This is a genomic window from Aequorivita capsosiphonis DSM 23843, from assembly GCF_000429125.1.
Taxonomy (GTDB): Bacteria; Bacteroidota; Bacteroidia; order Flavobacteriales; family Flavobacteriaceae; genus Aequorivita; species Aequorivita capsosiphonis.
Genome location: NZ_KE386849.1, coordinates 1 through 115,343, shown reverse-complemented (window position 1 = coordinate 115,343; position 115,343 = coordinate 1). Strand labels below are relative to the sequence as shown.

Below are 115,343 nucleotides of genomic sequence, written 5' to 3'. Positions count from 1 at the left end.
AGTAGCTGATTTTAAAACAGAAGGAGCGAAGCTTCTAAGAAAGGTTGAGGCTAATTATAGGAAAGCACCTTATTTTGACACCTTCTTCCCGCTGGTTGAAAAAATTATATGTTTTGAAGACCACAATTTATTTAATTATATTCTACATAGTGTAGAGACGATTAAAGAGTACTTAGAAATTAAAACACCGATAAAAGTATTTTCTAAAATCGGTAAAGAAATTAACCAACTCAAAGCGCAGGACAAGGTGATTGGCGTTTGTAAAGCCTTGCATGCAACGCATTATATCAACTCGGTTAGTGGAGAAGAACTGTATAGTGTTGAAGATTTTGCGAATGAACAAATAAAACTCTGTTTTTATAAGACCAAAAATGTTGAATACCCACAATTTGACCAAGCCTTTGTTCCCTTTTTATCCATTTTGGATGTTTGTATGTTTAACAGTGTCGATCAAATTCAAACTTATTTAAAAGAATATCAAATCATCTCTCCAACAATGAAAAATTATTCCTTCAACAAATCGAATGCTCAACAGATTCAGGAGCATCTATGGCGTGTAGATAAAGATTTTAAGCCTGCTTTACACACCTATGTTGACATTGATACTTATGCACAAAAATTAGCAGATAGCGCTGTTCGATTAGAGTATTTTGTAGAAGAAAGATTAATCGGCTTGATGGCTAGTTATTACAATACAGAAAAACAGTTCCTTTTTATTACCAATTTCAGTATTGAGAGACAATATCGCGGTCAAGGGATGGAGTTGATCATTGGGCTTTTAAACTATTTAGAGGATCAAGATTCAGAAGTTTCGCCAGAAATACAAGTCCTTGGTCGCGATTTTGCAAAAATACTGTTCCATAATTTAGAAGGGAAAAAAATACCCATTTCAAGCCTGCACACCGAAGTGCGAAATGCCAATCAAATATTAATCTTTTTTTATAAGAAATTAGGTTTTTACGAATTCAAAAAAGATCAAAAATCCACTTACTTGATTAAGGAAATATGAAAAAACCGCTAGTTTCCATACTCTGTGTCACCTACAATCACGAAAAGTACATTCGCCATTGTCTCGAAAGTTTAGTGAGCCAAAAATGTGACTTTCTTTTTGAAATTTTAATTCACGATGATGCCTCTACAGATGCCACACAAACTATTATTAAAGAGTTTCAACATAAATACCCTGAACTAGTCAAACCCATTTTACAAACGGAAAATCAATGGTCCAAGAAAGCTGGGGGTATTAACCTACGGTTTAATTATCCAAGGGCTAAGGGAAAATATATAGCGCTTTGTGATGGAGATGATTACTGGATAGGAGAGGATAAGCTACAAAAACAAGTCGCGTTTTTAGAATCAAACCCCGATTATTCATTGGTTTGTGGCGCTTTTAATCTGATTCAAAACGGGGAAGAAAAATCAGTGATAAAAACCAGTTTGGTCTCTCCTGAAAAAGAAGATGAAAAAGGTTTTTACTTTGATTTGGGAGATTTAATAAAACACTGGTTTATAAGGCCTTCTACTGTTTTATTTCGAAACCTACCCGATGGGGCAAAAGTATTGGACGAGTATGAGTTCTCTTTTGACGTTCATCTTTTCTATCATCTTTTAAAAGCCAAAAATGCATATTATAGTAAAGAAATCTTAGCGGGTTATAACCGGCATTCAGGCGGAGTTTATAGCGGTAGGAGACCTCAAGATTTATTGCTAGTTCATTATTATATCTTTAAAGAGATATATGAAAAAGATAAAAACGAATTTGTAAGAGAAAAGTATTTAGACATTTCCTACAAGCTTATCAATCTAAGGGTTTCTGGATTAATGTCTACCCGAAAGATAAGTACCCCAGAGCTCAAAAATAGAAATGTAGAGGCAAGAACGCTATACAAAGAAATCAAACCTTTACTGAAGACTAAGAAAGAACGAAAGAAATTAAATAAAAGCTTAATACCTTTACAGCTTAAACTTTTGAAAACCAAGTTTTCAAAAATATTCTCTCGGGGTAGGAATAATTAAATAATTTCATTGAATAGGTTTTGTTAAACCTATCATTAACTATAGATATGAGCAATTCCAAAGGAGTTTTTAAAGAATACACATCCGGGTTTTCTTTTTTCTACGCCCATCTCGGTAATAAGGTGTTTTTAATCTTACTCGTTAGTCTTCTCACCAGTGTTTTGGATGCCTTGGGATTATCGATGTTTTTGCCCTTGTTGCAAATGCTCAATCAAGAAGGAGGCGTCGATCCATCTGTTATGGGAAAAATAGGCTTTCTGGTGGAAGGCATTCGAAATATTGGTATTAACCTTAGTTTGACCAAGATTATACTCGTTATGTTGGTCTTTTTTATCCTAAAAGGAATTGTAAAATACTTCGGTAGTATCTACTTTATTATTTTACAACAGGCATTTATCAGAAAAATCAGAGTTTTCTTATTAAGAGGATTGAACGAAATCAGTTTTAAAGAATTTATATTAACTGATTCAGGTCGTATTCAAAACACTTTAAGCGGGGAGGTTGATCGGGTTTCCAATGCTTTTACCACTTATTTTGGAACACTTAAAAACGCTTTAATGGCATTGGTATATCTTGGATTCGCCTTCCTTATCAATCCTGGATTTGCTCTTTTAGTGATTGTCTTTGGTATTATTTCACATTTTTTATTCAAAATAATTTATAGTCGCACTCGGAAAGCTTCCAGAAGCTTAACTGAGCAAAACCACGTTTTTCAGGGTCAGATTATTCAACATGTAGCGCATTTCAAATATTTACGTTCCACTGGAATGATCGAAAAATTCACCAAAAAGCTGGAAGAAACCATCTTCTCCATAGAAGCCTCCCGAAAACGATTGGGGATGCTGTCCAGTATAGGAGGTGCGGTGATAGAACCGGTCGTGATTGTTGTATTGGCAGTTGTTATGTGGGTACAATTTTATTTTTTCGGAGGTACTTTGAGTACGGCTATGGTTAGTTTGCTCTTCTTCTATAGGGCTTTGACTTCCTTAATCGGACTTCAAGCGCAGTGGAATACCTTTTTAAAAGTCTCGGGTTCCTTAGAAAATATTGAATCCTTTAGCGACACCTTAAGGCAACATCAGTTTACCGATGGTAAAATTGCTTTCAAAACGTTTAAAAGCGGAATCTCCATAGAAAACCTCCATTTTTCTTATGGATCAAAACCAATTTTAAAAGAGATAAATCTTGAAATCTCAAAAAATGAAAGCATCGCTTTTGTCGGAGAAAGCGGTAGCGGTAAAACTACCCTTATTAGTTTGATTACCGGTCTTTTACATCCTGGTAGTGGAAGTATTAAAATAGAAGGCATTTCACTAAGTGATTTTCAATCTAAGACTTACCAAAAACGCATCGGTTACGTCAGCCAAGATCCAGTGATTTTTGATGACAATCTCTTTAACAATGTGACTTTTTGGGACTCAAAAACACCTGAAAATCAACTTCGTTTTGAGGAAAGCATCCAAAAAGCCTCTTTAGAAGAATTCATGCAAGAACTGAATGAACGAGAAAATACCATTTTAGGCAACAATGGCATCAATTTGAGCGGCGGACAAAGACAAAGAGTCTCTATTGCAAGAGAACTTTATAAGGACATTGACTTATTGATTTTGGACGAGGCCACTTCGGCTTTAGACTCTGAAACCGAAAAAGCTATCCAAAGCAGCATCGAAGCCTTACAAGGAAAATACACCCTGCTTATAGTTGCCCATCGTCTCTCGACTATCCGCAACACAGACCGAATTGTATTTATGGACAAAGGGAAAATTGTAGATGTGGACTCTTTTGAAAAATTGATTCAGAAACAAGATAGGTTTAAAAAAATGGTAGAATTGCAGGAATTGTGATGAAGTAAACAGTCTGGAAACGTCATTACCTTTTGACTGCGCTCAAAGACAAAAAGAGCCGAGATCGGTCATCGAGCGAAGCGCTGTGCTTAGCTTGTCGAAGTGCCGAGATGGAGGCTCTCCCCAATCCTAATTCTAAAAAAAAAATCAGCAACTTAGCATAAGCTTTAAACATTTTTATTTTTCAGATGATTGATCTCTCACATCTCATGTCTCAAATCTCACCTCTCGTCAATTACAAATTACTAGCATCTAGCAGTCTATTTATTTCATAAACACAGATTATCTTATTAAAAATGTATAATTTCGCGGCTGATTCAAAAAGAATAAATAACAACGAAGCCAGTTCATGCAAAAGCTAAAAGATTTAGTAAAAAAGTACTTTAAGGACTTTACCTTTTTCTACAGATACCTTCGTAGCAAGATTTTTATTGCTTTTATCCTTAGTATTGCCGTGAGTTTTCTGGACGGCTTGGGATTGACCATGTTTATTCCTTTGCTACAAGTAGTAGAAGATGGCGGCTTAGCCAATCCTGACGAAATGGGGCAATTAGGCATATTTATCAAAGCAATTCAAGGCTTAGGCATTCCCATGACTTTGGTTGGCGTGTTGATCATGATGATGGTCTTCTTTGTTCTCAAAGGAGTCGCCACTTATATGAGGAGTATTTATCTCGTTATCCTATTACAAAGCTTTAATCGTAAAATTAGACTCAACCTCCTAACTCTTCTAAATCGATTGGATTTTAAACGCTTTATCTTGTCTGATGTAGGGCGTATTCAAAATACAATGACAGGCGAGGTAGGGAGAGTTTCGCTTGCCTTTGCCAATTATTTTCATACTTTTCAGCAAGCCGTTATGGTGCTGGTTTATATTGGTTTTGCCTTTATGGCTGATCCACAGTTTGCGGTATTGGTAACCATTGGCGGGGTCTTAACTAATTTTCTATACCAGTTTATTTACAAACGTACCAAAGGGGCTTCTCGAGAATTGACACGTTACAACTCTACTTTTCAAGGACAAGTTATTCAGCATGTCGGACATTTTAAATATTTGAAAGCCACCGGTATGGTTAACGAATACGGTGAGAAGCTAAAGGAAACCATTTTTAATATTGAAAAATCTCTAAGACGCATTGGCTCATTAAACAGTATTGCCACCGCCGCACGTGAACCTATGTTGGTGATTATTATAGCGGTTGTTATTTTTATTCAAGCCACTTTCTTTGGTGGTAATATAGGTGTGATCTTAATTAGTTTATTGTTTTTTTATAGAGCGCTCAGTTCGTTAATGGCATTGCAGGGCTATTGGAATTCCTATATGGCTGTTTCCGGTTCCATTGAAAATATGCAGGATTTCCAAAAACACTTAGAAGCTGGAAAAGAAAAAACTGGAAAAACTACTATTAAGAGTTTGGATAAAAAAATAACCATCGAGCATGTCAATTTTGCGTATGGAGAAGAACAAATTTTAAACGATATCAATCTCGAGATTAAACGCAATGAAAGCGTGGCCTTTGTAGGAGAAAGCGGTAGTGGTAAAACCACTTTGGTCAACCTGATCGCAGGTCTTTTACCAGAAAGTCAAGGCCGCATTTTGATTGATGAAATCCCGTTAAAAGAAATAAATAAAGAAAGCTATCAAAAACGGATTGGTTATGTAAGTCAAGATCCGGTGGTTTTTAATGACACCATTTATAACAATGTAACTTTTTGGGCCCCACCAACCCCTGAAAACCTTAAACGCTTTGAGCGCAGTGCGCAACAAGCTGCACTCGCTGATTTTCTAAATGAGTTGCCAAACGGAAAAAATACTGAACTCGGTAATAACGGTATCAACCTCAGTGGCGGACAGAAACAACGAATCTCCATCGCCAGGGAGTTGTTTAAAGAAATTGATATCCTTATTCTGGATGAAGCTACTTCTGCCCTCGATTCCGAAACCGAAAAAGCAATTCAAGAGAGTATTGATGCCTTACAGGGTCAATACACCATTCTTGCTGTTGCACACCGTCTCTCTACCATCCGCAATGCAGATCGTATCGTCTTTATGGATAAGGGGAAAATCCTGGATGTGGATCATTTTGATGCCCTCGTACAGAAACAAGATAGATTTCGGAAGATGGTGGAGTTGCAGGAATTGTAAATTGAAAAGCGATATTTTGAGTGTAATAGGATTAAGCTAATCTTGTAAAATTAAGTTCTATGTGAAATGGCAATTCCTATTATTCTTTAGCCTAATAGACTTATTACAATATCGTTACCAGAAACACGTTTCTTCTTCTACTAATAATATCCAAACCCTAGTTAAACACTTTATAGCTCTCTCAAGTTTCATTACATTTGCTTTCTTGAAATAGCCAAACATGAAAAAAATCATAATTACTGGAGGTGCGGGATTTATTGGTACCCATGTGGTACGCCGCTTCGTAAAAAAATATCTCGATTGCAAAATTATAAATGTTGACAAGTTAACCTATGCTGGAAATCTTACCAACTTAGAAGATCTTGAACATGCTGAAAACTATCAGTTTATCAAAGGAGATATTGTCGATGCTAATTTTGTGCACGAACTATTTGAAACCCATCAGCCTGATGGCATCATCCACCTCGCGGCAGAATCTCATGTAGATCGATCCATTAGTAATCCGTTGGAATTTGTGATGACCAATGTTGTGGGCACTGTAAATCTTCTCAATACGGCCAAAAGCTCCAAAAATCCAAACTTTAGATTTTATCACATATCGACCGATGAGGTTTATGGGGAATTAGGGGCAGAAGGATTGTTTACCGAAGAGACCAAATATGACCCACATTCTCCGTATTCGGCCTCCAAAGCAAGTTCAGATCATTTTGTACGTGCTTACCACGATACCTATGGTTTGGATATAGTTATTTCAAACTGCTCCAATAACTATGGGGCACATCAATTTCCAGAGAAACTGATACCATTGGCTATAAATAATATCAAAAATAACAAAGCCGTGCCTATTTATGGGGACGGACTAAATGTGAGAGATTGGTTGTGGGTAGAAGATCATGCACGAGCAATTGAAGAAATATACTTTAAAGGTAAAACTGGAGAAACTTATAATATAGGCGGGCATAACGAATGGACCAATCTAGATTTGATCCATGTACTCTGTAACCTGATGGATGAAAAACTCAATAGACCGAAAGATTCATCCAAAGAATTAATTACTTTCGTAAAAGATCGTGCCGGCCATGATGCACGTTATGCCATTGATGCCAGTAAAATAGCAAATGAATTAAATTGGAAACCAAGCCTACAATTCAAAGAAGGACTTTCAAAAACTATTGATTGGTATTTGGAAAATGAAAAGTGGATGGAGCGAGTAACGAGTGGAGCGTATAAGGAGTATTATGAGAAAATGTATGACGCTAATTAAATGAATTGATGCTAATAGGCGCGAATTAGGCGAACGGGGCGAATTGGCGAAAAGGGCGATGGGGCGAATCAGGCGACTGGGCGAAGTAGCGAATTAGGCGAAAGGGCGAATTAAGATATAGTGAGAATATTATAAATGGAGAAAATTAGTACACATAGGGATTTAAAAGTATACCAACTATCTTTTAAAGGAGGGATGGCTATTTTTCACTTGACCAAGATTTTTCCAAAAGAGGAAAGGTATTCTTTGACTGATCAAGTAAGACGTTCGTCACGTTCAGTTTCTGTTAACTTAGCTGAAGCATGGCGGAAATAGATGCGAATTATACGAATTAATGCGAATTTATGCGATGGGGCGAAATGGCGAGTTAGGCGATGAGGCGAATGGGCGAGTTAGGCCTCTTAGTATTTGGATGAATTATTTGAAATGACGATAATACGATATAATATGGATTATGCCAGAAATAATTTATAAGGAGGAGAGCTATAAGATTATTGGTGCTTGTATGAAAGTGCATTCGGCATTGGGCCCGGGTTTTTTTGAAGCCGTATATCAGGAAGCATTGGAACGGGAGTTTGGGAATCAAAATATTCCATTTAAAAAAGAGGTTGTTCTGGATTTGTTTTACGAAGAAAAGAAACTAAAGAAAAAATACCGCGCTGACTTTATCTGTTATGACAAAATTATAATTGAATTAAAAGCAGTAAACAACGTTCCATTTATCTTTTATCAGCAGGTGAAAAACTATTTAAAAGCTACAAACTATAGATTGGGCATTTTAGTAAACTTTGGAGAACCATCGTTGAATTATAAAAGAATATTAAACAAAACAAGTTAACACAATTCGCGTAATTCGCACAATTCGCAAAAATTAGCATTAAAATGAAAGGCATAATCTTAGCCGGAGGCTCCGGTACCCGTTTACATCCATTAACTTTAGCTGTGAGTAAACAGTTACTACCCATTTATGATAAACCTATGATTTATTATCCGCTTTCTGTTTTAATGTTAGCTGGAATTAAAGAAGTTCTGATTATATCCACCCCGCACGATCTGCCTAATTTTAAAGAACTTTTAGGAGATGGAAAGCGACTTGGCATAGAATTAAGTTATAAAGAACAGCCTAGTCCAGATGGGTTAGCGCAGGCGTTTATTTTAGGGGAGGAATTTATTGGTAACGATGACGTTTGCCTGGTTTTGGGAGACAATATATTTTATGGCGCTGGTTTGCAAAAAATACTAAAGGAAACGGTAAATACTGTTGAAAAAGAAGGAAAAGCCATTGTTTTTGGTAATTATGTTAACGATCCGGAGCGTTATGGTGTTGCAGAATTCGATAAAGACAAAAACGTTATTAGCATAGAAGAAAAACCGAAACACCCAAAATCCAATTATGCTGTGGTTGGCCTGTATTTTTACCCTAACTCGGTAATAGATATTGCTAAAAATGTTAAACCATCGCACCGGGGAGAATTAGAAATTACCTCTGTAAACCAAGAATATCTTGAACAGGAAAATTTGAAACTTCAAATTCTAAGTAGGGGTTTTGCCTGGTTAGATACCGGAACGCACGAGGCCTTAACCGAAGCTACGGAATTTGTAAAAGCAGTAGAAAAGCGTACAGGATTAAAAATTGCTTGTTTGGAGGAGATTGCTTTGCGTTATAGATGGATTTCTAAAGAACAATTGGTAAAAGATATTGCTGGTAAAAAAGGAGATTATTATACTTATTTGAAAGAAATATTAGAACGACCAAATTAGCATCAATTTGCGTAAATTCGCATTTAATTCGCATCTAATATGATTCCAATTACAAAACCTTTTTTACCTCCGAAAAACGAATACGAAAAGTATTTAGATAGAATTTGGGAATCCCATTGGGTAACTAATATGGGGCCTATGGCAAGTGAATTGGAAGAGCTATTAAGCAATTATTTAAAAGTTGAGAATTTACTTTTTGTCACTAACGGTACGATTGCTTTACAAATAGCCATTAAAGCATTAGATTTAAAAGGTGAAATTATTACTACTCCTTTCTCCTTTGTTGCCACCACCAGTAGTATTGTGTGGGAGGGATGCTCCCCTGTGTTTGTAGAGATTGATGTAGATTCATTAAACATAGATACCACAAAAATAGAAGCGGCCATCACTGATAAGACTACTGCTATTTTAGCTACGCATGTTTATGGTAATCCCTGTGACGTGCTAGCAATTGAAAAAATAGCGAAAAAGCACAGCCTCAAGGTTATTTATGACGGCGCTCACGCGTTTGGCGTTGAATTATATGGACGTTCTATTTTTGAGTTTGGTGACATAAGTATATGTAGCCTACATGCTACTAAATTGTATCATTCAGGGGAAGGTGGATTAATTGTTACAAAAAACCCAATAGTACTGAAAAAGTTAACTTCTATGCGTAATTTCGGCTTTGCCGGTACAGAAGCTTTTAATGAGTTGGGGATTAACGGTAAAAATTCTGAGTTTCACGCTGCTATGGGATTGGCGAACTTCCCGCACATACCCAAAATTCATAACCAACGTAAAAAACTTACGGAAGCTTATCATAAGGGCTTAGAAAATCTTTCATACCGAATTCCGACTTGGCATGATAAAGCTTCATTAAACTATGCGTATTTTCCTATTCTTTTGGAAAGTGAGGAAGTGATCTTAAAAGTCAAAGAAGGATTAGCCAAAGATGATATTTATGTTAGGCGCTATTTTTATCCTTCCTTGGCTAAAGTATTGCCTTATTTACCCGATACAGAGATGACTGTGACAGAAGATATTGCGAAACGAGTGTTATGCCTGCCACTATATTACGATCTTGCTGTAGTTGAGGTGGAACGAATTTGCCAGCTTATTCAGAAACTAGTTTAATGTTATAATTAATTTTGGCCGCCTAAGATGTAAGGCCCACCAATACCTAAAATACAGGTTAGGGCTGACTGTCCCCATAGCTATCAGGATTGAACTGATCTAAGTCTTGCTTCTTAATATGTTGATTTAGGAAATTATTTAAGCATACTTTTAGTTATTAACTCTCAATGCTACACTTATTAGCAAGGTGTCAACTTAATACAAATGTTATAGATACCTATTATCTTTGGCCCAAAAGAATTTTATAATATTTAATCGGACACTAATGTATTATAGAAAATTTTTTTCTCTTCTTTTAAAGTCTTAGGCTATTATTGTCGGTAATTTATTCTATTAAATTGAGAAGAAATAATAAGAAATCCTACAAAGGATTTTATATTGTTAGAAGAAAGTGTAACTTTCTTTCCTTAGAAAATTTTTACTAAGTTAGGAGAAAACAAGAGAAATGATAAAAACTTAATGATTTTTACAGGAATTTCTCTTCTAACTCGTTTATTATAACCAACGCTGCAAAGGAAAAATATAGAAGAATGGCTAACAACAAAGTAATAATAAATTTTTGTCCTACGGGTATGATTCCCACTAAAGAGCTAACTCCGCATGTTCCCGTTTCACCGAACGAAATTATAGAACAGACTCATGAGGCCTATGAATTAGGAATTACTATAGCGCATTTGCATGCCCGTGAGTTGGATGGTGTACCAACTTGGAGGCCGGAAGTCTATCGTGATATTTTTGAAGGTGTTCGTAAACATTGTCCGCATCTAGTAATATGTGGTAGTACTTCAGGACGTGATTTTCCAGAGTTCGAAAAAAGAGCAGCTGTAATAGATTTAAAACCGGATATGTGCTCCCTCACCTTATCTTCCCTTAACTTTGTATCTCAGGCTTCCGTTAACAGTCCTGATATGATTGTTCAATTAGCAAAAAAAATGCAAGAAAATGGAGTCATACCAGAACTGGAATGCTTTGATTTGGGAATGATTAATTACGGTAAATATTTAATAAATAAAGGATATATGGAAGGTCCATTCTATTGGAATCTATTATTCGGTAATATTGCGGGGCTTCAAAACTCTTTTAGTCATATAGGAACTGCCCTAAATGAAATTCCTTCAGATCATTTTGTAGCCTTGGCAGGTTTAGGTGCAGAACAATTAGCGGTTAATTCGGCAGCAATTTCAATGGGTTATAATGTTCGGGTTGGGATTGAAGATAATATATGGTGGGACCGAAAGAGAAGTAGGTTGGCTACTAATATTGAATTGATTGAACGTGTCCATAGGTTAATTGAAATAAACGGGAAAGAATTTTTTAAATCTGAAGAATTTGGCCAACTAGGATTTTATAATCGGAAGCAATATGTTTGATAGAATTCAGGTATTAGGAACTTCCGTTTATGTTTTTAGTGTTATTGCAGATATACTTATGGAAGAGGAGATAACTGAAGAAATTGATGTTTTTTCTAATTTAGACCGGGAGATAGAGCCATTTACGCCTGTTAAAAGTATTGAGTTCAACAGGCAACCTAAGGGTAGTTCTCCTTCTAAAAAATACCCTTCGATTTTTGGAGTTACTAATTCTAAAAATAAAATACCCGTTTTTAATTATTTTCTGGAAAATCATAATATCCAAAAATCTAATTATTGTAACATTATTCATAGTTCAAGTTCGATTGCACCTTCTGCTAAACTCGGAAATGGAAACTTTATAGAGCAAAAAGTTGTTATTAGTTCGCAAACAATTTTAGGTTTCGGTCTCTCCATTAAAAGAGGTGTTCTGATCGGTCATCACTGTATAATTTCAGATTTTGTAGATATTAACCCCGGAGTTGTGATTTCTGGTAGAGTTGAAATCGGAAAAGGATCTCTTTTAGGTTCTGGATGTGTGATTATTGACGGAGTTACCATTGGGAGCAATACCATAATAGGCGCTGGCAGCGTGGTAACAAAGGATATTCCATCAAATGTTGTTGCGTATGGTAATCCGTGTAAGCTTGTTAGAGAGAATAAATGATTTTAATACTAAGCTATTTGCTACTAATTCTTCTCATTCCATAATTTTATTCCACTTGACTTTTAAGAGTCTTTATATTGGTTAGTAGCTGATGCAATTGAAGCCTTCATTCTCTCTAAAAATCTGCTGATGCAATTTTGATGAGAATTACTTATTTGCTTGATAGAAATTTAAGAAGCTATTAACAACAAACCAATACACATCATAAAACGCATCTTCATTATCTCTAAAAATCGTATCATTGTAAATTCGAAATCTGACATTAAATTAGAGACTAAGAGATGACCAATAAATATTTAAATCCTGTTGTTTATCGCGAATATTACAAAGTCCGTATAAAAAATCCTTTCTTAAAAAAAAATCTGGTGAAGGTAATTTTAAACCTATTTTTGAGCGTTCAAAATAATCAGCAATGAAAAAAATATTATTATTAGGAGGATTACGCTACTTAATACCAATTATAAAATCGGCTAAGAAGTTAGGCTATTACGTTATTACTTGTGACAACCTCCCCAATAATATTGCGCATCAATATGCCGATGAATTTCATAATGTGAGTATCACTGATAAAAATGCAGTTTTACATTTGGCAAAAAGGCTTGAAATTGATGGTATTATGTCTTTTGCTGTAGATCCGGGTGTAATCACGGCTGCCTACATAAGTGAAAAACTAAACCTTCCTAGTGCGGGCCCTTACAAATCAATTGAGCTATTACAAAATAAAGCTTTATTTCGAAAATTTTTAGCCCAACACAATTTCAATGTTCCGAAAGCTAAAGGATATAACTCAATCGTTATTGCTTTAGACGATATGAGAAATTTTGACGTTCCCCTTATTGTCAAGCCTGTAGATTCGGCCGGAAGTAAAGGGGTTTCTAAAGTTGAAAACTTCAGTGAGTTAGAAGAAAAATTTCAATATGCTTTATCTTTTTCATCTTCTAAAGAGTTTATTGTAGAGGAATTTATTGAGCAAGATGGATTTTCTTCTGATTCGGATTGTTTTTCATTAGATGGAAATCTAATTTTCTGTTCTTTCTCTAATCAACGTTTTGATGCTAATGCGGCAAATCCTTATACGCCTTCAGCCTATAGTTGGCCGTCCACTATTTCATCAGAAAATCAAATTTACTTGAAAAATGAACTACAGCGTTTAATAAGATTATTAGAGATGAAGACCTCCATATATAATATTGAGGTACGGGTAAGTAAAAAAGGGGTTCCTTATATAATGGAGGTATCCCCAAGAGGGGGTGGCAATCGGCTTTCGGAAATCTTGCGTTATGCAACGGGAACTAATTTAATTTCATGTGCGGTACAAGCAGCTTTAGGCGAAGAAATCGAAAAAATCCAACAACCTGTTTACAACAGTGAATGGGCCGAAATTATTTTATATAGCAATCATTCAGGACAATTTAAAGAACTGAAAATTGACGCTACGCTGGATAAGTATATTGTAGAAGTAGATTTGTGGGTTAAGAAAGGCGACCTGGTAAATTCATTTACAGGGGCTAATGAAGCCATAGGAACGCTAGTTCTTCAATTTGATTCTGCTGAACAATTGGAAAAAATAGTCTCTGAGTATTCAAAATATATCGAAGTAATTGTAGCGCCATTAAAATGATGGAAAATAAAGAAATTGGAGGGTTTTTAGAACTAGAACTAAATGATTTAGGTTCTCTTTATCATGATAAGGCTGTTGCTGTAAATACAGGCAGGAATGCTCTTGAGTATATTCTAAAAACCAATGAATATTCAAAAATATACCTGCCATATTTTACCTGTGAAGCGACACTAGAACCTTTAAGAAAATTGGATATAGCCTATTCTTTCTACAACATTGATAATGAATTAAGGCCGATATTTGACTTTACGACAATAAAGAAAAATGAAGGCTTTATTTATCCAAATTATTTTGGACTATGTAACTCTATAGTTGAGCAACTGATATTAAAGTGTGAGCGTTTAATCCTGGATAATGCACAAGCTTTTTTTTATCAACCAAAGAAAAGTACCCCTTCTTTTTATTCACCAAGAAAATTTTTCGGGGTATCCGACGGAGGTTTTTTATATAATGAAATAAAATTAAATATAAAGCTAGAAAGAGATAGTTCGTTAAAAAGGCTTACACACATTACGGGACGTCTAGAGCAAGATGCTGAAAATTTTTATACGCATTATCAACTAACCGAAATTTCTCTTCAGGATGAACCGATAAAGAAGATGTCGAAATTTACAGAAAAAATACTCAGTACGGTTGATTATGATGAGGTCAAAAATAAACGACAACAAAATTATGGGAGTTTACATCGTGAATTTTGTTCAGTAAACAAATTAAAGTTACTTGTTTTAAAAGATGAAGTTCCTTTATGTTATCCTCTTTTATTGACCAATGGTTCCGATATTAAGCAAAAATTAATTGACAATAAAATATATGTGCCTACCTACTGGCCAAATGTTTTAGAATGGACAACGCCTAACTCGTTTGAATATAATTTAACAAAAAACCTCTTATGTTTGCCACTTGATCAACGCTATGGAAATCTAGAAATGCTAAAAATAATAAACGTACTAAAATCTTTTAATGAATAATATAGCCTTGTTTTCCGCTCCTCGCTCAGGATCTAGCTGGTTGGGTCAGATTCTAAATAGTTCTCCAGAAGTTGCTTATCGTTTTCAACCTAATTTTGCATATTCGTTTCCTTATGAACTCTCAAATGAAAGTACAGCAAATGAAATAGATGTTTTTTTTGATGAATTATTGCATACACTTGATCCTTTTGTTAATGCAGAAATCTCCATCAGCCGTAAAAAGAATATACAATTTGAAAAGTCGAAAATAAAGGCCTTGGTCTTTAAAGAAACACATTATATCAATTCAGTAGAAAACCTGCTAAAAAACTCTGATACTAAAGTCATAGGACTGGTAAGATCGCCTTTTCCGGTCATAAGCTCTTGGCTGAAAATTCCAAAAGAATTTGATCCACAATGGATTATTAAAGATGAATGGGAAAATGCTCAAAGTAAGAATCAAAATAAAGTAACTCATTTTTTTGGCTATAACAAATGGAAAGAAACAATAGCCTTATTTTTAAAAATGAGAAAAGAGCATCCCACTCAATTTTATTTAATTTCTTATGATGATTTGCTACAAAATACTGAAACTGAGGTCAGGAAGCTGTTTAAGTTTTGCAATATAAATTTTTGCGATCAAACTGAAACATTTATAAAAAAATCAACATCGAATATGGTAAATGACGATGATGCATATTCGGTTTTTAAAAGTAAAAAGAAAGATGATGCCTGGAAGAACGATTTACCCAAGTATATAGAAGAAGAAATAAAAGCAGATAAAGAATTTAAAAAGTTCAACCTTCATTTTAATTGGATTTAAAGCTTATTTATGGACTTTAAAGATTTTAAAGAAAAATACCAACACAAGGAGGTGACGGAATATCCTAATTCTGCGAGTGCGGAACCAGTTGTTTCTGTTTGTGTACAAAACTATCAGTCAAAAATGTTATCCAACATTCATTTTTAGAAGTATTGATTTAAATTTTTAAAATAAAATGAAGAATAAAATAAAGATCATCCACATCCATAAAGACCCCAAATTTGTGCATTGGGTTAACATGTATTCACAAGATTTCTTTGAAAACCAATTGGTGTTTTTAGGAGAGTCTAATTCTATATCAAATGAATATGATAATTTATTGGTTTCCATGCCCAAAGATGAAGAAGATCGTTTTTTAAAAATTATTGAGCTTTGTGAAAATTCTGATTTAGTGACAATAAATAACCTTAATAGTTACGCTTTAAAGATAACATTAGCTTTATCCTTAGAAGTGAAGATTGTTTGGCGATTTTTTGGCTGGGAATTATACTCTAAAGATCCCAAATTAATATATAGTGAAAAGACGAGACAGCTTCGGCCATCATATCCAAAACCATCTTTTACAATTCAATTAAAACAATATATTTGGAATCTTTTATATGAAACTCCTTTTGAAAAAGCGATTAAGAGGATGGATTATTTTATTGGTTTAATGGATGATGAATATCTTTATTTTAAAAAGTTGGGCTATAAATTACCTCCATTTATTCAAGCCCCATATCTTCAATCTCAACCAGTAAAAATAGATTTAGTAAAGTCTAAATTGATAGTTTTTGGAAATAGTAAAAACATATCCAATAATCATCTTGATATTTTAGAAACTTTAAAGAATGTTTCTCTTGATAATGAATTAAAGATAAAAATGTTCTTTAGTTATGGCAAGGAAACTGAATATGAAAAAGCCACAAAAATAGAAGCTAAAAAAAATGAACAGATTGAAATAGAAGAAGATTTTCTTTCTAAAGAAGAATTTAAAAAAGTCTATATACATGCTGCAGCATTTATTTTTAATGGATATAGACAAATGGCTATGGGAAATATTTTTACGGCAATCAAATACGGTGTAAAAATTTATTTGAGTGATAAAAATAATTCTTCTAATTGGTTTTTAAAAAATGGCTTTATAATTTTTTCAATTGAAAGACACTTAGAAGAAGACTTGAGGAATAATAATTATTACCTAACACAAGAGGATATAACGAATAACATTGCTATGTATGTTGAGTTAACTAAAAAATACAATGTATCAAAGTTCAATCAAAAAATTTTAAAAATAGCAACTGATAATTTATAGATTTTTCAACTTAGTTTTGCATAGCTTTTTAACCCATTAAATACATATGATTTAATGTATATTCAATTTCAAATAGTCTAATTCGCCTCGTTCTTAAAATAATAATAATTAAAAAACAATATGGATTTTATAATACCTTGGGTTGACGATAATGACCCTGCTTGGCGTAAAGAATATTTAAAACGTAAAAACGGAGAATCATTAGGTACTGAAGAGTCAAGATTCAGGGATTGGGACAATCTGCAATATTGGTTTAGGGGGGTTGAAAAATTCACACCTTGGGTAAATAAAATCCATTTTGTTACTTGGGGTCATTTGCCAAAATGGCTGAATATTAATCATCCAAAACTAAATATAGTAAATCATACCGATTATATACCTAAAGAATATTTGCCAACCTTTAATTCTCGTACTATTGACTTAAATTATCATAGAATAGAGGAGCTGAGTGAAGAATATGTATTATTTAACGATGATGTCTTTCTTCTGGATTTTTTAAAAAAAGAGGATTTTTTTAAAAATGGCAAAATGAGAGATATGGGTGTATTTGATATTATTGTTGGGTGGCGTGATTATGACCACACTATTTTGAGTGGTATTTCTGTCATCACCAAATATTTTAGTAAGACAGGAACTGTAAGACAAAAACCTTTTAACTGGTTTAATCTAAAATATGGCTTCTTCAATAACATAACCAATCTTGGAATTTTACCTATTAAAAGATACGGTCACCCTAGCTTTAAAGAGTTTCATTTAGCACAACCTGCAAGAAAAAGTACATTGAATTTATTGTGGGATAAAGAATTTGAAAAAATGCATTCAGCATGTCAACCTGAATTTCGAGATTTACATTCCGTAAATCATTTTGTGCAAAGATATTATGATTTGGCCAGTAACAATTTTCTTCCAATAGATATGAGAAAAAGAGGCTCATACTTTCGTTTAAAACATAATTCAGACCCAAAATTGGTAGCTGACTTTATTAGAAAGCAAAAGAAGCCAATGGTTTGTTTAAATGATTATCCTGACTTAGATGGGGAGCTATATACCAGAATGAAAGATTCAGTTAATAATGCCTTTGAATGTATTCTCCCAGAAAAATCATCTTTTGAGCTATAATCTAACTATTATTTAAATACCATATTTTTGAATTTCATTTTTAAGTAAATTAAACCTTATTAACTCTATTATGAAAATCACAATTTTTGTCGGTTGGTCTAGATTGGAACTCCTATAGCCCGCAAATTAGCGTAAAACAATATAAACCAAGTCACAATTTCGATTTTGTCATGCCCAAAAATCTGTTCTACTCAAGTCAATGATTTAAAAGACCATAAATAAGCTTTTAAAGGAAGATTGCTTTTTTGAATATTTGGGATATGAAGTGAATTGGTAACTTATATAATGCAATTTTATTTTTTTATGTCGAGGGTAGTCTATGAAATAGTTGAATAGGTGTTTTATTATAAAGTAAAATTAAGCTAAGTTATCGTTATTTTTATAAACCTAATATCTAACGAGTGAATTTTATAAATCACTCTTTTAAAAATATTGGGACTTGAATTTTCTCGCGTTAAATATTTAGAGTTTTTAAGGTAAAAGAGCATTTTGAGATTTCGAAATCTGAACAGCATGAATAAACCGTTTGTAAGTATTTCTTGCGTTACATTTAATCATGAACCTTATATTCGCCAATGTTTAGATGGGTTTATGATGCAGGAATGTGATTTTGATTTTGAAATTTTAATTCATGATGATGCATCAACAGATAAAACACAAGCTATTATTAAAGAGTATGTGTTAAAATATCCAGATATTATAAAACCGATTTATCAAACTGAAAATCAATGGTCAAAAACCACGGGGGGAATGAATGCGCATTATAATTTTCCGAGGGTAAAAGGTAAGTACGTTGCCATGTGTGATGGCGATGATTATTGGACTGACCCTAAGAAGCTACAGAAGCAAGTGGATTTTATGGAAGCAAATTTGGACTGTATCATGTGCTATCATTCGGTGAAAAATGTGTTTATGGCCAAAAATAAAAAAGATAAAATTATTGATCTTAACACAGCCACTAATTTAAAATTTACGTCTGAAGAATTTATAAAGACTAAATATGCTCGAACAGTAACACAATTCTTTAGATCGCAAGTAATTATAAATTACCCCAAATGGACTTTAGAATCTCCAATAGGTGATTATCCCTTGCAAATGCTTTGTGCTGTAAATGGAAATATTGGGTATATTGGTGGAGAGCCAATGGCTGTATATAGAGTAGGCGTTTCAGGTTCTACAAATGATGGTAGATTCGGCTCTAAAGAAGAGCAAAAGCAATGGGTGCGTAAACGTTTATATAATCATAAGAAAAGTCGAGATTTATTTAATGAAAATTCTAATTACAAATACAATCATATTATACAACAAGAGAAACAGAAATTTAGTTTTGGCATGCTAAACCAAGGTTTGGATAATTTTAATAAAGTAGAAATGTTCAAACTCTTCAAAAAATATATTCCTTACCCGCTAAAAATGGAATGGAAGTATCTTAGGTTTTGGGTACGATTTTTATTAGGTCCAAAAACCTTTGATTCTTTAAAAAAAAGAATATAATATTACTTAGACAAATCATAATCAATGAATAAAAAAAATAAAGTTATTGGCTATGCCACAGGTGTTTTCGATCTTTTTCATATAGGGCATTTAAACATTTTAAAAAATGCCAAAGAAAATTGCGATTATTTAATTGTTGGCGTAACTGTTGATGAACTGGTGGCTTACAAAGGTGCTAATGCTATTATCCCCTTTGAGGAACGCCTTAAAATAGTGGAGGCAATTCAATATGTTGATGAGGTTGTGCCACAAACATCCATGGATAAAATGGCAGCTTGGGAAAAGTTGCAGTTTAATAAAATGTTTGTTGGAAGTGATTGGAAAGGAACAGAAAAATGGAATGATTTAGAAGAGGAGTTTGCCAAAGTAGGTGTGGAAATTCAGTATTTTCCATATACAAAAGGAACATCTTCAACACATTTAAAAAATGTATTTAATCAACTTCTAAAGAGTTAAAAGTTAAGAGTTGAAATAAAATAAAATAATATTAAAGTATTATTGCAAAAATCAGACGCTTCATTAAATTTTAAACACTGGAGTTGCTAACTTAGCCCGCATTGAAAGTTAAGAATAATAATAATCTTAATTTTGAAAAATGATGAAAACCCGTAAAAAATACGATGTTGCCTTTAAAGAAAGAGCGGTTCAATTAAGTAAAGAGAGGAAGAATCTTTCGGAGCTTGCGCGTGAACTTGGCATATACCCAGCTCAGCTTTATAAATGGTGTAAAGAGGAAAAAGAGTTTGGAGCTGGTAGTTTTCCTGGTAACGGAAATCTAAAACAGACTCCCGAACAAGAACGCATAAGCACACTTGAAAAGAAACTTAAGGACGCAGAGCTTGAGCGGGATATATTAAAAAAAGCAATCGGCATCTTTTCCAAGAGCGATCGATGATATATAAGTTTATCAAGAACCACGAGACATTATATTCGATTGAAAAGATGTGTAAAGTACTGGACATTGGTCTGCGGAGTTATTATGATTGGAAAAGCAACGCTGTTTCCGATAGAAAACAGAGAGCCATTTTGATAAAAAAGGAAATCGAAACTGTTTATTTTATTAAAAAACAGCGGTACGGCAGTCCTCGAATTGCAGTAGAATTGAATGCCAGGGGAATCAGGGTTTCTAGAAACACAGTAGCCAAATACATGAGGGACTTAGGGTTTCGCAGCAAATTAGGACGAAAGTTCAGGACAACGACAGATTCAAAGCATACCCATAGGATCATGGAAAACCATTTGAACAGAGAATTTAGGACTACAGAACCCTCCAAGGTCTGGGTGTCGGACATCACCTATATCCACACCAAAGAAGGATTCTTGTATCTAACAACGATTATTGACCTTTACGATCGCAAATGTATAGGATGGAGCATCAGTAATGGAATGAGTGCGGAAGAGACCACACTTGCGGCATGGAGGATGGCAGTCAAGAATCGGGATATAGTCAAGGGACTTATTTTCCATTCAGATCGCGGAGTGCAGTATGCATGTGAGAAATTCGCAAACACATTAGATTCCTATAAGGTAATTACCAGAAGTATGAGCCGTAAAGGAAACTGCTGGGACAATGCTGTTGCTGAGAGCTTCTTTAAGACATTAAAATCTGAACAGCTATATGGAAACAAGCTGGTGTCCAAGGAGAAAATGAAAATGGATCTATTCGAATATATTGAAATATGGTACAACAGAGAACGCAGACATTCAGCTATAGGAAACCTAACAATAGAAGAGTTTTGGAAACAAAAGTCAAATCTTAAAAACGTAGCTTAGCTAATAGTGCGGGTTTTATTTGCAAGTCCACACGTTATCTTAAATTTTTTAGTTTTGTCTTTCAACAATAATTATTAATAATTTTACATTCTCTGCAGGCAATAGTATTACCCAATGCCTAGCTTGTTAATAACCTAACTTAATACCTCTAGAATTATAGAACAAAATTACATGGAAAGTTTTCAGGGAAAAATTATAGTTAGTGTAACTATGATTACTTATAATCAAGAGAGCTACATCAAGCAGGCTATAGAAGGAGTCTTGATGCAAGTTTGTGATTTTGGAGTAGAACTTATCATATCAGATGATAATTCAAATGATACTACTAAAGAGATTGTAAGCGATATCATAAAAGATCATCCCAATGGGCATTGGATTAAATACGTTAAGCATTCCAATAATTTAGGAATGATTAAAAATTTTCTATTTTCTCTAAATGGAGCAAAAGGAAAATATATTGCTTTATGTGAAGGTGACGACTATTGGACGAATCCATCCAAATTACAAGAGCAGGTCGATTTTATGGATATAAATAATGATTGTAGTATGTGTTATCATTCAGTTAGGCATAGATATATGACTAACAATATGGTGGATAGGATTGTGGGTCCAAAATCCTCTGTAAATATAAAATACACCTCTGAAGAATTTATAAAAAATAAATATGCTAGAACGGTATCACTTTTAATTCGGTCTTCGGTATTTCAAAAAGTTCCGAAGTGGCCGCTAGATTCCCCAATAGGTGATTATCCATTACAAATGTTATGTGCTTTACAGGGAAATATTGGATATATTGGCGGGGAACCAATGGCAGTTTATAGAGTAGGTGTTTCGGGTTCTACCAATAATGGAAGGTTTGGTACCAAAGAAGAACAAAAGCGATGGATGCGTAAACGCTTATATAATAATAAGAAAAGCAGAGATTTATTTAATGAAAATTCTGATTATAAATACCACCAAATTATTAAAGAACAGAAGCAAAAATTCAGTTTTGGCATGTTAGATCAAGGCTTGACGAACTTTAATAGATTTGAAATGTTAAAGCTCTACAAGGAATATATCCCTTACCCAATAAAGTTGGAACGAAAGTATTTCAGATTTTGGTTTCGGTTTCTGATAGGTCCAAAATTATTTGATTCTTTCAAAAAGAAGTTTAATACTACTTCGGCAAATTTTAAGGAATAAAAAAAAATTTTAGGTTCTTGCTTAGTCTTTAGACAATAGACATTGCCAATTAGACCTTACCAACGAATTACTCTTGATTTAATACATTTCCTTATTACTACTCAAAATAAAAACGCAGGGGTTGAATTGAATGTAGAAGTAGCTCTAGGAAGCCCTATTGACATTTTGTATAGAAATAATGGATGAAATCCTCGCACTCGCAACAAAATATCTTGATTAAAATATTGTTCTAACAATAAATTTTTTGAGTATTCATATGGCGACGACAACAATTCGTTGATCGGATATTTTTGATAAATGAAATTTTTAAGTATATTGTAAACGATTTATAGAATATGAAGTTATAATTCAATAAATTTAGGAATGAGTTTTGAAGCTAGAGATGGACACAGCGCCATTTATTTCTGCAGACTCAACCAGCATTAACGGAACATTTGTATAATCTTGTTCTATTCCCCACCAATATTTTCCCCTTTAAACATTACATACCGTGTGCCGTTAGGCATTAAATAAAAGCAATATAAAGAATTGCTTCAGATCCAAATACGAATTGGGAACCATATAATATAAGAGTTTCCAGTATTAATTATTCCTTTTAGAGGGAAATTATGATTTTCAATAATGTTAACTATCTTACAATTGATTTTAAGAGAGATAATTAAATAATTTAAAGTGTGCAGGAAATAGGTGTACTATCAAAAAAAGTTACTTACACTTTATACCTGGAAAAATTTTATAAAGTATTACTCAAATTAGTTTTACGGCCCCCGTCTAAAACATGATATTGCTAAAAAGGCCTTGTATCACCTTTATTTTTTAAAAAAATGAAGAGATCGCCTTATTTAGGAGCTCACTTTTGCTAATTCAAAATGATAATTATGAAATTAGCCGTGATGCAGCCATATCTATTTCCTTATATAGGATACTTCCAGCTTGTTAAAGCAGTGGATGTTTTTGTGTTTTATGATGATGTCAATTATATTAATAAAGGTTGGATTAATCGAAATAAAATACTCTTGAACGAAAATGAATATCTTTTTACAATTCCCTGTATAAAAGCAAGTCAAAATAAATTAATAAAAGATATTGAATACGATAATAATCATCGTGATTTTAAAAAGATCCTGGGGACTATGAATCAAGTTTATAGTAAAGCCCCCTATTTTAATGAAGTTTGGACTCTAATTAGTACCGTTTTTGAGAGGGACTTAAAGTTTATCTCCACTTTAGCGCAAGAAAGCGTTATTCAGATTTCTAAATATTTAGAATTAAATGCAGTTTTTAAATCTTCTTCAGATTTTCATTCAGAAACTGTTGGCATGGAAAGAGCGGATCGTTTAATTGAAATTTGTAAACGAGAAAAAGCTAATGAATTTGTAAACGCTACGGGAGGAAGAGCGCTATATGAAAAATCATATTTTCAGAATAATGGGATTAATATAAATTTCATAAATTCGGAGGGTGCTATAGAGTATAAACAGTTTTCCAATGAGTTTATTCCCTGGTTGTCTATTATAGATATCTTGATGTTTAACTCTGTTGCAGAAGTTCAGCAAATGCTTTATAAATATAAATTGGAATAAAATTTTAAATCACCTATTATGAACATACAGGGAAAAAATATTAAACTCCGAGCTATTGAAAAAGAAGATCTCGAGTTATTAAATAAATGGGCTAATACTGTAGAAATCCAATATTGGTTGGAAGGTTGGCATTTTCCAACTAATATGGAGGACCAATTAAGATGGTTTTCATCTTTCTCAGTGAATTCAATAAACCAAAGATTTGTGATTGAAGCCCCAGAGCTAGGGGTTATTGGTACCGCAAATTTAGTAGATATTGATTGGAAAAATCGCAATGCTTTTCACGGGATGATGCTTGGAGATAAAGAAATAAGAGGGAAAGGTTATGGTCTAGAAACTGTTATGGCTATCATGAAATATGCTTTTGAAGAGTTAGGCTTTCAACGCTTAAATGGTTCTATGATAGCATATAACGCAGCAAGTCTGAGGCTCTATGTTGGAAAATGTGGTTGGAAAGAAGAAGGACGTCAACGCAATTATTATTTTAAAAAAAATCAATTCTGGGATAAAATAATTGTCGGTATCACTAGAGACGATTATTTTGAATTGGTTAAACAAAATAATTACTGGGAAGATAAATAATTTACTGGTTGCATCCTATCAAGATCTAAGACCTTACTTCGCGTTGGCACTAGACCCCGAATTTCTTTTAACTTGGCAACCTAACCTTCTGTTTAATAAAACATTTTTTCTTTGCGACCTCGGCGCCTTTGCGGTGAAAAATATACCGCGGAGACGCAAAGAACGCAAAGCTTTAGAGTTTTGAATTTAATTAGATGATAGACCTTCCCGATAACTAACAGAACTAAAACTTGTCCACTGCTTTACCCACCGGAGGACAGACGGTTTCGTGCTCCCGAAGCCTCGGGACTGTAAATACAGCACTGAACATTAAAAAAACGAAATAGGACTACATTAATCAAATAGCTTAAACTTTGAATTTCCTTTTAAAATTTAAATCTTGTACCGAATATGTAGTATTACCAATATGGTATCTACTGGACAGGTTTGTAAAAAAGAAACCATCTTATTGGGGATTTCCAGTGCATTTTTCTGATTCTACAAAATTTATTGAGAACCCCCGTGCTGTTTTTGAGCATATTAAAAAGGACGTAACTCTAAAGAAAATTTTATTTTATAGAGATAGCCATAATGGGTTTGAAATAGATGATACAGTAAATTATGAACTAGTACAACTACATTCATTTCGTGGACTTTACCTATTAATGCAATGCAAAGTGCTTTTTGTTTCAAATGCAATTTCCTGGGATTTCACATTAAGATGGAATAATGATACAAAGTATAGTATCATAAGGATGGATATGCAGTCTAGACATGTTGTTAATCTATGGCATGGTATCCCTTTAAAACAAATCCTTTCCTTATGGAATACCGATTTAAGAGATAGATATAATAAAATTAGTTATAGAAAATACGAACGGGAAAACTATTCTATGATCCCAGCTTCGTCTAAAGTTGATGGGTATGTTATGGCCGCCGTTTTTCATCCTATCGATCCTAAAAAAGTAATCCCACTTGGCTTACCTAAAAACGATTTTTTATTAAAAACAGATGTGGAATTGCCAAGCTACATTTTAAATCAATTAATAAAAATAAGGGAACTTAAAAAAAGCAAAAAATTAATTCTCTATGCCCCAACACATAGACAAACAGATGCCGTTAAAGATGCTGCATATTACAATTTTAGCAAAGAGGATATTCGTAGTTTAAAAGACTTTTTAAAAAATAATAATGCTATTTTAGGGGTACGAATGCATTATTTGAGAAAGGGAGTAAATAGGTTTCCCGCTGAACAATTAATTGATAACGAATTTATTTTTGATTTAGGCAATAGGCTTATTCCTGAAATTGCGCCTTGTATAATTGAATCGGATATTATTATCACAGATTACAGTAGTTTATATTTAGATGCAGTTTATCTAAATAAACCCGTATTTAGTTTTGCCTATGATCTGGAACATTATAGTAAGCATCAAGACGGACTTATTTACGATATGGATTTTGCCTTTCCTGGTCCCATAGTAAAAGAGTTTAAAAAATTAATAGAAGCTTTAAATAAAGAAATTCATAATTTTAATCAATGTGAAGCTGAAAAATATAAAATGATTAGGGAAATGTTTTTTGATACTATTGATGCAAATAACGCTTTAAGGTTGATAGAGAAACTAAAGTCAGAATTGAAAATAGTATGAGCAAACGAAATTTATTAATTCATATCGGAATGCCTAAAGCGGGGTCTACCACCTTGCAAAGACAAGTGTTCCCAAAGACGAAGAAATATAGGTATCTAGGTAAAGATGATGGATTAAACGATCAACATTTGATGCCAATATTTAATTTCATAGGAGATTTGGCTTATATAACCGAAGATGAATTGACTGCCAGTTTTATTCTATTTGATACTTTTCTTAAATCTGAAGAAATCAAAAGATTTGGAGACATTAATTCAGAAATACCAATTTTACTATCCTTTGAAACATTCACAACCCTTCTTTTTCAAGCAATGAACTATCATATAGGTGTTTATGGAGCAGACCCCTATAAGATTTTTAGTAGACTTAAGGAATTTGGCACTGAGCACAGTTATAACATCGATATTATATTGATTGAAAGAAATGAAAAAGAGGCAATTCATAGTTGGTATGCCCAATACTTTTATCACTATAGAAGCATTATGGCTTTGTCAAATCTTAAAGGTATGTTGACCAGTGAATTAAATTTGGGTTATATGCAATTAGGCTTAAAATGGTATTTAAAAGGAAAACTTATGGGTGTATTGTGTGAATATTTCAATCAAACCAATATTCATGTATTTCAATTTGAAGCTCTTTTTTCATATTCAAAAACAACTGATCAGGAAAAGTTTAATAAGCTAATTGGAGTAAATTTTGATCCTACTTCTTTCAAAGCAGAAAATAAGAGAAAGTTAATAGGGAAAAATAATATAAAGATAGGATCCAACAGATCGCCTCATAAATTCTCTCTAGGCTTTACAGAGTCTTTGAAAATTGCAATAAATACATTTAAAGATAATTATTACTCCAACAAGAAATTAGAAATACCCATAGCCTGGGATGAAGAATGTGACCACCTATTAAATAAAATAATCGAAAAAGAATCTAAAAAATTTATATAACTCACACCATTTATTTGTTCAGAAGAACCTAGATGTATTTAGAGCTTGATAAATAAAATAGAAAATATAGCATACGTAAAATCTCTAATAACTAAAAAAATGAATCAAAAGCAACAACATAATCACGATTCATTACCTAACCCCATTGCCATATCAGAGCAAAAATGGCCAGAAGGTACTTTACCTTTTGTTGCAACCGCTACACTAACCTATAATCACGAGCCTTATATTAGAGATTGCATAGATGGTATTTTAATGCAGAAAACAACTTTTCCAGTTAGAATTGTCATTTTTGAAGATTGTTCTACAGATAAAACGGCGAGTATCATAAATGAGTACGAAAAAAAATATCCCGATTTAATATTTGCTTTTTGTCAATCGATAAATACATATAGAAAGGAAAACCGTAGGGAGGTGCTTCAACCTTATTTTAAGGCCAGACAAGTGGCCAAATATATTGCCTTCTGTGAAGGCGACGATTATTGGACAGATCCTTTAAAATTGCAAAAGCAAGTGGATTTTATGGAGGACAATCCTGATTGTAGCATGTGCTATCATTCGGTACGCCATGTATTTATGACCAAAAATAAAGTGGATAAGATTGTTGGTCCCAGAGCACCTGATGATATAAAATATACATCCGAAGAATTTATAAAAGGTAAATATGCTCGAACCGTTAGTCGATTGGTAAAAGCATCACTAGTGAATAACTATCCCAAATGGGTTTCTCAATCTCCAATAGGGGATTATCCTGTACAAATGATCTGTGCTTTGCACGGAAATATCGGTTATATTGGGGGTGAGCCGATGGCTGTTTATAGAGTAGGTGTTTCTGGTTCTACCAATCACGGAAGGTTTGGCACCAACGAAGAACAAAAAAAATGGATGCGTAAGCGTTTATATAATCATAAGAAAAGTCGAGATTTATTTAATGAAAATTCTAAGTACCTTTACAGCCACATTGTTGTACAGGAAAAACAGAAATTTAGCTTTAGAATGTTATATCACGGCTTGGATATTTTTAATAGATTGGAAATATTAAAGCTTTACAGAGAATATATTCCTTATCCGCTAAAAATGGAACGAAAGAATTTTAGCTTCTGGGTACGATTCCTATTAGGTCCAAAAACTTTTGATTCCCTTAAAAAAAGAACATAATGTTGCTTAGATAAATTTGGCTCTAGTTTAGCTTCCCGTTAATATTTCGGTATAAATTGATATTTCGAAGGTTTCAAATTAGTCCAATAGAAGAAAATTCAATTATTCCCTTTAGGGTCGGGGTGGAAATGATTGAATTTTCGACCTTTTGTTCTTGCCCCTCTCGATATTTATTGGGGCTAAAAAGTTACAAAATGTCGAAAATCGGATATGGCTATTATAATAGCCAGTTTAAACTAGAGCCAAAAATTTTAATCTTAGCGTGGAATTTCAATATTCTCCTTTTATAAGAGAAATAGCTTCTACAAATTGAAATAAATTGAATCAACTTTTAAAGAAATAAAAATCATGAAAGCGTTTAGAGAAAAATTTCAAATTGAAAAATTTCAATTACAAAAAACGGGCTCTTGGGTCATTAGTTTGCGGCCTCAACAAGTAACTTTGGGGTCTTTAATCTTGTCTTTAGATCGTACATGTCCACATCTTGGAGAATTAACCGAACTTGAAGGAAAAGAGCTCAGCGAAGCCTTTAAACTTGTTGAAACGCTATTAGAAAAAACTTTCCATCCAGATAAGATTAATTATTTAGCATTGATGATGGTCGATTATCAAGTGCATTTTCACGTGATACCAAGATATGAAAAGCCGATTGAATTTGACGGGCAGCAGTATCAGGATCAAGATTGGCCCAAACCACCAAATGTTTTAAGCCCTTTGGAACTAAGCGAAAATAATCTGATTTCTTTAAAACAGTGTTTTAAAGAAAAAGCTAATTAATAATTTAGATTTATGAATTGGAAAGCGAAATTATTCCAAAAAGCAGTAGCCACTTCAGCACCAATTTTATCAAGAATTATCCCCAAAAAAAGGAATTACTTTGTTTTTATTCCTACGCACGATCGTAAGAACATTCTTTCAGGAAATAGTTTAGCATTATTACAATACATTGAGAATAATCACCCAGAGATCGATTATGCTTTGGTTCTTTTGGGGAATAAAGACGCAGTAATACCAAAAGAAGAAAATGGGTTAACGGTAAAAAGAAACACTTTATCAAGTTATTGGAGTATTTTACGGGCCGAACATATCATACTTGATATGATAGTTTTTGATCCTTTATTAGAAAATGGTCAGTTTTCAATCATTCAATTATGGCATGGCACTGGATTTAAGAATATTGTTCTCTTAACTAATCATACTGAAAATTATATTCGAGTTGTCAAGAACTTATCTCCTCAGATTAAATTAGTTGTTGCAACTTCAGAGTCTGATACTATTAGAAAAAATGTTTCATTCCAAGTTGAAAATGCGCGAATTACAGGCTCTCCTCGAAACGATGTGTTTTTTAAAGAGAAAGATTATTTTCGCAGCCTGCGCAAAAAATATAAGCTAGAAAATTATGACAAGGTTATTTCTTATGCCCCGACTTTTAGAGATGAAGCAACTACATCTCCCTTTTCTGATAATTTCTGGAAAAAGTTAAATGACCACTTAGTAAAAAACAATGAGGTCTTTATCGTTAAGAAACATCCATGGGATAAGCATTTAATAGTTCCTTCTTATTATTCTAATATTAAGGATTATTCAAGTATAATTAAAGATCCCCAAGAATTACTCCTAATCACAAATTTATTGATATCTGATTACAGTGGTATTATAACTGATTTTGTAATTATGGATAAACCTGTTTTACTTTATATGTACGACTTAGATATGTATCTTGAAAGTTGCAGATCTATGTATTATGACTTAGAGGAAATATTACCAAAACCTTTTATGTATAAAGAAGAAGAGTTATTAGAGAGAATAACAACTAATGATTGGATGGAGGATAAGGAATATAAAGAAAGTTATAATGCTTTTAAAAATCAATTTCATAAATACTTGGATGGCAACTCAAGTAAGCGTGTGACTGAGGAGATCTTGAAACTATAATTTAGTCCAAATAGCAATCTTGTCAACATCTTCAAACGAGTTCCTATAAAAACCTTACTTTTGCATTCGCTTTTTAGTGAAGCTAAACCTTATCAATTAAATTATGAAAATTACAATTCTTGGCGGTGGGTCTTTTGGAACTGCTATGGCCTGCGAAATTGCGGAAAACGATATAAACCAAGTCACAATTTTGGTGCGTGATGAGCAAGTTAAAGACGAAATTAATAAAACCCATTTCAACTCAAAGTATTTTCCAAATAAAAGATTGCCACATAATTTAATAGCTTCTACAGATTTATCTTCTCTGCAGGCTGCTGAGTTGGTGTTTTTGGCTATTCCCACCAAGAGTATTCCACAAATCACAATTTCCCTAAAGAAATATCTTAATCCAGAATGTCTTATTGTCAATGTAGCTAAAGGACTTTTTGACGAAGGACAAACCATCGTTGAGTATTTAAGAGAAAAACTGGAGTGTGATAACATTATCACCTTAAAAGGAGCCTCTTTTAGCGTAGAAATGATCAATTCTGCCCCAACACTTGTTACGCTAGGTTTTGAAAATAAAGCGCAACTTACCAAAGTGGAAGCTGCGTTTTCAAAATCGAATATCTATTTGGATTTTACAACGGATATAAGAGGCGTGGAGCTATTAAGTGCCTTAAAGAATATTTACGCCATCTTGTTGGGTCAAATTGATGCCAAATACAACGCTGCCAACACACGCTTTTTATTTTTGACCAAAGCTTTTTCCGAAATAAAAATCATTCTCAAAGCCATGGGAGGGAAGCCCGAAACTATGGATTTAAGTTGTGGAGTTGGTGATATTTCCTTAACCGCACTTAACGACTTAAGTAGAAATCGTACGCTAGGCCTCTTAATTGGAAAAGGATTTTATAATGCATCCTTTCAAGAGAATTCTGTAGTTCTAGAGGGAATTAAAACCTTAAAGTTAATCGACTCCATTATCTCCGAAGATTTAAGAAAGAAGCTTCCTTTATTAGAAGAGTTAATTTCCTTATTGGTAAGAGAAGATAAAAAAGCCATCAACTTAGACTTCGATGAACTTTTCAAAAAGAATTATACTACCGTACTAACCTATGGTACATTTGACCTCTTGCATTACGGCCATTTAGAGATTTTAAGACGCGCCAAGCAACTAGGGGATAGGCTTATTGTAGGCTTATCAACCGATACTTTTAATGAGGGTAAAGACAAAGTCTGTGTTATTAAGTATGAAAAACGCAAGCAGCTATTAGAGGCGCTGCCTTATGTTGATCTTGTAATTCCAGAAAATACGTGGGAACAAAAAGCAGATGATGTACAAACTCATCATGTGGATGTATTTGTAATGGGTAGCGACTGGGAAGGAAAATTCGATCACTTAAATGAATTTTGTGAAGTCCGTTACTTTCCAAGAACTCGCGGGATTTCCACTTCAGCTTTAAAGAAAGTTTTAGATAAAGACTAGTTTTTTGAGAAAAAGTAATAGGTGTTGATCTGCCTATGAGTGGGGAGTTTTGTTTTAAAGCTACCGGTTTTTAACAAAATTATAAATATAAGTTGCGAGTTGTTGCGTAGACGAAATGATTAGATATTAAACATTCGAGCTATTTCTTGATTGAAAATCCTCAACTTGTCGCCATGCTTTAATAAAAAAATACACATAATATAAATCATTATAATTGGATATATTTGCGAATTCAAGGCAGTGAGCTTTGATTTACCTTCACTAAGAGTTTGATATTATAAATAACTAGTTTTATAATGAAATTACTGCAAAAAATTAAAAACAAACTGGAATATGAACAAATAAAACGAATAAGGCGTATTTCTAAAAAAACACCCAAGAAAGAACAGTTTTTTTTCTCAGACCCTTGGAACTTAGAAGTAAATATAATTGAAGCCGTTAATTATTTCGCTGAACATTCAGGTAAACCGGTTTATTATGGGATTCCTGAACGATTAGTAGCAGCAGCTGAGAAGGTAGTAAGTTCCAAGGCCATTGTTCTAAATGAAAATCACAGAAAGTTATTTGAATCAAAATTTATAGAAAGTAAATATTGCGTTTTTGCGCACTGGAAACACCCCCGATATTATATAGAAAATCAAAAACTGATCAATATTTGGCATGGCATTCCTTATAAGCGTATTGGCAACTTGAAGTACAAAAAAACAGGTGGCGTTTTTGCGGATATCACAATTGGAACTTCTCCTTTGACACAAGGTATTTTTTCAAAAGCCTTTGCAGTGCCGCTCGATAGTGTAACGCAATCTGGTTATCCTAGAAATGATATCTTGGTGCGCATCCATAAAGACAAAGAAAACTGGAAAAGAAAGATTAAAGGGGATTTATTAAATTATGACAAAGTTTTTATTTGGCTACCGACTTTAAGACAAGATTTTATAGGGTCTCATGCTACCCATGGAACTTCTGTGGATAATGCGTTTCAGGTTAAGGACTTTGATGCGCAAAAATTTAATGAGTTATTAAAAGAGAAAAACACCTTGTGCATTGTAAAACCACATCCTTTTTCCATGCAAAAAGATGTATCACAAGATTTAAGCAATATTCTATTCATTAACGACCAATGGTTGTGGGATCAAGGTATCACTCTATATCATTTAGCGGCTTGTACCGATGCACTGATTTCTGATGTGTCTTCCATTATTATCGACTATTTACTAATTGACAAACCTATTATCTGCCTAAGCAGTGATTTTGAGAAATACAAAGCTGAACGTGGTTTTGTTTTTGATGATTTGGAAGCATGGATGCCAACACCAATTCTTAGAACCCAAGATGCTTTTTTTGAACACCTTCAAAATGTCTTGGAAAATGGAACAGATACCTACGGTGCAAAACGGAAAAAATTAAGAGATCAATTTTTTAAACATCAAGACGATCAAAGTGCAGAACGATTATTGGCTCATTTAAGAGCCCAATAAAAGTAACTAAGAAAAAAGAACTTTTAAAATATTTTTATTTCAATTCTCAAAAGATTAAAATCATGTCAAGAACCATTGCCATCATCTTAGCCGGTGGAAAAGGAATTCGATTGGGCGCTAAACACCCCAAACAATTTATTAAGATTGCCGGAAAAAAGGTGATTGAACATACCATAGAAGTTTTTGAAGAACATCCGGAAATAGATGAAATTGCAATTGTTACTAATCCAGATTATATTCGAGACACTGAAAAAATATTGGTTGATAATTTATATCCCAAAGTCAAAAAAGTTTTGGCAGGAGGGGCTGAGCGATATGATTCCAGTCTTGCAGCTATTAATGCCTATGAAGGCGAAGATGTCAATTTGATTTTTCATGATGCTGTTCGGCCTTTGGTCAGTCGCCGAATAGTCTCAGATTGTATTGAGGCATTAAAAACATATAATGCAGTTGATGTGGCCGTTAAAACTACTGATACTATTATTGAAGTAAAGGATAGCCTTATTCAAAACATCCCTGATCGTAGTCGTTTAAATAATGGACAGACGCCTCAGGCTTTTAAAATAGAAACTATTAAAAACGCCTATGAAATAGCTTTAAAAGATCCAAACTTTAAGGCTACCGATGATTGCGGTGTTGTAAAAACATATTTGCCACAGGAGGACATTTATGTTGTAGAGGGTGAAGGCTATAATATGAAATTGACTTATAAGGAAGATATTTTTCTATTAGATAAACTTTTTCAACTTCGGTCTATTGCAGATTCCAAAGCTGAGTTAACAGATAGCAGTAAAATTGGACTTAAAGATAAAGTTATAGTTGTTTTTGGCGGTAGTTACGGAATAGGAAAAGATATTGATGATTTGGGGACTCAAAATGGAGCAAGAGTACATTCCTTTAGTAGAAGTACTACAAATACGGATGTGTCCAATATTGAGGACATCCGCAATGCATTTTCGAAAGTGTATCAAGAAGAAGGTAAAATTGATTTTGTGGTCAATACGGCTGGAATTTTAGATAAACAGGCGCTACATAATATGGCCTTAGAAGATATTCAAAAAAGTGTGAATGTGAATTATTTAGGCTCTATATACGTAGCAAAAGAAGCTTTTCAGTATCTCAACAAGACCCAAGGTAGTTTACTTTTATTCACCTCTAGTTCTTATACTCGTGGAAGAAGTTTATACAGTTTGTATTCTTCTTCAAAAGCTGCCATTGTCAATTTAACTCAGGCCTTGAGTGAAGAATGGGATCACGTTAAAATTAATTGTATCAATCCTGAACGTACCAAAACACCGATGCGAGTAAAGAATTTTGGACAGGAACCTGATCATACGCTCTTAAAATCTGAACAGGTGGCAAATGCGGCTATAAACACCTTGTTTTCCAGCTTTTCAGGACAAGTGATTGATGTGAAAAATTAATGGAAGGAAAGATAACATCTAAAATTCATTTTTCTCTGAGAATAAAAGACCATTTGCCAATTAGTCAAATTATGAAAGAACTGACAAAAGCAAAACGTCAAAAGATCAGAGATATCTATTTTCACCAATGAGGTATGAAAAGTAAAAAAAGGATTTTAGAACAGATTTTAAAATAAAATTAATAATGCAAACGGTGATTTCAACATTTAAAAAAATTTATTGGCGGAGTAAAATAAAAGGAATCAATTTCTTAAAGAAAGTTTTACCAAAATACAATCGAGTAATAATTGTTGGAAATCATCGATTGGAAGATAATGCCATATCATTAGCCAATTATATTGTAGAAAATTATTCTACTCCTGTTTACTATGAAATTTCAAAGGAATATATAAATCAAGCTAAAAAATTTCTTAACCCAGAGGTAAAGATTTTAGATTCTTCAAAAAAAACGAAAGAACTTTTTAAGGCATTGACTACCAAATATATCTTTTTTACTTATCCTTATAGTTTAAGTAATAATACCAATTCTAAACGCCAAAAAATGATTAATGTTTGGCATGGGGTTGGCCATAAAAAAATAGCGAAAGGAAGAGGTAGAGGATCAACCGGTATTCCTGCTGATTTAACCATTGGGACTTCAGACCTTTCTTGTAATATGTTTTCGGAATTTTTTGATGTTCCTATAGAAAGTGTCGTAATTACCGGCTATCCACGAAATGATATGATGCTCAATGCGCAAAAAGATAGGGGCAAACTAAGAGAGAAATTAATATCAAAACTCGGCAATTATAAGCATTTTATTATCTGGATGCCTACGTATAGATTAATTATGGGGTCTGAAGTGGAGGGTACTGATAGAATGCCCGCGGGAAAGAAAATAGAAAGAGAAAATATATTCCAAATGCGCAATTTTGATGCAGAACGGTTTAATGCAATATTAAAAGAAAACAATGCCTTGTGTTTGGTAAAACCGCATCAGTTATTTACAACCGATATAGATGAATCTTATTTAAGCAATATAAAACTAATCAATAATGATTGGATTTATGAGCGAGATATGTCACTTTATCAGTTCCTTGCTTGTACGGATGCTTTGATTACTGACTATTCCTCCGTAATGATTGATTATTCGCTTTTAGATCAGCCTATCTTTTGTATTGCAGAAGATTTAGAAGAATATAAAAAAACACAAGGCTTATATTTTGACGATCATGAAAATTGGGTGCCAACAGAACTATTCCAAAATCAGGATGATTTCTTGAAAGCAATAGAGCATTTTTTAAGTACTGGGGAAGATTCTTATCAAGTAAAGCGACATAAAATCAGAGATGTATATTTTAAATATCTAGATAATCAAAGTTCAAAAAGAATTGTAGATTTTGCTTTTGAAAATAAAACTTTAAAAGGCCATTAATTCACATTTTTGAATTTTTTTAAATAGGTCTAAAAATTATAATTGCGAAAAAAGCAGGATGATAGAATTACAAAACATATATATCGAAAAAGCCGAAGACAAGGTTTTTTTTAAAGCAGATTGTTTAATAGACAACCAATTGCAAGTATTGTGGTTTTCCACAGATATAGCCAATGAAAAATATATCTCAACATCAAATGCTGATGCTTTTATTCTATTTATCTTTTTTTATGCGGTTTTTGAGAATTTGGAATTTAAATCTAATGTGCCAGTTTCCAAACGCTTGAAATTTGGATTGTTGGAGGTTTTGTTGCCCGCTTTTCAGGAGATGGGTTTTAAAGCGCAACCAGAACAGTTTTCGTTTGAGTTGGAAGATGACAGCCTTTATCCAGAAGCTACAGCTGTGGGCACGGCGATGTCTTTTGGGATAGATTCCTTCTACACCCTTATCAAAGGAAATGGCTCCATTCAGAAACTAAATTACTTAACACTTTTCAATGCGGGTGCCTATGGCAATTATGGAGGTGACAAAGCAAAAGAATTGTTTGATGCCATGAAAAATCGAGTGGATACCTTTGCGAATCAAAACAATTTAGGGTTTGCTTGGGTTGACACCAATCTTAATGAAACTTTTAGATTTCCATATATCCAATCCCACACCTTTCGGAATTTTGCCTGTGTCTTGGTTTTACAAAAATTGTTTAAAACTTATTATTACGCTTCCACCTTTAGTATAAATGATTTTAGACTTACACAGTCTGATCCTTCAAATTATGACTTATTAAATTCCAAGGCAATTTCCACAAACTCCTTAGAATTTCATATTACCGGATTAATCGAAAATAGGATTGACAAAACTAAAGTTGTTTCAAGCAATGAAATTTCTTATGATAATTTAAATGTTTGCTTAGTTACTTCAGACTACGCAGGGGCTAGTTTAGCGACAACCGCTAAAAATTGCTCTAAATGCGAAAAATGTGTCAGAACTATGGTTACTTTGGATATTTTAGGTAAACTTGAGCTGTATAAAAGTGTTTTTGATTTAAATATTTATGCTAAAAACAAAAATAAATATCTAGCTCATTTACTTTATAAAAAATATAGAGCCAACTATGTTTTTTCAAAGGATATATTCAATGAAGCTAAAGTTCGAAATTACAATATCCCTGCAAAAGCCTACTATCTTGCTTCTATGAGAGTTTTTCAACCTATTGTAAGAAAACTTAAACATTGACAGTTTTAAATTCTTCTACTATCAAAAAGGATATGTCCGTTAGTTTTCAATATTTATTCGGTAATTTCCCTTTAAACTTAGGAATACATAAATTTGCAGCATGAAAATGGAAGTCATATATAGTGTACTTATTCTTTCTTTGGTTCTAAACATCTTATTTTTCTATTTTGATACGGTTAAATTCATCTGGCCAAAAATAAAAAACAGATTAGAGGAACGGAAAACTATAACCAATATAGCGGAAAGTACTCCTGAAGTTATAGCGGACAGGGGCCTGAAAATTTTAAAGACTAATAAGTCTTTGATGAATTGGAATGAACCTAAGGGTTTTACACAAGAGTTATTACTCCTAAAAAGTAAGCATTACTCAAAATCGAAGGAATACAGATTGTACAACTATCCGCGGGCTTATCTATATTATGGCCTTTCGGAATTTTTTGTAAAAACTCGAAATAAAGAGAAACTAGTAGAATTGAAAAAGGTTTTTGATAATTTTATTGGTTTTAAAAACCAAAATACATTTAAAATCAATAGAATAGACCAACTTCCTTTTGGTTTAACTGCTCTAACTCTTTATGAAGAATTTAAGGAGGATAAATACCTTTATTTTTCCGAGGAATTATATGATTACGTTATTAAATCTGTGGGAGAAGACGGAATTATCTCTTATCGAGAAGGTCAGGAAGTAGTCTTTTTTGATACCCTGGGTATGTTTGTTCCTTTCCTTATAAAATATAATAAATATAGGGAAAATGAAAATTTATTGGAATTGGTCAAATCTCAGTTAGATTACTATATTCATCATGGAATAGATAAAGAATCTTTTTTACCGGCGCACGCGGTTCATAGAGCGTCAAAGGTAAAAGTAGGATCGATAAATTGGGGGCGCGGCATAGGTTGGTACTTAATCGCTCTATCCAATTATTATCAGCAAACGGGAGAATTTGAGAAAGAATTTAAAGGTGTTTTGGCTTCTTTAGATAAGCTGAAAACCCCTGAAGGACTTTGGCAACAGTTCCCAGGAAGTTATGGGAAATTTGATGCTTCAGCAACCACCGCTTTTTTGTATTCCTTTAGCTTTCATAAAGATATTAAAATGAATAGAAATGAAGTCTTGAATAAGTTAAAACCTTACCTTGGTTCAGATGGTAGTATCCTTGAAACTTCTGGAGATACTTATGGGCCCAACCATTATTCAAGTCTTTTTGGAAAAAGTGAATTTTCTCAGGGAATGTTACTCTTGTTGTTGAGTCAATTAAATAAATAGAAATGAAGAATAGTCTAAAAATCGCAATCTTAACGCAACCGCTACATGATAATTATGGAGGCTTACTTCAAGCTTATGCCTTAAAAGAAGTTTTAAATACCTTAGGGCACGAAGCTATTATAATAGACAGAAGAGGAGGGAAGCCAAAAGGTTTACGGAAAATTGCCTCTAGAGTTAAAGGGAAACTCTTGGGTAGAGAGGTAATTAGTAAAAGGCACCAAGATATAATTTCCAAAGAGACGATATCATTCAGGGAAAAATATATTCCTAATTTATCTGAAGTTATTGAGGATAACCAAGGAATGTATAAATTAAACAATATGAACTTTGATGCCTATATTGTTGGAAGTGATCAGTGTTGGCGACCTAAATATTCGCCGTATATAAGAAATTACTTTCTCGATTTTGCAAAAGAGAAAAGTAACATCAAGAGGCTATCCTTTGCAGCCTCCTTTGGGGTTTCTGATTGGGAATTCACAGACGAGGAAACGCAAGACTGTAAAGAACTTTTACAGCGTTTTGACGCCATTAGCGTACGGGAGAAATCTGGAATTGATTTGGTAAAGAAACATCTAGGCAGAAATGATGCTGTACACCTAATTGACCCCACCATGTTACTTGCTACGGATGATTACAAAAAAATTGCCGCACAAGAGAAAACAAAACCTTCTGACGGCAATCTAAAAGTTTATGTTTTGGATAAATCAGATTCTAAAATGCGAATTATTCGCGATGCCGAAAAGAAGCTTGGTCTAAAAATGTTTGAAGTCCTTCCTAAAAAAAGATTGGGGTCTGAACCAGTAACTAATCAGAATGTCACTGATTTCGCCTATCCCAATCCAGTAGAATGGTTGCGAGCGTATCAAGATGCGAAATTCGTTATTACTGACTCCTTTCATGGAACTGCTTTTTCCATTATGTTTAATGTTCCTTTTATTTCCATTGGAAATCCAAAAAGAGGAATGGCGCGTTTTGAGTCTTTACTGGGTATGTTTGACCTTGAAGATAGATTAATTTCTGATGATTTAGAGCATGTTAAAATAGATACTATCATTAATAACAAAATCAACTGGGATAAGGTAAATCAGATTTTGGACAAGGAGAAGATTAAAGCGCTCGACTTTTTAAAATCTAATCTGGATTAAACATCACTTGGTATGCGGGAATATCAATTAATAAAATAATTAAATGCCTACAATATCTGTCTTAATTCCTTGTTATAATGCTGAAAAGTACCTGTCTAAAGCTATAGAATCAGTATTGGGACAAACTTATGATGATTTCGAGTTATTAGTCTTAATAGATGGTTCATCAGATAACAGTAAAAAAATAGCTGAGGATTTTGCTAAAAATGATAAACGTATCAAAATCTTCGAAAAGCCTAATAGCGGGGTATCTGACACTCGTAACTATGGCTTAAAAAAGGCTAAAGGTGAATTCGTTTATTTTATGGACTCTGATGATTGGATAGAACCCCAACTCTTAGAAGAAAATCTAAAGATTTTAGACAGCGAAAATTTAGATCTAATTGTTTTTGGATATATACAGGATGATGAGAATACTATAGGAGATTTAATTGCTTCTAAGGAAGTAGCTCCTAGATTAACACAACTAAGTAAAGGCGACTTGAAAAATCGACTAGATCCATATCATATTGGATTGCTAGGTTATGTATGGAACAAAATATATCGCAAAGAATTCCTTTTAGATAATAATATTAATTTTCCAGTTGGAATTTCTTGGGGTGAAGACTTTTTATTTAATGCACCTGTTTTTATGTCTTCAAATAAAATCTATTTTAATTCTGGCTGCTATTATCATTATTTAAGTAGACCAACATTGTCTTTGGCAAAATCCTTTCAAGATAATTTATTCGAATTAATCATAAAAAAAAACGAAGTATTGGAGCAACTTTTGCTCGATTGGAGTGTAAACAATAAAAAAGAACTTTTATCTACCACACTCTTTTCGGGTTTTAAATATTGCTTACTTAACTTAAACGAAAGCAGTTTAAATCAGGCGAAAAAAACAGCTTACTTAAAATATATGTGCTCACATCCAAAAAGTGAAGAATTGTTTAAAAATTTTGTTCCTCAGGCATATAAAGATAAATTACTTTTAATACTCATTCGTTCTAAGAATATGAAATTGATTAACTTTTTAAGAAAAGTAAAATGAGTAAAGTCTTAGTCATAGCTTATAAAAAACCTCCATCCAATCTTAAAGAGAACATCCGGAAATCTTTTTCTTTTATAGCGCCTCCCAACATTAAAAATGAGTTAGAAATTATACAGCCGGACGCATCTATTAATACTTTTATTGGCGTTTTAAATCCAGAATTTGAGATCAATTCAAAAACCACAGAGATTGTATCTGGTTATACAAGAGACGTCGAAAATAAAAGTGGGCCACTAAAGGATGGTTCTTATTTTAAAATTAAATGGGAAGAGCAGTCTATTTCATTTAATGTAGATCGCTTTGAATCCAAATCCTTATGGTTTTATCAAGATGAAGAAAAATTCATAGTTTCCAATTCTCAATTATTGATAACATCTTTAAAAAAATCGTTTAAAATAGACCCCAAGACCATTAGTTGGTTTTTATCTTCGGGGGCAACGGGCTTTCAAAATGCTTGGGATTCCGAAGTGAAAAAAGTAATTCATAGTAATTTATATGCTTTTTCTCTAAAGGATTGGCAGCTTTCAAAAACAAATAGAGCTTATGCAATTGAGGACATAAGTTTTTCAAAAGAAAAGGAGTTTTTACAGAAACATGTTGATTTTACAAAGCAAGTTTTTGAAAAGCTATCAGCTAACAATCTTGTCCAAGATATGGTTTTACCTTTATCTGGTGGAAATGATAGTAGATTGTTGTTCTATATTTCAAATAAATTAAAAGAATATAAAGATCTAGCATTAGCGAATTGGGGTGTAAAAAAGGATCCAACTGTTTTTGATGATAAGAAAGTCGCAAACGAAATTGCCCAAGCTTACAATAAACCTTTAAAGGATTATTACCTACCATCTAAAATTGAGAATTTAGATAGTTTTTTTGAAACTTATATTCGAAATGGAGATTGTAGAATAGATCATTTTAATGCCTACACAGATCATTTTAAAATTTTTGAGCAACTCTTTACCGAAAAATATAAGTTTATTATTAGGGGGGACATTCCTTTTACTGAAGGCTTGGATTTAAATGAAAAAATGTCTAGAGCCCATATTGGAATTCCTAAATTCACAGATTATGGAAATTATACATCCTTTGTTCTTGACGATTTTGTAGAAATTCAAGAAAAGGACTTACCTTTAATTTCAAAAATTGAGACTGAAACTTTAATTGAATGGAGAGATCGGCTTTATATAGATTTTAGAATACCGATTGTTATTTCCTCTTTTGACGATTTAATAAATCCTTATATAGTAACCATAGCTCCAATGATTTCTTATTCTCATTTCCTTTTATACGCTCAACAAAAACCGAGTAAAAGAGGTGATAAGGCGCATATTGTCAAGCTTTCAGAAAAAATGGATGAGTCCAAAGTTGGTTTTAATGCTTCCCCATCAATTATGGGGATGGAAGAGTTGTTGAGAACTGAAGATACTATTAAATATTTAAAGGAATACCTAAGAAGTATGAATAATACTTTATTTTCTAAGGAAATGATTGAGAGTATCTGTAGTCAGTTGACTTTTAATGCACATTATAATCCAAACATTAAAAAACCCTTTAAAACTCAAATTATAAATTTTGCAAAAGAAAACGTACCCACAAAGCTTAAAAGTTTACTGAAAGCAAATTACACAAAGAATATAAATAGTCTAAGCCTGGCATATAGAATCGTTATGATTGACAAGGTTTCTAAAATATTTAATCAATCAACTACTTTATGATACCTTCAAGTATTTTAAACTTCAGAACAAAATATTCCATTTTACTTTTTCTTCAAGGCTTTAAGTCTTTTGATTATTTTAAAAATATCGCTGTAAACAAGAATAAAAAGCATGCCTATATATTTTTAGCCGCGGACTATGGTAATCTAGGTGATGTGGCCATTACGTATGCGCAAACCCGATTTTTAAGGGATAATTTAGGTGATGAATTTGAAGTGATTGAAATTCCGATAAGTCAAAGTTTGGAGGGGCTTCACTTTGTGAAGAAAAACATAAAACCTGGTGATATCGTGACATCTGTTGGCGGTGGAAACTTAGGGGATATGTATGATCAAATAGAGTACATTCGCCAATTAGCAGTAAAATACTTTCCAAAGAATAAATTCATTTCTTTTCCTCAAACCTTTGATTTTGCAGAAACCTCCAATGGAATAAAATCCTTGAGAATAGCGAAAAAAGTATATAATGCGCATCCAAATATGTTTTTTATTGCAAGAGAGAAAACTTCTTTTAAATTGATGCAAGGGCATTTTAATAAAACCACCATCTTGCTTACTCCAGATATCGTAATCAGTCTTGATAAGGAAAAACCAATGCAGAACAGGAGGGGAGCAGTTATTTGTATGCGAAGTGACAAAGAGAAAAATATAACCGAAGATCAAGCGTTATTTATTACCAATCAAATAAAGACCCGGTTCGATGCTGTGAAATACTATGATACGCATATCGATAAAAATAATCTTAATGTAGAAGAGAGAGAAACGGAGCTAGCTAAAATCTGGGATACTTTTAAATCTGCTGAATTGGTGGTGACAGACCGTCTACATGGAATGATATTTTGCTATATTACAAATACGCCGTGTTTGGTTTTTCAAAACAATAACCACAAAGTACGGGAGACTTATGATTGGATTAAAGGCAATACAAATATTAATTTGATGGCACGTTTTGATAAGGAAGAAATTAAATCATTTTTTCGAAGATCGCAATTCAATACAGGTACAATACAGAAGTTGAAAGATTTATATACACCCATAAGAGAAAATTTAAACTAGGAATGCAAAGAATACTCCATATATCTGGTAAAATGGATCGCGCGGGTGCCGAAACAATGGTTATGAATCTTTACAGAGCTATTAATCGTAAAGCGTTCCAGTTTGATTTTGTGGTTTTCTCAGATAAACCAGGAGACTTTGATTCCGAAATTAAATCACTTGGAGGAAAGATCTACATAATACAGGAACAAAATCCAATTGCAAGGATGTTCGCATTAAAAAACTTACTGATTGATCATCCAGAATATAAAATAGTACACGGGCACACACTTCTTAGCAATGTCTTCCATATGTGGGCAGCCAAAGAAGGTGGAATAAAGCACCGAATTTCACATGCGCATAGTACAAGTGACAAGGCGCGAAATGGTGTAGTCTCAAAATCATATCAATTAATAAGTAAATGGGGAATCAATCGTTTTGCAACTGAATATATTAGCTGCGGTCAAGATGCAGCTAGCTTCCTTTTTCCTTACCAGAAAGATGTTTTATTGTTGCCCAATGCAGTAGATGCTGTAAAACTGAGTAGAATAGGAGAAAATCAAAAAGAGTATATAAAGGAGAAATTTGGATTTTCTGGATTTAAAATTGTTCAAATAGGGCGATTGCAAGACGTTAAAAACCACAGCTTCACTATTCATTTAGCAGAATTTATGAAACAAAAGGGTTTGGATTTTAAGGTTTACTTTATTGGTCAAGGGCCTTTAGAAAAAGAAATCCGTGCAGAGATTGCAGAAAAGAATTTAGAAGATGTAATTGAAATGTTGGGTTTGCGAACCGATATTCCTGAATTAATGGCAGGCGCCGATGCCATGTTAATGCCTTCTCTACACGAAGGCTTTCCTGTGGTTTTGGTAGAAAGTCAAGCTGTGGGCTTACCGGCTTTAATTTCTGATACAATCTCAGCCGAAGTGGATTTAGGCCTGGACTTGGTTAAATTTTTACCTTTGGATGCTGAATTGGAAATTTGGGCATCTACTCTTATGAAAATTAAGAATAAAACTGAAGATGCGGAACAAAGATTAGATACCATTAAAAAAGGAGGATTTGATATTGCCGAAAACGTAAAAAAACTGGAAGATATTTATCGAAACATGGCCTAATTGTTTTTAAGTCAGCATTTTATTTCACGTTCCTCCGCTTTTAATAATCGTTTTGCTTACTTACTTTGATTTTTATGAATACGCTTAAATATGTGTCCGATTTGTAACTATGTTATCCGAAAAAATCAATACAAAGTACTTGGAGTTTTTCTATTTTCGCACTTTCAATTTTCAGATCAAATGTTTTTGAAATAAAATGACGCAAGAAAAATCAAATCCTCGTATTACCATCCTCATGGCCATTTACAATTGTGAGCCTACTTTGCGCGAGGCGATAGATTCGCTCTATGCTCAAACATATAAGGATTTCAAATTGGTGCTGTGTGACGATGGTTCTACCGATGAGACGTACGCTATCGCTAAAGAATATGATGATCGTTATCCTAATATTATCCTCTTAAAAAACGAGAAAAACATCAAATTGGCTGCCTCACTTAATCGTTGTTTGGAATATGCAGATACCGAATATATTGCTAGAATGGATGGTGATGATATTTCATTGCCCACAAGGTTTGAGAAAGAAATGCATTTCTTGGATAAACATCCTGAGTATGCCATAGTGAGTACATCTATGATCTATTTTGATGAAAATGGAGACTGGGGTGTCGCAAAAGTGAATCCCACCCCAAGTATAGATAGTTTTAAAACCGGTACGCCACATATTCATGCGCCGTGTATGATTAGGACCTCCGTTATGAAAGAGATAGGGGGGTATACTGTAAATAAATATACAGAACGCGGTCAAGATGTCTATTTATGGTATACATTTTATAAAAATGGTTACAAAGGTTATAATTTAGAAGAGCCGTTATATAAGATGAGAGATGATAAGAATGCTGGAACAAGACGTACTTTTAAAGTGAGATACTATGGTTTTATTAGACAAAGAATGATTTTTAAAGGATTAGGAATAAAATTTGGATTCTTTTACGCACTTCCTATTTTGATGAAAGCTTTTATTCCGAACTCTTTAATGGAGTTCGTGAAAAAGAATAGAACCTAAAAATAGTGACACTAGCCTAAATATATAATTGTATTTTAACAATTGAAATGGAATATTCAATATATAGTAAAATCAAACTTTTTGTACGCTATCAATTAGGAGAAATCTTAAATTTATTTATCAAACCCGACCCCAGTTTTTGGATATTTTCTTCTAGTTATAATTTATTTTTCAACTATAATTCTAAATATTTATTTGAGTATGTTTTAGAAAACCATCCTGAGATTAACTGTAAATTTGTAATCAATGGTGATAAAGAAAGAAAAGAGTTAACTGAGATCTACGGTGATTATTTTATTGAAACAAAAACCTTAAAAGGTATTAGAACCGCTTTAAAAGCTGGTGTTTGGATAACCTCGGCAGGAATGCCAATTTATTTGTTGTTTTCTGGCAGACGTCGCATTATATTTAATGTTTGGCATGGGGTTCCGCTTAAAAGAATCGGATTTTTAGACAAAAGTATATCCCGTCTTCAAAGAATTTATACAAAATTATATTTCTCTAATAATTACTCATTTATTACTACTCCGTCATCAAAATTAATTAGCTTATATGCCTCGAGTTTTGATGTAAACGAAGATAAAATTAGAGTTTTGGGCCAACCTAGGAATGATCTTTTATCAAAACAACTAGATCGTAATATTTGGATTGATAAATTATACCCCAAATTACCCGATTTTGAAAAAATAATACTTTACGCCCCTACTTTTCGTGATTATGGTGAAACTCAATTATTCCCATTTGATGATTATGATATTGAATTATTGAATTCATTTTTAAAGAAAGAAAATTTGATAATATTTATTCGTTTTCATCAATCAGAAACAAGTCTGATAAAAGAAAAAGCCGATGGTAGAATACAGTTTATTAATAGTGTTAAAATTAATGATATTAATGCTGTTCTAAATTGTTTTGATTTATTAATAACAGATTATTCAAGTATATATCTAGATCATCTAATTACAGAAAAGCCTCAATTATTTCTTCCATATGATATTAAACGTTATTCTTCAAATGAAGGACGTGGTTTTAACTTTAATTATGACGAGTTTACACCTGGACCAAAACCTAAAACTCAAGAAGAGTTTATTTCTGAGATAAAATCCTTACTAAATAATGATAATTATTATTTAGAAGAACGAGATAAACTAAACAATTTTGTAAATGAAATAAGATATAATAGCAGTTCTGAAATTGTACGATTTTTAAAAAAAGAGTTAAATTTAAAATAAACTTCCTTTCGCATGAAGCTTTTACATGTGTTTTCTGCCCCACAATCTGCCTATATCTTTATGGAAGGGCAATTGCAATATATGCATAAACATGGATGTGAGGTTACCGTCGTCATTCCTGCGGATAGGATAATTAATCCCAAATTTAAAACAAGAGAACCCAATATTAAGGTTATTAATGCTCCAATTAAACGGAATATTGCTTTGTTCAATGATATTTATACCTTCTTTTGTCTATTGTGGATTTTTATAAAAATAAAACCTGATATTATTCACCTTCATACACCCAAGGCCTCATTAATAGGGGCTCTTGCAGCTAGAGTATTATTTAAAAAAAACATTGTTTATCAAATGCATGGTTTGGTTTCAATTCGTGGTAATCAAGTTGAAAAAGGTTTGTTGTATCATATGGAAAAACTCACCTGCACCTTAGCCACCAAAATTTTTGCAGTTTCTAAAAGTATTAGAGACTTTGCTATTGAAAATGAATACACTTCCATTGACAAAATTAGTGTTATAGAAAATGGAACAATTAATGGGATTGAGTATCATACACGATTCAATCCAAAGAATATTCTTAAGAACGTCAAGAATCTAGATCAAAAAACCGAAAATAAATTTGTCATTGGATTTGTGGGGAGAGTTTCTGACGATAAGGGAATTTATGAATATTTGGATGTTATAGCGCGATGTAGAAAAAATAGTCTCGAAACAATAGGTGTTGTTATAGGACCAGATGAAAGTAATGGTCTATTCGGAAAACACATGAAGGAACTTGACTTAGCGTTTGATACTGATATTCTGTATTATGGCGATCAAACAGCACCCGAGTCATACATGATCTATTTTGATGTGCTATTATTACCCACTAAACGCGAAGGTTTCGGATTAGTTGCAACAGAAGTAAATGCTCTTGAAATACCAGTGATAGGTTATGAGATTCCAGGTTTCAGTGACGCAGTAATAAATGAGGAAACGGGATTTTTAGTACCTTACATGAATGTTGATGCGCTATATAAAACTTTAATTAAATATTATTTTGACCCTAAATTAAAACTAAAACATGGAGTAAATGGTCGGAAAAGAGTGATAAAAGATTTTGATTCTAATAAGATTTGGGAATCCCTTTTAGCTGAGTATCAAAAAATGTGAGAATTCATTACAAAGATTAGGTAGTTAGCTTATTTTTGCGCGTTATGTTTACTTTGCACTAATTTTTTTAAAAAATGATATAAGAAAAAACAAATCTTCGGATTAACATTCTCATATCCTCATGCCGCTGCGTACTTTATCAATCAGAGTTTATCTATTCACTCTCTAACCAGAAGTATTAGGATTTTAAGCTTATACATTATCAGAATGGTTCTGCCGATTAATTCCTTTTCCAAAGAATATAAAGATGGTTATATTAACATTATCACTATAATTGAACATAGTAATCATAGGTTTAGCTTAAAATCATAAAATTAATTTATAGAAAATGAAAATAATAATGCTAGCTGGGAAAGGAGTAAGCACAAACTATATTTATAACGGAATTACATCAGAAGTAAATATTGAAAAAATACTAATAACTCAATCCTCTTCAACAAAAAAAATGCTTAAAAGGCGAATCAAAAGATTAGGTTTTCTTACCGTTTTTAACCAGCTGATATTTCAGGTTTTTATCACAAGAACCATAAAAGTTTTTTCTAAAAATCTTTATAAAAAAAGAATAAAAGACTTAAAATTAAATAGTAATCCCTTACCTAAGGAAAAAATTATAGAAGTAGGATTAGTTAATTCTGAACTAACAAAAAAAACAATAAAGAATTTAGATCCAGATGTCATTATTGTTAATGGAACGGCTATTATTGGAAAGAAAATATTGGAATGCACCAATGCTCTCTTTATCAATACCCATGTAGGAATCACTCCTCAATATCGCGGCGTTCATGGTGGGTATTGGGCATTGCGAAAAAATGATAAAGAAAATTTTGGAGTTACAGTCCATAAAATAGATAAAGGCATTGATACAGGTGAAATTATTGGTCAGGCTACCACTTCAATAAAAAAGAATGATAATTTTCTAACTTATCCATTATATCAATACGCATTAGCATTGCCCTTATTAACAAAAACGATTCAAGACATAAAGGAAGAAAAATTTATTTCTTATAAAAAGGAAGATGCTAAAAGTCATTTATATTATCATCCTACTTTTACGCAATATCTTTACGGTTGGATCAAATACGGAATAAAATAATTATGAATGGAAAATTTGTAATATCGTTAGATTTTGAACTTCACTGGGGTGGTGCTGAAATTTGGGACTTACAACAAATGAAGGATCATTTTTTGGATGCGAGAAAAGCGATTCCAGCAACTTTAAGAGAATTTGAAAAAAACGGTATCCGTGCCACTTGGGCAACTGTAGGTTTTCTATTTGCCAAAGATAAAGAGCAATTGATGGATTTTTCTCCAATTAATAAACCAAGTTACGTCAATAATAAACTTTCTTATTATAACTATATAGAACAAATAGGCAATGATGAAAAGGAGGATCCCTTTCATTATGGAACCTCTTTAATTGAAAATATAATACAAACTAATGGACAAGAATTAGCTACACATACTTTCTCTCATTATTACTGTAACGAGGAAGGGCAAACCCCAGAACAGTTTGAAGCCGATTTGAAAGCAGCACAAGCTATAGCTTTTGAAAACTTCAATATTAAATTAGAATCATTGGTTTTTCCGAAAAATCAATACAACCATTCTTATTTAGAGATTGTCAAACGACAGGGAATTAAAGTAATTCGCTCTAATCCAAATGTTTGGTTCTGGCAAAGTTCATATGGAAAACTAACTCCTGTACTAAGAGCAATTGATACTTTGGGTCCTATTAGCTCTTCTATAAGCTTTAATATAAAGGATTTAGAAAACCAAAATGGAGTATTGGAGCTACCTGCAAGTCGATTTTTCAGGCCTTATAAGGAAAAGGAGAGTCGAATTCAGAAATTGAAAATACGTCGTATCAAAGCTGAAATGACTTATGCAGCAAAAAACAATCGTATTTATCATTTATGGTGGCACCCACATAATTTTGGTGAAGACTTAAAACAAAATCTAAATCAATTAAGAGAAATTATCGATCACTATAATTTTTTAAAAGAAACCTATAATTTCCAATCAAATTCAATGAGTGATTTTATTTAAAAGCATTGCTCCCAATGAGTCAAAAATAAAAAACTCATTCCATTACATATATCTACCAAGAGCGATTCGAAAATCAGCATTTATGAGCTATATTCCATGAACCGGATTACTTTTCATTACAAGCCTCATAAATATACACAAAACCCTATTTGATCTTAACCTTCCCAACTACCTCCCCTCCGAGGAGGTCAGAACTGCCCCTTCAGGCAGTTTCCTGTCCGTCTAGTAGGCGGGGTGGGTGGGGCTAGTTCTGGGTAGGCCCAGTTCGGTGCAGAGCCTAAAAGAATATAGGCCTACCTCTAAAAATAAAGTGTTTATTTCCTAAATTCCTAAGCCCATAAACCTTTCAACTTCATCTCCGAAGGTGCCTGAGTGTTTTGAAAGCACTCTAAATAATAAAAATTACAAATCAAACTTTCTCGCTTTCAAAATGTATCGAAGGCTCGGTTTCAATTTCCTCCAGTTGTGCCTGTATACCTCAACATTCGTGCATTCGTGGCCAACCCCATACACACTCTACCTCATAAACAAAAAGGCCACCAAAACGGCAGCCTTTAATCAAAATATATTCTAATAGATTACTTTATCTCAAGCAATTCTAGATCGAAAGTTAGGTCTTGACCGGCAAGAGGATGGTTTGCATCAACGATAATAAAATCGTCTTTTACATCCGCTACTCGCAATTGGCGTTCAGAACCATCAGGGTTTTTAGACACTAGACCCATTCCAACTTCTGGCTTTATTTCCTGCGGTAGGTTTTCGTTAGGTATTTTTTGGAAAAGCTCTTTTTGAACTTCACCATAGGCTTCCTCTTTTGGAATAGTAATTGTTTTCTTTTCGTCCACTTTCATATCAACCAATCCTTTTTCAAAACCCGGGATTAAACGGCCTTCTCCAAGTTTTATCTCTAGTGGCTCACGTTCAATAGAACTGTCGAACACTTGTCCGTCATTCAATTTTCCTGTGTAATGAAGTTTTACGGTTTCATTTCCTGTTACTTGACTCATAATGTTTGTTTTTTTGATTATTTAATCAATAAGAGCACAAAACTATAGGTTTGTATTGCCAATTCCACAAAATCCTGTACTTAATGTGCTAGTTTAAGGAAAAGTTAACGTATTGCTTCCTAAACAATTTTTTGACCTTAATAGAAATAGAATATTTATGAAATACCTAATTTACAATAGGTTATATTTTGGAAGATGTAGAACGATTTTAATTTCTTTGAGAAATCTAAAATTTTATTTTCAACACGTGGAATCATATTTCCCTAACAATAACTTAATAAGTTACGAATATTTTTGAAATAAAAATTTCTATCAACTATAACTATTAAATTATTACTAAACGCTATATTAGTTTTTTCAATTTTAAGTATATTATAAAATAATTCATAACCTATATGTTAAAACAATTGACAAAATCTGAGAAGCTTCTGGAAAGAAGAAAAAATGTTGTAGCCAATGGCGTGGGCGTTTTTAACACTGCCACCGCACGAGCCGCAAAAGGAGCCATTATCATAGACGAAGATGGTCGCGAATTGATTGACTTTGCCGGTGGAATTGGGGTTGTAAATGCTGGCCATTGTCCCGAGCCAGTAGTAAAGGCCATTCAAGAGCAGGCCGCAAAATATATCCACACCAGCTTTAATGTGGTTACTTATGAACCTTATCTTGAACTTTGCGAGAAACTGGTGGAGTTACTTCCTCATGGCGGGCACACGAAGGCGATGCTCGTTAGTACAGGTGCCGAGGCAGTTGAGAATGCAGTAAAAATAGCTCGTCAGGCTACTAAAAGGCCAGGCGTACTTTGCTTTACCGATGCTTTCCACGGCCGTACCCTGATGGCCATGACTCTTACCAGTAAAATTGACTATAAAATGAATTCAGGACCCTATGCTCCTGAAGTTTATAGACTTCCATTTCCTAATTTTTATCGGTATCACGGTTCTTTGGAAATGAATCAATTTGTTGATATGGAATTAAAACGTCTCTACGAAAGTGCAAAAAATTTGGTGGATCCCAACAGCTTGGCGGCAGTAATTTTGGAACCTATTCAAGGGGAAGGTGGTTTTAATCCAGTGCCACAAAAATATTTTGAAGGCCTTCGTAAATTCTGCGATACCTACGGAATTATGCTTATTGCAGACGAGATTCAGAGTGGTTTTGGCCGTACCGGAAATTGGGCCAGTTGGCAGAACTACAACGTAACTCCTGATATAAGCACCTACGCCAAATCATTGGGTTCAGGAATGCCGATCGCAGCAATTCTTGGAAGAGCCGAAATAATGGATGCTGCAGCCCCCAGTAGCATTGGTGGCACCTATATTGGAAACCCTGTTTGTTGTGCAGCAGCACTTGCAACTATTCAAATGATGAAAGATGAAAACCTAAACCAGCGCGGTATTGAGGTAGGAAATATTATTGAGGAACGTTTTAAAAAAATGCAAGCTAAATATCCACAAATCGGTGATGTACGTGGCATGGGAGCCATGATGGCGATGGAATTTGTAAAAGATGGTGACCCCTTAAAGCCAGACGGAAAGCTTTGTGGTCAAATTGTTGGTAATTGTGCCGACCGTGGTCTGATAATCATAAATGCAGGAACATCTAAAAATATTATACGAGTACTTTGTCCATTGGTTATAACTAATGAACAATTAGAAAAAGGCCTTGATATTCTTGAAGAGGTTATTGAAAAGGTAACCCGAGAGGAATAAAAACGCTTCATTTAAATTACATAATACAATTTAAAAAAATAAGAATTATCGGGATATGTCGTCAGCCTGCTTAGCGCGCAGGAAATAGTCTTTCTCTAAAAAAATAAATAAATATATGAAACCATTTACCATTGCGGGAATTCAAATGCGAGTTTCTGCCACCCAGAGTAATCTGAAAATGATGAAACTGAAACTGGATATCACTATGCACCTTTATCCATCTGTGCAGTTGGTGCTATTTAGTGAACTTTGTGCTTATGGCCCATTAACCTATTACGCTCAGGAGATTCCTGGCGAATTTGAAACAGAAATGCAGGCTATGGCTAAAAAATATGGTATTTGGCTTTTGCCAGGTTCTATTTTTGAAAAGGATGGTGATAAAATTTACAACACCGCCACGGTCATTAATCCACAGGGAGAAATAGTTACTCGTTACCGAAAAATGTTCCCTTTTTATCCTTTTGAAGTTGGAATAACTCCGGGCAATGAATTTTGCACGTTTGAAATTCCGAATGTGGGTATTTTTGGAGTGTCTATTTGTTATGACATGTGGTTTCCTGAAACCGTCCGAACCCTGGCTGTTATGGGGGCTGAAGTAATTCTTCACCCAACGATGACAGGTACTATGGATCGTGAAATAGAACATTCCATCGCGCAAACCATGGCTGCAGTAAACCAATGTTTCTTTTTTGATATTAACGGTCTCGAAACTGGAGGTATTGGCCGCTCTACTGTTTGCGGGCCCGATGGAAGAATAATGTACAAAGCCGGAGCCACGGAGGAAATATTCCCCATTGAAATAGATATGGCCAGAGTTAAACGCAGCCGTGAACTTGGTGTAATGCGTTTGGGTCAACCCCTCAAAAGCTTTCGTGACAATCTTGGCGATTTCAGTATATACGCACCTGGAGCAAAACATCCATATCTCGAGGCCTTGGGGCCTCTTATTAAACCTACAAAAGTTGACAAACTAGAGCAACTCAAGAAAATGGAGAGCGAAATTGAACTCCCCGTCAGTGTGATGAGTTATAAAGGCGATGGCTATGAAGAATAAGGAGCTTATAGATATTTTAAATGTGAAAATCAACTTGAAGGTTGAGTTAGTTTATTAGCCAGTAAGCCAAACATGTTTCGGATGGAACAGCTTAAAGACAATGAGTAAACTAAGTGTTGAATTTTCAAACAACGATATTGAAAGAAAACATATTTCAGCAACTATTAAATAAATAATTATGGGAATAATGTCCAAAAAACCGAAACAAACCAACAACAAGATGAAGGATTTTATCACTTGGTTTGAAATCCCCGTTTTAAATATGGAACGGGCAACCGATTTTTACAACCATATTTATAATATCAAGATGGAAACCACGGAGATGAACGATTACGAGATGGCAGTTTTTCCAGTAACCACTGGCATCGGCGGAGCCTTGGTAAAGGGATCGGGTTGTGTACCCAGCGAAACTGGCTCTTTAATTTATTTGAATGGGGGCAAAAATCTTCAACCCATACTCGATAAAGTGGAAGATTTAGGAGGACGTATTATAATGCAAAAAACAAAAATAAGTGATGAGGCTGGATATTTTGCCCTTTTTATAGATAGCGAAGGCAACAAGCTTGCTATTAATTCCAAAAACTAAATAATGACCAACAAAAAAAAGAATATAAGTTCCCCTTATTACAGTATCGGCCAATTACGCATTTCTATTTGGCGAGATCTGAAAAGGATTAGTACTGTTCTTGCAAATTCTAAAAAAGGTTCTAAATGCGAGCAGGATTCTTTGGATACCTTAAAGGGTTTTTTGAAGGATATAAAGACCATTGAATTGTATTTTGTCTATCCCGGAAAAACCAGACTGGAAAAACTCTGCCAAGCGCTCCATAAAGAAGAATATATGTCTTTGGCGCACAATATTACAGAAATAAACAGGCAATTGGTAAGCGATGAATACTTGAACCATCCCACTTCTACCCATACTGAAGAAAATGATCAGGCTAGACCCGAAGATATTCGAGAGCTTTCTTCCGCCCAAAAGAAAAATTATTTTGAAGTGCTATTTGTGGAAGACCGTTCGGCCATTGAAGAGGTTGCACTTCACGAAAAACTGGACGAATTACGCGAACCGAACGAACAGTTTACTTACGATTTTTTGGTGCAGCGTTCATTTCAGGATTCTTTGATTGCCTTGCTTTTTAACCCAAACTTGCAGGCTGCGGTAATTCGTTATGCCCCGCCTTATGCTTCAGAAAATATCTCAGATTTATTAAAGCCTTATATTCAGAACGTTCTTAAAATTGATCTGGAAGGAACACCGGAATACGAACTTGGACCACTTTTGGGCAAACTTGTAAAACAATTTCGGCCAGAGTTGGACACTTATTATGTTACTGACACTTCCCTCACAGATTTAAAGGACAGTACCTTACGTCAATTCAGCCGTATTTATTATCGTAAAGAGGATTTGCAGGAACTTCATCTCGGTATTATTCGGGGAGTTCGGGAACGATTTGACACTCCGTTTTTTAGTGCCTTGAAGGAATATAGTCAAAAACCCACGGGAATATTTCACGCGATGCCCATCTCACGGGGAAATTCAGTTTTTAAGTCCCGATGGATAAAAGACTTTGGAGAATTTTACGGCCGCAATATGTTTTTGGCCGAAACATCCTCCACCACTGGTGGCTTGGATTCTCTACTACAACCCACAGGACCGCTTAAAAAGGCGCAGGAAATGGCTGCCGAAACTTATGGTGCCCAACGTACTTTTTTCGTTACCAACGGAACTTCCACTGCCAATAAAATTGTACTCCAGGCAATAATAGAACCCGGTGATTTAGTGCTTATTGACCGTGACTGCCATAAGAGCCATCACTATGGCATGGTTCTGTCAGGTGCCTATCCGGTATATCTTGATTCGTATCCTATTCAGGAGTATTCTATGTACGGCGCTGTACCTTTAAATAGTATTAAAGAAAAAATGTTGCAACTACGTGAGGCCGGGAGGTTGGACAAAGTGAAAATGCTCCTCCTTACCAATTGTACTTTTGACGGCTTGGTCTATAACGTTGAAAAAGTTATGCAGGAAATTTTAGCCATAAAACCGGATATGATTTTTCTTTGGGACGAAGCTTGGTTTGCCTTTGCAGGTTTCACCTATATATATAAGCAACGAACGGCCATGTTCACTGCCAAGAAACTTTTTGACAAATACCGAAGTGAGGCTTATAAAAAGGAATATAAAAATCATATAAAGAATCTTTCCGCTGGAGAGGAGCCCACTTTACCAGATCCTGAAAAAGTATGTATCAGGGTTTATGCCACACAAAGTACACATAAAACCTTGAGTAGTTTCCGTCAAGGTTCCATGATTCATATATGGGATGAGGATTTCAGAAAAAAATCTGAAAATACCTTTTTGGAAGCATATATGACGCATACGTCCACTTCTCCAAATTACCAAATGCTAGCTTCACTGGATGTAGGGAGAAGGCAAGTGGAGTTTGAAGGATTTGAAATGGTAGAAAAAAGCATCGAAATGGCCATGGTGCTTCGTGCCAAAATAACCAACAATCCTCAGTTGAACAAATATTTTGATGTGCTGACGGTAAAGGATTTTATCCCGGACCAATACAGGGAAACTGGGCTGGTAGAATATTATGACCCCAGCACTGGATGGAATAGAATGGAAACCGCTTGGGAAAAAGACGAGTTTATGTTGGATCCCACAAAAATAACCTTGTTTATAGGTAGAACAGGCGTTGATGGCGATACCTTCAAAAACAAATATTTGATGGACCAGTTTAATATACAAATAAATAAAACCTCTAGAAATACCGTTTTGTTTATGACCAATATTGGTACTACACGAGGGAGTGTTGCATATTTAACCAATGCCCTGTTAAAAATCTCGGAGCAGTTAGACGAGGAATTCCGCTCCTTAAATAGCCGGGAAAGCGAAATTTCGCAACAACGAATTCATTCTTTGATAAATGAAGTCCCGCCCTTGCCTGATTTCAGTTACTTCCATAGTTCCTTCCGGGCGGTTCCCACTGTTCCGGGTGGAAGTATCCGCGACGCATATTTTATGGCATATAATGAGGACAATTACGAGTATATCTCCCTTGGCGATTGCAAAAAAGCAATGACCAATGATCGGGACCTAGTTGCTTCCTCCTTTGTAATTCCGTATCCACCGGGCTTTCCTGTTTTAGTTCCAGGACAAGTTGTAAGTGAAGATATTATTAACTTTATGTTGGCACTGGACGTAAAGGAAATTCACGGTTATAGGGCAGATCTTGGTTTGCGTATTTTCCGAGACAGCGTATTGAACCGTCAAAAAACCGCAACCGCCCTAGGCGCAATGGGGATGGGAAATTCAAAAAAGAAAAAATAGATTAATTTAATTTAAAACACAATTAGTATGAGCACTGATAAACCAAAAACCAAATCTGAGTCCAAATCGAATGTGAAAACAAAATCGAAGTCGGGAGTTATGGATAAGAACAAGGCTGTAGCTGAAGAAAAATCGATTGGAAAAAAGGTGAAACCCACTACGAAAGCGAAGGCGAAAAAAACGGTCGCTAAGAAAAAAGCGGATAAACCAAAACCAGTGCTCAACGGAATTCCAGATATTCGGCGTTTCTTTTATAAAAATGAAACCCCTATTTATTTTATAAGTGCCACCAACTTTAACCTTTTGGGTGCCGATGAATGGATAAAAGGATTTAAATTCATCACCTACATCGAATGTTTTGATGGGTTACATCCCAACGTCTTTTCGCCTAAAGAAGAAATTCCGCACGACGAGTTTGAGAGCATAGAGGATATCAACAATTATCTATTGCAGCATCCCGAAGTTCAAGAATATATAAAGTCTAGAAAAAAAGGCAAAAATGCTGGAAAGGTAATGTTTCTAATGTTTACGGAAAAAACCGAAAATCTTGCCAAAAAACTGGGACTTGAAGTTATGTTCCCTTCGGCCAAAATGCGAACCGCAATGGATAACAAGGTAAACACCAATCGTCTTGCAGAAAAAGCTGGTGTTGCTTGTGTTCCCTATGTATTGTCAAAAGTGAACAATTACGAACACCTTGAAAAAGTTTCTAAGAAACTAGGTCATGATTTGGTAATTCAAACTCCTTTTGGCGATTCTGGACATACTACTTTCTTTATTTCAAATGAGGAAGAATACAAAGAGCATGCTGAAGAAATTGAAGCTGAAAAAGAAGTGAAAATAATGAAGCGCATTAACTGTCGCGGTTCTGCAATTGAAGCTTGTGTTACACGCCACGGAACCATAGTTGCTCCACTAATGACTGAATTAGTAGGGTTTAAGGAACTTACACCTTATAAAGGTGGTTGGTGTGGCAACGAGATTTACCCCGATTCTTTTAATCCAATCCTTCGGAAAAAAGCACGGGAATACACTCGTCTCTTTGGAGACCAATTACGAAAAGAAGGTTACAAAGGCTATTTTGAACTCGACTTTTTAATAGATGAAGACAATGGTGAGATCTATCTCGGCGAATTAAATCCTAGGGTTACGGGTGCCAGCTCCATTACCAATCATGCCGTTTTTGCCTTGGCTGACGCCCCACTTCACCTTTTCCATATTTTGGAATGGATGGAGGTGGATTACGACCTTAACGTTGACGCCATCAACAACAGATGGGCTAAGCAAGAAAATACTGATAGTTGGAGCCAATTAGTCATTAAGCACACCAAAAAAACCATTGAAAAAGTAACGGAAGCTCCACAGTCGGGCATTTGGCGAATTTTTGACAATGGCCATATCCAGTTCAACCGTATGGACACCCACCGTCGTGCAGTGGAAAGTGAAAGCGAGGCATTTTTTCTTCGGATAGCAAACAAAGATCATTATCTGTATGAAGGTGCAGATCTGGGTATTTTGGTGACACGAGGTAGGATGATGACCGATAATTTCCAACTTACCCAACGCGCTAAAACTTGGATAAATGCAATTAAGGGAAATTATGCATCTACCGTTTTGGAAGATAAAGCCGAACTACCTGAAATTATTGGTAGTCTTGCCAAATAATTAAAGCCTCAATCCGGAACGTTCCGAAAAAACAATCATGCTAAACCTCGAAGGTTTTTAAAACCTTTGAGGTATGATTTAAATAGAATATAAAGGCTCTAGTTAAGCTCCACGTTGATATTTCGATTTAAATTGATATTGAAAAGGTTTCAAGTTGGTCCGAACTAAGAAAATTCAATTATTCCCTTTAGGGCCAGGGTAAAAATGATTGAATTTTCGACCTTTTGTTTCTGCCCCCTCCCGATAATTATCGGGTCTAAGGCCTTGCCTGCCGGCAGGGCGACAAAATGTCGAAACTTGGATATTGAAACTATAATACTAGTTTAAATTAAAGCCAAAATAAATAAATTTTTGATGGAATTTAAAAGTATAAACCCTTACAATGATCAAATTGTAGAAACCTATAATCCTGAAACGGAAGAGGCAATTTCACAAAAATTAGAAAAATCGGAAACCGCATTTAAATCCTGGCGAAAAGTTTCGTTGAAAGATCGCGCTAAATTAATGACTAAAGCGGGAGAAATTTTACGGGAAGACGTAAAAGAATACGCTAAAATGATAAGCTTGGAAATGGGGAAACCCATTGCCGAATCCCGTGCTGAGGTGCATAAATGCGCTTGGGTCTGCGAGTATTTTGCTGAAAAAGCAGCTGAATTTCTATCAGATGAAATCATTGAAACAGACGCCCAAAAAAGCTTTGTGCGCCACGATCCAATTGGTTCTGTTCTCGCCATTATGCCTTGGAACTTTCCTTTCTGGCAAGTATTCCGTTTTGCAGCACCTACGCTTATGGCAGGAAACGTGGGACTTTTAAAACACGCCCCCAACGTTTTTGGATGTGCAAAACAAATTGAGGAAGTTTTTTTAAGGGCGGGATTTCCGGATGGAGTTTTTCAAAATCTAATTGTCCATCACGATAAAACCGAAATTATTATTGCACACGATGCCGTAAAAGCTGTAACACTTACGGGAAGTGAAAGGGCAGGTGCGGCAGTAGCTCAGATATCAGGAAAATATATCAAAAAAACGCTATTGGAACTGGGAGGCAACAACGCCTTCATCGTTTGGAACGACGCCAATATAGACCAAGCAGTTGCAACCGCCCTTACCGCTAGAATGCTAAATTGCGGGCAAAGTTGTATTGCCGCTAAACGCTTTATTTTGATGGAAGGTATCTATGAAGAATTTGTTTCAAAATTTACAACGGCCGTCAAAAATTTAAAATCTGGAGATCCTTTGGAAGAAAGCACGCAAGTTGGACCAATGGCACGAAAAGATTTGGCAGACCAGCTTCAAGATCAGGTAAGAAAATCTCTTGAAATAGGCGCAGAACTTCTGTTGGGCGGAAAACAGCAAGGAGCCTATCACGAACCCACTATTTTAGGAAATGTAAAACCTGGAATGCCTGCATTTGACGAGGAAACATTTGGACCTTTGGCAGCGATGATAAAAGTGAAGACTATTGAAGAGGCATTCGCACTCTCAGAACAATCACGCTATGGACTTGGGGTCACGGTTTGCACCACCAATATTGAAAAAGCCCTCGAATATGCTGGTGAAGTGAGTGATGGCGCCTATTTTATAAACGAACTGGTCAAGAGCGATCCCAGGCTTCCATTTGGAGGTGAAAAGCGTTCGGGTTACGGTCGCGAACTCGCAAAAAACGGAATGATGGAGTTTGTGAATAGCAAGACGGTTTATGTGAAATAAGCGATGTCTATATATAAATAAAATTCTAATTTCATTTCAAAAGTCTTCGATAGCTCTTGTACCGAGAATTGGTAATGCTGAATAGCAACTAGTTTTTTCTGAGAGTTACCTGAAGTGTTAAACTAAATAACCAACCATTTTTTACTTTTTAAAAAGTCTAAGAACTAAGACTTTACATTGCTAGATACTTATTTAAAAAAACAAAAAAAATGCTACAATTAAATTTTCATTCAATCTCTGAGGCAAAGCCCGGAGAAAAATGGCAACAATTATTTCAAAAACATTGGCCTGCTTACAAAGCTTGGTTTCAAAGCAAAGGAGCGGTGAATAATCCGCCCTTGTCCGTAGCCAAAGCGAAGCTTCAGGAATATATGCCAAAATTTGTACCTACTTATGAAAAACTGTGCAAATTGGGTGGTAATGATCCCATCGCTGAACGGTTTTTGACTGGATTTCAGCCCCCGGCATACATCAGCGGATGTTCCCAAGTTATAACACAAAATCCTCCAATGCTTGTGCGGAATTATGACTATCATCCCCACCTTTCGGAAGGTACTTTGTTAAATACTTCTTGGAACGGAAAGCGGGTTATAGGAATCAACGACTGTCTTTGGGGTCTTGTAGATGGAATGAATTCCGATGGCTTAGTGGTTTCGTTGACTTTTGGAGGAAGGAAAGTAGTGGGTGAGGGGTTTGGAATTCCTTTTATAATCCGCTATGTGCTTGAATTTTGTTCAAATGTGGAAGAAGCGACGGAAGTTTTGCAACAGATTCCATCCCATATGGCATATAATGTAATGGTTTTAGACAAAACGGGCAACCATAAATTAGTACAGTTGGCTCCAGACCGAAAGCCGATAGTGACGGAAATGCCGCTTTCCACGAATCATCAAGGAAAGGTTGATTGGCCCCAACATGCCCAGTTCTCAAAAACTTTGGAGCGAGAGGCATTTATAAATAAAATGATTTCGGAAAAGGAGCAAGAGCCAAAAACTATAATCAATGCATTTTCAAAAAGTCCATTATTCAACAGAAAGTACAATGAGGGATTTGGAACTGTCTATACTTCCATTTATCATCCAGCAGACGGTAAAATGCAGCTGAAATGGGACAACCGTTCATTGAGCCAATCTTTTGCTGATTTTGAAGAAGGGGAAATACTTATAACCTACAGTGAAATAATACCTGCTGAAAAAGTTAGTTTACAAAGCACTGCAATAGAAACTCATCAAGAAGTAAAAACCCCCACTGCGAGTACAGATTGGGAGGCCTATGGAAAATCTTGGGCAACGCAAGAACCTGTAGAGTTGGCCCAAATGGTCGTTAAAACAATTGGTGCTGCCATGGGAATTTCAGACGGCCCAATTCTGGAAAATATTATGAAGGAAATGACTTCTGAAAGCAAAAAACGTGGACAAATACCTTGGGAAATGTTGGCTGATATTTGGTCTAGTCTAGGAAAAGCGGGTAAAGAATGAGTTTAAGATTTGAGTGGATCTTTTTGACGTAGCAATTTAAATATCAAAGTGTTTTCAGCGATATTAATTTTCCCTAGGTCTTATTTTAACGATATTATTCAGTTTGTCATAACTGCGGTAATGTTCCATCTATTTGGTGCATAACCTTAAAAGCTTGTCAATAAAAGCTTTTAAGGTTATGCACCTAAATTAATACGATGCTTATCGCTAAACCATAAATCATCTATTCATTATTCCTTCCATTCACCACTTTCCAAGATCTTCTCCTTTCTGTTATCTCTATTGGGGTCATAGGTTTTGTACATATCTCCCATTTGTGACAAATACTTTTCTGGATTGACGTTTCCTCGGTGACACATTACACAGTTTACAACGTATACCTGATGAGGAATTGGTTTAGGGAAGTAAGGTTTAAAGCTTTTCTCATTAATCTCATCCGTCATGGTTATCATTCCACGTGCAATTTCCTTTTCAATTTTGGCATCGCTCGGAAAATCCAATTTGGTTGGATCGGTTTTGCTGGGCGCATGACAATGATTGCACTTTACCCCAAGGGCAAGCGTGTAGCCTTTCATAAGGTGGTCGAGACTATCCTTCGAAATATCTTTAGGAAGCACTTTAAGGTTTTCCCAAGGCGGTTGTGGCGAGTAGCTTTCGTCTGCAATGGGATTAGTCGTGAAAGCATATAAGCCAAGTACCATCATTAAAATTCCAATTGCGGAAAAAAGTGTTATTAGTTTTTTCTGTGTTTTCATAATTTCTTTGCTTTAAGTTGATTGCGGTATTAAGATACGAAAATTCTCTTTAGAATAATTTTAAATTAATTGTTGGACACGAGGACAATAGAAAAATACAACAGGTACTTAGAAAAAATTGTGAATATCTATTCCTTATTTTTAAGGGCAGAGGTATTATAAGTCATATTTTTGGCTTCCTAAAAAAATTATAGTTATGAGCGTAATATGGTATGAATGTAAGGTGAAATACAAAAAAACACACGAAACAGGAGAGCAGAAAGTAACTACAGATACTTATTTATTGGATGCAGTATCTTATACCGAAGCAGAAGCAAGGATTACCGAGGAGATGAAGACTTTTACAGAAGAGGATTTTAGAATCATGAATATAAAAGTCGCTAACTTTTCAGAAGTACATCCTTTTGAGAATTCCGATCGTTGGTTTAAGGCAAAGGTTTCTTTGATAGCCCTAGATGAAGAGAGTGGAAAGGAAAGAAAGACAAATATTTATTTGCTGGTGCAGGCCAATGATGTAAAAGAGGCTTTCGAGAATAGCACCAAAGCAATGGAAGAAACCATGGGTGACTATACAATCCCTTCCATTACAGAATCGCCAATTTTGGACGTATTTCCATATTTCACTGGAGAAGAAGATCAATTAGAGAAATTTAAGGTATTGGAAACACCTGAACTTGTAGAAGAGGAAGGTTAGAATAACTTTTGATGTAGGACTGAATGATGTAGGACCTAAGACCAAAAATAAAAGTCATAAGTCTTATGTTTTAAATTGATTTTAGAGAACATCGTGATGATAATCTCGAGTAATATTCAAAACCTTAGTCAAAACCTAATATTAAAAAGCACTTCTTGACAAGAGGTGCTTTTTGTTTAAGGAAGACTCAGAAGGTTCTTTTGGTATTCGTAAATTTGTCTAAATTTTAAGAACATGTCATTATAATTTGACTAAGTTTAAAATGCGTTTGGTTCAACCAGTATTTGCTGGTAGCCTGACCATCTGAGATTTTATAGACTTATGAAATTTCATAATTGCTGAAAATATCAGTACTAATTTTTAAAAATCAATAAGCATGAATAGCAATAGAAAATACGGAATTGGTGGCAGCACCGTAGAAGAAGAACTTTCAACGTTAATTGAGCCATCTGCTAAACCCGCTCCCATTAGTGATAAAGAGTTCCAAAATAGAATCGATAAAGCATGCGTAGCTTTAAAAGCAAAGGAATTGGATGCATTATATATCAATGCAGGCACCAACTTATATTACTTTACCAATACCCAATGGAATCCGTCTGAACGGTTGGTGGGCGCACTTCTTTTTGCTGATGGAAGCCTAAAATATGTAGTCCCAGAATTTGAAATTGGTACTTTTAATGATTTTATTGGTGTTGAAGGTGAGTTAATTCCTTGGAAGGAACACGAATCGCCTGTACAGAAAATTGCTGAGACGGTAAAAGAAAATACGCGTCTAGCTGTTGATGATGCTACGTCTTTCACCATGGTTTCCCGTTTTCAGGAACACCAAAAATTTGAAATTAGCAGTGCGGAAATATTGATCAGAGATATCAGAATGCTTAAAAGTGAAGCTGAAATAGCTCATATTCAATACCCGATGAACTTAACCATGCAAGTACATCAGGCGGTGGCAAAAATTTTAAAACCGGGAATCACCACTGCTGAAGTGGAAACTTTTATTCATAAAGCACATCAAAAGTTGGGGATTGCAAGTGGTTCCTATTTCTGTATTGTTCTCTTCGGCAAAGACTCCAGTTTTCCGCACGGGGTAAAGTCACCGAAGCCATTGGAAGAAAATGATATTGTTTTAGTGGATACGGGCACGCAGTATAATGGTTATATTTCAGATATCACCAGAACTTATATTTATGGAGAAGCCTCAGCTAAAGAAAAGAAAATCTGGGCGAACGAAAAAGCCGCTCAATTGGCCGCTTTTGATGCAACTCAACTCGGAAAGCCTTGTGGACATATTGATGATCAAGTTCGAGTACAATTAGAAAAAGACGGTTTAGGTCCTGATTATAATCTCCCAGGATTACCCCATAGAACTGGCCACGGCATTGGCCTTGAAATTCACGAACATCCGTTTATTTTAAGAGGCAATGATATTAAGATACAAGCAGGAATGGCTTTTAGTATTGAACCTATGATTGTAGTACCCGATGAATTTGGAATTCGTTTGGAAGATCATATCTATATGACCAAGGACGGTCCACAATGGTTTACCAAACCAGCACATAGCATTGAGAATCCTTTTGGGGTTTAAGATTAAGTTCGGTAAATATATAATGTAGCTGTCTTAAAATAAATTCTTATGAATAATGTGTTTTGAGCCATGTGGAAGTGCTAAAAATCCTATGCTAATGTTCTGCTATGCCCAATCTTCTCAAGTTTTCTTAAAATTCCTTTTTCTACTAGATACATTATATTGATATCTGATTAGAATAGCGCAGTAGAAATTTCCTTTTTCAAAAAAAGAAAACAAGATGTAACTTGGTAAATAAAGAATGTTATATATCCAGATTCTAAACCCTATTTAAAAATACAGAATATGAAATTTGTTGGGAGTCAGTTAGCCTATTATACGAGTGATAGGGATTTTAAAAGAAACTCTAAGGTATTAGTTAAATATTTGGTTCTTTTAGGAATTGTCATTATTATTTATTCCATTCTTTTCCATATTATAATGGGGCATGAGGGCCAAGAGCATTCATGGATTACAGGCTTCTACTGGACGCTTACCGTTATGAGCACCCTTGGTTTCGGAGATATCACCTTTCATTCGGATCTTGGTCGATTGTTCAGCATAGTGGTGCTTCTTTCGGGTATTTTTATGTTGTTGATCGTTTTACCTTTTGCCTTTATTAGACACTTTTATGTACCTCTTTTAGAGTCAAAAAAGAAAAACAAGGTTCCCCGGCAAATTCCAGCTAAAACAAAAGATCACATTTTGATATGTTCTTATGACGTTATTGCTAGAGACCTTACGGAGCGACTGAAACAGGAGAATACTCCTTATTATATCATTGAAAGTGATTTAGAAAAAGCACTTCAATATCATGATGATGAAGTTCCAGTAATTTATGGGGAATTAGATAACGAGAAAACCTTTATTCAGGCGAATATTAAGGATGCGAAATTAATTTTAGTCAATAGGGATGACATTATAAATACAAAGATCATTCTCACGATACGCGAAATTGCTCCCGCAGTATCCATTGTTGCCATAGCCACAGATGTTGAATCGGTAGATGTACAACAACTAAGTGGTGCTGACCATGTGCTGCCCTTAAAAAAATGGCTTGGGGAACAATTGGCAAATAGAGTTAATACGCAACATGCAGAATCTCATGCCATAGGGCAATATGAAGATTTATTAATTGCAGAGTTACCCATTCACAACACTCCATTGGTCTCTAAAATTATCCGAGAAATGGACCTAAGACAAAAATTTGGGGTTAGCATTGTCGGAATTTGGGAGCGAGGCGTTTTGCAGCCTATAACCGGAAGTGAAAAATTAACACACGATAGCGTATTAGTCATTATAGGAAATAAAAAACAGCTCCAAAACATCGATGAGCTGTTTCATGATTACAATGTAAACCCTAATCCAGTACTGTTAATTGGAGGGGGAAGAGTAGGATTGGAGGCTGCGAAATCTTTACATAGAAATGGCGTTCTAGTGAATGTAATTGAAAAGGATCCAGAGGTATGCAAAAAAGTACGTCCTTTTTGCAATCAGTTATTCGCCGGAGACGCTGCAGATTACGAATTATTGAAAAGAGCTGGAATTCTGGAAGCACCTTCGGTATTACTTACTACCCATGATGACACCATGAATATTTATCTCGCCTCCTATTGCCGTCAATTGAACAAGGAATTGAGAATAGTGAGCCGGATATCCGAATTTCGAAACATTGATATTATTCATAAGGCTGGGGCTAATTTTGTGTTGAGTTATGCCACATTAGGTTCTGAAGCTGTTTTATCCATTTTTAAAAACCAGGAGCTAACCGTTCTTGGTGAGGGTATTACCTTATTTATTATCCCGATACCAAAGTCATTAGAGGGTAAATCACTAGCAGAATCGGGGATAGGTGGTAAAACAGGGCTATCGGTTATTGCCATAAAAGAAAATACCGAAGTTGTTACGCAATTATCTGCAGACACCTTGCTTCCCCATGGTGCGGAAATAGTCATGCTTGGAACTATTGAAATGAAAAATAAATTCAACGAAATATATCATAAAGAAGCTTGATGAGGTTTTGTGGTTTTGAGAGTTTTTCAACCTACATTATTTACAAAAAAAAGGGCGCAAATATTTAGCAGACGCATTTAATCATTTATTTAGCGTTACCCCTAGAACAATTGCCGCATCAATATTCAATTTTTGGCTTATATCCCTTACCACTTTTAAAGTGGGTTCACTTTTACCGTTGAGATATAGCCCGGATAATCGTTTTTGGTTTAACCCCATTTCTACCATTCGTAATTTTATTACCTCAACAAGAGAAGGCATTTTTACAGGATAGGTGCGTGTTTCATAGTCTGCAACAATATCGGATAGAAGATTTAATTCAATATAGCCATTCGCATCTGTGTTTCGATGTTGTCTGACATTAATAAAAGTTCATCCATTCGTTTAACAATGGCATTGTATTCCTTTTCAGATGTTATCATTTTTTAGAAAGATTATAAGGAGCTAGCAATTATAAAAGCGACATAAAATAAAATTGCCTCAAGAATACAAAGATAAATGAAAACATTTTTTTTAGATCTTCTCTATTAACTATGTATTCAATTTATTTTACTATATGCAATAGCATATAAAATACAATACATCTTTAAATATATATGTAATTACATATAAAATTGTGTTTTTGTTTATAATTATATCCAATAACACATAATGGAGGAGTTAGCTGATTTTGTAAAATCCCGTAGGAAAGCCGTTAATTTAACTCAAGAAGAGTTTGCCGATAGAGCAGGAGTGGCATTAACTGTAATCCGAAAAATAGAACAGAACAAAACAAATTTGAATCTCGAGAAAGTCAATCAAGTTTTAAAAATGTTTGGTCATAAACTCGTACCTATAAGTGTAAAAGTATTACAACAAGATGAGACAAACCAAAATATTATATGACAATTTGTTTTGTGGTGTATTGACCGAAACTAATAGGGGGTAATTTACCTTTACGTATGACGATGATTACGTATTAAATTATCCAAACCAGTATATAACTTTTACGATGCCCGTCCGGAGTTCAGCATATAGCGATAAACGTCTTTTTCCTTTTTTTGAAGGATTAATTCCAGAAGGTTGGTTGCTAGCTATAGCTTCAAAGAATTGGAAGATTTAAGCATGAAGATTACACTTTGGGTCAGTTAGATTCAAACTAACTTCAATATCCTAAAACATAAAAGCGAGGATTTACCTCGCTTTTATATTTTAAAATTTTAATTATAGGGAGATTTTCCTTTACTCTTCCACAGTTTTAAGATTATCATCAGAGTTTCGGTCAATCAATTTATTGTAGGGATCAATTCCCGCTTTTAGAGGTTTTTCATCTGTAGTGACGGTAAAGGTATTATCACCGGGATTTAGCCATTTTAGCTTAAAATACAGCGGGTTTTTAATAGTTACTCCATCGTCACCTGTTACATCTTCTCCAAACAGGCCAATATCGACTAAGTTTTTCTTGGTGTCAATCTTATCTTCTTTTCCTGTATTATCGTGATAGGTTTTTTTTGTGTTTACAGTAAAAGTGGTTTCCCATTTCCCATTATCCAGCGCTTTTGTTTTAGCATCCAGCACTCTATTTTCATATAAAACAATCTCCTTAAACCCATCGTCGACCTTATACTTTAAAGAGTCGGGCGTTACGGCATAGATGGCTTTATACAAGTCTTCTGAGGTTGGGTAATAACCCTTTTTGTTGTATTTAAATTCTTCCATAAAGTTTTTTAAACCGCTATTCACAACATTCTCTCCCATAACATCTTGCAAATCATACATAATCATGGAACCTTTTTCATACCATATATATTGCCCAAATTCAACGTCCATTAAGGAACGTTCTGGTTTAAAACTAAACTTTCGTCCATTAAGGTAGGTGTCTAGGGAGCTTTTTAAGAAGGATTTAATTCCATTTTCACCATACTCTTGTTTCATGGTCATCAAGGAAGAATATTCTGCCAAAGTTTCTGAAATAATATTGGCACCTGATGTATTACTCGGTGTAACAATATGTCCCCACCATTGATGTGCCACTTCGTGAGAAGTAATCCTAAAAGCATAATTATAACTATCTGCTTTTGAAAAGTCAGCTGCAAACCCAAAGTTTTCAGAATAAGGGATCGTGGTAGCAAATGATTGCGCAAAAGTTGAATATGCGGGGAATTCGATAATTCGAATTACTGAATGTGGATATTCTAAAAAGTTTTTGGAATTGTAGTCTAATGCAACTTTTATCCCGTTGATAAAATACTTAAGATTCTTTCTATGTTTAGGCGAATGGTATATTTCTATAGCAACTTTTTTTCCACTCGGTGCGGTCCAATTGTCTTTTTCAATATCGTAAGTTGCGGAAACAAAACTGAAAAAATAATCCGTTTTTTCTTCTAGTTTATAGTGAAAGTAACTTCTGTCATTTTCTTCCCATTGTTTAATGAGGGTTCCTGGAGCAATGGCAGTTTGCCCTTTTGAAGTACTTAAAACAGCTTCAAAATTTAGATAATCTCCATCTTCATTAAAAAGGTTTTTCTTTAATGCAGTACTATCTGATCTCGATGGATACAAGAAATCAAGTTCCTCTAAACCATATTTTTTACGAACCCCATTATCCACTATAGAGCGCTCAAAATGGAATGATGGAAAAATAGCATCCCTAAAGAAACTTCCGTTCGTTAAGATAGCAGTTTCAGCATCTGAAGAAAAACCATGTGTAGTGGCTTTTGTTTCAATCACTAAAGATGCAGTCTCTTCGGGTTGCAAGCTGGTTGGTAACTTATAGATAAATAACCTATACTCATCATCTTCTGAAAAAGGTTTTAGTTCCGTGCCATTATAAACCACTTTGGTGATTTTGGTATCTGCAATGGGAAATTTCACCTCCATTAAAAGCGTATCAATAGGCGTCTCAAAATTATTGATCACCTTAAATTCACCTTTCGCCACAACGCCTCTCTCTTCAGGAAAAATATCGATAAATGCTTTTAGATCGATTACTTGAATATGTGGTTTGTCAATATACTTACCATACTTTTTTTCAGCATCTGCACTTAACTTTTCACTGTAATTACCATCTTCCAATTGGTTTAGCACTTTTAAATTGTAGTAGCTATAAGCACCAACCGAAACGAATGTCAATGTAAAGAAGACTAGTAAGCCTAAGGTTTTTCCGCTAAAGCGTTGTTTCGCAATATGTAAACGCTCTTTAGCTGAAGAAAAGAAACCGCGATTCCAAAAAGCAATTCCAATTGTTGCTAGAATACAGGTGAATAAAATCCAGTATAGGTTTAACCAGAATTTACCGTATAAATAATGACCAAAGCCATTTAAATCACTTAAGAATCCGCTTGGAGTTTCGCCGAAAATCACCAAAGGATTTGATGTTTTAAACGCTAAAGCAAAAAGTATAGGCAAGCCGATATAAATAATAATAACAATAAAATGCCCTAGGAACTTATTGTTCACCAAAACGTGAATAAAAAACGCCAAAAGCACGGTCATTAAATATCTAGGAAAAATGGTCGTGAAATTATAGGTGAAATACATGCCCAATTCATAATTGAAATAGCCATTAAAGGTTTGATACAAAATACCAACCACTATATTAAGCAAGGTTAATACCACTGAAACACCGATGAGCGCAATAATTTTAGATAGATATAAAGTGATATTGCTAACAGGTAAAGCATCGTAAAATTCAAAAGTTTTATTCTGTCTGGTTCTATGTACTGCTTCTCCTGCGTAAATCACTAAGATGATGACGGAAAATAGAGATAGCCCACCTGAAATTTGAGCTACCATATACCGCGTTAAGGGTAGGGAAGCTGTATCGTAAATTTGATTGGATTGGTAGGTAACAAATCCTGCAACTATGATTCCTATTACAATCAAAATAACAAAAACAGTTTCTTTTACAATGGAAAGAAATTCGATTTTACTTAAGGATAATAGATTTTCTATTCTCGCTTTTGAATTAAATTGCTGAATTACATTCGGAATAAAAGAAGAAGGAACATAATCGTCTTTTGAATCCTTGGTCGATTTCTTTTTTGAAGTACTTAAAAAACCTTTATAAGAAAATTTAAATAAGGTGAATATAAAAATCAATACGCCAATTCCCAGCCACAATAATCTGTTGAGCGCGAATTTACCCGATAGTGACAACTGCGTGTTGTTCAACTCATCAATAGTCCAGTATTTGGTTAGAAATCCTTGAGCTGCTTCTCCAAACGGATCTAAAAACACACTCATCCATTCGGTATCTAAACTCGATAATAATTGTCCGGATGCGGTAGTTAAAATAAGAATGACGATTCCTCCCAGATATAAAATGGACATGCGTTTGAAAAAAGTCATCAAACAGAAGAATAAGCTTCCTATAAAAAAAGCATTAAACATTAATAAATATAGGAAGGGTAAGACATAGGAGGCAAAATTGAAGGAAGTATAAGTTCCATAATCTGGTCTCTCCAAAAAGGCACCAATTCCGAAACCTATCATCGCACCAATAACGGCTGCGATATTCATAACAGTTACAATAGTAAAACTGCCCCAAAAGCGACCGAGGATATAATTTTTTTCAGAAACGGGGAAAGTAAAATAGGTTTGCGCGGTTTTATGTTCCTGATCCCGATATACCGCAACCCCCATGATAGCAGCATAAAAAAACAAGCTTATGATACTCATGCCACCCAAAATACCCACAATAGCGTTTGGACTATTGGTGTATTGAGCCGTAGCAGAATCTGCAAAAACACTTAATAAAAGTGGGACAATAAACATCAAAAAGATGTAAATGTAGGTCGCTGGTCTTCTTAACCGATATTTCAGTTCGAATAGGAAAATCTCTATCATAATGATACGGTTTGAGGTTGGTTAATGCTATAGAAATAAAAATCTTCTAGATCGTTATTTACTACTTCAAAACCTTCTCCGGGATGAACATCACTAAATACATTAACGTTCATATTTCCACTGCGTAAATAGGTAGAAAGCACATTATATTCCGCTTGGTATTTTTCAATTTCATTCTTTTCAATTCGTTTTCGGAATACTTTTTCATTTAAAGAATTGGATAAGTCTTGTGGGTTTCCTTGCACCACAACTTCTCCTTCATTAAAGACGGCCATATTGGTACATAAATTTACAACATCATCTACAATATGCGTAGATAGAATAACAACTGCATCTTCGCCCAATTCACTTAATAAATTATGAAAACGATTACGCTCCAACGGATCTAAACCAGCCGTAGGTTCATCCACAATAATTAATTTAGGATTTCCTATCAAGGCTTGGGCAATTCCAAAACGCTGGCGCATTCCACCAGAATAATCTCCTAAGTTTCTTTTTCTGAATTTGTATAGATTCACTTTATCCAAAAGATCATTTACATAGGCTTTCCGGTCACTGGTATTGTGAATTCCCTTAATTTTTGCAATATGATTAAGCATCATTTCTGCGGACACCTTTGGGTAAACTCCAAAATCCTGAGGTAAATAACCCAATACTTTTCGTAGTTCTTCAGGTTGATTAAACACATCAATGTCATTGAACGCAATCGTGCCTCTATCGGCAACTTGTAAAGTGGCAATAGTACGCATCAAGGTAGATTTCCCTGCGCCGTTTGGCCCTAAAAGTCCAAACATTCCTTTATCGATTTCAAGATTTACATTGTTTAAAGCCTGGGTTCCGTTTGGATAGGTTTTATTCAGGTTTTTGATGGAAAGCATATTGTTTTTTTAGAAGGTTGTTCATTTAATGCTGTTAGTAGCCGTTTTGTTAAAATTGTTACAACAAAGGTTTTTTAAAAGCTTTATCCATGTGAAGTGATGTGGTAGTTGTTTTTTGATGAATTGAAGTAACACGTCTTTTCCTTAATCTATCACTCGTTGAACGGCATCAATAAAAGCATGTCGCCCTTCGGTGAGATTTTTTGAACTCGCTCTGGGCCAAGCTGCCATTTGGGCAATCACAAGGTTTTTATGCGGATCTATATAAAGCATCTGCCCAAAAATTCCTACAGCTGCATAGCTTCCGTCGTTAAAACGCCACCATAAATACCCATAGCCGCCACCTTGATCGTTAGTTACATATAATAGGGAAGTGGCATTATCTAACCATTCCTCAGCAAGGAGGTTTTTATCACCGAGTTTTCCCTTGTTTAACATTAACGTTCCCAAACGGGCGTAATCTCTTAAACTTGCCGAAAGACCACTGCCGCCCATGTTTAAGTTACTGCACTCATCGGCAAGCCAATAGGCACAGTGCTCCATTCCCCAAGGTTTCCAGATTTTTTCAGAAAGATATTCGGCCAAGGTTTTCCCAGTCGCTTTTTGTATCAAAATCCCCACTAAATCGGTTTCCCCCGTACTGTAATTCCAATGGGTTCCGGGTTTATGTACAAATTTCAGGGGTTTCATATAGGTCAAAATATGCGACTCCGTATTTTCACAAGGAGCCTTGTACATTTGCGCTACATCAGAGTTTGGGTCTTCATAATCTTCGTTCCAGTCAATTCCGGAAGTCATAGTTAGTAATTGACGTACGGTCACTTGTCCGTAATCATATCCTTTTAGCTCCGGAATATATTTTTGTAAAACATCGTCTAAGTCTTCAATTGCACCTTCTTTTAAAGCGACACCTAGCAACATAGAAGAAATTGATTTTGCTACTGAAAATGAAGTCCAAAGAGTTTCTTGATCGATTCCGTCTGCATATTCTTCCAACCTTATTTTATTGTCTTGTAACACGATGACACCTTTAACGTGATTGTCATTCATATAGGAAGTTAAAGTAGTTTTGTCTTCCCATTGAGGAGTGATCTCTTTGGTTTTTTCGAATGGAGCACTTTGTGAGCCGGTGGAAATTTGAATGCTCGGAAAAATATCTTGCATAATAGGGAAACGTCTCTCCTTTTCTTCTTGCGACCAAAAGAGCAGGCTTTCAAGTTTCTGCCCCATAGTTTCGCCGGGAATATTCTCTCTTTCTTTATTAGCAAACGCAGTGTCAATATTTTGATAATCCTGCGCTTTTATGCTAAGCGTTCCCAGCGTTAGAAAGAGGAAAAATAAAAGGTTTTTTATTGAGGTCATATAATCGCGTTATTAATAATTTTTGACTGGCAAATATAACGAACTCTTATTTTGAACGCTTCGAGAATATCAAACAGTTGCTTCGTCTCTAAAATATGATTGTAGTCTAAGAACATCGCAAGCTATCCGTAGAAATTAAATCTATTTCCTCGATCCTATATGAAATGGAAACTTGATTTGAAACTAGTTAGGTTATTTAAGACCAATAGTTTGATAGATTTGTTTTTGAAAAGGAACATCTTTACCAAAATACCAAATGATTAAAACTTTGCGTAACATCTATTACCGTTTTATGAGGTTATTGTTGGAGTAATTGGAGGTGGAAAGAGCAAGCATTTTTTATAGTTGATTGATAGTGGACTGTATGCTAAAGTTATTACTTTTGTACACTTTTTATTTTGGGGTAAGAATCAAGATATAAGCGAAGGGAAAATTCATTTAAGAATACCCACTTTTATTAAGTTAAATCGGATTTTACTGATTTAAAATGAGTTTTTTAATATATATGTCAAACACTTTTAACAAACATACTAGAGTCAATAGCCTCACTTATTTTGATGATGCTGAGCAGGCTTCTATTTACACAGCAAAGCAAATAGCGGAACTTATAATTGAGCAACAAAAACAGGCTAAGCCTGCAGTTTTGGGGTTAGCCACTGGAAATACTCCTAAAGTGGTCTATCAAGAACTGATTCGTTTACATCAAAACGAAGGTTTGAGTTTTCATAATGTCATCAGCTTTAACCTTGATGAATACTATCCAATTGGCCCAGAACACATTCGGAGCTATACCTTCTTTATGCGTGAGTATTTATTCAAACATATAGATATTAAGCCGGAGAATATTTACATACCTCATACAGTGTGTTCTCCAGACCGTATAGAGGATTACTGTAAATATTACGAAGATAGAATATCGAGTTTTGGAGGTTTAGATTTACAGTTGTTGGGAATTGGTCGCAATGGTCATATTGGCTTCAACGAACCCGGTTCTAGCTTTGAATCTACTACTCGTTTGGTCAATTTACATTCCCTTACAAGAGAAGATGCGCATACGGATTTCGGGACTATCGACAAGGTTCCCCAACAAGCAATAAGCATTGGGATTCATACCATAACCCAAGCCAAAAAAATCTTGTTACTGGCATTGGGAGAAAAAAAATCTGAAATTATTAGTAAAGCGCTTAAAGGTGAAATATCTACTCAAGTCCCCGCTTCAATACTTCAAACATTATCACATGTAGAGTATATTCTAGATCGTGATGCTGCTGCATTGATTCATGAGTAGTTTGTTACAGTATTATTTTGTGGCAGATATACTTTATTTCTGAAGAGATTATTATCTAAAGTGTGGTTCAAATACTTATTCGTTGTCTTACAATAAATATTTGATTGATTTGGAGATAAATCTATAATAATTAATGATTGTCCGTAAAATCACCTAAGGTTCTATTATGACATAGGACTATTGTAGTTCTCATTAAAAGAGTAGGTTCGAAAATATTTTGTCTTTTGTCCTACGTCTTACAGTCTTACGTCCATTTTAGGTTTGTTAACGGATAAGCATTTAAAAAATTTGTACTTCTTAGATTGAACAGATTTATATATTGAAGCATTTATAGTTCTTTATTATTCATAGAATCATTGGTAATCTTACTATTATCACTGATTTCTTTTAACCTCATTTTCCTTAATTCAGTTTCTTTCTTAAGCTTATTTTTCTTCTGCGCCATCAATTTTGAATGCTTTGCTTTATTTTTTGTGTTCTTGGCGCTTCCTTTTTTTGACATAATTGAAGTATTAATTTGCGATGTAATCGAAATTTCCTTTGGTTTCTAGTTTTTTAAAAACTCTTTTATTCTATTATATCTAGCTAATTACATTTATAATTCTTTGCTGCGCAAAGTTTTGGTTTACGTAAAATTTATCTAGCAAACATTTTAATACACCTTTGGCAATGTTAAAGTATTAATTAAATGGAAAATATAATAATTTTTTTTCGCAGTATCTTTGAATTGAGCGGAGAGCATTACGTTGTTTGCTAAATGAAAAGAACGCGAGAGAATTTGCGAACCAATAGGATTGGCATCCTTTCCCGAATTATTAAAAATTCCTATCTATACTTTCGTTATAAACGCTTCGGCGATATGCAGATATAAAAAAAATAAAAGTAAATAATTCCAATTAAAAAAGCTGAAAAGTGATATCACTTTTCAGCTTTAATCCATAAACCTGTAAATGTTTTTAGTATTTATTACAGATGATGTAAAGAAAAAATCACTTAGTTCTTTATAATTTTATAACTACCTATTTCACCTTCAACACTAACTTTCATAAGATAAGGTCCTGTTACAAGGTTTGATATATTTATCTCTGAAGAAGTAGCACCTATTTTGGTGTTTAATACCTTTTGACCTAACATATTATAGATAACTACACTATCTATATTATTTACTGAATTCAAAGAGAGTTTGTTTGATGTTGGATTCGGGTAAAAAGTGAATCCATCATGTGCGTTTTCAGAAACTCCTAAAAAATCGCACTCTCCCAAAAATTCATATACGGCTTCTCTGGTTTCTTCCACAATAACCCATGATTGGGTATGTCCACTATAAATCATGAAGGGCGCACCTTCTATTCCGGTACCTTCAGTATATTCCCAATATATGGTTGTGCTGTGGTTCATGGAATCTAAGCCTATTTCAATCCAATAAGTTACCGGATTGTCTTGATCACCTTCGAAAGTGAATGGGGTCAATTCAAATTTCGTTATAAATTGATTAAGTGCAGGGTCTTCCCAAACCTCTGTATTGAGAACTATCGCTTCCATTTCCTCTGCCCCAATAATTTCACCAGGGATACCATTGTCATCCTTATAATAAACTATATATGCCGTCATTGGTGGATCTTCTGGCGCAAAGGTGAGGATCGGAATTATGATTTCTTCAAGGGTGAAGGTTTCACCAGTTTCAACAGTAATATCTGCAGCAGATTTAAATTGTGATGATATGGAACTTCCCTGACCACCGAAAGCACCTGTAATTGGATGTTCAAATTTACAATCAGCGAGATTTTCTGTTTCGTTGGTAGGATCTACAGGATTAATTATTGGAGTTGTTAATGCGATTCCTTCCTCTTGACTAAAACCAATAATACAGTAAGAGAGCAATAATAAAAAAGTAATTTTTTTCATTTTTTTGGGGATTACAAAGTTAGTATTGTTATAAAATTTTGTTAAAGATAAGAAATATGTTTAAGTATCAAAATTGCAATTTAGACTTTTCACATCGAACCCTTTTGTAAAAAAAACAATTATGACGCCATAAAGAACCTAGCCTAAGTTTTTTACTTTATTGATAGTGAACGGGAAAGAATTACCACTTTATATTAAAAAAGTTCTTTCTTTTTATGAGATCTGGACTGCTAGTAATTTCATCAATTCTGCGCCAGAGCAATTATATAACTCGTTTAGGTTTACGGAAAGCATAGGATAATAGTGAAAATTGCCAGATAGGTAAAGCTCACTTGGAGATAATTGGATTGCGCTCACCATAAATTTGATTCCGGGTTCTGGTTAAAAATCCTATCTCAATCACTTTCCGATGCAATATGTAGCTTATGTTGATTTATAAGAACTTATGAGTTTTAGGATACCTGGGTGTGCTGAATTATTGTTGTATTCTCTATTTTTTCTGGGATAGTGGATGGGTATTGAAGTTGTGGGATTGGTATTGCGGAATGGAGTTGCGACGGTTCGTGTAGTGAAGGGAATGAGCTACTCTTGCGAGGGGTGCCGAAAGTGGCTTTGTTGAGTGAATGAGGCACGAATGAGGGAAACGAAGCGACTGTAGGCAAATGGCTGAATGCAAAAATCGTGACAGCCCGATCAGCCCGCAGCGACCCGCAGGCTCGCACAATTAACAAGTGGCGGCAGACCCCCAATAATTAAGTGGTGAGCGATAGCGGACACCTTATTGGGGTTTGCGGTGCGCAACGTTGGCTGCGGCTCAGCAAAGCTTCAGCGAGCTGAGCTTTGCGTTCGCCTTGCGCACCGTTTGGGGAGATGAAGTAGCCACGGGTGAGGAAGAAGAGTAGCGTCTGTAGCAAAACAAGTGAACGGCAGTTGGTGAGCACCCACTGGAGCGCAAACCAACTGGTAAGTGAACGGTATATGCAAGGGCGACCGCAGGGAGTTCATTTTACCCTTGCAGATATGTTTTTGCGGAACAAAGCGGAGCGACTGACGAACACCGCTTTACCTGTCTTCCGTGAGGCTAATGGTTTGCCCACATTTCGTGACGTTGACTGTTTTCATAAAGCTTTGACAACGGGGATTATTACAGATGAACTTTTCCTTCGATACATCCCTAAGAATTTCATTAGTAATCGAGGCGGGATGCTCAGGAGCTTCTGAGTGGAATAAATATTATTGGATTTAGGCATTTTAGTATGATGATTTTGAGCCTCTTGACTCACAAGTTTTTATTTTTAGAGATAGGTGTACTTGAGTATTTAAAATTAACTACTAAAAAGCCGCTTCACTACCAGCCAGACTTTATTTTGAAGACAAAAAAGCATTCTAATTGTGTTTGCTCAATACTATAATTTAAATTATATAAGCCCTTTCTGCTTTAAGGATTTTTTTAATTGCCTATTGTTTTCCCAGAATCTATCTTTAATTTTTTGAACAACCACATCATATTCAGGATGGTTTTTCAAGGTCTTCATTAGTGGGTCTTTTTCAAGAAACAACAAGATCCAATATTGGTAATTGTTTTTGGACGCAAATAGTTTTAGTTGTTCAATGGCAAGATCGGGTTTGTCTTCGTGCAAGTATTTCATTGCCAAACTGGCTGGCTGGTATAAGGATTGGTCATTTTCGCAGTAATCGGTATACGCTTTATAAAAGTCTTCAGCTCTTTTTTTCATACCCATTTTTTCATAAACCATTCCTATCTTTAGGTTTTCCTGTGGATAAATATTCAATCCATTTTCCTCCTTTATTTTTACAAATTTTTTATAATAGTTGAAGGCACTGTCATACTTCTCCTGAAAATAATAAAGCTTTGCCACTTCTTGCATAATATCCAAACGCGTAGTATCTTTTTTCCATTCCCTTACCAACAACTTCTTGGTTTTATCCAGGTTTTGGTGCTTAGCATATTGAATATATATTTTTAAATAAGGCGCATAATAATTCTGTGGGTTATAATCTAAAGATAAATCGATGTATTTAAGTGCTTCCTCCGTAAATCCATTTTGGATAAAGGCATTGCTTAGGTTCAAATAGATATAGCTTTTGCCGATTGAATCGTTCGCGGCAATATCAAGTTGAACCCCTTTCAAGGCATATTCCAAAGACTTTGCCGTATTCGGGATAGCGTTGGCATATAAACTTGAAAGCATATTGACCACTGCCGATGAATTGGGATTATACTCCAAGGCTTTTTCCAAATGGGGTATTGCATATCGAAACTCATTGATATCCATATAATAAAGTGCTTTTGCAATAAGACTCTCCGCAGATTTTGGGTCATAAAGCAAGGCTTTGTCTGCATTGTAATTAATGGCATCTACATACTGTTTTTCAACTTGGTTAATATCTAGGTAATAATATGCTATGGCAATTTTGGAATACGCAAGAGCAAAGTGAGGATCCTGTTCTATAGCTTTTTTAAATAAAGGAATAGCTGCTTCCAAACCCTCTTTGGTTTCTGTTTGAAAGGGTTCTAAAGCTTTTAAGTAATAATCATACGCGACTAAGTTTTTAGTTGGTTTTTTCTCAATACGTTCCAATTCCGCAGGTGTAACTTTGGCCTGTATGGCATCTGCAATTTTTTTGGCAACGGCATTCTCAAGGGAAAATACATTTACCACTTTATGGTTATATTGTTCGGCCCACACGGGTGTATCCTGTGATGCGTCAATCAATTGAATATTCAATAAAACCTGATCGCCCACGCGTTGCCCGCTTCCTTCAACCAAATAATTGACATTCAATTCTTCTGCTATCTCCCTAACGGTCTTGTGTGTATTTCTATATTTTTCTACTGATGTTCTGCTAATTACCCGCAAATCCTTTATTTTTTGCAAGTTGTTCAATGACGCCTCCATAAGTCCATTTACAAAATAGAGATTAGTAGAATCACTACTCATATTTTTAAAAGGTAATACGGCTAAAGACTTTGTAATGTGGCTATTCGTTATTTCAGAATTGGGAGTGCTATTTTGAAAAATCAGGAATGCCGCAATGCCGAGAACCACGAAAATTGTTACAAGGAGGTGCAAGCGGTACTGTTTCAGAAAACTTTTTTGGGCATCTACTTTACTTTCTACTTCGTTTCTTTCTGAAATAACGGCTTCTTCAAAACCATTTTTTCTCACTTCCCCGGGGGAATGCCCATAATACTCTCGAAAACATTTGATGAAATAGGAATTATTTCCAAATCCGACTTGATACGAAATTTCAGAAACAGTAAGCTCCGTTTCTTCCAACAGCTCCATCCCTTTTTTAAGGCGCACTTGACGAATAAATTGGCTTGCACTAAGCCTCGTTTGTTTCTTGATCTTCCTTAACAAGCTGGAACGGCTCATATTCATAAGGTCGGCCAATTCTGAAACGCCAAATTGTTCATTAGAGATATTCCCTAAGATAGCAGCTTCAACTTGCTCGATAAATTTTCCTTGGTACGGGATGTTGGACAGCTCGTTTTGCACTTATCGAAAGTAGTGAATTTTATTTTAATGCTTTACGGTTTCCCATCTGAAATTCTGATTGCGAAAACCGGGACTTGCATCATAATTTATACTCCTGCGCCATAATTTTCATCCCTACAACAAACTTGATACATAAGTCCGCATAGGGGTTTGCGGGCAACTGGCATATTGCCGGATATTTGTGACAACAAAAATAAAATTATTAATCATTACAAATTACATTATGAAAACACTAAAAATCAACTCGTTTAAAATGACAATCCCAATGCTATTAATGGCTATTTTTTTAACAAGCGCATGTGCGCAATCCAATAAAAAAACAACTGCAAGTAATACCAACGAAGCGGCAAAAACAATAGAAAAACCCAGTGTAGATATTCAAACTGCAATAATATCCGGAAATATTGAAGCGGTTAGACAGCATATTGAAGCAGGGACCGATATTAACCAAAAGGAAGCAATGAGCGGAGCAACCTCCTTAATGACCGCAATAACCTTTAATAAACCAGAAATAGCCAAACTGCTCCTTGCGGCCAGTGCAGACCTCTCCATAAAAAATAATGACGGCTCCACCGCGCTACATAACGCAGCATTCTTTGGTCGAATAGAAATGGTGCAAATGCTTATCGATGCCAAAGCCGACAAAAGCATACGCAACAATTATGGAGCGACGCCCAGGGAAACTGTAATGGGAGACTTTGCCGAAATCAAGCCGTTTTACGAGATGATTATGCAACAGCTAAAACCAATGGGCTTCAAATTAAACTTGGAAGAGTTACAAAAAGCACGTCCCGTAATTGCAATGATGTTGCAGTAAATAGAAATCGAGATGAAGACACAAAGAAGATACGATATTGATTGGTTACGGGTCATTGCCATTGGTCTATTGCTCATTTATCATATCGCTATAATATTCCAACCTTGGGCGATGTTCATAGGGTTTATTAGAAGTGATGACTCCTTAGAAGGACTTTGGGCGCCAATGAGGATGCTCAATGTATGGCGAATCCCACTGTTATTTTATGTATCGGGAATGGGCTTGTTTTTCGCAATGAAAAAACGAAACTGGAACCAACTGCTCAAAGAACGTAGCACACGAATTCTCTTGCCATTTGTCTTTGGGTTTGTAGCTATTGCACCTTTGCATATTTACATATTCCAGCAGTACTACAACATGCCTTTAAGTTACCATGAAAGCAGTGGCCATTTATGGTTTTTGGGCAATATTTTTTGTTACGTGCTATTGTTATCGCCTCTTTTCTTCTATTTGAAAAAACATGACAATGGAAAATTCAAAAAAGCACTTACCAAACTCATGAGCTATGCCGTGGGGCCATTATCAATGTCTATCTTTTTTATGTTGGAAGTGAGTGTTGTGAAACCACAATTATTTGAATTATACGCCCAGACGTGGCATGGCTTTTTTATAGGTTTTCTGGCTTTCTTTTATGGTTTCCTATTCGTTTACAGTGGTGAAACTTTTTGGAAAACGGTGTCGAAATGGAAATGGCTTTATATAGGAATAGCGACAGTTTTGTTTACAATCAGGCTTACGGGATTTGGGGATATTTCAAATATGTACCTCACTACTATGGAGTCCAATTGCTGGATATTTGGGGTTTTTGGTTTAGGATATCGGTATCTTAATAAACCAAGCAAACTATTAAGCTATTTAAGTCAAGCGGCCTATCCAGTTTACATTATACACATGGTTGTATTGTTTGTAGGCGCATTTATTATTCTGCCTTTGGAGATCCATCCGTTTCTAAAATTTGTAGGCGTTATCTTATTTACTTTTCTTTTTTGTTTTCTCATTTACGAATTTATTCTGAGAAGAATAAATATGCTAAGACCCTTGTTTGGTTTAAAACGGAAGTCAAACAAAGTTAAAACGCCAATTCGTATTTTTAAAAATCAAATAAATTAAATCTATATGACAGTTTTAGTAGTAGGTGCCAGTGGAGCAACAGGAAATCATTTAGTTGAACAACTACTCCTTCAAAAGCACAAAGTAAAAGTCATTGTAAGGACTCCGGAAAGGTTGCCAGAATCATGGAGAAATAATAACAATCTTCAAATCATCTCTGCAAGCATTTTAAAACTAGGTGACCAAGAAATGAAAGAATACTGTAATGGTTGCCAGGCTATAGTATCTTGCTTGGGCCACAATCTTACCTGGAAAGGGATTTATGGGCAGCCCAGGAAATTAGTTACAGATGCTACGCGCAGACTATGTGATGCCATAAAGGCAAATGATCCAGAACAGCCTGTCAGATTTATTTTGATGAACACTACAGGCAATCGTAATCGGGACTTGAATGAACCGATATCATTTGCTCAAAAATGTGTTATTTTCCTGCTTCGTTTTCTTTTACCCCCTCATTTAGATAACGAAAAAGCTGCAGATTACCTACGAACTAAAATCGGACAAAACAATCAATTCATAGAGTGGGTTGCTGTTCGCCCTGATGGACTAATGAATGAAAACGAAGTTTCTGATTATGAAATACACCCTTCACCTACTAGAAGCGCTATTTTTAATGCAGGTAAAGTTAGCCGTATAAATGTTGGACACTATATGGCTAATCTAATTAGCGATGATGATTTGTGGAATACGTGGAAAGGGCGAATGCCTGTAATTTATTCTAAAGATTCTCTCGATTAACTATCAACCTAAATTATTTCACTTTTATAAGAAAGTATCGAAACCTAAAAAAACCAACTATCTCAACCGATGATCAGGATTTTTAAAAATATAAAAGTGGATTTACTTTCTAAAGGTAAAACCAATCAATATCTTAAATATGCCATTGGCGAAATCGTACTGGTGGTTATCGGAATCTTAATTGCATTGCAGATCAACAATTGGAACCAAACCAGAAAAGATACGGAAGCCCTGAAGGAATATTTGGGAAAAATTAAATCCCACACTTTAATGGATATTCAGTGGCTTGATACTTTAACTGTTTATAGAACAGAGATGGGCAGGAAGTGCAAAATGGCCAGAGAAAGTATATTGGACAAAACAGAAAAGCAAAATCTTCCCTTATTTATGTCTTGTGGGGGTGCGTTCATGGATTATTATTTTAAACCGAACACAAGTGGATACGAAGCCCTTAAAACTTCAAAATATTTTGGCAAAATCAACAACACACACCTTGATTCGCTTTTGACCACTTATTACAGATTAGTGGATGATATTGCGCAAACCGAAAACAGTTATAATGATTATGTGAACAGCCAAGAGAATTATCTTTCTACGCAATTCGACCGGTCCTTAATTCTTGCTTATGCGTTTTTACCTCAAGATTCCCTGAAAATTAGAGCCACACCACAAGCGAGATATTATGAGGATTTTGCCAAATATACGGCATCCCCTCCCTATCGCAATGTCATTGGTTTAGCAGCCTTTCAATTTGACGCAATAGTTTATCAGTACGGTGAATTAAAGAAAATAGGCCGAGAGGTTATTAAAGAAATAAATGTAATTACCGAGTGATCAGGATATTAATTTCTATTCAGAAGTTTTTTGATTGCTATAAATTAAAATGGAAAAGGTAAATTGCAAAGATTGTAAATCAGTATGTTATGAAAAAGAAACAAACAAAAAAAATGTTCAGAATAGTACTTATTGTTGCGAGCCTTGCTTCGTTGTGGTTTGTGCCATGGATCGTTGTCAAAGCATGGATATTGCCCCTGCCCCATACAATTCAAGAGCAGGCCAATGAAGCCGTTGAAAATGGATTTGCTGGAATACTCATTTATGTGGATAAAGCGAACAAACCGGCTGAATTTTATGCCGCGGGTTGGCACAACAAAAAGAAAAAAATACCGGCCGATCCGCATGCGTTTTTCAAGATTGGCAGTATAAGTAAGCTCTATACGGCGGTTGCGATCGCGAAACTGGTCAATGGTGGCCAACTATCTTTAGACAAGACCTTAGCCGATTATCTTCCGGAATTATTAGAGAGAATTGAAAATGCAGATAAAATCACCTTAAAAATGATGGTGCAGCATCGAAGTGGCATTCCGAATTATACCGATACAAAAGATTATTGGGCACACCCCAAAGAAAACAACAAGGAAAAACTCGCATTGGTCCTGGATCATCCTGCCGATTTCAAGCCCGGGAAAAAGTATGAATATTGCAACACGAATTATTTATTGCTTTCCGAAATCATGGATAGGGTTTTGGGCTACCCCCATTTTGAATTCATTCAGAAAGAAATCTTGGATCGACTGAATTTAAAAAACACGTTTCCATCAATTCACGAGGTCAATATTGATAAAGTGATGAGCGGATATCATAAAGGATATCCTTTTGATTTGAAAACCGATGATATCGGAATGGTGGCCACCGCAGAAGATGTGGGCATATTTTTAAGGGCATTAAATGATGGAAGCCTATTTGATGGAGAAGAAAAGAAAATTTATTCATCAATATATGAATATGAACATAAGGGGTGGGTTCCCGGCTATCAAAGCATTGCCAAATACCACAAAGACATAGATGCCGTGGTTGTTCAGTTTACCAGCACCACCGATCCTAAATTGTATTACTGGAATTTGGCAGATGTAGAATATAGTCGTGTCATTAAAATAATCAAAAGAAATAGCCACAAGTAATAATGGGTCGAATTATAAAATGACTTCAGAACTTATAAAACTTAAAAGAAAAAATAGCCTTTGTGATACTTTAAAAAAGAATTATGGACACAAAACATTTAGTGTTGGGAGCAACCGGAGGCATTGGTTTTTCATATACCGCGGAATTGCTGTCCCACAACATTAAAACGACAATTCTCGTAAGGGATAAAGAAAAAGCAATAAAGCTGTTTAAAAACAATCCACTATTGGAAGTTATAGTAGGAGATGTAAACAATCTCACGCAATTAAAAGAAATTTCGGCAAACAAGGAATTTATATTTCTCGGTATCAATGTCCCGTATCAATTATGGGAAACGCAAATGGAGCCTATTATTTCGAATGTAATCATCGCGGCAAAACAACATAAAGCCACCATATTGTTTCCCGAAAATAATTATGTATTTGGAAATATTGATAACCCCATAACCGAAAGTACAGTTCCGCAACCAAGCAAAAAAAGGGAAAACTCAGGTTGAGATTGGTAAATAGTTTGAAAAAAGCAACCGAGCGCAATGATTGTAAGGTTATAATAATGCGTCTTCCGAATTTTTTCGGACCCAACGTTACCAATGCCTTAATAAAACCAATTTTTGAAGAAGCGATACATAACAAACCTATAAAGTGGTTGATGAATGCTGCTATTCCGCATCAATTTGCCTTTACGCCGGATATTTCAAAATATTTCCATCGGTTGACCCTTGAAACCGATCTGCCCAATTTCTTTTTGGTTAATTATAGCGGAATTACAGTCAGTAGCATAAAAAATTTAGGTGAAAAGATCAGCGTAATCCAAGGAAACCCAAAGAAGGTAAAAGTAGCACCCAAATTTCTGCTCCATTTGATTGCTTTGTTTGACCCCGAAGTAAGGGAATTGAAGGAAAACTTTTATCAATTTGAGAATAGCATACTGCTCGTTGACGATTCTTTAAAAAATAGATATCCGGAAATTAATGAAACAACGTTGGAAACAGCATTAAAAATAACACTTGATTGGTATGAGAATAAGTGATTAACTGATTATCAACAACATAATTTGATGTTAGTCAGAATTTAAAAAAACTATCCAAAACAAAAAATCACTCATTCCTGTCATATTTTCGTAAAACCTGTCACTAACTATAATAGAGACATTAAAAATCAATAATTTAAATTTTAAGAAAATGGAAAACACAAAAAAATTAATTCAAATTTTAACAAGGATTCAAATAATCAGTAGCATTGTTTGGGCTATTCTACTAATCACTTGCTACCAAGTATTGGGGGAGCCGTATAAAGAGATTAGCCTTATTTTAATCTGCGGTTTCTTTATTGAATTTTTACTTATAAGTTCATCTAAAAACAAGTTGAAAAAGGTGAAAAACGAAAAAGTATAATCAAATGATAGTATTGATATTCTGTAACACCTAATCCAATGGGGAAACAAAACGATGATATATTTTTTGAAGAAATTCTTGAAAGGAATAAGTACAAAATATACAGGATTTGTAATATTTATGCTGTTTCTCCAATAGAACCACAAGACCTCTTTCAAGAAGTTATTTTTGAAATTTGGGAATCTCTTAAAAACTTCAAAGGTAAATCATCTATTGATACGTGGATATACAAGATTACTGTTAATGTTTGCTTGCGTAAAAAAATGAAATTTGATAAAAGCAATAGTAAAATGAACCGATTTGAATCTATTCATTTTACGCTCATAGATAAAGAAATTAACACTTCTGAACAAGAAAGATTTAAGTATTTAAAAGAATGCATTTCAACCCTAAATGAAACGGACACTTCACTTATTGTTCTTTATTTAGATGATCTATCTTATAGAGAAATTGCAGAAATTACAGGATTATCAGAAAATCATATCGCTGTTAAAATGAAGCGAATTAGAAAAAAAATTATTTGAATGTATCACTCCAAAAATCAGCTAAAATGTTAGAAAAAGAATTAAAAGATATTTGGAATAATTCTTCTCAAACAGCACAAATATCAATTGAAACAAACCTGCTAATTGAAGAATTAAATACAAGAATAAATGGTATGCAGAAAAAGATAAGAAAAAGAGATATTAGAGAGATTGCTGCTTCAATCTTTGGAATACTCATTTTTGGTTTTTTATTATACGAAATCCCCTTCCCAATTACCAAAGTGGCTTGTGGGTTGGCAATCCTATGGTTTGTATTTGTTATCCAAAAGTTCAAAAAATCAAAAACACAGAACATTAAAACTGATTTTTCATTGCCGCTAACAGAACAACTTAATCATCAAAAAAGAATGATTGCCCAGCAGGCAAATTTATTGGACACTGCTCTGTATTGGTACGCTATTCCCCCTTTTATTATGAATTTTATATTCATTTTAGGGTTAGAAAATCCAGTCGATTATAATTGGACCAATAGTATTGCAGAAAGCATATTACCACTTACTTCTAATTTAAAAACAATAACAATAATAGGTTTAGCATTGTTTTATGCATTTACTTTTTGGGTAAATAAAAGAGCTTTAAACAAGGATGTAAATCCTATGATAAAGAGCATTGAAACAATGCAGAAACAAATAAAATAACAACCATGAAACATATCTTATTTATACTAATAGCCTTTTTATTTATCAATAACACTTTTGCCCAAGCAGAAAGTGAGATTTCAAAAACTGTATCAAATAATTTTCAACATAAGTACAATGCCAAGGATTATGAAGGCATTTATTCGATGTTTGCCAATGAAATGAAAAACTTTATGCCACACGAAAGGGCGTTAGCGTTCTTACGAGGATTAAAATCAGAAGCTGGTGATATTAAATCCAAATCTTTTGTAAAATATGCCCGAGCAAACGTTGCCTTGTACAAAACAAACTTTGAACGTATTGTAGTTGCTCTTTATATTTCTGTAGATGAAAATTCTAACATTAACGGATTAATGGTAAAACCTTATATGGAAGAAAAATTGCCAGAACTTACCCGTAATATTTCTAAATTAAGGCCTCCTTTTGATGAAGAGTGGACTGTAATTTAGGGAGGAGACACCAAAGAAGTGAATTATCATGTAATTGACAAAGCACAAAAAAATGCTTTTGATTTTGTGATTACCAACCCACAAGACAAGAGCTATGAAAATGATGGAAAAACGAATGAAGATTTTTATGCCTTCGGAAGGCAACTTATAGCACCATTTGGAGAAATACAGCGCTCAAAATGTATGAGTGCGGCAGTCCAGTTCCCATAGTTTTTAGGACTGTCAAAGCGCTCTTCCGCTTTTTCGCGAAAGAACTCTAAAAACCGTCTTATACCTTTTGTTGTGGTTTTAAGATCGAACTTGCCCTGATAATATTCTGCTTCCCTAATAGCAAGAATCTTTTTTGCAAGCGCCATTGTTTCTTTGTTCTCTTTTCTTTCAATAGCATTCTTAGGTTCACTATGTAAATACATTTTCAGATTTTCATAGTCTCGAATGTGTTTTCTCTTGCCTTCTGGGTATATCTCCAATCCCTTATAGTACTCTATTAGCAAGCTGTTTTCGTTCTTTTAATTTTATTTTCATTATGTGGTACGTTTGTACTCCATAATTTAAAAATGTAGTTCATATGTGGTACTAGAAATAGAAAGGAAAACTTTAACAATATAACCTGCTGTATATCAATCAAGAGAAGATAATATCAATACATCGGAAACCAATTTTACTTCCCAATACAAAAATTAGCAAATATATTCCCAAGCAATTCATCATTAGAAATTTCACCCGTAATCTCACCAAAATAGTAAAGTGCCTGTCGAATATCTATTGCCAATAGATCTCCACTTAAACCACTATCAATTCCTTCCTGTACTTTGATGATTTCTTCCAAAGCTTTTAACATGGCGTCATAATGCCGACTGTTAGTAACAATGGTTTCATTATTTCGAAGGGCGCCCGTGTTTACAAAATCCAGTAATTTATTTTGAAGTTCTTCCACGCCTTGTCCCGTTTTGGCAGAAAGCAGATGGAGATGGCCGATTGCTGCTTGTAGCTTATTGATTTCTTCTAATGAAAGTTTGTCAACCTTGTTAGCAACTATAACTAAATTTTTAAGTGGATACTTGTTTTTAATAGTTTCAATCTCAACTTTGAATTTTGAACCTTGAACTTTAAATTTTCCCGCATCAAAAAGATAGATCACTACCTGGGCAGCTTCAATTTTTTCAAATGTTTTCTTTATTCCTAACCCTTCAATAACGTCCACCGTTTCGCGAATACCAGCGGTATCTATAAACCGGAAACCGATGCCCCCGATTATTATTTCATCTTCAATGGAGTCTCTTGTTGTACCAGCGATGTCGCTTACTATAGCGCGATCTTCATTTAACAATGCATTGAGTAAGGTAGATTTTCCAACATTGGGTTCCCCAACAATGGCAACTGGAATTCCATTTTTCAATACATTACCTGTTGCGAAAGAATCTATCAGGCGTTTAAGAACAGTTGTTATTTTTGAGATGAGTTTCTGGAAATCATCTCTATTTGCAAACTCTACATCTTCTTCAGCAAAGTCCAGTTCCAGTTCTATTAATGACGCAAAGTTTAAAAGTTCTTCGCGAAGATTTTTTATTTCTGAAGAAAATCCACCGCGCATTTGTTGTATTGCCAGTTGATGGCTTGCAGCACTATCACTCGCTATTAGGTCTGCCACGGCTTCCGCTTGACTCAAATCAATTTTTCCGTGGAGAAATGTCCTTAAGGTAAACTCGCCAGCCTGAGCCATTCTACAGCCTTTCCGAAGACATAATTGTATAATTTCCTGTTGGATGTAACTACTGCCGTGGCAAGAGATTTCAACTACATCTTCACCTGTATAAGAGTTTGGGTTTTTGAAAATAGATAGGAGTACTTCATCTATTATCTTTTCGCCGTCTTTAATATTACCCAAATGTACCGTATGGGTTTTTTGTTTAGCTAGATCCTTTCCTGAAGTTGAGGTGAATATAGAGGAAGCAATAGAAATAGCCTCTGGCCCCGAAAGCCTTAAAACTGCGATTGCGCCAGCACCTGCTGGAGTTGCCATGGCAACTATAGTATCTGTGTGTATCATTGGGAGCAAAGGTAAGATTTAGTTTGACAAAGTTTTAAATTTTATCAAAGTCGGGGATGGCAAATATGCTACCCAAATTCAATTTGTCTTTTTACCCATTCCATATTTTTTTCAAGCCTGAAATCGAACCAGAGTTGTCGGTTATCAAAATCATTTTCTATTAAATGATTGAAATTCTGGAATGGCTTGCGTTTGTCAAGTGCATCCAGAAGTTTGGCCGAAAAACCTAGAGAATCTATTTCTCTGGCAAATTGCTCCATAAGTTTAAAAGCCTCGGAAGAGGGCATTGGGTCTATCAAAAGATAATCATCCACATTATCCTCAACCTTATCAATTACTTCCTGCCATGGATTTTCCTCATCGAACATTAGGTAGTCTTCTACCTCTTTTGGGTATTCGATAAAACTATTTGTGGCTTTCTCATAAAAACAGATCATACCGCACAATAGACTGTCAGCTATTTCCTTTATTATATTATTTTGGGTTTTCATAGTACGTTTGTAAAGATTGAAAATGATAAAATTAAATAAAATAATTCATCACAAAACAGACTTTCATAAATCTATCTTGCCATAATAAAAACAGTAGAAATCTTGTTTTCTGACAGCAAGTGTTTAGTATTGATAATTAATAAGTTACAGAATTTATTGCGTTTATGAATTTTGAGATTATTGAAGTAAAATGTAAACGGCATAGGGTTTCCATAAGCAGTATCGGGGAAATATTAATGAAAAGATGATAAACCTTGCTTGTTTCTATGAAAACATAAAAACATAGATTTATTCTTGATTTCGGTTCTTTTTTTAATTTTTTTCCGAAATTTGTATTCTAAATATCATTTTAATCTTATTTAAAACTCTCATAACATGGTAACAAAAACAGTAAAAGGAACTAATTTTTTCCGCAATCTATTTTTTATGGCAAGCTTTCTTTTTTGCACAGCTTTATTTGCGCAAGAAGCAACGCAAGCGGAAAAAGGTGTATTTAAATTTGAATCTTCAGTAATAGATTACGGAACCATAGCGCATAATGCAGACGGAGTTCGTGCCTTTAAATTTAAAAATGTGGGAAATGCTCCTATCGTAATTACCAAAGTAAAAGGAAGTTGTGGCTGTACGGTCCCTACAAAACCAGACGGAGCTATTATGCCAGGCGAAAGCGCTGAAATTGGCGTTAAATATGCTACCAATAGAGTTGGCGCTTTCACTAAAACAGTAACAGTTACTTCAAATGCAAGTGAAGGTACTGTTGTTCTTAAAATCAAGGGAAATGTTTTGGCAGATGAGCCAGCTGCTACTGAAACCCATAACGGCAAATAATACAATAGTATTATTCCATAAAAAAACTTCTTGCAATTTTTTGTAAGAGGTTTTTTTGTTCTTGAAAGTTACCGATATAATTAATTGTTTAACATCACTGGCATTACAAGCATAGTAACAGTTTCACCTTCGTCAAGGTCATCAACTGAAGTAAGGACTCCGCCTCGGTTTGGAATTATTCTTTCATAATATTCTTTCGAAATTCATTTCAACCAGGATTATTAAATTAGGGTTTTATCGCAAAATGAAAAATAGTATCTTTTGAACATCATATAATACAAATGACTAAGTAAGAGTTCTTAAAGTTTTTATATTTCTATCATTTTTCAAATTATTGTATCTTTATCATAACTCTCCACTTTCTTAGCTTTAATATAAATTATTTTCAAGGTAATAATTATGAAAAAGTATAGGTTTATTTCAGAAATGGTGGTTTTTACATTTATCTTCCTTATTGCAACAGCATGCTATGCCCAAGTAGGTATTGGCACCACAGATCCTGATGGAGATGCTTTATTGGAATTATCTTCTAATGACAAAGGATTGTTGATTCCTCGCGTGCAATTAACTGCAACTGATCTTTCAGCACCACTTTCAACTAGCGTGGCGGGAATGCTAGTTTATAACACAGCATCAGATGGGTCGGGTGCAAATGCAGTTACTCCTGGGTTTTACTATAACGATGGAACAAATTGGATAAGAGTATTAAACAGGGCACTAGCAGATCTTACAGATGATGCTTGGATAAATAATCCGGAAAAGAACCGTATAGAGTTAGGTACACTTAGTGATGGTACTACATTAAGACCTGTTGGAGCAGAAATGGTTGTTACAGACGACGGGAAAGTTGGGATTGGAACAGAGACGCCTAAAGAAAGCATAGAAGTAGTTGCGATGGATGCAGATTTAGATATGTATTCCCACGGGAATGATGTTACTGTATTTCACATACATTCGGCTGGAGGAACAATATCAGAACCTACCGCTGTTTCTACTAGAAATACGTCTAATTTTTTTAGCATTGAGGCAAAAGGCTATGATGGCACTAATTATTTTAATGCAGCATCGTTTTCAATGGGAATTGATGGCCTTCCTGGTGCATCGGGACCGGAGGATATGCCCGGTAGAATTTCTTTTCGCACAACTCAAGATGGAACTACATCTCTTGTTCAACGTATGGTTATTAAAAATAATGGATACGTGGGAATAGGTACTAATACGCCAAAGGTCAATTTTGAAGTAAACGGTATGATAAGAACCATGGGGTATAAAGTGGCCAACTTACCGGCCGGAATCCAAGGCGCTATGGCGTATGTAACCGATGCAAGCGTTCCAAGTTATTTAGCTCCCGTAGTTGGCGGCGGTACTGTAAAATGCCCTGTATTTTATGATGGCAGCAATTGGGTGTGTCATTAAACGCAAACAGTATATAAGAATAAACCCTTTTCATCAATGATAAAAAGGGTTTATTCTTTAAAATTCTGGATAGATCAATTTGATTATCCCCATTAGATTTTTAATTGTCTTCTTAAAAGTAAACTAACTTTACGCGACATCTAAATATTTTATTAGTATCAATCGGTTTCCCCTGAATTAAAATGTCTGTTAATGGCCCAAGCTTAGTTATTCAACATTACCGGCATTACAAGCATAGTAACCGTTTCGCCTTCATCAAGACCATCTACAGGCGTTAGAATTCCAGCTCTGTTGGGAAGGCTCATTTCCAGAGAAACTTCGTCGCTGGTAAGGTTGTTCAGCATTTCTGTTAGAAAACGGCTGTTGAAACCTATTTGCATATCGTCACCTTGATAGTCACAGGTTAAACGTTCTTCAGCTTTGTTGCTATAGTCAATGTCTTCAGCTGAAATATTCAACTCTGCACCAGCAATCTTCAAACGAATTTGATGCGTTGTTTTGCTAGAGAAGATAGAAACTCTTCGAACAGAGTTTAGAAATTGATTTCTGTCAATAACTAATTTATTTGGATTTTCCTTCGGAATAACAGCTTCGTAATTAGGATACTTTCCGTCAATCAATCGGCAGATCATTTCGGTATTTTCAAAAATGAATTTGGCGTTACTTTCGTTGTATTCGATGATTACGTCATCTTCGCTACCTCCAAGAATACTCTTTAAAAGATTCAGCGGTTTTTTCGGCATAATAAATTCCGCCGTTTGCGAAGCACTGATATCATCACGGGTATATTTTACCAATTTATGTGCGTCTGTAGCAACAAAAACTAAATTATCTGTAGAAAACTGAAAGAAAACACCGCTCATCACAGGTCTCAAATCATCATTTCCAGAAGCAAAAATAGTTTTACTGATGGCAGTTGCTAGCACATCACCTTGAACAACGGTAGAGGAAGGATCCTTCAATTCAACAGCATTTGGGAATTCTTCCCCACTAGCATAAGCCAATGCGTATTTACCGTGGTTAGAGCTAATTTCTATGGTACTGTTATCTTCAACAGTAAAAGTCAGTGGCTGCTCTGGAAAGGTTTTTAGTGTTTCAAGCAGAAGTTTTGCGGGAACACAGATCATTCCTTTTTCGGTACTTTCCACTTCCAGTTTTGAGGAAATGGTAGTTTCCAAATCGGAAGCCGAAACGGTAAGACTTTTATTGTCTAAATCGAAAAGGAAATTATCTAAAATAGGCAATGTATTATTGCTATTGATAATACCACCCAATACTTGCAGTTGTTTTAATAAATAGGAACTCGATACGATGAATTTCATTATGTATATTTTTTATGAAATAATTCTCAATAATTGCTTCTCGGGAACTTTTAATTTAAGTGAAATAAAAGCTTGGTGAGCTTTTTAATCTTCTTGATAAATTAAGGAGATTCATTCAAGTTAATGAACATTTCAACTTAGATTACTATAAACTCTTCCAAATTTTTAATCTATTTCGATAATTTAAGGTGGGTGAGCTTGCCCAAACTTTTGTTATTTAAAAGATTCATTCAGGTTACTTAGTATTTTGACTTAGCTTACTATAAACTCTTCCAAATTTTTAATCTATTTCAATAATTTAAGGTTGGTGAGCTTTCCCAAACATTTGTTATTTAAAAGATTCATTCAGGTTACTGAGCGAAGCCGAAGTACAAATATATTTCAATTGATGTGTTTGATAAAACAAACTTATTAACATTTAGCGGGTGTATTTACGTCTGCGATAGTAGTTAAAGACGATTCCGAAAACCAACAGTAAACCTAAGGGTAGCAATAGATTGAGTGTTTGCCACTTTGTACGTTGTAATGCAATTTTTTGTGGATCCAAAAAAGGTACCGCAATATGCCGTGTTCTAATGTTTATAAGTCCGCTGTCATCAAGAAGGTAATTGACCGTATTCAGCAGAAACTCCTTGTTTCCATAGAAGGTATTGGTCATTTTATCGAAACCCAGTTCCAAAGGACGGTTGCCCTGCATTTGGTTTTTTATAACATCGCCATCGCTTATTACCACCATTTTTGAAGCCTTTCCATCATCTATATTCCTTAGATCTCCATTCAGTTTTATTGGCTTTACTCTATTTTTAAAAACTGAAGTAAAGTTTCCCTCTAGTAAAACTGCCAGAGGAATTTCACCAGCATTAAACTCCCGTGGATCTGGCCCTTCATTCACTACTTGAAGATTGTTGGGAATTTCCACATCAAAGTCAATAGGAGCGGGGAGTCCGACAATTTTTGAAATGGGGGAAGACGATAATAAAATCGTTTTCTTTATGTTGTTTGGAAGCGTATCGATAGCACTTGCATAATCAAATTTCACCGCTTCAATATTGGAAACGATGGGGTGGTTGTTGGCGCTGCTGCTGAGCGGACTGAAAAACCAGGGGTATTTGTTGTACTGCGACTCGTTTTCTTCGCCATTAGCCAAAACAATAGGCGCAGAATACACATCTTTCACCAAATTGGGATTGATGCGAATACCGTATTTAAAGAAGAAGTCGTTGAGGTTTAAATCTTTACCAAAAGCAAAGGTTTCTCCTGTTGTTGGATCGGCCTGCATTTGCGTGGCATCTAACAACCAAAGCGATTTGCCGCCTTTCATTATATATTGATCCAGGACATATTTTTCAGCATCAGTAAAAGCCTGAGTGGGCTGGGCTACAACAATCAGGTCGAAGCTATTTAATGCTTTTAAAGTTTTTTCAGGATTGGAGGTAACCGAATCTAAGGTGAAAGGAGCTATAAAATAATAATCTCTTAAAGTCGCAAAAAAATCGGCTATATAGCGATCGTCATATTCACCGTTTCCTTTTAAAACGGCCACTTTTTTAGACTTTTCTGAGGTCAATTTTTTAAATCCGTCAGCAAAAGCATATTGTAGATTTTGCAAGGAACTGTTCACTCTTTCTTCGGAAGTGGCTCCCAGTTGATTTTTCAGTAAAGGAATTTTAACTGATTTCCCGTTGTGATGTGCGAGAGCCCATGGATAAACCAGTTCGGTGCTTTGCTTTCCCTTTTCAGAAACCGAAACTTGGGCGGGCGTCAATCCAAATTTTTCAAATTGCGGCTGAAACTGTTCCGAATCTTTGTCCGTTGGATTTATAAACTTAAACTTGATGTTTGAATTATAGGAAGAAAATTCGTCCAAAAGCTGCTCCGTTTCACTCTGAAGCCTTCGGAATTCAGGAGGAAATTCACCTTTTAAAAAAACATCTACAATTACAGGAGAATTTATGGGATCAATTATTTCTTTGGCTTCTTCTGAAAGCGTAAACCGCTTGTCTTGCGTCAGATCAAATCGCTGATAGAAATAGCTTCCCAAGAGATTCAAAAGCAGTAAGCCAAGGATTAGCATGGCTATGGAAACGATATTTTTTTTAACTGAAGTCTTCATCATTTCTGCTTCAGTTTTAAAACGGTTAAGGCGATAAAAAACACGGTAATGCTAATAAAGTAAATCAAATCTCGCGTATCTAAAACGCCCCGTGCCACACTGTCGAAATGTGCTTTCATCCCAAGATCTGAAATATTAAACGATGACGAAGAAAAGCCGTCAAAGCCATAGTACAGAACAAAACATAAAAACACGGAAATTATAAAAGCCACAATTTGGTTTTGAGAAAATGTGGAGGAAAAGATTCCGATGGAAGTATATGCGAAAACCAAAAATAATAATCCTATATAAGAGCCAATTGTACTTCCCACATCCCAGTTTCCAGCAGGATTACCCAATTCTGAGATTGTAAATACGTAAAGAATTGTGGGGATTAGCGCAATGAGAATGAGGATGACTGCACCAAAATATTTTCCTAGAACTATTTGCTTTAATGAAATAGGTTTGGTAAGTAGTAGCTCTAAAGTACCCATTTTCATTTCGTCGCTAAAAGCGCGCATACATACTGCTGGAATCAAGAAGAGCAAAACCCAAGGTGCAAGTTCAAAGAAAGGAGAAAGATCCGTAAATCCAGCATCCAGTATGTTGTAGTTTCCACTGAAAACCCAAAGGAAGAGACCGTTTATAACCAGAAACACCCCAATCACCAAATAGCCAATGGTACTTGAAAAGAAGGAATTTATTTCTCGTTTTATTATTGTAAACATTTATTTTTTATCTCGCAAGGGCACAAAGCTGCTAATATTTCTTTAATTTTTCCTAACTCCTAAACTCCTAAACTCCTAAACTCCTAAACTCCTAAACTCCTAAACCCTCCTCCGGCGGGCAAGCTCCTAAACTCTTCTCCGACGGGCAAGCTCCTAAACTCACAACCGTATCAACACTCCAAGCGGCAGCTCTCGCTCTAAATAATGGTTTGGTTTCGCTCCATACCTTTTTAAACAGATCGCTGTTTCGGTAGTTTTCCAAATCGCTTTCAGCATTCCAACGGCTGTATGTGAAAAAGATTGCTTTGTCACTTTTATCTTGATAGAGTTCCAAAAAGCTGCAACCCGGAAAATTTCGAATTTTTTCTTTTATAACTTCAAAATTAGCCAGAAAAACAGGAATGTTTTCCTTCTCAAACTCCATTTTGACTATACGTGTAAACATTGTCTTACTGTTTTAAGGTTGCTGAGCCTGTCGAAGCACATTTTCACTATACGGGTAAACATTGTCTTACTATTTTAAGGTTGCTGAGCTTGTCGAAGCACATTTTGACTATACGTGTAAACATTGTCTTACTGTTTTAAGGTTGCTGAGCTTGTCGAAGCACATTTTCAATATTCCTGTAAACATAATATTATATTACTTTTTTGAGGTTGTTGTATTCGTCGACACACATTTTACAAGCTCCTAAACATCATTTCAATGATTAAGGTCAGTTTCAATCTAATTTTTGTTTTCGTTTTCAGAAAAAGAAAATTAAAACCAGAGTCAGGCGTTACCCTAGTCCTAATCGATAAAACACACCATAACAGCATCTCTATAATCCAAGCCAAACAGCGAGGATGCTCCACCTATTGTTTTAGAACTGCTTTTATAAATTGCCAGTTCCAGATAATTTGAGGAATTCCAGATTGCCAGTTTTTTTCCGTCTTCTTCGCGTCGTTCCGGTGGAAGGTCAAAATTTATGGCCTCACTATAATGCGCGTGTATTTTATCAAACTTAGCCGTTCTAGCAAGGATTTCAAACTTTCTACCCCGACCAACCTCTTCAAACATTTTTTTCGTGATATTGCTGATCACATTACCGTAATTATCAATATAGATAATATTTCCGCTAATTTGGCTCTCCTTATTACTTATTACGGGGCGGATACCTGTTAACTCCTTTATCTCGGTAATAGTCTTGCCAATAACCTCCAAGGTGCCACCTCTAGCAATGTGACTTGCCACCTTTACAAAAACATCCAAAACTGGAAAATTGCTTGTTATTCTATCGTGAATATTGATTTCCACGATTTTTTCTGGCCTAATTTCCGAAGTGAGCATGGATATAATTCCATTATCCGCACATATAAAGTAATGTCCGTCCATAAACACGCCAATATGTCTATTTTCTGGATTCAATTCTGAATCTACTCCGATAACATGGATACTTCCTTCAGGAAAACTCCTATACGCGTTTTGGATAATATAAGCCGCTTCATGAAGGTGGAAGGGTGAAATGTTATGAGAGATATCAACAACCTTCGCATCAATGATTTCGGTGTAAATAGCTCCTTTCACAGCACCAACAAAGTGATCCTTTTCTCCAAAGTCAGTCGTAAGTGTGATTATAGCCATAAATTATTGTTGATATTTTCTTAAATCAAGTACCACAAAAATAAGTTACTTTTGTTAGTAGCAAAACTATTTTTGCTGAATAAAATAAATTTTCGACAGTAAGAAATGCTACAGCTATTTTATCGAGATTTATGGCCTGTGTCCTGCAAATTTTATCATAGATTTATGGTCTCAATTCTAATGTCTCATATCTAACGTCTAAAACAAAAAGCCTTTTGAACGAACTTATCATTGAACTCACAGAAATTAATCCAAGGGATTTCTTCGGACTAGAAAACGCTAATATTGATTTACTTAAAAAATATTTTCCAAAACTTAAAATTGTAGCTCGTGGCAACAAAATCAAAGCTTATGGCGATGAAGAGGTTTTAGAGGAATTTGACCGTCGAATTACGATGCTCTTAGATCAGTTTGTAAAATACAACAAGATTGATGAAAACGTCATCGAGCGGGTTTTGCTGAGTCGTACAAGAGAAGATTATGAAGCACCAGCGGGTAGTGGAGAGGCTATTATCCACGGTGTAAGTGGAAAACCAATTAAGGCATTAACTGCCAATCAGCGAAAACTGGTGGCACTGATGACCAAAAACGATATGGTTTTTGCAGTAGGGCCCGCAGGAACCGGAAAAACCTATACTGGTGTTGCTTTGGCCGTAAAGGCATTAAAAGAAAAGGAGGTAAAACGAATCATCTTAACGCGGCCTGCTGTGGAAGCTGGTGAGAATCTGGGCTTTCTTCCTGGTGATTTAAAGGAAAAACTGGATCCTTATATGCAACCGCTTTATGACGCATTACGCGATATGATACCTGCAGAAAAGTTGGCATCACATATTGAGACAGGCGTGATTCAGATTGCTCCATTGGCTTTTATGCGCGGACGAACCCTAGACAATGCATTTGTTATTTTGGATGAAGCACAAAACACAACCCACGCCCAAATGAAAATGTTTTTAACCCGAATGGGGAAAAACGCCAAGTTTATGATTACCGGAGATCCGGGACAGATAGATTTACCGCGCCGCGTGACTTCTGGACTTAAGGAAGCACTATTAGTTTTAAAAGATGTAAAAGGTGTTGGAATGATGTTCCTAGATGATAAGGATGTAATTCGCCATCGCTTAGTAAAAGAAGTGATCGCCGCTTACCGAAACATTGAAAACACAGACTGATAGAGTTTATAGTAGCAGGGGCAGTATTCAGTAACTGAATGTTTTTACTGGAAGGAATTGCTGCCGGCGTCCTTGTAGGTCTAATTTATTAAGAAATAATTTAAAATGAAAAATACCATAACTTCAACCAACTTCAACTTTCCAGGTCAAAAAAGTGTTTACCACGGAAAAGTTCGAGAGGTTTATACATTAAAAAACAACCTGCTTTTAATGGTTGCCACAGATAGGCTTAGTGCTTTTGATGTTGTAATGCCGAAAGGAATACCATATAAAGGTCAAATTCTGAACCAGATTGCCACTAAAATGATGCGCGATACGGAAGATTTAGTTCCCAATTGGTTAATCGCCGTCCCAGATCCAAATGTTGCTATTGGGGAAGCCTGCGAACCCTATAAAGTTGAAATGGTAATTCGCGGTTATATGAGTGGTCATGCCGCACGTGAATACAAATTAGGAAAACGAATGCTCTGTGGTGTCGTAATGCCTGTAGGAATGAAGGAGAATGATAAATTTCCAGAGCCAATTATTACTCCAGCTACCAAAGCCGAAATGGGGGATCACGATGAAGATATTTCTCGTGAAGAAATTTTAAAAAGAGGAATCGTTTCTGAAGAAGATTATCTTCAACTTGAGGATTACACGCGAAAACTTTTTAAAAGAGGAAGTGAAATTGCAGCCAAAAGAGGTTTGATTTTGGTAGATACTAAATATGAATTTGGAAAAACGAAAGATGGAAAAATTGTTTTGATTGATGAAATTCACACTCCAGATTCGTCTCGCTATTTTTATGCTGAAGGTTACGAAGAGCGACAAAAGAATAACGAAACACAGAAGCAACTTTCAAAAGAATTTGTACGGCAATGGTTAATTCAAAATGATTTTCAGGGATTGGAAGGGCAAGATGTCCCCGAAATGTCTGATGAATATATTCAGACCGTTTCGGAAAGATATATCGAGCTTTACGAAAATATTACAGGTGAAAAGTTCGTAAAAGCCGATGTTTCAAACATTCAAGAACGTATTGAAAGTAACGTTTTGGAATATTTAAAATAAACTGGATTTATATTCATAAAATCAAAAAGTCTCTTCTCAGAGGCTTTTTTTTTGCAAAATTTTATAGAAATCACGAATATCATTAAATCTTAAAAATAATTCTTTACCATCTAAGCCCTTGATTTCCTGTAATTATTGTTTAGATTATATGCTTTAACTGCTTAATTGATAATTAAATAAAACCGAACTAGTGTTTCCTTCGTAAGTAATATAAATCCCAAAGAGAATTCTAAAGGATTAACCAGAATTAAATGGAAACAACTTTACGGATCATTATAAGAATTATATAAACGTGCACAAAGCTTCGGCCTGTTGCACGTTTTATTTTTTGTCGTAAAGTGGTTTTCTGAAAATTCAAAAATTTATTACTAACCCTAATTTTAAAATTATGAGAAACACATTTACACGAGAACTCATACTTACCCTTTCTTTTGTTCTGGTAAGTATTATTTCTTACGGCCAATTTACCGTTACTAACGGTACAGACGGCACACCGGCACCGTCCGGTAGTTTAAGAGCAGCTATTCAGGATGCAAATGCAAATTTTATAGGACTCTCTTTTATAACGGTAGATCCGGGTTTAACAATAACCTTAACGGAAGGTACCTTAGATGTAACTAGTACAATTTTTATTTTAGGTAACGGAAGTACGGTAGATGGTTCATTAAATTCTGAAAGGGCAATTACCGCCGTTGGTACTACATTGCCACAGACATTAAGTATTAATGGTCTTCATTTTATAAATAATACTTCAGCCACAGATGGTGGAGCCATACGTGCTTCTTCCATGGCTTTGTTTTTATTGAACAGTACTTATTCAAATAATACAGCAATGGGTTCACCCGGAAGTGGTGGAGCTATTTATATTGAAGGAGCAGATCCTTTGGATATTTATACTTGTACTTTTAATGCGAATACTGCAACTCGTGCAGGTGGCGCTATAGAGACGCAATCTTCAGGACAAGTAACACTGAGCGATACAAATTTTACTGGTAATTCGGCAACAGGACCTCCAGGAAACGGTGGTGCTTTTCATATTACAGGAAATGCAAATTCTACCATTTCCGATGGTATGGCTAGTGATAATTCTGCAACAAATGAAGGTGGAGCGTTTTGGAACGGAACTGGAACAATGACCATTAACGGAGTTTCATTTACAGGTAATTCTGCATTAGGATCAAATACAGGCGGTGGCGCACTTTTTAATAACGGTGGAAAACTTTCTATAAACGCAACAACAACACTTTCTCAAAATATCGCAATGGGAGCAACCCCTGGCGGACGTGGTGGTGCAATATTTAACAATACTGGAGGAACCCTTACTTTGGCTTCTGGTCTTAATATTAATGGAAACTATGCTAGTAGAGCAGGTGGAGCTATTGAAGATGCTTCTGGCGGAAATTTAACGTTAACCGGAATTACTTTACAAGGAAATTCCGCAGGTTCTGATATCGGTTTAGGTTCAATGGCAAATCCTGGAAACGGAGGTGCTTTGCATTTATCTGGAACTACTTCGGTTACCATTTCGAACAGTACAATAAGAAATAACCAAGCCGCACAAGAAGGTGGTGGACTATGGAATAATGCGGGAATGATGTCAATAACTGGTTCAAGTATTTCAGGAAATATGGCTTCTGGAAATATGGCAGACGATGGAGGTGGTGGAATATTTAACAATGGCGGAGCCTTAATGGTTTCTTCAACAACTATCTCTGATAATTCTGCAAATGGAACTGCTGGTTCTGGAGGAGGAATTTTTAGCCTCAGTCCTGGAACTTTGAATATAGATGGAATTACTATTTCTGGAAATTCAGCCAATAGAGCTGGTGGAGGTATTGAAATTCTTTCAGCATCTGGAGAAACTTATACATTTAGTGATGTTGTTTTAAATCAAAATACAGCTAATGCTCCAGCTCCTGGAAATGGAGGAGGACTTCACATTAGCGGTCCAGGAAATGTAAACTTTAACGGTGGAAGTGTAACAGACAACGTCGCTTTTGAAGGTGGCGGACTTTGGAATGGATCAGGAACTATGACTGTTTCTGGAACAACAATCACAGGAAACAAAGCAACTGGTGATGCAACCGGTGGCGGTGGAATTTTCAACAATGGAGGAACTCTAAATGTTGATTCTACTACAAATCTTAGCGCTAATGTTGCAATGGGAGCAACTCCTGGAGGACGAGGTGGTGCTTTATTCAATAATACAGGAGGAACGTTGAATGTTGCACCCGGAAGTACAATTTCTGGAAACTACGCAAGTCGCGCTGGTGGTGCTATTGAAGATGCTTCGGGTAACACGCTAAATTTAGAGGCAGTTACTTTAAGCGGAAACTCTGCTGGGGTAGATATAGGTTTAGGAACTATGGCAAATCCAGGAAACGGTGGTGCAATTCACCTTTCAGGAACTACAAATGCAGATGTTATAAATTCTACCATCGAAAATAACCAAGCTGCCCAAGAAGGTGGTGGTCTTTGGAACAATTTAGGAATTATGACTGTTGAAGCAACAGTTTTAACTGGCAATTCAGCGAGTGGAGATCTAGCCGATGATGGTGGAGGAGCTTTATTCAACAATGGAGGAACATTAAATGTTTTTACTGGAACAGAAATAACAGACAATAAAGCCAACGGAACCGCTGGTTCTGGTGGAGGAATTCACAGTACTGGTGGCGATGTAACTGTAAGCGATGCAATTATTACAAGCAATATTGCAAATCGCGCAGGTGGTGGAATTGAAATTGCTGGCGGAACACTAACAATGTCAGGAACAACACTAAATACAAATAACGTTGGTGTTGCACCAGCTGTTGCCGCTCCTGGAAACGGTGGTGGACTTCACGTTGGTGGAACTGGAAATGCAACTATCACAGGTGGAACCGTTGATGCAAACTTAGCAGCTGCCGAAGGTGGTGGTCTTTGGAATGGTGGAGGAACAATGACCGTGAATGGAGTATCAATAACCAATAACATCGCAAGCGGTGCAAATGCCGACAATGGTGGTGGTGGAATCTACAACGATGGTGGAACCCTAGATATCCTTGCGGGAACTTCTATAAATAATAATATGGCTAACGGAACTTCGGGTTCTGGTGGTGGAATATTATCTACTGCAGGTAATGTAACTATCGCAGCAATTTCAATAATGGAAAACTACGCAAATCGCGCAGGAGGGGGAATTGAAGTTATTGATGGTGCATTAAATTTAAACGGAACTACGCTGACGTTTAATGATGTAAACGGAACTGCAGGTACCGCAAACCCTGGAAACGGTGGTGGAATACACATTTCGGGTGTTTCTATGATAAATATTTTTGGAAGCACAATAACCAATAACGACGCAGCAAGCGAAGGTGGAGGTCTTTGGAACCAAGTTGGAAGCACAATGACAGTTGACAATTCTTTATTGGATAGCAACAAGGCTCAAGGTGATGACGCCACAAATGGAGGTGGAGGCATCTTCAATAATGGAGGTACATTGCTCGTACAGAATTCTTCAACTATAACTAATAACTCTGCAATAGGGACTGCTGGTTCTGGTGGTGGAATTCAAAATGTGGATGGAGGTTCTTTAACTGTAAACGACTCTAATATTTCAAATAATTCAGCAAAAAGAGCTGGTGGTGGAATTGAAGACAATTCTTCAGTAACTCCTGGAAACATTACACTTTTAAATACAAACTTAGATAACAATACTGCTGAAAGTGCTCCTGGAAACGGTGGTGGACTTCATATTACTGGTCCCGGAATAGCGAATATTACAAATGGTACCGTAAACGGAAACATAGCAACTGCTGAAGGTGGAGGCTTATGGAACGGAAGCGGAACGATGACTGTTGATAATGTAGAAATAGATGGAAACACCGCAAGCGGAAACGATGTAGACCAAGGTGGTGGAGGTGTTTTCAATGAAGGTGGTACTTTAATTGTTCAAAATGGAACAACGATCAGTAATAATATTGCTAACGGAAGCGCAGGTTCTGGTGGAGGTATTTTGAACAACCTAGGAAGTTTAACAGTTACCGATTCTGAATTAACAGGAAATACGTCAATGAGAGCAGGTGGTGCTATTGAAGAAAATTCAATTGCAGGAAGTCTTCTCACAATAACCAATACAGATTTAATGAATAACAGCACAGCTTCTGCTCCCGGAAACGGAGGTGGACTTCATATTTCGGGCGCTGGTGATTCAAACATTACTGGTGGAAACCTAAGTGGAAACACGGCATCTCGCGAAGGTGGTGGCCTTTGGAATGGAGCTGGTATTATGACAGTTGATGGAACCACAATAGATGCAAACATCGCTAGCGGTCCTATGGCCGATGATGGTGGTGCAGGAATCTTCAACAATGGAGGTACTTTAAATGTATTAAATGCTACAATTTCAAATAACATCGCTGATGGAGCCGCTGGTTCTGGTGGTGGAATTTTTAACAATGAAGGAACGCTTACTGTTACAGATTCAGATTTAACTGGAAACACTTCAATGCGTGCCGGTGGTGCAATTGAAGAAAAATCGGTTGCAGGAAGTCTTTTGACTTTGACAAATGCTAATTTAATGAACAACAGCTCAGCTTCTGCTCCTGGAAACGGTGGTGGACTTCATATTTCAGGTGCTGGAGATTCTAATATAACTGGTGGAACTGCAAGCGGAAATACTGCATCAGCTGAAGGTGGTGCATATTGGAACGGAGCAGGAACAATGACTATTGATGGAACAATCGTTGATGGAAACACGGCAAGTGGAGCCGATGCCGATCAAGGTGGTGGCGGTATTTTTAACGAAATGGGAACATTAGTTGTTATGAATGCTACAATTTCAAATAACATTGCTGACGGAGCCGCTGGTTCTGGTGGTGGTATTTTGAATAATCTTGGAGTTTTAACAGTTTCAAACTCTGAATTAAGTGGAAACACTTCAATGAGAGCTGGTGGTGGAATTGAAGAAAATTCAATTGTAGGAAGTGAGTTGAATCTTACCAATGTAATCTTTACTTCAAATACAACTTCTGCATCCCCAGGAAATGGAGGAGGACTTCATATTACAGGTGCTGGTGATTCAAACATCACAGGTGGTTCTGCAACTGGGAACATTTCTGCTGCCGAAGGTGGCGCACTTTGGAACGGTGCAGGAATTATGACAGTAGATGGAATGATGATTGATGCAAACACTGCACAAGGAGCCGATGCCGACAACGGTGGAGGAGGTGTTTTCAACAATGGTGGAACACTAAATATTGTTAACGGAACTGTGATTTCAAACAATCTTTCTACAGGAACTTTAGGTTCTGGTGGTGGGTTGTTAAGTACTGCGGGTGATGTTACAATCACAGACTCTTCATTTAATGGAAATTCAGCAAATAGAGCTGGTGGAGCTATTGAAATAATTGACGGCACGCTTACTTTCACAAATTCAGATATGATGGATAATGATGTAAATGGAACGGCTGGAATGGCTGCACCAGGAAATGGAGGTGGTCTTCACGTAACTGGAAACAGTGGGTTGATTACCATTTCAGGAAGTATAGTTTCAGGAAACGAAGCTGCCCGTGAAGGTGGTGGCCTTTGGAACCAAAGCGGAACAGTAATGAGTATTGACACTTCAACTATTGACGGAAACAGTACATTCGGAACTGCTACAGATGATGGTGGTGCTGGCGTATTCAACAACGGAGGAATGGTTGAGGTGATTACTACAACAATTTCTAACAACAATGCAACTGCTGGATCAAGCACAGGTGGAGCGATTCACAATACAAGTGGAGGTGATGTGATTGTTATGAGAAGCACACTTTCTAGTAACTCATCTAACGGTGCTGGTGGTGCCGTTTATAACAATGGTGCAAGTTTTGACTTAAATGCTGTTACTGTTGCTATGAATACTGCTGGTTCAACAGGTGGAGGTATTGAGGGTGAAACAACTATTTCGCTTAAAAATACCTTGGTTGCTTTAAACACTGCAACTTCAGGAATGGATGTAAGTGGAACTTTAGTATCTAACGATTATAACTTAATTGGAACAGATGATGCAAGTAGTTTTTCTGAGCAAGCTAATGATATTGAAGAAGTTGACCCAATGCTTGGCCCACTTCAGAATAACGGAGGTGTTACGGAAACCCACGAGCTTTTATTAGGTTCATTGGCGTATAACGCTGGAGATCCCGCAGATTTATTCAACGATCAAATTGAACAAGCTATTTTTGAAGGAATTCGTGATATTGGAGCTTTTGAAGCACAAACTATTCTGCTATCTATTGAAGATATTACAGAAGGCGGAAGCGGAATTCTAATCTATCCAAACCCATCAAGAGGTTTTGCAACAGCAAAAATTCCAGCAACTTTTGGAAACGATTTGCAAATTACGATTGTGGAATTAGGTTCAGGGAAAATAGTTCGCAATTACAGAGCTACAAATGGTGAAAACGATATGGACTTCAGTAGTTATTCTAATGGGGTTTATGTTATCAAAATAGTTTCTGAAATTTCAAGCTCAACACATAGGTTGATATTGGCTAGATAATTCTTCAGAAATAAATTTAAATTCTAAAAACCTCTTCTTCGGAAGGGGTTTTTTACTTTCTTTCCCTAAAATTAAAACTATGCACATAACCTAAGCTCAACTCGCTAAAATCTGCTTGACCTAAATTTGCATTTAAATGAGCGCCAACATACCAATTGTTTTTTGGCGCTTTTTCCATTCCTATTAAGTAATATTTCAGTCCTAAGCGGGAAGAGAGACGATACTTCTTTTTAAATTTCGAATCTATGGTACCCAAAACCCAGCCTTTTGAAATTTCGCGAGGTGCATCCTGCCAGCCTTCATTGATCCGATAGTCCATTTTATAGGCGGGTTTATGAAGATTATAACCCAATTGAAGATCGATACCTACGTGATTTAAAAATATTTCACCGTGAATACTTAAACCCAGATTGGTAGCGTAATACCACGGATTACTTCTGAAATAGTCAAATTCCCTTCCGGCCTGCACCAAAGATTCGTTTCCTTTAATATAGTCGTAATAATGTTGGTAGAACCTGTAGTAAAACCCGATCCCAACCTTAAAGGTGATGTTGTAAACGCGGCCGTATTCGCCAGCGATTGTGTAAACATTCTGTTTATCGTTAAAAGCCAAGGCGAATACATTTTGACCTATTCCTCCGCGAAACGCAAAATAATGATTGATGGTTCTTTTATATTTCGGAATTGGTTCTGTTGGAAGAGTTTCGGAATGTTTAAATGGATTTCTTATATCTGCCGAAATACTTACTAAAAATGAATTATAACCTTGGTTCAGCAAACGGGTATGCCCATTGGAGTGATGTGAATAACCAATCCCAGTTCGCCAGTCAATATTTCGCGTAGAAAACATTTGATAATAAAAATACATTCTAAATGCCCAAGTAATATCTGTTGTAACAGCGATGTTTTGAGGATTTGTTTCAGGATGAAATTTCCTTGTAAAATATGAAGCCCCCATGGCAGTAAGTATTTTGAACCGGTCACTTCCAAAGGCTTTAAACTCAATAAAAGGGGATGCCGATATGGCAATTCCCAAACTGTCTAAATTTCCAAAATCAGTAACTCCAATGGAAAAGCCGGTCTTAGGACCCTTTATTTGTTGCGCCCATTGCTGAGGATTGTTAGTGTGATAGCGTCCAAAACTGAAAACAAGTTGCTTTTGAAATTGAGTTTCTGGAAATCCTTCATTAGCTTCCATGGTTTTACCAAAAAGGAATTCTGGCGTAAAAGTAAAGGCACTTTTTTTCCAATCAAATTCTGATTGGCCAAAGATAAAAATTGGCAGTAATAGTAGTAAAACAGTTAATTTGTTTTTCATTTGGTTTTGCAAGTAACAATTTCCCGATTAATTATAAAAATTTTAATCATACATTACAGAAATATTTAAAAAAAGGCTTTGGAAAAAATAGACAGTTTTATTGAAGAGATAGCATCTGCAGCTTGGGGTTTACCGTTGTTGATACTATTAATAGGGGGTGGGCTCTACCTTTTAATCCGTATTCAATTTTTACCGTTTCGATATTTGGGACATGCGCTTGCGGTACTTCGAGGAAAATATGACAATGAGAGTGATTTAGGTGAAATAACCCATTTTCAGGCCTTGACCACAGCATTATCAGCAACAGTGGGGATGGGAAATATTGCCGGAGTCGCGGTAGCAATTGCCATTGGCGGTCCTGGAGCTGTTTTTTGGATGTGGGTGAGTGCGGTTATCGGAATGTCAACCAAGTTCTTCACGGCAACATTAGCAATTCTTTATCGCGGGAAAGATAGCGAAGGAAAAATTCAGGGAGGTCCTATGTATTTTATAATTGAAGGATTAGGAAGAAAATGGATGCCACTAGCCATTTTTTTTAGTATTGCTGGACTGGTTGGTGCTTTGCCAGTCTTTAACGTAAACCAATTGACGCAGGCCATTAATGATATTCTATTAAAACCAGCGGGCCTTTACAGCGGTTTTATAACGGACTTAGTTATAGGTTTGGTCTTAGCTGGTATAACCGTGGTAGTTATTTTAGGAGGTTTGTCGCGAATTAGTAAAACCGCTTCCAAATTGGTGCCTGGAATGGTCGCGCTTTATTTTGTTTTGGTGTTGATTATTTTGGGAATTCATATAGATGTAGTCCCAAAATATTTGGGGTTGATTTTTACCGATGCCATTTCTGCGAATTTTTATAAAGGTGATGCTTTTCTAGGTGGCGCAATTGGTGGGATTATCTTATTGGGAATCCGTCGTGGTGCATTTTCCAATGAAGCTGGAATTGGTACGGCACCTATGGCACACGGAGCGGCTAAGACCAGTGAGCCTATTCGGGAAGGTTTGGTGGCCATGTTGGGGCCAGCCATTGATACTTTGATTATTTGTACGCTTACAGCTTTGGCAATATTAGTTACGGGCGTTTGGCAAAGTAGCGATGCAAATGGTGTGAGCCTAACTGCTTCGGCATTTGAAGAGAGCATTCCTTACTTCGGAAAATACGCTTTGTTGGCTTGTATTCTGGTATTTAGTATTTCCTCACTTTTTTCCTATTCCTATTATGGAACAAAGTGTATGTCGTTTCTCTTTGGCGCCAAAAATAAAGGAATTTATAACTACTTCTATATTATAAGTATTCTAGTAGGTGCCACCACTTCGCTCAGTATGATGATTAACTTGATAGATACATTCTTTGCGATGATGGCAATACCTACCATGACGGCAACCATAATTCTTGCGCCAAAAGTTATTAAGCAAGCAAAGATTTATTTTGAAAAATTAAAAAACGAAAACTAGATTCATTTATTAATTTTATTTAAAATAACTAAAAGTTTCGCCGTCTTTAATATTTAGAAGTGTTTCATAAATAAGTTTGATCACATTCTCAACATCATCGCGATGAACCATTTCAACGGTAGTATGCATATAACGAAGCGGAAGAGAGATTAAAGCACTCGCTACACCCTCATTACTGTAAGCAAATGCATCGGTATCAGTTCCCGTTGCTCGCGAAAGTGCAGCCCTTTGGAAAGGAATCATTTTCTTTTCGGCAGTTTCAACTATTAAGTCTCGCAGTTTTTGCTGTACGGCTGGCGCATAAGCAATTACCGGCCCGCAACCAATTTCAGCGTGTCCTTGCTTCTTTTTATCGATCATTGGGGTAGTGGTATCGTGGGTAACATCCGTAACTATGGCGACATTTGGCTTAATGCGTTCGGCAATCATCTGGGCGCCACGAAGTCCAATTTCCTCCTGTACTGAATTCGTAATATAAAGTCCAAAAGGAAGTTCTTGTTTGTTTTCGTGAAGCAACCTAGCTACTTCTGCAATCATAAAACCGCCCATTCTGTTGTCCAGCGCGCGACACACAAACTTATCTTTATTTAAAATATGAAATGGATCGGGATAGGTAATAACGCAGCCCACATGAATTCCCATTTTTTCAACCTCTTCCTTATCTTTTGCTCCTACATCAATAAAAATATTGTCCGGTTTAGGCGCTTCTTCCTTTGCTTTATTGCGTGTATGGATCGCTGGCCAGCCAAAAACTCCTTTTACAATCCCGTTTTTGGTGTGAATGTTTACGATTTTTGAAGGCGCAATCTGGTGATCACTGCCTCCGTTTCTAACTACATAGAGCAGTCCATCGTCACTGATGTAGTTTACATACCAGGATATTTCATCGGCATGACCTTCAATGACTACTTTAAATTTTGCTTTTGGATTTATAACCCCAACTGCTGTTCCGTATGTGTCAGTAATAAATTCGTCCACATGTGGTTTAAGGTATTCCATCCATATTTTTTGACCATCCCATTCATATCCCGTCGGGGCGGCATTGTTTAAGTATTGCTCTAAAAATTGAAGTGATTTTTCGTTTAATATTGAAGTAGTCATAGTTTGTTTTTATTCTGAAAAGTAGTGTCTGGTAAAATTAGCAATTTCTTATTAAGCAAGGCAATGCAATTTGCTTATTTTTGGAACGTTTTTGGATGATATACATCTTTTCATAAAGGAACCTAATGAAATATTTTATACCTATATATATAGTCCTATTTTTTATTGGTTTGTCTTCAACCTATGGGCAAAGCGATTCTGAGTATCTAAAAAAGAAAAATGATTCTTCCGAAGTGATGTATTATATAATAGCGGGAGATACCATTGCTCGTGAAATGATAGATCTAGATGAAGTGATCCTTCTGGACAAACTAAAATTTGGATCTGAGCAGGATAGAAGGCGTTACATTATATTAAGAAGAAAAACACGAAAAGTATATCCGTATGCCAAAATGGCTTCGGAACGCCTTACCACAATGACCGAAAGATTAAAAACGCTTGATAAGAGAAGAGATCAAAGAATATACACCAAACGCGTTCAGAAATACATTGAAGGTGAATTCTCCGAACAGTTAAAAAAGCTCACGCATACAGAAGGTCAAATATTGGTAAAGTTAATCCATAGACAAACCGGCCGTACAGCTTTTGACCTAGTAAAAGAACTACGTACAGGGTGGCGAGCGTTTTGGTATAACACTACAGCGAGCTTTTTTGAGATATCATTAAAAGAAGAGTATCGCCCATTCGAAGAAAAGGAAGATTACTTGATTGAGGATATTTTAGAAAGGTCTTTCCAGGAAGGTAGGCTTGATCGACAGCTACCAGCGTTTCCGATAGATTATCTGGATTTGAAGGCTAGCTGGAATAAAAAAACTGTTAATAACTAATATATCAGGCTATTGCATAGAATTTACAAACATGGTATGTTTGTAGTTCGCTCTTTTATTTTTTGGATTGTTTTAAACAGACCTTATTAACTACAGCAATAGTCGGATACTGTTAAATGTACCGGATAGTTAAGAGTCATAAATTGTTTTCATTTTATTTTTCCTCTAAGTATTGTTCATTCAGCCACTTGAATATCCGTTCAAGAATTAATAAAAAAAAAGGCTTATAATAGTTTGTGGGTATTGAAAAGCGTTCTATATTTGCAGCCGCTTAGGATTACAGCTTGTGGGTTGTAGAGCAAGGCGAAACGTTCTTTAAAAATTCTTTTAAACTTTTATTAAAAAAGTATTGTGAGGTTAAAAAAAGGGTTCTATATTTGCACCCGCCTACGGAAGCCGAAGCGTTTTGCGAAGGTTTGCTTAGGGTAACAGCTAGTGTTGTTGAAAAAAGCAAAACGATCTTTAAAAAACTTTTTTAATTTATTTTCACAAAAAGCTTGTGGGTTTAAAAAAGAGTTGTATATTTGCACCCGCTTAGGGAAGCAGGTTATTTAAAAACACGGTGAGAGGCAGTAACAGCAACGGTTCAACTCCGTTCCATCGACAAATTGACTCCTTATAATTATAGGGAAAAGTTCATTGAGATATTGAAATTGACAGCGTAGATTAACATTCGAAAGAATGTTGGTCAACAAAGAAACTAAACTAAGTAAGATTTTCTGAGATTTTTTTGAGAGTCGAGCTCTTACTGAAGTATGGTCGCAATATTATTGAAGATTATACGATGAAGAGTTTGATCCTGGCTCAGGATGAACGCTAGCGGCAGGCCTAACACATGCAAGTCGAGGGGTAGAGAGGAGCTTGCTCCTTTTGAGACCGGCGCACGGGTGAGTAACGCGTATGGAATCTGCCTTGTACAGGGGAATAGCCCAGGGAAACTTGGATTAATGCCCCATAGTATCAATTAACGGCATTGTTTTTTGATTAAAGATTTTATCGGTACAAGATGATCATGCGTACCATTAGCTAGTTGGTGTGGTAACGGCACACCAAGGCTACGATGGTTAGGGGCCCTGAGAGGGGGATCCCCCACACTGGTACTGAGACACGGACCAGACTCCTACGGGAGGCAGCAGTGAGGAATATTGGACAATGGGCGAGAGCCTGATCCAGCCATGCCGCGTGCAGGAAGACGGCCCTATGGGTTGTAAACTGCTTTTACAGAGGAAGAAACACCCCCACGTGTGGGGGCTTGACGGTACTCTGCGAATAAGGATCGGCTAACTCCGTGCCAGCAGCCGCGGTAATACGGAGGATCCAAGCGTTATCCGGAATCATTGGGTTTAAAGGGTCCGTAGGCGGGCAGCTAAGTCAGTGGTGAAAGTCTGCAGCTCAACTGTAGAAATGCCATTGATACTGGTTGTCTTGAATCGTTGTGAAGTGGCTAGAATATGTGGTGTAGCGGTGAAATGCTTAGATATCACATAGAATACCGATTGCGAAGGCAGGTCACTAACAACGTATTGACGCTGATGGACGAAAGCGTGGGGAGCGAACAGGATTAGATACCCTGGTAGTCCACGCCGTAAACGATGGATACTAGCTGTCCGGCACACATTGGTGTGCTGGGTGGCCAAGCGAAAGTGATAAGTATCCCACCTGGGGAGTACGTTCGCAAGAATGAAACTCAAAGGAATTGACGGGGGCCCGCACAAGCGGTGGAGCATGTGGTTTAATTCGATGATACGCGAGGAACCTTACCAGGGCTTAAATGTAGTCTGACAGGAGTGGAAACATTCCCTTCTTCGGACAGATTACAAGGTGCTGCATGGTTGTCGTCAGCTCGTGCCGTGAGGTGTCAGGTTAAGTCCTATAACGAGCGCAACCCCTGTTGTTAGTTGCCAGCGAGTAGTGTCGGGAACTCTAACAAGACTGCCGGTGCAAACCGCGAGGAAGGTGGGGATGACGTCAAATCATCACGGCCCTTACGTCCTGGGCCACACACGTGCTACAATGGCAGGTACAATGGGCAGCCACTGCGCAAGCAGGAGCGAATCCACAAAACCTGTCTCAGTTCGGATCGGGGTCTGCAACTCGACCCCGTGAAGCTGGAATCGCTAGTAATCGGATATCAGCCATGATCCGGTGAATACGTTCCCGGGCCTTGTACACACCGCCCGTCAAGCCATGGAAGCTGGAAGCACCTGAAGTCCGTCACCGCAAGGAGCGGCCTAGGGTGAAGCTGGTAACTGGGGCTAAGTCGTAACAAGGTAGCCGTACCGGAAGGTGCGGCTGGAACACCTCCTTTCTAGAGAAAGACGACCGAATATTCAACAAAGAGACACTCTTATTGAAAAACAAAGGAGTCTTGCTTGGTTTAGCTGTCAATTTTATAATATTATGGTCAACAGGTACAGTGTCAGTGTCACAACTGATTACTGAACACTGAACACTGAAGACTTTTTTTAAAGTCTCATAGCTCAGCTGGTTAGAGCGCTACACTGATAATGTAGAGGTCGGCAGTTCGAGTCTGCCTGAGACTACAAAAAAAGTAAGCAGTCACAGTTTACAGTGCGCAGTTTAACTGCATACTGCAATTGCTACTGAATACTAACAAATATTTCCTCGGAAATATACGTTCATAAAACACATATTGGATTACACCTTGCTTAAAGCTCCGGTGTATGAAGAGGAAATTTTAGAAGTTGGGATACCTATCCTTTTTGGAATTTGGAATTTTAGAATTTTGGAATTTCATTTAAGAAATGGGGGATTAGCTCAGCTGGCTAGAGCGCCTGCCTTGCACGCAGGAGGTCATCGGTTCGACTCCGATATTCTCCACCATTTTTTCTTCTTCGGAAGTAAATACGTTCATTAATTACATATTGAAACAGAGTTTTGGCCAT

Annotated in this window: 92 protein-coding genes, 2 tRNA genes, 1 rRNA gene and 1 pseudogene (1 of these 96 running past the window's edge); 77 read left to right on the top strand and 19 right to left on the bottom strand. The window is 35.6% G+C overall.

The annotated features are described in order from the left end of the window. From G440_RS21045 to G440_RS0115900, 44 genes are all read left to right on the top strand, one after another. A protein-coding gene (locus G440_RS21045) for a WbqC family protein (protein ID WP_084426850.1) crosses the window boundary here: on the top strand, positions 1-1,009 show its 3' portion. Its footprint begins 218 nt before the window's first position; the window shows 1,009 of its 1,227 coding nt (coding positions 219-1,227); its start codon lies off the left edge, out of view; the stop codon is at positions 1,007-1,009. Continuing rightward, positions 1,006-2,016, top strand: a complete 1,011-nt coding sequence (locus tag G440_RS20235) for a glycosyltransferase family 2 protein (RefSeq protein WP_051285438.1) — start codon at positions 1,006-1,008, stop codon at positions 2,014-2,016. Before G440_RS21045 ends, G440_RS20235 begins: the two co-directional genes overlap by 4 nt. A gap of 47 nt (positions 2,017-2,063) precedes the next feature. Continuing rightward, positions 2,064-3,860, top strand: coding sequence for an ABC transporter ATP-binding protein (locus G440_RS0116115; RefSeq protein WP_026452235.1), 1,797 nt, complete (start codon positions 2,064-2,066; stop codon positions 3,858-3,860). Between the two features lie 349 nt (positions 3,861-4,209). Continuing rightward, on the top strand, positions 4,210-6,006 hold the full coding sequence (locus tag G440_RS0116110) for an ABC transporter ATP-binding protein (protein WP_026452234.1): 1,797 nt from the start codon (positions 4,210-4,212) through the stop codon (positions 6,004-6,006). 220 nt (positions 6,007-6,226) lie between these two features. Then, on the top strand, positions 6,227-7,270 hold the full coding sequence (gene rfbB, locus G440_RS0116105) for a dTDP-glucose 4,6-dehydratase (RefSeq protein WP_026452233.1): 1,044 nt from the start codon (positions 6,227-6,229) through the stop codon (positions 7,268-7,270). A gap of 135 nt (positions 7,271-7,405) precedes the next feature. Further along, a complete protein-coding gene (locus tag G440_RS21040) occupies positions 7,406-7,585 on the top strand; it encodes a four helix bundle protein (protein WP_084426847.1) in 180 nt (59 codons plus the stop codon). 139 nt (positions 7,586-7,724) lie between these two features. Further along, positions 7,725-8,108 (top strand): GxxExxY protein, encoded by a 384-nt coding sequence (locus tag G440_RS0116100; protein WP_026452232.1) that lies wholly within the window; start codon positions 7,725-7,727, stop codon positions 8,106-8,108. Positions 8,109-8,152: 44 nt separating this feature from the next. Next, the gene (gene rfbA, locus G440_RS0116095) at positions 8,153-9,031 is read left to right on the top strand and encodes a glucose-1-phosphate thymidylyltransferase RfbA (RefSeq protein ID WP_026452231.1); all 879 of its coding nucleotides are present in this window, start codon (positions 8,153-8,155) and stop codon (positions 9,029-9,031) included. Between the two features lie 39 nt (positions 9,032-9,070). Then, positions 9,071-10,147: a DegT/DnrJ/EryC1/StrS family aminotransferase gene (locus G440_RS0116090; RefSeq protein ID WP_026452230.1), complete on the top strand. Its 1,077-nt coding sequence runs from the start codon at positions 9,071-9,073 to the stop codon at positions 10,145-10,147. Between the two features lie 530 nt (positions 10,148-10,677). Further along, positions 10,678-11,517, top strand: coding sequence for a beta-keto acid cleavage family enzyme (locus tag G440_RS20230; protein ID WP_034259783.1), 840 nt, complete (start codon positions 10,678-10,680; stop codon positions 11,515-11,517). Next, positions 11,510-12,163 (top strand): acetyltransferase, encoded by a 654-nt coding sequence (locus tag G440_RS20830; RefSeq protein ID WP_051285437.1) that lies wholly within the window; start codon positions 11,510-11,512, stop codon positions 12,161-12,163. Before G440_RS20230 ends, G440_RS20830 begins: the two co-directional genes overlap by 8 nt. A gap of 412 nt (positions 12,164-12,575) precedes the next feature. Further along, positions 12,576-13,784 (top strand): ATP-grasp domain-containing protein, encoded by a 1,209-nt coding sequence (locus tag G440_RS0116070; protein WP_026452229.1) that lies wholly within the window; start codon positions 12,576-12,578, stop codon positions 13,782-13,784. After that, a complete protein-coding gene (locus G440_RS0116065; protein WP_157418035.1) occupies positions 13,784-14,752 on the top strand; it encodes a hypothetical protein in 969 nt (322 codons plus the stop codon). Before G440_RS0116070 ends, G440_RS0116065 begins: the two co-directional genes overlap by 1 nt. Further along, positions 14,745-15,554 (top strand): sulfotransferase domain-containing protein, encoded by an 810-nt coding sequence (locus tag G440_RS0116060; protein WP_026452227.1) that lies wholly within the window; start codon positions 14,745-14,747, stop codon positions 15,552-15,554. Before G440_RS0116065 ends, G440_RS0116060 begins: the two co-directional genes overlap by 8 nt. A gap of 175 nt (positions 15,555-15,729) precedes the next feature. Continuing rightward, complete coding sequence (locus tag G440_RS0116050; RefSeq protein WP_026452226.1) at positions 15,730-16,848, top strand: hypothetical protein; 1,119 nt, start codon at positions 15,730-15,732, stop codon at positions 16,846-16,848. Between the two features lie 120 nt (positions 16,849-16,968). Then, positions 16,969-17,967, top strand: coding sequence for a Stealth CR1 domain-containing protein (locus G440_RS0116045; RefSeq protein WP_026452225.1), 999 nt, complete (start codon positions 16,969-16,971; stop codon positions 17,965-17,967). A 513-nt stretch (positions 17,968-18,480) separates the two neighbouring features. After that, positions 18,481-19,461, top strand: a complete 981-nt coding sequence (locus tag G440_RS20220) for a glycosyltransferase family 2 protein (protein WP_051285436.1) — start codon at positions 18,481-18,483, stop codon at positions 19,459-19,461. A 24-nt stretch (positions 19,462-19,485) separates the two neighbouring features. Further along, the gene (locus tag G440_RS0116035; RefSeq protein ID WP_026452224.1) at positions 19,486-19,917 is read left to right on the top strand and encodes an FAD synthase family protein; all 432 of its coding nucleotides are present in this window, start codon (positions 19,486-19,488) and stop codon (positions 19,915-19,917) included. A gap of 142 nt (positions 19,918-20,059) precedes the next feature. Continuing rightward, positions 20,060-20,356, top strand: coding sequence for a transposase (locus G440_RS21525; protein WP_245574879.1), 297 nt, complete (start codon positions 20,060-20,062; stop codon positions 20,354-20,356). After that, complete coding sequence (locus tag G440_RS0116025) at positions 20,353-21,234, top strand: IS3 family transposase (RefSeq protein WP_026452222.1); 882 nt, start codon at positions 20,353-20,355, stop codon at positions 21,232-21,234. Before G440_RS21525 ends, G440_RS0116025 begins: the two co-directional genes overlap by 4 nt. 210 nt (positions 21,235-21,444) lie before the next feature. Next, complete coding sequence (locus G440_RS20825) at positions 21,445-22,419, top strand: glycosyltransferase (RefSeq protein WP_245574878.1); 975 nt, start codon at positions 21,445-21,447, stop codon at positions 22,417-22,419. A gap of 878 nt (positions 22,420-23,297) precedes the next feature. Then, complete coding sequence (locus G440_RS0116015; RefSeq protein WP_026452221.1) at positions 23,298-24,002, top strand: WbqC family protein; 705 nt, start codon at positions 23,298-23,300, stop codon at positions 24,000-24,002. A gap of 18 nt (positions 24,003-24,020) precedes the next feature. Then, complete coding sequence (locus G440_RS0116010; protein WP_026452220.1) at positions 24,021-24,584, top strand: GNAT family N-acetyltransferase; 564 nt, start codon at positions 24,021-24,023, stop codon at positions 24,582-24,584. Between the two features lie 353 nt (positions 24,585-24,937). Then, positions 24,938-26,215, top strand: a complete 1,278-nt coding sequence (locus tag G440_RS0116005) for a CDP-glycerol glycerophosphotransferase family protein (RefSeq protein WP_026452219.1) — start codon at positions 24,938-24,940, stop codon at positions 26,213-26,215. Continuing rightward, positions 26,212-27,159 carry a hypothetical protein gene (locus tag G440_RS0116000; protein WP_026452218.1) on the top strand — a complete coding sequence of 316 codons (948 nt, stop codon included), beginning with the start codon at positions 26,212-26,214 and terminating at the stop codon, positions 27,157-27,159. The genes G440_RS0116005 and G440_RS0116000 overlap by 4 nt, the downstream gene beginning before the upstream one ends. A 99-nt stretch (positions 27,160-27,258) precedes the next feature. Then, the gene (locus G440_RS20210) at positions 27,259-28,317 is read left to right on the top strand and encodes a glycosyltransferase family A protein (RefSeq protein ID WP_051285432.1); all 1,059 of its coding nucleotides are present in this window, start codon (positions 27,259-27,261) and stop codon (positions 28,315-28,317) included. A gap of 348 nt (positions 28,318-28,665) precedes the next feature. Next, positions 28,666-29,094, top strand: a complete 429-nt coding sequence (locus G440_RS20205) for an HIT family protein (protein WP_051285431.1) — start codon at positions 28,666-28,668, stop codon at positions 29,092-29,094. Between the two features lie 12 nt (positions 29,095-29,106). Next, entirely contained in the window at positions 29,107-30,252 is a 1,146-nt protein-coding gene (locus G440_RS0115985) for a CDP-glycerol glycerophosphotransferase family protein (RefSeq protein ID WP_026452217.1), read from the top strand. A gap of 103 nt (positions 30,253-30,355) precedes the next feature. Continuing rightward, a complete protein-coding gene (gene tagD, locus G440_RS21520; RefSeq protein WP_157418034.1) occupies positions 30,356-31,720 on the top strand; it encodes a glycerol-3-phosphate cytidylyltransferase in 1,365 nt (454 codons plus the stop codon). A 296-nt stretch (positions 31,721-32,016) separates the two neighbouring features. Further along, the gene (locus G440_RS0115975; RefSeq protein WP_026452215.1) at positions 32,017-33,198 is read left to right on the top strand and encodes a CDP-glycerol glycerophosphotransferase family protein; all 1,182 of its coding nucleotides are present in this window, start codon (positions 32,017-32,019) and stop codon (positions 33,196-33,198) included. A gap of 62 nt (positions 33,199-33,260) precedes the next feature. After that, positions 33,261-34,622, top strand: coding sequence for a bifunctional cytidylyltransferase/SDR family oxidoreductase (locus tag G440_RS0115970; protein WP_026452214.1), 1,362 nt, complete (start codon positions 33,261-33,263; stop codon positions 34,620-34,622). Between the two features lie 184 nt (positions 34,623-34,806). After that, entirely contained in the window at positions 34,807-36,036 is a 1,230-nt protein-coding gene (locus G440_RS0115960) for a CDP-glycerol glycerophosphotransferase family protein (protein WP_026452213.1), read from the top strand. Between the two features lie 58 nt (positions 36,037-36,094). Beyond that, positions 36,095-37,270: a hypothetical protein gene (locus G440_RS0115955; protein ID WP_026452212.1), complete on the top strand. Its 1,176-nt coding sequence runs from the start codon at positions 36,095-36,097 to the stop codon at positions 37,268-37,270. A gap of 106 nt (positions 37,271-37,376) precedes the next feature. Beyond that, positions 37,377-38,537, top strand: a complete 1,161-nt coding sequence (locus tag G440_RS0115950; RefSeq protein ID WP_169718971.1) for a glycoside hydrolase family 88 protein — start codon at positions 37,377-37,379, stop codon at positions 38,535-38,537. 2 nt (positions 38,538-38,539) lie between these two features. Further along, positions 38,540-39,682 carry a polysaccharide pyruvyl transferase family protein gene (locus tag G440_RS0115945; protein ID WP_034259779.1) on the top strand — a complete coding sequence of 381 codons (1,143 nt, stop codon included), beginning with the start codon at positions 38,540-38,542 and terminating at the stop codon, positions 39,680-39,682. A gap of 43 nt (positions 39,683-39,725) precedes the next feature. Beyond that, positions 39,726-40,715, top strand: a complete 990-nt coding sequence (locus G440_RS20820; RefSeq protein WP_051285430.1) for a glycosyltransferase family 2 protein — start codon at positions 39,726-39,728, stop codon at positions 40,713-40,715. Next, a complete protein-coding gene (locus tag G440_RS0115935; RefSeq protein WP_026452209.1) occupies positions 40,712-42,430 on the top strand; it encodes a hypothetical protein in 1,719 nt (572 codons plus the stop codon). Before G440_RS20820 ends, G440_RS0115935 begins: the two co-directional genes overlap by 4 nt. Beyond that, positions 42,427-43,485: a polysaccharide pyruvyl transferase family protein gene (locus G440_RS20195; protein WP_026452208.1), complete on the top strand. Its 1,059-nt coding sequence runs from the start codon at positions 42,427-42,429 to the stop codon at positions 43,483-43,485. The genes G440_RS0115935 and G440_RS20195 overlap by 4 nt, the downstream gene beginning before the upstream one ends. A 2-nt stretch (positions 43,486-43,487) precedes the next feature. Then, positions 43,488-44,585, top strand: coding sequence for a glycosyltransferase (locus tag G440_RS0115925; RefSeq protein ID WP_026452207.1), 1,098 nt, complete (start codon positions 43,488-43,490; stop codon positions 44,583-44,585). Between the two features lie 196 nt (positions 44,586-44,781). Continuing rightward, entirely contained in the window at positions 44,782-45,588 is an 807-nt protein-coding gene (locus tag G440_RS0115920; RefSeq protein ID WP_026452206.1) for a glycosyltransferase, read from the top strand. Positions 45,589-45,635: 47 nt separating this feature from the next. Further along, positions 45,636-46,820, top strand: coding sequence for a CDP-glycerol glycerophosphotransferase family protein (locus tag G440_RS0115915; protein WP_034259776.1), 1,185 nt, complete (start codon positions 45,636-45,638; stop codon positions 46,818-46,820). Between the two features lie 12 nt (positions 46,821-46,832). Next, entirely contained in the window at positions 46,833-47,972 is a 1,140-nt protein-coding gene (locus G440_RS0115910; RefSeq protein WP_026452204.1) for a glycosyltransferase, read from the top strand. A gap of 328 nt (positions 47,973-48,300) precedes the next feature. Next, positions 48,301-49,065 (top strand): formyl transferase, encoded by a 765-nt coding sequence (locus G440_RS0115905; protein WP_026452203.1) that lies wholly within the window; start codon positions 48,301-48,303, stop codon positions 49,063-49,065. Between the two features lie 2 nt (positions 49,066-49,067). Beyond that, entirely contained in the window at positions 49,068-50,018 is a 951-nt protein-coding gene (locus tag G440_RS0115900; RefSeq protein WP_026452202.1) for a polysaccharide deacetylase family protein, read from the top strand. Between the two features lie 578 nt (positions 50,019-50,596). Here the strand turns inward: G440_RS0115900 and G440_RS0115895 are convergent. Next, positions 50,597-51,025: an FKBP-type peptidyl-prolyl cis-trans isomerase gene (locus G440_RS0115895; protein WP_026452201.1), complete on the bottom strand. Its 429-nt coding sequence runs from the start codon at positions 51,023-51,025 to the stop codon at positions 50,597-50,599. 395 nt (positions 51,026-51,420) lie between these two features. Here G440_RS0115895 and G440_RS0115890 point away from each other — a divergent pair, with 395 nt between their 5' ends. The 7 genes from G440_RS0115890 to G440_RS0115860 all read left to right on the top strand — a co-directional run bounded on the left by G440_RS0115890 (position 51,421) and on the right by G440_RS0115860 (position 61,984). Next, positions 51,421-52,737 carry an aspartate aminotransferase family protein gene (locus G440_RS0115890; protein WP_026452200.1) on the top strand — a complete coding sequence of 439 codons (1,317 nt, stop codon included), beginning with the start codon at positions 51,421-51,423 and terminating at the stop codon, positions 52,735-52,737. Between the two features lie 115 nt (positions 52,738-52,852). Further along, positions 52,853-53,791, top strand: a complete 939-nt coding sequence (locus G440_RS0115885) for a carbon-nitrogen hydrolase family protein (protein ID WP_034259773.1) — start codon at positions 52,853-52,855, stop codon at positions 53,789-53,791. Between the two features lie 178 nt (positions 53,792-53,969). Further along, complete coding sequence (locus G440_RS0115880; RefSeq protein ID WP_026452198.1) at positions 53,970-54,377, top strand: VOC family protein; 408 nt, start codon at positions 53,970-53,972, stop codon at positions 54,375-54,377. Between the two features lie 3 nt (positions 54,378-54,380). After that, positions 54,381-57,131: an aminotransferase class I/II-fold pyridoxal phosphate-dependent enzyme gene (locus G440_RS0115875; RefSeq protein ID WP_026452197.1), complete on the top strand. Its 2,751-nt coding sequence runs from the start codon at positions 54,381-54,383 to the stop codon at positions 57,129-57,131. Positions 57,132-57,158: 27 nt separating this feature from the next. Further along, positions 57,159-58,796: a biotin carboxylase gene (locus G440_RS0115870; RefSeq protein WP_034259771.1), complete on the top strand. Its 1,638-nt coding sequence runs from the start codon at positions 57,159-57,161 to the stop codon at positions 58,794-58,796. A gap of 354 nt (positions 58,797-59,150) precedes the next feature. After that, positions 59,151-60,506 (top strand): NAD-dependent succinate-semialdehyde dehydrogenase, encoded by a 1,356-nt coding sequence (locus tag G440_RS0115865; protein ID WP_026452195.1) that lies wholly within the window; start codon positions 59,151-59,153, stop codon positions 60,504-60,506. Positions 60,507-60,715: 209 nt separating this feature from the next. Continuing rightward, entirely contained in the window at positions 60,716-61,984 is a 1,269-nt protein-coding gene (locus tag G440_RS0115860) for a C45 family autoproteolytic acyltransferase/hydrolase (RefSeq protein WP_026452194.1), read from the top strand. Between the two features lie 230 nt (positions 61,985-62,214). Here the strand turns inward: G440_RS0115860 and G440_RS20190 are convergent, their stop codons facing one another. Beyond that, on the bottom strand, positions 62,215-62,739 hold the full coding sequence (locus tag G440_RS20190) for a c-type cytochrome (RefSeq protein WP_051285429.1): 525 nt from the start codon (positions 62,737-62,739) through the stop codon (positions 62,215-62,217). Between the two features lie 196 nt (positions 62,740-62,935). On the opposite strand from G440_RS20190, the gene G440_RS0115850 reads away from it, so the two are divergent. From G440_RS0115850 to G440_RS0115840, 3 genes are all read left to right on the top strand, one after another. Continuing rightward, complete coding sequence (locus tag G440_RS0115850; RefSeq protein ID WP_026452193.1) at positions 62,936-63,433, top strand: DUF4494 domain-containing protein; 498 nt, start codon at positions 62,936-62,938, stop codon at positions 63,431-63,433. 376 nt (positions 63,434-63,809) lie between these two features. Beyond that, positions 63,810-65,018: a M24 family metallopeptidase gene (locus G440_RS0115845; RefSeq protein WP_026452192.1), complete on the top strand. Its 1,209-nt coding sequence runs from the start codon at positions 63,810-63,812 to the stop codon at positions 65,016-65,018. A gap of 285 nt (positions 65,019-65,303) precedes the next feature. Continuing rightward, positions 65,304-67,010: a potassium channel family protein gene (locus G440_RS0115840; RefSeq protein WP_026452191.1), complete on the top strand. Its 1,707-nt coding sequence runs from the start codon at positions 65,304-65,306 to the stop codon at positions 67,008-67,010. A gap of 81 nt (positions 67,011-67,091) precedes the next feature. On the opposite strand, the gene G440_RS21510 is transcribed toward G440_RS0115840, so the two are convergent. Next, positions 67,092-67,271: a hypothetical protein gene (locus tag G440_RS21510; RefSeq protein ID WP_245574877.1), complete on the bottom strand. Its 180-nt coding sequence runs from the start codon at positions 67,269-67,271 to the stop codon at positions 67,092-67,094. A gap of 390 nt (positions 67,272-67,661) precedes the next feature. On the opposite strand from G440_RS21510, the gene G440_RS0115830 reads away from it, so the two are divergent. Then, positions 67,662-67,895 (top strand): helix-turn-helix domain-containing protein, encoded by a 234-nt coding sequence (locus G440_RS0115830; protein ID WP_026452190.1) that lies wholly within the window; start codon positions 67,662-67,664, stop codon positions 67,893-67,895. A 58-nt stretch (positions 67,896-67,953) separates the two neighbouring features. Further along, a pseudogene (locus G440_RS21505) lies at positions 67,954-68,112 on the top strand (HipA N-terminal domain-containing protein); the annotation flags it as partial. Positions 68,113-68,231: 119 nt separating this feature from the next. Here G440_RS21505 and G440_RS0115820 read toward each other — a convergent pair. The 3 genes from G440_RS0115820 to G440_RS0115810 all read right to left on the bottom strand — a co-directional run bounded on the left by G440_RS0115820 (position 68,232) and on the right by G440_RS0115810 (position 74,077). Beyond that, on the bottom strand, positions 68,232-71,837 hold the full coding sequence (locus tag G440_RS0115820; protein WP_026452189.1) for an ABC transporter permease/M1 family aminopeptidase: 3,606 nt from the start codon (positions 71,835-71,837) through the stop codon (positions 68,232-68,234). Further along, a complete protein-coding gene (locus G440_RS0115815; RefSeq protein ID WP_026452188.1) occupies positions 71,834-72,715 on the bottom strand; it encodes an ABC transporter ATP-binding protein in 882 nt (293 codons plus the stop codon). Before G440_RS0115815 ends, G440_RS0115820 begins: the two co-directional genes overlap by 4 nt. Positions 72,716-72,859: 144 nt before the next feature. Beyond that, positions 72,860-74,077, bottom strand: a complete 1,218-nt coding sequence (locus tag G440_RS0115810) for a serine hydrolase domain-containing protein (RefSeq protein ID WP_026452187.1) — start codon at positions 74,075-74,077, stop codon at positions 72,860-72,862. 487 nt (positions 74,078-74,564) lie between these two features. Between G440_RS0115810 and nagB the strand changes: the two genes are divergently transcribed. Further along, positions 74,565-75,365, top strand: a complete 801-nt coding sequence (gene nagB / locus G440_RS0115805; RefSeq protein WP_245574875.1) for a glucosamine-6-phosphate deaminase — start codon at positions 74,565-74,567, stop codon at positions 75,363-75,365. A gap of 328 nt (positions 75,366-75,693) precedes the next feature. Here nagB and G440_RS21370 read toward each other — a convergent pair whose 3' ends face one another. From G440_RS21370 to G440_RS0115785, 3 genes are all read right to left on the bottom strand, one after another. Then, entirely contained in the window at positions 75,694-75,867 is a 174-nt protein-coding gene (locus tag G440_RS21370) for a hypothetical protein (protein ID WP_169718970.1), read from the bottom strand. A 491-nt stretch (positions 75,868-76,358) separates the two neighbouring features. After that, positions 76,359-77,270, bottom strand: coding sequence for a T9SS type A sorting domain-containing protein (locus G440_RS20175; RefSeq protein WP_034259768.1), 912 nt, complete (start codon positions 77,268-77,270; stop codon positions 76,359-76,361). Between the two features lie 1,418 nt (positions 77,271-78,688). Beyond that, a complete protein-coding gene (locus G440_RS0115785; protein WP_245574874.1) occupies positions 78,689-80,794 on the bottom strand; it encodes a helix-turn-helix domain-containing protein in 2,106 nt (701 codons plus the stop codon). Between the two features lie 223 nt (positions 80,795-81,017). Between G440_RS0115785 and G440_RS0115780 the strand changes: the two genes are divergently transcribed. From G440_RS0115780 to G440_RS20160, 10 genes are all read left to right on the top strand, one after another. Next, positions 81,018-81,611, top strand: coding sequence for an ankyrin repeat domain-containing protein (locus tag G440_RS0115780; protein WP_026452184.1), 594 nt, complete (start codon positions 81,018-81,020; stop codon positions 81,609-81,611). Positions 81,612-81,623: 12 nt separating this feature from the next. Continuing rightward, the gene (locus G440_RS0115775) at positions 81,624-82,721 is read left to right on the top strand and encodes an acyltransferase family protein (RefSeq protein ID WP_026452183.1); all 1,098 of its coding nucleotides are present in this window, start codon (positions 81,624-81,626) and stop codon (positions 82,719-82,721) included. Between the two features lie 6 nt (positions 82,722-82,727). Further along, positions 82,728-83,459 carry an NAD(P)-dependent oxidoreductase gene (locus G440_RS0115770; protein ID WP_026452182.1) on the top strand — a complete coding sequence of 244 codons (732 nt, stop codon included), beginning with the start codon at positions 82,728-82,730 and terminating at the stop codon, positions 83,457-83,459. Positions 83,460-83,555: 96 nt separating this feature from the next. Further along, complete coding sequence (locus tag G440_RS20815) at positions 83,556-84,293, top strand: DUF6090 family protein (protein WP_169718969.1); 738 nt, start codon at positions 83,556-83,558, stop codon at positions 84,291-84,293. 89 nt (positions 84,294-84,382) lie between these two features. Next, positions 84,383-85,420 (top strand): serine hydrolase domain-containing protein, encoded by a 1,038-nt coding sequence (locus G440_RS0115760; protein ID WP_026452181.1) that lies wholly within the window; start codon positions 84,383-84,385, stop codon positions 85,418-85,420. An 83-nt stretch (positions 85,421-85,503) separates the two neighbouring features. Then, complete coding sequence (locus G440_RS0115755) at positions 85,504-85,917, top strand: NAD(P)H-binding protein (protein ID WP_026452180.1); 414 nt, start codon at positions 85,504-85,506, stop codon at positions 85,915-85,917. Between the two features lie 14 nt (positions 85,918-85,931). Continuing rightward, positions 85,932-86,450 carry a Rossmann-fold NAD(P)-binding domain-containing protein gene (locus G440_RS0115750; RefSeq protein ID WP_157418031.1) on the top strand — a complete coding sequence of 173 codons (519 nt, stop codon included), beginning with the start codon at positions 85,932-85,934 and terminating at the stop codon, positions 86,448-86,450. Between the two features lie 402 nt (positions 86,451-86,852). After that, on the top strand, positions 86,853-87,338 hold the full coding sequence (locus G440_RS20165) for an RNA polymerase sigma factor (protein ID WP_157418029.1): 486 nt from the start codon (positions 86,853-86,855) through the stop codon (positions 87,336-87,338). Positions 87,339-87,364: 26 nt separating this feature from the next. Next, entirely contained in the window at positions 87,365-87,997 is a 633-nt protein-coding gene (locus tag G440_RS0115735; RefSeq protein WP_026452177.1) for a hypothetical protein, read from the top strand. 5 nt (positions 87,998-88,002) lie between these two features. Further along, positions 88,003-88,446, top strand: coding sequence for a DUF3887 domain-containing protein (locus G440_RS20160; protein ID WP_051285427.1), 444 nt, complete (start codon positions 88,003-88,005; stop codon positions 88,444-88,446). 125 nt (positions 88,447-88,571) lie between these two features. Here the strand turns inward: G440_RS20160 and G440_RS20810 are convergent, their stop codons facing one another. From G440_RS20810 to G440_RS0115720, 3 genes are all read right to left on the bottom strand, one after another. Continuing rightward, the gene (locus tag G440_RS20810) at positions 88,572-88,916 is read right to left on the bottom strand and encodes a hypothetical protein (protein WP_245574886.1); all 345 of its coding nucleotides are present in this window, start codon (positions 88,914-88,916) and stop codon (positions 88,572-88,574) included. A 191-nt stretch (positions 88,917-89,107) separates the two neighbouring features. Next, positions 89,108-90,496, bottom strand: coding sequence for a tRNA uridine-5-carboxymethylaminomethyl(34) synthesis GTPase MnmE (mnmE, locus tag G440_RS0115725; protein WP_026452176.1), 1,389 nt, complete (start codon positions 90,494-90,496; stop codon positions 89,108-89,110). A 68-nt stretch (positions 90,497-90,564) separates the two neighbouring features. Further along, the gene (locus G440_RS0115720; RefSeq protein WP_026452175.1) at positions 90,565-90,987 is read right to left on the bottom strand and encodes a UPF0158 family protein; all 423 of its coding nucleotides are present in this window, start codon (positions 90,985-90,987) and stop codon (positions 90,565-90,567) included. Between the two features lie 375 nt (positions 90,988-91,362). Here G440_RS0115720 and G440_RS0115715 point away from each other — a divergent pair, with 375 nt between their 5' ends. Both G440_RS0115715 and G440_RS20805 read left to right on the top strand, forming a co-directional pair. Continuing rightward, entirely contained in the window at positions 91,363-91,815 is a 453-nt protein-coding gene (locus G440_RS0115715; RefSeq protein WP_026452174.1) for a DUF1573 domain-containing protein, read from the top strand. 399 nt (positions 91,816-92,214) lie between these two features. Beyond that, a complete protein-coding gene (locus G440_RS20805; RefSeq protein WP_051285425.1) occupies positions 92,215-93,231 on the top strand; it encodes a hypothetical protein in 1,017 nt (338 codons plus the stop codon). 203 nt (positions 93,232-93,434) lie between these two features. Here G440_RS20805 and dnaN read toward each other — a convergent pair whose 3' ends face one another. The 5 genes from dnaN to G440_RS0115680 form a co-directional block, all read right to left on the bottom strand. After that, positions 93,435-94,553, bottom strand: a complete 1,119-nt coding sequence (gene dnaN / locus G440_RS0115700) for a DNA polymerase III subunit beta (protein WP_026452173.1) — start codon at positions 94,551-94,553, stop codon at positions 93,435-93,437. Positions 94,554-94,971: 418 nt separating this feature from the next. Next, a complete protein-coding gene (gene gldG, locus G440_RS0115695; RefSeq protein WP_084426842.1) occupies positions 94,972-96,669 on the bottom strand; it encodes a gliding motility-associated ABC transporter substrate-binding protein GldG in 1,698 nt (565 codons plus the stop codon). Continuing rightward, positions 96,666-97,373, bottom strand: a complete 708-nt coding sequence (gene gldF, locus G440_RS0115690; protein ID WP_026452171.1) for a gliding motility-associated ABC transporter permease subunit GldF — start codon at positions 97,371-97,373, stop codon at positions 96,666-96,668. Before gldF ends, gldG begins: the two co-directional genes overlap by 4 nt. A gap of 91 nt (positions 97,374-97,464) precedes the next feature. After that, positions 97,465-97,818, bottom strand: coding sequence for an antibiotic biosynthesis monooxygenase (locus tag G440_RS20145; RefSeq protein ID WP_084426839.1), 354 nt, complete (start codon positions 97,816-97,818; stop codon positions 97,465-97,467). Between the two features lie 342 nt (positions 97,819-98,160). Further along, positions 98,161-98,994: an SAM hydrolase/SAM-dependent halogenase family protein gene (locus G440_RS0115680; protein WP_026452170.1), complete on the bottom strand. Its 834-nt coding sequence runs from the start codon at positions 98,992-98,994 to the stop codon at positions 98,161-98,163. 215 nt (positions 98,995-99,209) lie between these two features. Between G440_RS0115680 and G440_RS0115675 the strand changes: the two genes are divergently transcribed. From G440_RS0115675 to G440_RS0115665, 3 genes are all read left to right on the top strand, one after another. Then, complete coding sequence (locus G440_RS0115675; RefSeq protein ID WP_026452169.1) at positions 99,210-100,163, top strand: PhoH family protein; 954 nt, start codon at positions 99,210-99,212, stop codon at positions 100,161-100,163. Between the two features lie 105 nt (positions 100,164-100,268). Then, complete coding sequence (locus G440_RS0115670; protein ID WP_026452168.1) at positions 100,269-101,216, top strand: phosphoribosylaminoimidazolesuccinocarboxamide synthase; 948 nt, start codon at positions 100,269-100,271, stop codon at positions 101,214-101,216. Positions 101,217-101,604: 388 nt separating this feature from the next. Further along, complete coding sequence (locus G440_RS0115665; protein ID WP_051285424.1) at positions 101,605-107,736, top strand: choice-of-anchor Q domain-containing protein; 6,132 nt, start codon at positions 101,605-101,607, stop codon at positions 107,734-107,736. 52 nt (positions 107,737-107,788) lie between these two features. Here the strand turns inward: G440_RS0115665 and G440_RS0115660 are convergent, their stop codons facing one another. Further along, the gene (locus tag G440_RS0115660; RefSeq protein ID WP_026452166.1) at positions 107,789-109,054 is read right to left on the bottom strand and encodes an acyloxyacyl hydrolase; all 1,266 of its coding nucleotides are present in this window, start codon (positions 109,052-109,054) and stop codon (positions 107,789-107,791) included. Positions 109,055-109,132: 78 nt separating this feature from the next. Here G440_RS0115660 and G440_RS0115655 point away from each other — a divergent pair, with 78 nt between their 5' ends. After that, entirely contained in the window at positions 109,133-110,509 is a 1,377-nt protein-coding gene (locus G440_RS0115655; protein WP_026452165.1) for an alanine/glycine:cation symporter family protein, read from the top strand. 15 nt (positions 110,510-110,524) lie between these two features. Here the strand turns inward: G440_RS0115655 and G440_RS0115650 are convergent, their stop codons facing one another. Next, positions 110,525-111,610, bottom strand: a complete 1,086-nt coding sequence (locus tag G440_RS0115650; protein ID WP_026452164.1) for a M42 family metallopeptidase — start codon at positions 111,608-111,610, stop codon at positions 110,525-110,527. Between the two features lie 125 nt (positions 111,611-111,735). On the opposite strand from G440_RS0115650, the gene G440_RS0115645 reads away from it, so the two are divergent. The 4 genes from G440_RS0115645 to G440_RS0115625 all read left to right on the top strand — a co-directional run bounded on the left by G440_RS0115645 (position 111,736) and on the right by G440_RS0115625 (position 115,281). After that, positions 111,736-112,437, top strand: coding sequence for a DUF4294 domain-containing protein (locus G440_RS0115645; protein WP_026452163.1), 702 nt, complete (start codon positions 111,736-111,738; stop codon positions 112,435-112,437). A 781-nt stretch (positions 112,438-113,218) separates the two neighbouring features. Next, positions 113,219-114,745, top strand: a 16S ribosomal RNA gene (locus tag G440_RS0115635). Positions 114,746-114,906: 161 nt separating this feature from the next. Further along, positions 114,907-114,980: transfer RNA gene (locus G440_RS0115630), tRNA-Ile, on the top strand. A 224-nt stretch (positions 114,981-115,204) separates the two neighbouring features. Continuing rightward, positions 115,205-115,281, top strand: a tRNA-Ala gene (locus G440_RS0115625). The last annotated feature ends 62 nt before the right edge of the window (positions 115,282-115,343 follow it).

What these genes read in the sequence shown, in the direction of transcription:
- G440_RS0116010 (WP_026452220.1), top strand. Translation starts at nt 24,021, where the DNA reads ATGAACATACAGGGAAAAAATATTAAACTCCGAGCTATTGAAAAAGAA.
- G440_RS0115975 (WP_026452215.1), top strand. Translation starts at nt 32,017, where the DNA reads ATGAAATTACTGCAAAAAATTAAAAACAAACTGGAATATGAACAAATA.
- G440_RS0116090 (WP_026452230.1), top strand. Translation starts at nt 9,071, where the DNA reads ATGATTCCAATTACAAAACCTTTTTTACCTCCGAAAAACGAATACGAA.
- G440_RS0116035 (WP_026452224.1), top strand. Translation starts at nt 19,486, where the DNA reads ATGAATAAAAAAAATAAAGTTATTGGCTATGCCACAGGTGTTTTCGAT.
- G440_RS20230 (WP_034259783.1), top strand. Translation starts at nt 10,678, where the DNA reads ATGGCTAACAACAAAGTAATAATAAATTTTTGTCCTACGGGTATGATT.
- G440_RS0115920 (WP_026452206.1), top strand. Translation starts at nt 44,782, where the DNA reads ATGACGCAAGAAAAATCAAATCCTCGTATTACCATCCTCATGGCCATT.
- tagD (WP_157418034.1), top strand. Translation starts at nt 30,356, where the DNA reads ATGAAAATTACAATTCTTGGCGGTGGGTCTTTTGGAACTGCTATGGCC.
- G440_RS0115870 (WP_034259771.1), top strand. Translation starts at nt 57,159, where the DNA reads ATGAGCACTGATAAACCAAAAACCAAATCTGAGTCCAAATCGAATGTG.
- G440_RS0116045 (WP_026452225.1), top strand. Translation starts at nt 16,969, where the DNA reads ATGGATTTTATAATACCTTGGGTTGACGATAATGACCCTGCTTGGCGT.
- G440_RS0115910 (WP_026452204.1), top strand. Translation starts at nt 46,833, where the DNA reads ATGAAGCTTTTACATGTGTTTTCTGCCCCACAATCTGCCTATATCTTT.
- G440_RS0115925 (WP_026452207.1), top strand. Translation starts at nt 43,488, where the DNA reads ATGCAAAGAATACTCCATATATCTGGTAAAATGGATCGCGCGGGTGCC.
- G440_RS20220 (WP_051285436.1), top strand. Translation starts at nt 18,481, where the DNA reads ATGAATAAACCGTTTGTAAGTATTTCTTGCGTTACATTTAATCATGAA.
- G440_RS0115755 (WP_026452180.1), top strand. Translation starts at nt 85,504, where the DNA reads ATGGACACAAAACATTTAGTGTTGGGAGCAACCGGAGGCATTGGTTTT.
- G440_RS21525 (WP_245574879.1), top strand. Translation starts at nt 20,060, where the DNA reads ATGAAAACCCGTAAAAAATACGATGTTGCCTTTAAAGAAAGAGCGGTT.
- G440_RS20190 (WP_051285429.1), bottom strand. Translation starts at nt 62,739, where the DNA reads ATGAAAACACAGAAAAAACTAATAACACTTTTTTCCGCAATTGGAATT.
- mnmE (WP_026452176.1), bottom strand. Translation starts at nt 90,496, where the DNA reads ATGATACACACAGATACTATAGTTGCCATGGCAACTCCAGCAGGTGCT.
- G440_RS0115670 (WP_026452168.1), top strand. Translation starts at nt 100,269, where the DNA reads ATGAAAAATACCATAACTTCAACCAACTTCAACTTTCCAGGTCAAAAA.
- G440_RS20235 (WP_051285438.1), top strand. Translation starts at nt 1,006, where the DNA reads ATGAAAAAACCGCTAGTTTCCATACTCTGTGTCACCTACAATCACGAA.
- G440_RS0116015 (WP_026452221.1), top strand. Translation starts at nt 23,298, where the DNA reads ATGAAATTAGCCGTGATGCAGCCATATCTATTTCCTTATATAGGATAC.
- G440_RS0115720 (WP_026452175.1), bottom strand. Translation starts at nt 90,987, where the DNA reads ATGAAAACCCAAAATAATATAATAAAGGAAATAGCTGACAGTCTATTG.
- G440_RS0115860 (WP_026452194.1), top strand. Translation starts at nt 60,716, where the DNA reads ATGCTACAATTAAATTTTCATTCAATCTCTGAGGCAAAGCCCGGAGAA.
- G440_RS21510 (WP_245574877.1), bottom strand. Translation starts at nt 67,271, where the DNA reads ATGCCTTCTCTTGTTGAGGTAATAAAATTACGAATGGTAGAAATGGGG.
- G440_RS20820 (WP_051285430.1), top strand. Translation starts at nt 39,726, where the DNA reads ATGCCTACAATATCTGTCTTAATTCCTTGTTATAATGCTGAAAAGTAC.
- G440_RS0115735 (WP_026452177.1), top strand. Translation starts at nt 87,365, where the DNA reads ATGTTAGAAAAAGAATTAAAAGATATTTGGAATAATTCTTCTCAAACA.
- G440_RS0115715 (WP_026452174.1), top strand. Translation starts at nt 91,363, where the DNA reads ATGGTAACAAAAACAGTAAAAGGAACTAATTTTTTCCGCAATCTATTT.
- rfbB (WP_026452233.1), top strand. Translation starts at nt 6,227, where the DNA reads ATGAAAAAAATCATAATTACTGGAGGTGCGGGATTTATTGGTACCCAT.
- G440_RS0115645 (WP_026452163.1), top strand. Translation starts at nt 111,736, where the DNA reads ATGAAATATTTTATACCTATATATATAGTCCTATTTTTTATTGGTTTG.
- G440_RS0115885 (WP_034259773.1), top strand. Translation starts at nt 52,853, where the DNA reads ATGAAACCATTTACCATTGCGGGAATTCAAATGCGAGTTTCTGCCACC.
- G440_RS20175 (WP_034259768.1), bottom strand. Translation starts at nt 77,270, where the DNA reads ATGAAAAAAATTACTTTTTTATTATTGCTCTCTTACTGTATTATTGGT.
- G440_RS0116025 (WP_026452222.1), top strand. Translation starts at nt 20,353, where the DNA reads ATGATATATAAGTTTATCAAGAACCACGAGACATTATATTCGATTGAA.
- G440_RS20195 (WP_026452208.1), top strand. Translation starts at nt 42,427, where the DNA reads ATGATACCTTCAAGTATTTTAAACTTCAGAACAAAATATTCCATTTTA.
- G440_RS0116050 (WP_026452226.1), top strand. Translation starts at nt 15,730, where the DNA reads ATGAAGAATAAAATAAAGATCATCCACATCCATAAAGACCCCAAATTT.
- G440_RS20210 (WP_051285432.1), top strand. Translation starts at nt 27,259, where the DNA reads ATGAATCAAAAGCAACAACATAATCACGATTCATTACCTAACCCCATT.
- G440_RS20145 (WP_084426839.1), bottom strand. Translation starts at nt 97,818, where the DNA reads ATGTTTACACGTATAGTCAAAATGGAGTTTGAGAAGGAAAACATTCCT.
- G440_RS0115950 (WP_169718971.1), top strand. Translation starts at nt 37,377, where the DNA reads ATGGAAGTCATATATAGTGTACTTATTCTTTCTTTGGTTCTAAACATC.
- G440_RS0115680 (WP_026452170.1), bottom strand. Translation starts at nt 98,994, where the DNA reads ATGGCTATAATCACACTTACGACTGACTTTGGAGAAAAGGATCACTTT.
- G440_RS0115830 (WP_026452190.1), top strand. Translation starts at nt 67,662, where the DNA reads ATGGAGGAGTTAGCTGATTTTGTAAAATCCCGTAGGAAAGCCGTTAAT.
- G440_RS0115660 (WP_026452166.1), bottom strand. Translation starts at nt 109,054, where the DNA reads ATGAAAAACAAATTAACTGTTTTACTACTATTACTGCCAATTTTTATC.
- G440_RS20825 (WP_245574878.1), top strand. Translation starts at nt 21,445, where the DNA reads ATGATTACTTATAATCAAGAGAGCTACATCAAGCAGGCTATAGAAGGA.
- nagB (WP_245574875.1), top strand. Translation starts at nt 74,565, where the DNA reads ATGAGTTTTTTAATATATATGTCAAACACTTTTAACAAACATACTAGA.
- G440_RS0115810 (WP_026452187.1), bottom strand. Translation starts at nt 74,077, where the DNA reads ATGACCTCAATAAAAAACCTTTTATTTTTCCTCTTTCTAACGCTGGGA.
- G440_RS0115915 (WP_034259776.1), top strand. Translation starts at nt 45,636, where the DNA reads ATGGAATATTCAATATATAGTAAAATCAAACTTTTTGTACGCTATCAA.
- G440_RS21040 (WP_084426847.1), top strand. Translation starts at nt 7,406, where the DNA reads ATGGAGAAAATTAGTACACATAGGGATTTAAAAGTATACCAACTATCT.
- gldG (WP_084426842.1), bottom strand. Translation starts at nt 96,669, where the DNA reads ATGATGAAGACTTCAGTTAAAAAAAATATCGTTTCCATAGCCATGCTA.
- G440_RS0115970 (WP_026452214.1), top strand. Translation starts at nt 33,261, where the DNA reads ATGTCAAGAACCATTGCCATCATCTTAGCCGGTGGAAAAGGAATTCGA.
- G440_RS0115770 (WP_026452182.1), top strand. Translation starts at nt 82,728, where the DNA reads ATGACAGTTTTAGTAGTAGGTGCCAGTGGAGCAACAGGAAATCATTTA.
- G440_RS0116110 (WP_026452234.1), top strand. Translation starts at nt 4,210, where the DNA reads ATGCAAAAGCTAAAAGATTTAGTAAAAAAGTACTTTAAGGACTTTACC.
- G440_RS0115775 (WP_026452183.1), top strand. Translation starts at nt 81,624, where the DNA reads ATGAAGACACAAAGAAGATACGATATTGATTGGTTACGGGTCATTGCC.
- G440_RS0115935 (WP_026452209.1), top strand. Translation starts at nt 40,712, where the DNA reads ATGAGTAAAGTCTTAGTCATAGCTTATAAAAAACCTCCATCCAATCTT.
- G440_RS20830 (WP_051285437.1), top strand. Translation starts at nt 11,510, where the DNA reads ATGTTTGATAGAATTCAGGTATTAGGAACTTCCGTTTATGTTTTTAGT.
- G440_RS0115820 (WP_026452189.1), bottom strand. Translation starts at nt 71,837, where the DNA reads ATGATAGAGATTTTCCTATTCGAACTGAAATATCGGTTAAGAAGACCA.
- G440_RS0116000 (WP_026452218.1), top strand. Translation starts at nt 26,212, where the DNA reads ATGAGCAAACGAAATTTATTAATTCATATCGGAATGCCTAAAGCGGGG.
- gldF (WP_026452171.1), bottom strand. Translation starts at nt 97,373, where the DNA reads ATGTTTACAATAATAAAACGAGAAATAAATTCCTTCTTTTCAAGTACC.
- G440_RS0115850 (WP_026452193.1), top strand. Translation starts at nt 62,936, where the DNA reads ATGAGCGTAATATGGTATGAATGTAAGGTGAAATACAAAAAAACACAC.
- G440_RS0115960 (WP_026452213.1), top strand. Translation starts at nt 34,807, where the DNA reads ATGCAAACGGTGATTTCAACATTTAAAAAAATTTATTGGCGGAGTAAA.
- G440_RS21370 (WP_169718970.1), bottom strand. Translation starts at nt 75,867, where the DNA reads ATGTCAAAAAAAGGAAGCGCCAAGAACACAAAAAATAAAGCAAAGCAT.
- dnaN (WP_026452173.1), bottom strand. Translation starts at nt 94,553, where the DNA reads ATGAAATTCATCGTATCGAGTTCCTATTTATTAAAACAACTGCAAGTA.
- G440_RS0116070 (WP_026452229.1), top strand. Translation starts at nt 12,576, where the DNA reads ATGAAAAAAATATTATTATTAGGAGGATTACGCTACTTAATACCAATT.
- G440_RS0116065 (WP_157418035.1), top strand. Translation starts at nt 13,784, where the DNA reads ATGGAAAATAAAGAAATTGGAGGGTTTTTAGAACTAGAACTAAATGAT.
- G440_RS20165 (WP_157418029.1), top strand. Translation starts at nt 86,853, where the DNA reads ATGGGGAAACAAAACGATGATATATTTTTTGAAGAAATTCTTGAAAGG.
- G440_RS0115900 (WP_026452202.1), top strand. Translation starts at nt 49,068, where the DNA reads ATGAATGGAAAATTTGTAATATCGTTAGATTTTGAACTTCACTGGGGT.
- rfbA (WP_026452231.1), top strand. Translation starts at nt 8,153, where the DNA reads ATGAAAGGCATAATCTTAGCCGGAGGCTCCGGTACCCGTTTACATCCA.
- G440_RS0115895 (WP_026452201.1), bottom strand. Translation starts at nt 51,025, where the DNA reads ATGAGTCAAGTAACAGGAAATGAAACCGTAAAACTTCATTACACAGGA.
- G440_RS0115890 (WP_026452200.1), top strand. Translation starts at nt 51,421, where the DNA reads ATGTTAAAACAATTGACAAAATCTGAGAAGCTTCTGGAAAGAAGAAAA.
- G440_RS0115840 (WP_026452191.1), top strand. Translation starts at nt 65,304, where the DNA reads ATGAAATTTGTTGGGAGTCAGTTAGCCTATTATACGAGTGATAGGGAT.
- G440_RS20160 (WP_051285427.1), top strand. Translation starts at nt 88,003, where the DNA reads ATGAAACATATCTTATTTATACTAATAGCCTTTTTATTTATCAATAAC.
- G440_RS0115955 (WP_026452212.1), top strand. Translation starts at nt 36,095, where the DNA reads ATGATAGAATTACAAAACATATATATCGAAAAAGCCGAAGACAAGGTT.
- G440_RS0115880 (WP_026452198.1), top strand. Translation starts at nt 53,970, where the DNA reads ATGGGAATAATGTCCAAAAAACCGAAACAAACCAACAACAAGATGAAG.
- G440_RS0115845 (WP_026452192.1), top strand. Translation starts at nt 63,810, where the DNA reads ATGAATAGCAATAGAAAATACGGAATTGGTGGCAGCACCGTAGAAGAA.
- G440_RS0116060 (WP_026452227.1), top strand. Translation starts at nt 14,745, where the DNA reads ATGAATAATATAGCCTTGTTTTCCGCTCCTCGCTCAGGATCTAGCTGG.
- G440_RS0115945 (WP_034259779.1), top strand. Translation starts at nt 38,540, where the DNA reads ATGAAGAATAGTCTAAAAATCGCAATCTTAACGCAACCGCTACATGAT.
- G440_RS0115780 (WP_026452184.1), top strand. Translation starts at nt 81,018, where the DNA reads ATGAAAACACTAAAAATCAACTCGTTTAAAATGACAATCCCAATGCTA.
- G440_RS0115650 (WP_026452164.1), bottom strand. Translation starts at nt 111,610, where the DNA reads ATGACTACTTCAATATTAAACGAAAAATCACTTCAATTTTTAGAGCAA.
- G440_RS20805 (WP_051285425.1), top strand. Translation starts at nt 92,215, where the DNA reads ATGAAAAAGTATAGGTTTATTTCAGAAATGGTGGTTTTTACATTTATC.
- G440_RS0116115 (WP_026452235.1), top strand. Translation starts at nt 2,064, where the DNA reads ATGAGCAATTCCAAAGGAGTTTTTAAAGAATACACATCCGGGTTTTCT.
- G440_RS0115905 (WP_026452203.1), top strand. Translation starts at nt 48,301, where the DNA reads ATGAAAATAATAATGCTAGCTGGGAAAGGAGTAAGCACAAACTATATT.
- G440_RS0115865 (WP_026452195.1), top strand. Translation starts at nt 59,151, where the DNA reads ATGGAATTTAAAAGTATAAACCCTTACAATGATCAAATTGTAGAAACC.
- G440_RS0116100 (WP_026452232.1), top strand. Translation starts at nt 7,725, where the DNA reads ATGCCAGAAATAATTTATAAGGAGGAGAGCTATAAGATTATTGGTGCT.
- G440_RS0115760 (WP_026452181.1), top strand. Translation starts at nt 84,383, where the DNA reads ATGAAAAAGAAACAAACAAAAAAAATGTTCAGAATAGTACTTATTGTT.
- G440_RS0115665 (WP_051285424.1), top strand. Translation starts at nt 101,605, where the DNA reads ATGAGAAACACATTTACACGAGAACTCATACTTACCCTTTCTTTTGTT.
- G440_RS20205 (WP_051285431.1), top strand. Translation starts at nt 28,666, where the DNA reads ATGAAAGCGTTTAGAGAAAAATTTCAAATTGAAAAATTTCAATTACAA.
- G440_RS0115815 (WP_026452188.1), bottom strand. Translation starts at nt 72,715, where the DNA reads ATGCTTTCCATCAAAAACCTGAATAAAACCTATCCAAACGGAACCCAG.
- G440_RS0115875 (WP_026452197.1), top strand. Translation starts at nt 54,381, where the DNA reads ATGACCAACAAAAAAAAGAATATAAGTTCCCCTTATTACAGTATCGGC.
- G440_RS0115985 (WP_026452217.1), top strand. Translation starts at nt 29,107, where the DNA reads ATGAATTGGAAAGCGAAATTATTCCAAAAAGCAGTAGCCACTTCAGCA.